This is a genomic window from Arthrobacter sp. 2MCAF14 (assembly GCF_052115645.1).
Classification (GTDB): Bacteria; Actinomycetota; Actinomycetes; order Actinomycetales; family Micrococcaceae; genus Arthrobacter.
In genome coordinates this window covers 1-81,872 of record NZ_JBFRHB010000024.1, presented here as the reverse complement: position 1 = coordinate 81,872, position 81,872 = coordinate 1, and the positions used below count along the sequence as shown (strand labels likewise).

The window sequence follows — 81,872 nt, the reverse complement described above, 5'->3', positions numbered from 1 at the left end:
CCCGGCGTCCTTGAGCGCCGCCGCTTTCTTGTCCAATCCGACGCCGTTGGTGGTCATGGAGATCGGCAGCTCGGGGTGCGCCTCGCGGAGGGCCGAGATGATGTCCACCAGGTCGGCACGGACCAGGGGCTCGCCTCCTGTGAGGCGCAATTCGCGGACCCCGAGCTGTTCGACGCCGATCCGCACCAGCCGGACGATCTCGGCGGCGGTCATGACGGCCTGCTTGGACAACCATTCGAGGCCCTCGGCAGGCATGCAGTACGTGCAGCGGAGGTTGCATTTGTCGGTCAGGGACAAGCGCATGTCGGTGGCCCGGCGTCCGTAGCGGTCGAACAGGCCCGGGGGAGTTCCTGCAGGGCGCGGCGGGGGCGCAGAAACGCTGCTTCCCGTCCCATCGCCCGAAGCGGGCAACGGCATGCCTAGCTGAACACTCATGGGTTCAGGCTACGCCAGGCAGGCCCCGAGCGTGATATCGCCCACCGGTCACGTTCGTCGTCAGCTCCCGTGGAAGGCAAGGAAAGGCGTGACTTCTTACGGAATGCATACGGTTGGCCCGGGGGCGCCCGGAACACATACCGCGGGCACCATGCGAATCTATGCTGAAGGTGTGAACACGCAGTCCGCCCCGCACCCTGCCGACGTCGGCAATCGCCGCATTCTGCTGGTCGAAGACGAACAGACCATTGCCGACGTCGTCCGGGACTACCTGGTCCAGGCTGGCTTCCAGGTCGATCTCGCGGGCGACGGCTTCACCGCACTGAGCCTCGCGGCCGCCAGGCGGCCCGACCTTGTCATCCTGGACCGGATGCTGCCAGGACTCGACGGCGTGGAAGTGTGCCGCAGGCTGCGCCTGGCTATGAGCGTTCCCATCATCATGGTCACCGCCCTTGGCACGGAAGACGACCGGATCCTGGGCCTGGAAACCGGAGCGGACGATTACGTCACCAAACCCTTCTCACCCCGCGAGCTGGTCCTCCGGGTGAAGTCCGTGCTGCGCCGGAGCATTCGCGAATTCAGCCCCGAACCTCCGGTCGAGCTCGCCGGCTTCGAATTGGATCCGGCCTCGCGCACAGTCCTCCAGGACGGCAAGCCCCTGACGCTTACGGTGCGCGAGTTCGATCTGCTGGCTTTCCTGCTCCGCAGGCCCAATCAAGTGTTCAGCCGCGAGGACCTCATCAAGGCAGTATGGGGCTGGGACTTCGGGGATTTGTCCACCGTGACCGTCCACGTCCGTCGCTTACGCGAAAAGATCGAGGACAACCCCACCACCCCGGTGCTGCTCAAGACCGTCTGGGGAGTCGGCTACCGCTTTGACGCGAAGGAAGGTGGACATGCAGGCAGCTGAAATGTTCACGATCCTGGGCTGGATGCTGCTGTGGGCTGTCCTCATCGGCGCCTTGACCCTTGCTTTGCTGCGTTTCCTGCGCGGCGCGTCGATCCTGGTACAGATCTGCCTCGTGGTGGTGGCCACCGTTGCCGTTCTCGTGGCAGGGATGGTGAGCGCCTTCAATGCGATGTTCATTTCCGCAGTGGACCTCGAAGTCATGTGGTACATCCTCGGGGTGGCCTCGGCCGTGGCAATAGCGATTTCCCTCGTCCTCGGGGCCGGGGTGTCCCGCAACGCCATCCGGCTCGTGGCGGCAACGCGACGCCTCGGCAGCGGAGAAGCCCTCGATGGCTCCTTCCTGGCACAATCAGGATCGCGGCGGTCCGGACCGGCAATGAACTCCGAGCTTGCCCAGCTCGCCCAGGAACTCGAAGCGAGCAGCATCAAACTCGAGGAATCCCGGCGACGGGAAGCCGCCGTCGAAACCGCCCGCCGCGAACTGGTCTCCTGGATCTCGCACGACCTCCGGACCCCTTTGGCCAGCATGCGGGCCATGGCCGAAGCGCTGGAAGACGGCATGGCCTCCGACGTCCCAACGTACTACCGCAAGATCATCGCCCAGACGGACCAGATGGCCGTTATGGTCAACGACCTCCTGGAACTCTCCAAAATCCAGGCGGGAACGCTCCGGCTGAGCGCAGAATCCCTGGACCTCTACGACCTCGTGAGCGACGCCATCGCGGACCTCACGCCGCTCGCCGCGCAGCGCGGTATCCGGCTCGACGGCGGCGGCGACCGCGAGTGCATGGCCGTCGCGGACGGCCCGAGCCTGGGAAGGGCCGTCCGGAACGTGCTGCTCAACGCGATTATCTACAGCCTGCCCGACGGCGGGGTCTTGGTCCGCGTTGGACGCGACGGAAGCGACGCCGTCGTCGACGTCGTGGACAGCTGCGGCGGCATCGACGACGAGGACCTCGCCCACGTTTTCGAGACCGGTTGGCAAAAGGATCGTTCCAGGGGAGCGGGAAAGCCCGTCGAAGGGGGCCCGCCGCGGTATAGCGGGGCAGGCGTAGGGCTCAGCATGGTGGCGGGCATCGTGAAGGCGCATGGTGGCGCGGTCACGGTGGCGAACACGGGCGAGGGCTGCTGTTTCACGCTCCGCCTTCCCTCGGGTGCGCAGGCAACCCCATCCCGCGCCGAGGTATCTCCGACGCAGACAGTTCACGCGGACACCATTCCGGCAGAGAGCCCCAAACAGGCAGGCACATCATGAGCAGGACCACTTCGAAGAAAGCCAGTACCAGGACGGCGGCCCGATGGGCGGCGGCGTGCGGCGTGGTGGCCATCGGACTCGGGGTGGCGGCCGGCGAGTTGCTGGCCGGGTTCCTGAGCCCGTCGGTCTCGCCCGTCACCGCGTTGGGCGGCGTGGTCATCGACGCTGTGCCGGGTTGGGCCAAGGAACTGGCCGTCAACCTTTTCGGCACTGCTGACAAACTTGCTCTGATCGTCAGTATCGCCCTGGTGACCCTCGTCCTCGCCGCGGTCGCCGGCCTCCTGGAGTATCGGCGAAAGGGAGCGGGGCTGGCGCTTGCCCTGCTCGCCGGAGCGGCGGGGCTGGCTTCCGTGCTGACCCGTGCCCAAGCCGCGCCCACTGCGGCAATCGCCCCCGTCGTGGCCACCATCGTCACCATGCTTTTCCTCCGGCTCCTGATCCAGCGGCTCGAAACCTGGCGACCCGTGCCCGAAGCAGCCGACATGCCGTTGGCCCGCCGAAGCTTCATGCAATTGCTGGGTGGAACCGCGATCGCAGCGGCAGCGGCAGGGATCATCACCACCCTGGTGCGGAGGGCGGGAACGGTGGCATCCGATTTCCGCCGCGGGGTGGCCCTGCCCGCCCCTGTGGCTCCACCGCAAAAGGTTCCCGACGGCGCGGCACTCACCCTGGCGGGTCTGCAGCCGCTCGTCACACCGAACCCGGACTTCTACCGGATCGACACTGCGTTGATCCCGCCGGCCGTGAATCCGCCGGACTGGACCCTCAAGGTGACCGGTTTGGTGGAACGCGAAGTCCAGTTGGATTTCGCCACGCTACTGAGCAAGCCGATGATCGAGCGCTATGTGACTATCGCTTGCGTGTCCAACGAAGTCGGCGGAGACCTGATCGGCAACGCCCTCTGGCTGGGCTGGCCGGTCCGCGAACTCCTCGCCATGGCTGGACCAAAGCCCGGGGCGGATATGGTGCTCTCCCGCAGCACTGACGGCTGGACCGCCGGAACCCCCCTCGAAGCGCTCACCGACAACCGCGACGCTATCCTCGCCGTCGGAATGAACGGCGAACCGTTGCCGCTGGAGCACGGCTTCCCCGTCCGGATGGTCGTCCCGGGCCTCTATGGATATGTTTCGGCCACCAAATGGCTGACGGAACTGAAGGTGACCCGTTTCGCTGACGACCAGGGCTACTGGGTTCCGCGAGGTTGGAGCGACCACGGTCCCATCAAGACGCAGTCCCGCATCGATGTGCCCCGGGACGGCCGCTCGGTCAAGGCCGGAACGGTCCAGTTCGGCGGTGTCGCCTGGGCTCAACACCGCGGCGTTTCCCGCGTGGAGTTGCGCGTCGACAGCGGCAATTGGCAGGAAGCCAAGCTCGCCCCGGGGATCTCGTCGGACACGTGGTACCAATGGCAGCTGGGCCTTGAGTTGGGCTCAGGGAACCATGAAGTCCAGGTCCGTGCCACCGATGCCACGGGTACCCCGCAGCCCGAAGCCCAAACCCCCGTGGCACCGGACGGCGCCACGGGGTTCCACACCATCCATGTCACTGCAAACTGACACTAGGCTGGGTAGGTCTGAGCGAAACAACCCGGGAGGAACCCTCGTGGCACGATCCGTCGCAGCCCACCGTCAAGCCGTCCAGGAGCTGCTGTCCGGCCTTGCACACATAGACGGCACCGAAGAGCTGCCATTGATAGGGGCGCTCGGCCGGGTACTTGCCGCGGACGTGTTGGCCCCGCTCAGCCTGCCGCCGTTCGCCAACTCCCAGATGGACGGTTTTGCCGTCCGCGCAGCGGACCTCGCCCCCCACGCAGGGAGCGACGCCGGTGCGGAGCTGACGGTCGTGGATCCCGTCCCGGCCGGCGCGGCACCGGCCCGGCTCATGCCTGGCACCGCAGCCCCGATCATGACCGGCGCCATGATGCCCGAGGGTGCCGACGCCGTCGTGCCCATCGAACAGGCAGTGCCTGATGTCTTTCCCGTCCGGGGTGTCCCATCAACCGTCCGCCTTCCCACCACTGAGCCCGGAACGTTCGTCCGCGACGCCGGGAGCGACATCACCGCGGGAACCGTTGCCTTGCGCGGGGGAAAGGCCCTCGGACCCGGGCAATTGGGGCTGCTCGCCGCCCTGGGGATGACCGCCGTCGAGGTCCGCACGCCGGTGCGCGTGCTCCTGGTCACCACCGGCGATGAAGTCGTGGAACCCGGTACGTCCCTGCCGGAAGGCAAGATCTACGATTCCAACGGAACCCTGCTCGAAGCCGCCATGCTGCAGTCCGGCCTCCACGTCACGCGGACGGGAATCAGCGGCGACAATCCCACCGAGCTGCTGGCGCTCCTTCGCAGCCTGGGCGGCACCGTCGATCTCATCGTCAGCACCGGAGGCGTCAGCAAGGGCGCCTACGAAGTGGTCCGGCAGGCCATGATGGACCAGCCGGTTGACTTCGTGTCGGTGGCCATGCAACCGGGCGGCCCCCAAGGGATCGGAACGTTCGACGGACTGCCCTTCCTGGGATTCCCGGGCAATCCCGTGAGCTGCCTCGTGTCCTTCGAAATGTTCCTTCGCCCGGTGCTCGCCGCCGTCGTGGGCAGCCCTGCATTGCGGCCGAGCCTGCAGGCGCGCCTTGCGGAGTCGTTGACCTCGCCGGCCGGTAAGCACCAGGTCCGCCGGGGCACCCTTCTTCCCGGCGGAACGGTCAGGCTTGAAGGGGGTCCAGGCTCCCATCTCATCCATGCGCTCGCCAACTCGAACGCGCTGGTCCAGGTGCCTGCAGCAGTCACGGAACTCGACGCCGGGGCGGAAGTGGAAGTATGGATGTTGTGAATGACACTCCAGACCCCGCAAGCATCGTCGGCGGCCTCACCCACTTGCGCCATGATGGCGGCGCCCTTACGCATTTGCGCCAGGATGGAACTGCCCAAATGGTCGACGTCTCCGAAAAGGCCGTGACCACACGGGAGGCGACCGCCACTGCCACCGTCCACAGCACGTCCGAGGTGCTCACCCTGCTCGGCGCCGGTGAGCTTCCGAAAGGCGATGCCCTTGCGGTGGCGCGCGTTGCCGGCATCATGGCAGCCAAGAAGACGCCCGAACTCATCCCGTTGTGCCACCCGCTGCCGATTTCCAAGGTCACCGTGGACTTCGAGCTCGGTCCGGACACGGTGGTCGTCCTGGCAACGGTGAAGACCAGAGGCGTCACGGGCGTGGAGATGGAAGCTTTGACTGCGGCCTCGGTGGCTGCCTTGAGCGTCTACGACATGATCAAGGCAGTAGATAAGCACGCCGTCATCAGCGGCATCCAGGTGTTGGCCAAGAGCGGCGGAAAGAGCGGCGACTGGGCCATTCCCACCTCGTCCGGCGTGCCCGGCGGAGGAGAAAGCGCATGAACGCCTGCGAACCCGCCCGCGGCCCGCGGAAGGCCGGCGTCGTCATTGCGTCCAACCGTGCCGCGGCCGGAATCTACGAGGACAAGAGCGGCCCCGTGATCCTGGACTGGTTGGTCGAACACGGCTACGAGACCTTCCCCGTCATGGTGGTGCCGGACGGCGAGCCGGTCGGTGCCGCCATCCGTGCGCTGCTGACCCTGGAACCCGCCATCGTCATTACCAGCGGCGGCACCGGGCTGAGCCCCGATGACCGCACTCCGGAAGTCACCCTGCCTTTGCTGGATCGCGAAATACCGGGGCTCATGGAAGGCATCCGGCGCGCCGGAGCCGCCAAGACCCCCATGGCGATGCTGAGCCGAGGCCATGCCGGTACAGCCGGGAAGACGTTCATTGTGAACCTGCCGGGTTCGCCGAAGGGCGTGATGGACGGCCTTGCCGTTCTTGATCCCGTCATCGCCCACCTTTGCGATCAATTGGAGGGAAGTCATGACCACTGAAACCGACTTCGAAGTCATCAGCGCGATCCTTAGCGCGGAGCCGATTTCCGTGGACCAGGCCATAGCAGCCGTGGAATCGGATACGGCGGGAGCGGTGGTGAGCTTCAGCGGTGTGGTCCGGAACCACGACGGCGGCAAGCCTGTCGACAGGCTCAGCTACAGCGCCCATCCCACTGCGCACCAGGTCATGGCCGACGTCGTGGCTAAGCTTGTGGCGGAGCACTCGGGGGAGGCTGCCCAGCCTGTCCGGATCTGGGCAGCACACAGGATCGGCTTGCTGGAGATTGGCGAACCTGCGCTCGTCTGCGCCGTTGCCGCTGCACACCGCGGACAAGCCTTCGCAGTGTGCTCGGAGCTCGTGGACAGGATCAAAGCGCAAGTGCCCATCTGGAAGGAACAGTTCTTCAGCGACGGTACGGTCGAGTGGGTCGGCGCCGGGGAGTAATCCAGCGCAGGGGACCGCGAGTGCTACAACGTCACGAGATTTGTGCGCACCGCATGGATGAGTACTTGGACGCGGTCGCGCACGTCCCATTTGTTCATGATGCGCCCGAGGTTCGACTTGACCGTCGCCTCTGGGAGGTGGAGGGCCTGCGCTATCTCGGCGTTTGACATACCCTGCGCGAGAAACACCACAATCGATAGTTCGCGTTCCGTGAGCGCTTGGGCGCGGGAGAGCGAGACATGACCGTTGGGGTTGGCCGTGTCTCGGACGGCTGCGATGAGTCCACGAGTTATGCGCGGCGAGAGCACTGACATTTCAGCGTGCACGTCCAAGATGGCGCTGACGATCTCGTCCGGATGCGTGTCCTTCACAAGATAACCGGAGGCTCCGGCCCTGAGCGCGGAGATGACGTGGCTTTCGGAAGAGAATGTGGTCACTGCAAGGACCCGGGCGTCCGGGTACTCGGCAGTGATCATCTCTGTCGCCTCAATGCCGTTCATCACCGGCATCTGGATGTCCATCAGCACGACGTCCGGTTGCAACATGCGGTACTGCTCGACGGCTTCCGTTCCATTTACGGCTTCTCCGGCCACAACTGTGGCCGGGGCCGACTCTAGGAAGATGCGCAGTGCGTGTCGCACGAGGGCTTCGTCATCGACGATCAGAACACGCACGCCCTCCATTCCTACAGTGTAGGCGTCGGGAGTCGACTCTCAGATCAGACGAAAGTCGCGCGAGGAATCAACTTTCGTCGGTAGAACCTGTGCCTGCAGGCTGCGACGATCAGGTTGTTGGTACTTTCAGGCAGAAGGGGACTTGACTAGTGTGCCTGAGCGTCGGGGCGCTTCATCTGGATAATTGGGGGATGAAGCGAAGCGGTCCGCCAGAGGCTACCCGCAATGCCCACGGGTCTGTTGGTTTTCGTGGCTTCTGGGCGTTCACAGCGTTGCCGGCCGGTGCTCGTCTCGCATTGGCGGCCGTCGTCGCGGTGGCGCTGCTCGTGGATGGTGTGCTGGCGTTACTTGCCCAGACGCCGATGCCCACCGCGATCGTTTACGTCGGCGCGCTCATCGCAATCGGTGCTTTCGCCTGGCGGCCTCCCGTGGCGGCGACGGTGCTCGTGGCATGCGGCCTCGCCGCAACATTGCTTGGTGCGGGTGGGCCTTACTCTCTGGCCCTTGCCGTCTCGGTCGGCTTGGTCACGAGTACGTGCGGGCGGTGGCTGAGCGTCTCATACTGCGTCGTCACAGTGGCGTTGGCGATGGTTGCCGAAGGGGTTGGCCAGGGGCTTGTACAAGGCGGCGGGGTCGGGAGCGTTGCCGTTGGCCTTGCTTCAGGACTGATCGGTTGGGGGTTCCGCGGAGGTCGAGCGAGGGAGCATCAGCTTGCTGCTCACATTGATCGGCTCAAAAGGGAATCGGCGGCCGCCGTACAAATGGAGCGGGATCGAATCGCCGATGAGCTGCACAACATCATTGCCCACGACATCACGACCGTTGTCATGCAGGCCCGGGCCCTCGAACTGGTGGACGATCCCGTGACTAGAGACAGATCGAGGCGTGCGATCACCGATGCCGCTACACAGGCGCTCACAGACATCCGTCGGATGCTGCGTTTAGTCCAGGGGACGGACGAGACCGTCGGAGGCGCCGGGCCAGGTGCCGTGTCCTTGGCAGCGACGTTGGAATCATTACGACTGGGACTCGGCTCGATGGGAGCCTCGGTGGAGCTCTCCTTCCCCGGCAGTGAGATTTCAATTTCGAGCAGCATCGAGACCACGCTCGTGCACATCGCTCGTGAGGCAGTCACCAACGTGATGAAGCACGCTCGGCAGACCCCGTCGATTCGTTTGGCGGTCACGTTTGATCGTGAATGGGTCACTTTGCAGGTCTGGAATGCTCCGTCCGGCGGCAGAGGGGACGAGACCGCTGATGCGACGGGGTACGGGCTGAAGCGGATGAACGATCGTGTGATGCTGCTGGGTGGAACATTCGAGGCAGGCGGTGATGAAAAAGGGTGGACCGTGACGGCGACGATGCCCAGGTTCTAGCGGACCAGTTATACGAAAGTAGCTATGCCGGTGACGCTTTGGTCGTCGGGAAGTTGGCAGTAGCTCCGAGGCGACGCGCCGTCGGCGGGTCCAGAAGGAAGATGGCCCCAAGGAACGTGCAGTCAGAGGATTAGCGTCGGCTAACGTTGGGTTGCATTGCGGGGAGAAACGGGTGCATTCGAAGGATGTCTGACTCGATACGGATGACGGTGTTTGAGGCGGGAGGTCGGGATGAATCGTAGTCAGTGGCGACAACAAGGTCGCACTGAGAGGAAGGTGAGGTGGGTCGATGCCTGCCATCATTCTGGCTGTCATCCGAGCAGTCATGCACTTGGGTTCCCTCGCGGTCAACTGGGTGACGGCCAACTGGCGCACGGTTCTGGACTGGCTCAACGCCGGCCGGACGATCGAGTGGATCGTTCGGCGGATCCGAGACATCCTCGGGCTGTGAGCAGCGGGAAAGGGCGCGCCCAGCCACACACAGGGCCGCCCTTTCCCGTCTCGTACCACCGTGCGCGAGCAGGTGATGCGGAGACTACAACGAAAATTCACGACCCGCGAGGATATTGAGGGGGATGGTGGGAGTGGGGGAGACAGATGACGCTGGCGGGACGTCTTCGGCAGTGGTGAGCCGCCGCGCGGTGACAGTGTGGAACATCGCTTCCGTCTGCACCGGGCTGATCGCTTGCGTCGTGTTGCTCGTCTTGCGTCTTGTCTTTCAAGACGGCTGGCTCGCGATTGTCCTCGTTGTCTTGGTGGGGGTGACCGTTGTCTCGACGGTCACTGAGTGCCTGATCGTCAACCCTCGACGAGCCCTGACCTTCCGTTATGGAGTGGAGCCGCTGGGCCTGTCGATCGGTCAGGGCCGATGGGTTCGACGTGAGACGTTCGTGCCGAGGGCGCAGATTCTCTATGTCCGGCTTCGACGCGGTCCCGTGCTGCGCAATTTTCGACTTGCAAGTGTGCACGTAGGTGTACTGGGCAGGGAGTTCATGGTTCCCTGCCTCGACGACCGGGATGCTGAGCGGCTGCGGGGGGCGTTGAAAAACGTCGAAAGTGGGGCCGAGTGATGCGCAATTCGCCACTGTTGATGCTGGTCAGATTCCTGAAGACGCTGCCACAATCTGTATTCATCGTCATCGGGCTCGTCGTCGCGCTCTCCGCGTTCCAAGGCGGGATTGCCGTGGCGTTGTGGGTGCTCCTCGCATACTTCGTCTACACGCGCATCTATGTGATCTTCTACGATTACTTTGCGACCACCTGGGATGTCCGGTCAGACGGCTTCCACTATCGACGAGGCCTCTTCTCGCGGGAGACCTTGACCATCGCTCGCAGCGATATCGCTGGTGTCCATCTCTCGCAGGGCGGCCTGGACCGGTTGTGGAAGCTGTTCGAAGTGCGGGTGCAGAGTACTGCGGGAGGACGGGCCAGCCCGCTTCTCCACGCGGTCAGACGTGACCAGGTCGATGAGATCGCGCGCGTCTACGGTGTTCGTCCGACCCTGAAGGCCAAGGATGTCAATACTGCCGCAGGGTCCGCCCGGCAAGAGGCATCTGTGGAAGGCGTTATCGAAACGCCCTCCGGGGTGGCGAACGCGGTTTCGCTTCGGAACGCAGACTGTTGGCTTATCTCCGTCACCTACGGCAAGTACATGCTTCTGGTTCCAGTGCTTTGGTCGTTGATCACCCGGATCACGGGGAACAGTGGTGTTGCTCAGCTCGACTGGGTTCTAGACCAGTGGCGAGCGCATCCGGCCCTTGTGCTGGCTGCGATGCCCTTGCTGCTCGCCGCGAATGTCGCTTACGGGGCCTTAGTGGCTTATCTGAAATATGCGAAGATGCTCGTCCGTGTGGAACCCGACTCAGACGGCACGCTGAAGATGAGGGTATCGCACGGGCTGATATCGACCATGGACCAATCCATCCGTGTCGACCGAATCGACGCACTCGAAATGCGGCAGAACGTGGTGATGCGGGTGTTCGGGCGGTGCTCGCTGCGAGTAATCCTGCGGGCGCAGGGGGCCGGCAGTGCGAGCCGTACAGTTGTGATCCCGATTGCACGCCACTCAGACATCGACGGATTCCTCGCACAGTACCTTCCGCGATTCCGGATCGTCAGCGGCGATGAGGTCGCCGGCGTCAATCCGGTCCTGGGATGGTGCGCAGGCTTGATTGCGGGCAGCGTCGCGGCGGGCACGCTTGCGGCTTTGCTTTCACCGCCGGTTGTCGTCACGATCACAGCGTCCGCGGCGATCGCCATCGCGGTGGCGCAGCTGATGGTTAAGCGCGCTGACTTCTCCCGAGACAGCCGGCTGTGGCGAGTGAGATCGGGAGTGCTCGGCACTAGGACGTGGGTGCTCCCCTCAACAAGCCTCACCTTCACTACCGTCTTCGGCAACGGGTCCGGATGGCGATTTTGCGTACTCGCCTTCCGTGTCGGCGGCACCATGCCGTGGACGATCAGAGCATTCCTCCGGCCCCCGGGTCACGCGACGCTGACGGAGGCGCTCTCACGTGTCCAGGTCCACGCACCATGATCGAAGTGATCGGACTCACGAAGTCATACGGTGGACGGACACGGGTTGATGACGTCACGTTCAGCGTCGAGGACGGCCGCATCGTCGGCTTCATCGGGCCTAACGGCGCTGGCAAGACCACCACCATGCGAACCGCCCTCGGCCTTGAGAAGCCCGATTCGGGACGGGCGTTGTTCGATGGACGCCCGTATGGGGAGCTTCCCAACGCACGCCAGCACGTTGGGGCGGTCCTCGACGCCGGGGCGCTGATCCCTGAGCTACGGGCTATCGAGCTCCTGCGGTACTGCGCCAGGGTTCAGGGAGTGGACAACGCGCGGGCCGAACAGGTGTTGGACGTGGTCGGCCTTGGTGGGGCCCGCAGACGGAGGGTACGCGAGCTTTCCCTTGGCATGAGGCAGCGTCTCGCGCTCGCCGCAGCCATCTTGGGCAACCCGGGCAACTACGTCCTTGATGAGCCGCTCAATGGTCTCGACCCGTCGGGTATCCAGTGGCTGCGTCACCTGCTCATGCAGCTTCGCGATGACGGAGCCGCGATTCTCCTTTCGTCGCACATCATCACCGAGCTCGAGCTTGTGGCCGACGACGTCGTGCTGATCAACAACGGTGTACTCAAACTCCGAAGCAGCCTTGCCGACCTCGCACGAGGAGCCGGGGCGCACGTCCACGTCGTAAGCGAAGACGTCAGCAAGCTCATCGCGCTCGCAGAGGGAAACGGTGCCACCATCGTCGAGGCAGACGCTCGCGCCGTCGTCGTCGCAGACATCACAGCGCGTGAGGTGTTCTCCCTTGCAGCTGCGCATGGGCTTGTCTTGGACGAGCTTCGCACCGAGAGAGTCTCTCTTGACGACGTGTATCGACGGATCGTGCACACGAAGGTAGAAGGAGAGGCTCGTTGAGGATGCCGCGCCCACCCATCCGAATCGCTCACCACCACCACACGCAACGGCCGGCCGAGCTCGTGTCCGCGGAGACGGCACGGATCATCCGGACCCGAACATCCGTGGTCGTGCTGTTGCTGGGAGCAGCCGTACCGCTCGCGCTCGGCGTGGGGCAAGCGATCTATCGAAAGGTGTCTTCTCCGGCACAGGATCTGACGGGTATCGCGACGGCCGGGGTCGACATCTTCGCGTTCGTGGCAGCCCTGGCGGCGGCCATCGGTGTAGGCCGGGACTACCAGACGGGAGCGATCGGCTTCCGAATGTTGCTCGTCCCGCGCCGCGGCCGGCTCCTTGCGGCGAGTGCACTCGGGTACAGCGGGTTCGCCGCAGCACTTGCGTTGCTCGCCATGCTCATGGGCGGCGTGTTCGCTGCCGTGTTGGGCGGGACACCCGCGCCCTTCTCTGTTGACTCCGTCGCCGCGGTAGTGCGTTCGATCGCTGCAGTCGTCCTCGCCTCATGCTTCGGCGCAGGGCTCGGGTACGCGGTGCGCTCAGCCACCGTCGCCGCGATCGTCATCATCACCGTTTTTTGGCTTGCACCGATCACGCTCCTCATCGCCGGACTGAGTGGAGTCCCGGGCGCTACGGCAGTAGCGAACATCACCATCGGGATACTGGTCGGGCAAGCGATCAGCGCCACGCCCGAGCCCGGGGACAACCTTGGGCCCTGGGGAGCGCTCCTTCTTCTTACGATCTGGTCCAGCGGAGTGCTTCTCCTGGCTGCTCTGCGATTGAAAGGAAAATGATCCCATGTCCAAGAAAATCCAATCGTGGCCCTGGTTCCTTGTGCCCATGCAGGTGGTGGCGGCGCTCGTTATCGCAATCAGCATCCCGGGACTCGAGGCGGCTCGGGAAGAAATCGGTGCTGATTCGCTGGTGATTCCGATCGTTGCCATGCTCATCCTTGCAGTCGTCGCCGGCTCGGTCTTGGGACTAATCGTTCTGGGCGTTCGAAAGCTCGTACGACCGCGTTCTGTCGCTCCGACCCGCGACTAAGGGTGAACCCGACGGCGAAAATCCCGGTGCGCGCCGCCCGGTAGGGTTAAGGGCATGACCGAACAACTTGCCGTCGCCGTTCTGGGCGCCCAGGGCCGCATGGGTATCGAAGCCGTCAAAGCGGTGGAGGCAGCCTCCGACATGAAGCTCGTCGCGGCGCTCGGCCGCGGCGATTCCCTTGACACCCTGCTCGACGCCGGCGCCAAGTATGTCGTCGACCTGACCGTTCCGGACAGCACCGAAGCGAACGTCCGCTTCGCCGTCGAACACGGCATGCACGCTGTTGTTGGCACCACCGGTTGGGACGCGGCGCGGCTCGCGGCCTTGCGCGGCTTGCTTGCGGCGAACCCGGGGGCAGGCGTCCTTATCGCCCCCAACTTCGCCCTCGGGTCCGTCCTCGCCTCGGCCTTCGCCGCCAAGGCCTCCAAGTATTTCGAATCGGTGGAAATCATCGAGCTGCACCACCCGAACAAGGTTGATGCTCCCTCGGGCACAGCCGTCCGCACGGCCCAACTCATTGCCGCCGCCCGCGAAGAAGCCGGTGTCCCGGCAAGCCCGGATGCCACGAACACCGCCCTTGATGGCGCCCGCGGTTGCGACGTAGACGGTGTCCGCGTCCACAGCGTCCGCCTGCGCGGACTCGTGGCACATCAGGAAGTGCTCCTCGGCGGGCCGGGAGAGCAACTGACCATCCGCCACGATTCCTTCGACCGGGCGTCCTTCATGCCCGGCGTGTTGCTGGGACTGCGCAATGTGGCGTCCCACCCCGGGCTGACAGTCGGCCTGGACGGCTATCTGGATCTGGGGCTGTAGGCGCATGGGCTCGCTCTGGAACGCATTCAAGGAGAACCGCACCAAGATCTGGGTGGGTGCCGTCACCCTGTTGTTGGTTCTCTACCTCGTGGTCACCTTCGAACGCTCGATCCTGCTGCTCGGTGACGCGAACCTGGTCGCCAAGGGAATCGGCGCTGCCTACCTGGTGCTTCCCCTCATCGGGGCATGGGCATTGATCCGCGAGCTTGTGTTCGGTGCACGCACGGAGAAGATGGCCAAGGTGCTCGAAGCCGAAGGCGGGCTGCCCGTGGACAACTTGCCCCGTACACCGGGAGGCCGCATCGTGCGTGCCGCCGCGGACGCCGAGTTTGAGAAGTACCGCGAGGAGGCCGAGGCCGCCCCCGAGGACTGGCGTTCCTGGTTCCGGCTCAGTTGCGCCTACGATGCCGCGGGCGACCGCAAGCGCGCAAGGGAATCCATGCGCGACGCCGTGCGCCTCTTCCGCACTGAGCCCACCACGGCGGAGCGGTAGCAGCTGCCGCCAAGAAGGAAGCACACCTTGTGTTCGAATATATGTTCGAATACCATGGCTGCATGAACGATCCTTCGAAGCGGCCGAACGGCTATCCCCAAGGCCTGGATGGGCCCATGAAGGCGATGAGCCCGGGCGTCGTCGATTTCCTCTTCCGGCAGCTTGTGGCAGGGGAGCCGCCTGAAGATGTGCAGTGGCGGCGCGAGGGAACCGTTCTGGGCGAACAGCAGCCGGGCGCCGAACTCGCCAGGCGGCTTGAGGAGACTGACCTCGAATCGTTGACCCCCGTTGAATTGTTCGACTATGTGCGGGCCGCCCAGCGGCTGGGAGCGTGGGCAGACCGCTTGCGGGAGTCAGCGGTTGCGCTGTATTGCTCGCCGGAGGCGCCAGCCAAGCCGGAGGCGCCCGCGAAGCCCGGGCGGAAGAATCCGGGCAACCCAGCGAATTTCGGCGGCGATCGGTCCGGCTGTCAAAGCGGCCCCGCGTAAGCGGGCCGGTCTAGGATGGCTGGGTGACTTCTGCCCTCACTGTTGCTGCCGTTCAATACGAAGCGCTCGACGGCGGTGTGCCCGCCAACGTGCCGGAGCATGTGCGCCACATCGAGCATGCCCATTCGCGGGGAGGTCGCCTCGTCGTCTTCCCTGAGTTGTCGCTGACGGGCTATGACCTCGAACTGCACGCCGATGAGGAAGCCTGGGTGACTCCGGGGGATCCGAGGCTTGAACGCATCCGTGAAACCGCCAGTCGAACGGGCATAACGGTGATTGTGGGCGCCGGATTCCGGGAAGGTAATGGCACCCCACGCCTGGCTTCCCTTGTCATCCGGCCCACCGGGGATGCTGCGCCGGCGTTCAAGACCCACCTGCACGGGGCCGAGCGGGAGCTGTTCGTGCCGGGAGCTGGCCCGGCTCTCCTTGAACTCGATGGGTGGCGGATTGCCCTGGCCATTTGTTTCGACGCGGCCGTCCCGTCCCACGCGTCTTCGGAGGCCGAGGCGGGAGCGGACCTTTATGCCGTCTCCGGCGTCTACCTTCAAGGCGAAGAACATCGGCTGGGCCTCCATCTCGGAGCCCGGTCCATGGACAATCGCATGTTCAGTGTGTTGGCCAATATGGGCGGTTCCGGTGCCATTGGCGATTCGTGTGGACTCAGCGGCGCCTGGGGGCCGGACGGCCGCGCCCTCACCCAGCTCGAGGTCCGCGGTTCGGCAATTGCCATAGCGACGCTTCAGCCTGAGGCCTTGCTCCCATTTCGTTGAATTTGACGACAATCACGCGGGCCCCATTCTCCTAACCCGCAGCTGACAGGGTAACGTTTTTCATATGTCTGACTCTCGTGCGAACGTTCCTGCTCTCGGTACCCTTCTGACCGCCATGGTCACCCCGTTCACCAAGGACGGCGAAGTTGACTACAAGCAGGCAGCGGAACTGGCAGTCAAGCTTGTTGACGACGGCTGCGATGGCTTGGTCGTCACCGGAACAACCGGGGAGACATCCACGCTCACCGATGAGGAAAACCTCGGCATGTTCCGCGCCGTGAAGGAAGCCGTAGGTGGTCGCGCGGCCATCATCGCGGGAACCGGAACCAATGACACCGCGCACTCGGTGCACCTCTCCCAGGAAGCCGCGAAGCTCGGCGTCGACGGACTCTTGATCGTCACTCCGTACTACAACAAGCCGAGCCAGGCCGGCGTCCGCGCCCACTTCGAGGCCATCGCGTCCGCCACCGAGCTCCCCGTCATGCTCTATGACATTCCCGGACGCTCCTCCATTCAGATCACGCCGGAGACCATGATCGGCCTTGCCTCCCACCCCAACATCGTTGCGGTCAAGGATGCCAAAGCCGATTTCGCCGCGGCCACCCGGGTCATGGCGGAAACCGATCTTCTTTTCTACTCGGGGGACGACGGCCTGACCCTCCAGTGGATGGCCATGGGTGCGGTGGGCCTGATTGGCGTCACCACCCACGTTGCCACCCGCCGTTTCCGTGAGCTCATCGACGCCATCAACTCGAACGACCTTGGCACGGCACGCAAGATCAACTTCGAACTCGAGCCCGTGATCCGTGCAACCATGACCCGGGTCCAAGGCGCCGTCGCCGCCAAACAAATTCTTAAATGGCAGGGAGTCCTGCCCAACTCGGTTGTCCGTTTGCCCCTCGTGGAGCCGGACGCCGCCGAGATCGCAATCATCCGCGAGGACTTGGCGGAAGCTGGAATGGACTTCACTGTCTAGAATGATTCCGCCGGAAAGTAGCGCATTATGACCCAAACCGCCCTTCCCGGACTTGTCACCCCGCCCAAACTTCCGCAGGGAACGCTCCGGATTGTGCCCCTTGGCGGGCTGGGGGAGATCGGCCGCAACATGGCCGTTTTCGAAATCAACGGCAAGCTGCTGGTAGTTGACTGCGGCGTCCTCTTCCCTGAAGAGACCCAGCCGGGTGTTGACCTGATCCTGCCCGATTTCTCGTACATCGAGGACAGGCTCGACGACGTCGTTGCCATCGTCCTGACGCACGGCCACGAAGACCACATCGGCGCTGTGCCGTACCTTCTGCGCCTGCGTCCGGACCTGCCGTTGGTCGGCTCCCAGCTGACGCTTGCCCTCGTTGAGGCCAAGCTCCAGGAACACCGGATCAAGCCGTACACGCTCACGGTCGCCGAAGGACAGGTGGAGCAATTCGGCCCCTTCGAATGTGAATTCGTTGCCGTCAACCACTCCATTCCGGACGCCTTGGCCGTCTTCATCCGCACCGCCGGCGGCAACGTGCTGCATACGGGCGACTTCAAGATGGACCAGTTGCCCCTCGACGGCCGCATCACGGACCTGCGCCACTTCGCCCGACTGGGCGAAGAAGGGGTGGACCTGTTCATGGCCGACTCCACCAACGCGGACGTCCCCGGCTTCACCACGGCGGAAAAGGAAATCGGTCCCACCCTGGACCGCTTGTTCGGCCAAGCCAAGAAGCGCATCATCGTAGCGTCCTTCTCCTCGCACGTGCACCGGGTCCAGCAAGTGCTCGACGCTGCCGCCAAGCATGGCCGCAATGTCGCCTTCGTGGGCCGTTCCATGGTGCGCAACATGGCTATCGCCGCGAAACTGGGCTACCTTGACGTCCCGCCGGGAATCCTCGTGGACATCAAGAACATCGACAACCTTCCGGACCACCGCGTAGTCCTGATGTCTACGGGCTCCCAAGGCGAGCCCATGGCAGCGCTGTCCCGCATGGCCAACGGAGACCACCGCGTGGTGGTCGGCCAGGGCGATACCGTCATTCTGGCCTCGAGCCTCATCCCGGGCAACGAGAACGCGGTCTACCGGATCATCAACGGGCTGCTCAAGCTCGGTGCGGACGTCGTCCACAAGGGCAACGCCAAAGTGCACGTCTCCGGCCACGCGGCGGCCGGCGAACTGCTCTACTGCTACAACATCCTCAAGCCCCTGAACGCGATGCCTGTGCACGGCGAAACCCGGCACCTCATCGCCAATGGCAACCTGGCGGAAGAGTCCGGCGTGCCCTCGGACCGCGTCATCCTCAGCGACAACGGCACGGTCATTGACGTCAGGGACCACAAAGCCAACGTGGTGGGCCAGGTGGAAGTGGGCTTCGTCTATGTGGACGGCTCCAGCGTGGGTGAAATCACCGACGCCGACCTCAAGGACCGCCGGATCCTCGGCGACGAGGGCTTCATCTCCGTTATCACCGTGATCAACCGGACCACCGGCAAGATCGTCTCGGGCCCGGAAATCCACGCCCGCGGGGTGGCTGAAGACGATTCCGTCTTTGACGAGATCATCCCCAAGATCAACGCGGCCCTTGAAGACGCAGTGCTCCACCACGCGGACCACACCACCCACCAGCTCCAGCAAGTGGTGCGTCGTGTGATCGGCACGTGGGTCAACCGCAAGCTCCGCCGGCGCCCCATGATTATCCCGTTGGTCTTGGAGGCCTAATCCTGGAGGCCTAGCCCTGCAGGCGGTTCCGGCACAGGCGTCGGTGTCAGGCTCCGAACGGCCCGGTTCAAGCGAACCGGGCCATTCGTGTTTCAGGCAGGCTCGATGTGAAACCGGGTCCGCAGATTGTTCAACAGGGGCAACATGGTTCCTCCGCGCCCCTGAAATCCGCGGGTTTCCGGTCGGATTGGGGTAGCGTGGCCGATATGGCGACTCGTACTACCTCCGCGCCTAGAGGCAGCTCCAATAGCAAATCCGGCGGCTCGGGCAGCGGCCGGAACCCGGCCAAGACCGGCCGGAGCGGCACAGGCACCGCCCGCGGCAAGCAGGCCGCCGTCGTCGAACCCCAACAGCCGTGGATCCTGCGCGCGCTTGCCGGTGTCTGGCTGGGAATCGGGCACGTGGTGGGTGCGGGCATCCGCCGGATCGGCCACGACGTCAGTGACCTTGATCCCGCAGACCGCCGGGACGGCGCCGCGCTTTTCAACCTGGCGCTCGGTGTTTTCATAGCTACCTTCGCCTGGTGGGGCTTCAAAGGCTGGTTCCCGGACGTTGTCTACAGCATCGTGAACGGAACCGTCGGCTGGGTATCCCTGCTTCTTCCGCTCATACTTTTCGTCTGCGCTTTCCGGCTCTTCCGGCAGCCGTGGGACAGCCGTGGCAACAACCGCGTGGGCATCGGCTTCCTGATCATGACGTTCGCCGGCACCGGCTTGGCCCACATTATCGGGGGCCAGCCGACCGTCGCCGATGGCTTCGAGGGCCTCCGGCGCGCGGGCGGGATGCTCGGCTTCCTCGCAGCCTCGCCTCTTGCCGCTATCCACCCCGCAGTACCCGTCATCGTCTACGGCGCCTTGGCATTCGTCTCCCTCCTGATTGTCACGGCCACGCCCTTCGGCGCCATTCCCCGGCGTATCCGAGGCGCCTACGAGCACCTCATGGGCGTCGACCTGGTGGATGCCGACGCGCAGCACGGCGATTCCCACGACCGCAGCTACCTGTACGAAAACGAGGCGGCCGTCGAACCGAAGAAGAAGCGCCGCAAGCGCTTCTTCGGCAAGGACCACGACGACGACCCCACGCTTGAGGGCTATGTCGGCGACGAGGCCTTCGAACACGCAATCGTCGACGACGATGCCCCTCCCGCAAAGGGCGGGCCGGCCGTGCCGCCCGGGGTGCGCAGGCCGACCCAGGCCGAACTCGCCGTCGAGAAGATCAAAGCCGCCCAGGGTCTTGGAAGTGCACAGGGACTTGGAAGCCCGAAGGCGGTTGCGGACAACGCCACCGAAGCGATCCCCCTGGTGGCGCCGACCGCTGCACTTTCGCCGGCGGTGCCGCCGGTCATCGTGCCTTCGGCGCCCGTCGGTCCGCCCCCGCCCCCGACGCCGATCCCGCAGCGCACCGAACAACTTTCGCTCGCCGGGGACGTCACCTACACGCTGCCGTCCTCGGACAACCTGACTCCGGGTTCCATCCCGAAGGAGCGAACGGAAGCGAACGACGCCGTCGTGGCCGCCCTCACGGACACCTTGCAACAGTTCAACGTGGACGCCACTGTCACCGGCTTCAGCCGAGGCCCTACCGTGACCCGCTACGAGATCGAACTTGCTTCCGGCACCAAAGTGGAGCGCGTCACAGCGTTGTCCAAGAACATCTCCTACGCCGTGGCATCGAGTGATGTCCGTATCCTCAGCCCGATCCCGGGCAAGTCGGCCATCGGCATCGAAATCCCCAACACCGACCGCGAGACCGTGTCCCTTGGCGATGTCCTGCGCAGCCAGAACGCCAGGCGGACAGACCACCCCATGGTGATGGGCGTCGGCAAGGACGTCGAGGGCGGCTACGTCGTCGCGAACCTCGCCAAGATGCCTCACTTGCTCGTGGCGGGTGCCACGGGTGCCGGTAAGTCGTCGTTCGTGAACTCCATGATCACCTCGATCCTGATGCGCGCGACGCCCGATGAGGTCCGCATGGTCATGGTGGACCCCAAGCGCGTCGAACTGACCGCGTATGAGGGTGTTCCGCACCTCATCACGCCCATCATCACCAATCCCAAGAAGGCTGCCGAGGCACTTCAGTGGGTAGTGCGCGAAATGGACGCCCGCTACGATGACCTCGCCAACTACGGCTTCAAGCACATCGACGACTTCAACAAGGCCGTCCGCGCCGGCAAGGTTGTTCCGCCGGTTGATTCCAAGCGCATCATCAAGCCCTACCCTTATTTGCTGGTGATCGTGGACGAGCTTGCCGACCTCATGATGGTGGCCCCGCGCGATGTCGAAGACTCGATTGTCCGGATCACCCAGCTCGCCCGTGCTGCCGGCATCCACCTGGTCCTGGCCACCCAGCGTCCTTCCGTTGACGTCGTCACCGGCCTGATCAAGGCGAACGTCCCCTCGCGTATGGCGTTCGCGACCTCCTCTGTCACCGACTCCCGTGTGGTCCTGGACCAACCGGGCGCGGAAAAGCTCATTGGCCAGGGTGACGCGCTCTTCCTGCCGATGGGTGCCTCCAAGGCTATGCGCGTGCAGGGCGCCTGGGTCACGGAGTCCGAGATCCACCGCGTGGTGGAGCACGTCAAGGGCCAACTCAAGGCCGTCTATCGGGACGACGTCGCGCCCGAGGCGCAGAGGAAGCAGATCGACGACGACATCGGGGACGATCTCGAGGTCCTGCTCCAGGCCACCGAACTCGTGGTCACCACCCAGTTCGGCTCGACGTCGATGTTGCAGCGCAAGCTCCGCGTCGGCTTCGCCAAGGCCGGCCGCCTCATGGACCTGCTGGAATCGCGGGGTGTCGTGGGGCCGTCCGAGGGTTCCAAGGCCCGCGATGTCCTGGTCAAGCCGGACGACCTCGGTCCCGTGCTGGCGGCCATGAAGGGCCAGGAGGCTCCGGCTACGCCCGATGCGCACACGGCTGCCCTGAGTGAGAACGCGAACGCGAACATCGCCGTCGGCGGCTATGCAGAGGACCTCGTGGCCACCGATCTCGAACGCCGCAAGCAGGTCACGGAATACCACGACGGAGCAGACGGCATCGATGACGAGGACGAGGGCGGCGAAGACGACTGGTCATTGACCGGACGGTAGCCTAGAGGGGTGACTACATCCGACGGCAGCAAAGCCGGTTCCAGCAGCTCCGATATCTGGAACCTGCCCAACATCCTGACGATGCTTCGAATTGTCCTGGTCCCGTTTTTCGTTTGGTTCCTTCTGGAGGACAACAGCCAGCACGGCATCTGGCGCTGGGCCGCCGTAGTGGCCTTCGCCGTGGCGATCTATACAGACAAGCTCGACGGCGACATCGCCCGGAGCCGCAACCTCGTCACCAACTTCGGCAAGATCGCGGACCCCATTGCCGACAAGTTGCTTATCGGATCGGCCCTCGTTCTCCTGTCGGCGCTGGGGGAGCTGCCGTGGTGGATCACCATCCTCATCCTCGTGCGCGAATGGGGCATCACCGCCTTGCGCTTCTTTGTCATCCGCTATGGCGTGATGCCCGCCTCGCGAGGCGGCAAGCTCAAGACCGCCGTCCAGACTGTCGCGATCTTCCTCTACATCCTGCCGCTGAATTCTTTCGCGCCGTGGCTCGTCAGCGTGGCCTTCTGGGTCATGATCGTCGCCCTCGTCATCACGGTGTGGACCGGCGTCGAATACGTGATCGAAGCAGCAAAGCTTCGCTCGGCAGGCAAGCGCGCATGAGCCCTACCGCTGATGAGGTGGCCGCTTCCGCCGTCGCCCTCGCCATCGAGCGGGGCGTCACAGTGGCTACCGCGGAATCCCTGACAGCCGGGATGGTTGCCGCCACCCTCGCTGATACTCCAGGGGCGTCAGGCATGCTCCAGGGCGGGGTGGTCGCCTATCAGAATGCGGTCAAGGCCGGAATCCTGGGGGTGTCCGAGGAGCTGCTTTCCGCCGTCGGATCCGTCGACGCCGAGGTGGCTGCGGCCATGGCCGACGGTGCCAGGCACGCATGCGGGGCCGACGTCGGGGTCTCCACTACGGGGGTTGCGGGGCCTTTGCCGCACGACGGGAAGCCGGTTGGCACGGTCTTCATTGGCGTCGCCACCCAGGGCGGAGCCACAGCGCATGCCTACTCCTTTCCGGGAGATCGGCCAAGTATCCGTGCGCAGGCAACGGCAGCCGCACTGGAGCGCTTGCTGGAGTGCCTTGTCCATACCGACCTACCGCACGTAAAGTAGCCGGGAACAAAAACAGCGGCCCAATAGTTGTTACATTGTGTCGCCCCGGAATGGCCGGGGCGCCTAGGATGTAAAAAACAACCGGTACACCGGCAAGGTGAACCGGACTCACGAGGGAGCAAGGCGATACAGATGGTTAAGCAGCCCGTATCCGTAAACGGCGTTGTCCGCTGGAAGGATGTGGGCTTGGCCGAGAAGGCACCGAGCGAACAGAAGGAGCGCAAAATGGTTGTTCTGCGTCACGAAATTGGTGATGTCCTGCGCGATGTCCGCCAGCGTCAGGGCCGTACGCTCCGTGAAGTCTCACACAGCGCCCGCGTTTCCCTTGGCTACCTGAGCGAAGTTGAGCGCGGCCAGAAGGAAGCATCCTCAGAGCTGCTGTCCTCGATCTGCTCGGCTCTGGACGTTCCGTTGTCCGGCATGCTCCGCGAGGTCAGTGACCGGGTTGCCGTCGCCGAAGGCGTCGCTGTTCCGGACACCGTCCCGCAGGAATTCGCGCAGCGCTACGGCCGCGATCTTGACCGCGAGCTCAGCGCCGAACTGAACGACGATTTCACCCAGGGCATGCTCTCCGGAGCCCACTAGGCGGACCCGGCGCCGGCACGCAGTTGGCGGCGTGAGGTTCAGGCCTCGCTGCGGGATCCATTGCGCCGAAACGTCTGCGCCGAAACATCGGCACATGCTTGAAGCAAGAAGGAGGGCCTCCATATGGAGGCCCTCCTTCTTTGGTCTTTTGTGGGGTTGGCGCGATCAGTCCTTGCCGATTCCTTCGCCGTAGGCAGCGTTGAGCCGTTCTATGTAGTCCGCCAGCGTCTGGATTTCTTCCAGGGGCCACTCACCCAGGCGCTCCCGGAATACCTGCCGGCGTGCGTCCTGGACCTGGTGCATCTTTTCTTCGCCTTTGGGGGTGAGCCGGATCGATTGTGCGCGGCCATCCTGGGGGTCGGCTTCCTTGTAGACCATGCCGATGCTTTCGAGGAACGCGATCTGGCGGCTCACTGAAGGCTTCCCGACGCCGATGCACGAGGCGAGCTCCGTCAGGCGGATCGGACCCTCCTTCCGGATGATCGACAGCAGTCCGTATGCGGCTGGTTCCATGTCGGGATGGACCTGCCGGGATAGCTGGTGGGACAGCGATCGTGCGCGTCGCCAGAACATGCTCAGCTGGTGTTCCACCTGCTGGAGGGCGGCGTCGACGTTGTCGCCTTCCTCCAGCATCTCTGGCGCGTCGTCGGGAGTGTTGCTCATGACAACCATTCTAGAGTCCGCTCCCATGAGAGACTCTATTGGTGCGGATCAGTGACTTCTGGCGGCTGATGGACGATGAATTCGGGGCTGGCTACTCCCGGGTCCTCAGCAGCTCCCTTGTATTGGCCGGCGTCGGTGGCCGTACGGCAAACGACGCCTTGGCAGCGGGCTACAGCCCCCGCGACGTCTGGCTTGCCCTGTGCGACGTCCAGGACGTTCCTCCGGAGCGACGTCTCGGCAGGGACACCAAACCCGCCGACAAGGGTTCCGGAACGTTCTGAGTTCCGGTTCCTGGCGGACACGCCCGCAAATTTGTTCGAATATCTGTTCGGATGAGGCTATGCTCCTTTCAGAGGAAAATTGATCCTGGCGGAGCGGTTTCCGTGTCTTTCGACACCCGTAGTTGTCCACATAGGCGAAGTCGCACACAAAATTGTCAGCGGCTCGTACTAGCGTCGGATGAGACAGGAAAGCGGCCGTTCAGGCCAGTCCACAGCGAGAAAGCATCAGAGGTGTGAACCATGGCGGCAAATCAGGATCGTGAGAAGGCGCTCGAGGCAGCGCTTGCCCAGATCGACAAGCAATTCGGCAAGGGCTCGGTCATGCGCCTTGGGGACGAAGTCCGGGCGCCCATCGAAGTTATTCCCACTGGTTCCATCGCCTTGGATGTCGCTCTTGGTATTGGCGGGCTGCCTCGTGGCCGTGTCGTCGAAATCTATGGTCCGGAATCCTCGGGTAAGACCACCGTCGCACTTCACGCTGTGGCCAACGCCCAGCGCCAGGGCGGCATCGCGGCATTTATCGACGCCGAGCACGCCCTCGATCCCGAGTATGCTGCAAAACTGGGCGTCGATACAGACGCCCTGCTGGTTTCGCAGCCGGATACGGGTGAGCAGGCGCTCGAGATCATGGACATGCTGATCGGCTCAGGCTCCTTGGACGTCATCGTCATCGACTCCGTCGCAGCCTTGGTTCCCCGCGCTGAAATCGAAGGCGAAATGGGCGACTCCCACGTCGGCCTCCAGGCCCGTCTCATGAGCCAGGCCCTGCGTAAGATCACCGGCCGCCTGAGCCAGACGAAGACGACTGCTATCTTCATCAACCAGCTCCGTGAGAAGATCGGCGTTTTCTTCGGTTCCCCGGAAACCACTACCGGTGGTAAGGCGCTGAAGTTCTACGCTTCCATCCGCATCGACGTCCGACGCATCCAGACGCTGAAGGAAGGCGCGGATTCGGTAGGTAACCGCACCAAGGCCAAGATCGTCAAAAACAAGATGGCTCCGCCCTTCAAGATCGCGGAGTTCGACATCATCTACGGCCAGGGCATTTCCCGTGAGGGCGGCATCATCGACATGGGCGTCGAGCACGGCATCATCAAGAAGTCCGGTTCATGGTTCACCTATGACGGTGACCAGCTTGGGCAGGGCATGGAGAACTCCCGCCGCTTCCTGCGCGACAACCCTGAGCTGGCAGCGGACCTCGAGCGGCTGATCAAGGAAAAGCTTGGCGTCGGAGTAGTCAAGCCTGCCGAAGCCGAGAAATCTCCGAAGCTGAAGGCCGTTGACGGCTAAGCGTCAGGGCAACTCCCGGTCTTGGGGTCCGTCTGCGGATTCGTCCGTGGCGGCAGACCCTGAAGCCAATCCGGAAGCAGTTGCCCGGGCCATTGTGCTCCGTCAACTCACCAATTCACCCAAGAGCAGGCTTCAGCTTGCGCGCAAACTGGCTGAACGGAATGTACCGGAAGACGTGGCTGAAGCCGTTCTGGATCGCTTCGAGGAAGTCCGGCTCATTGATGACGCCGACTTCGCGGAGATGTGGGTCCGCAGCCGTGCGCAGTCGAGGAAACTCGCCCGGGGTGCCTTGAGACGCGAATTGGCGGACAAAGGCATCGACGCTGAAACGGCCGAGAAAGCGCTCGCGCAAGTGAGCGATGACGACGAGCGGAACGCTGCCAGGGACCTGGTCGCCCGCCGTTTGAGGGCCGGAACAGACCTTTCCGACAGGACCGAGCGGGACAAGCAAACCCGGCGGCTCGCGTCGATGCTTGCCCGTAAGGGCTACCAACCATCGGCCGCGTTCCGGATTGTTGGCGAGGTCCTGGACGAAGCATTGTCGGGGGAGGCGGAGTCCCACGGTGCAGGGGTGCGCGGTGGTGGTGAAGCAGACGACATCGGCTAGGCGGCGTCGCCGGCGTAACTGAGAGCTGCCTGTGAGTATTGTCCCGGGCGGCGGGGATGTGTGGCTTCTTGGCGGTCTTCGGCTAGGGTTCTGGACTAGTGTTCCGAGTCGGGAAGCAGGTCAGATCCAATGAATCCGTTATCGTTACGGCTTTCGGCAATCATTGTGCCCTTGCTTGTGGCGTCGCTTCTCCAAGCAGGCCCGGCTTCCGCGGACGACGATGCCCCGCCGTCGGGCTATCCCAGCTGGGCGGAGGTACAGCAGGCCCAAGGGAACGAAGCTGCCGCAAGCGCCGAAGTGGACCGCATCAACCAGTTATTGGCCGGTCTTCAACAGAAGTCGGGCGAGCTCGGGGCGGCAGCCATCAAGGCGGGAACTGAGTACGCGAAGGCCCATGACGCCCTGCAGCATCAGCAGGCAGTCACGCAGAAACTGGCGGAGGCGTCCCAGCAGGCCAAGGCAAAAGCGGATTCACTGAAGAAGGCCACTTCCTCCCTGGTGGTCAAGGCATACGAGTCGGGCGGCTTCGATCCCGGGCCCTGGTCCCTTGCGAATGCCGCCATCGCACCGGACAATATTCAAAATTTCGCCCTGCTGAACAAGGTCCTCGATCGTACTGCGAAGCTGCACGATGATGCGCTGAGCGCTTCGCAGGCATCCGCCGCGGCAACGGCGCAGGAACAAGCTGCCCGTGATGTCTTGGCCCAGTTGGACAGTGACGCCGCGGCAAAGGCCCAGGCCGCGGAGTCTGCGAGGCGCGCCGCCGAAGACAGCGTTGCCGCCACGGACGGCCAGCGAAAGACCATGGTCGCCCAGCTTGCGTCCTTGACGTCCACTTCTGCTGCAGTCGCGCAGAAATACCAGGACGGCCAGGTGGCGCTTGCCGCTTATCAGGCTGCCCAGGAGGCCAAGAGGGAGGCGGCACAGCGCAAGGCTGAAGCCGACGCCCTGGCGGCAGCCAACAGAGCACAGCAAGCCCAACAACCCGTCCAGCCGCCGATCAGCAGCGGCGGAGGCGCCAGCAGCAACAACAGCGGTGGCAGCAGCGGCGGCGGCTTCGTAGGGGGAGGCGGTGGCGGGGGAAACGTCGTCAACGACCCCGCAGGCGCACGGCAATACGCGTCCTCCCGGCTCGGCGCCTACGGCTGGGGCCAGGACCAAATGCAATGCCTGTCGCAGCTGTGGACCCAGGAATCAAGCTGGATGACAGATGCCACCAATCCCAGTAGCGGCGCCTACGGTGTTGCGCAGGCGCTGCCGCCGGACAAGTACTATTCGGCAGGCAGCGATTGGCTCAGCAACTACCGGACACAGATTGATTGGGGCCTCGGCTATATCCGCGACCGCTACGGTTCGCCCTGCAACGCTTGGCAGCATGAGATGGGCTTCAACTGGTACTAGTCCGAGGGGCTACCCTAGATTGGTGAGTTCCCCTTCCGCAGCACCAGCACCAGCCCCCATTCAGCAGCCCGCTCCGGGCCCTGTCAGCGAGCCCGCACCCGAGCACGGTGCGAAGCGCACCTACCAGGTCCGCACCTTCGGTTGCCAAATGAATGTCCATGACTCCGAGCGCATGGCAGGACTCCTGGAGGATGCAGGATACGTACCCTTCGACGGCGGCGTCGCCGACGTGGTGGTCTTCAACACCTGCGCAGTCCGTGAGAACGCCGACAACAAGCTTTACGGCAACCTCGGGGAACTCAAGCAGGTCAAGGCTGCCCATCCGGGCATGCAGATCGCCGTGGGCGGATGCCTGGCGCAAAAGGACCGCGAAACCATCGTGCGCAAGGCTCCGTGGGTGGATGCCGTGTTCGGCACCCACAATGTGGGGGCGCTCCCGGCGTTGCTGGACAGGGCCCGCCACAACAACGAGGCACAGCTCGAAATCCTGGAATCGCTGGACGTCTTTCCCTCCACCTTGCCGACCAAGCGTGACTCTGTGTACTCGGGCTGGGTTTCCATCTCGGTCGGGTGCAACAACACCTGCACGTTCTGCATCGTCCCGTCGCTCCGCGGGAAGGAGAAGGACCGCCGTCCCGGCGAGATCCTGGCGGAAATCCAGGCGTTGGTGGACGACGGCGCCGTCGAGGTCACCCTGCTCGGCCAGAACGTGAACTCCTACGGCGTGGAATTCGGGGACCGCCTGGCTTTCTCCAAACTGCTGCGCGCCTGCGGTGACATCGAGGGCCTCGAGCGTGTCCGCTTTACGAGCCCGCACCCGGCCGCCTTCACCGACGACGTCATCGACGCGATGGCCGAGACCCCCAATGTCATGCCGCAGTTGCACATGCCGCTCCAGTCCGGCTCGGACAAGGTCCTCAAGGACATGCGCCGCTCCTACCGGTCCACCAAGTTCCTGGGCATCCTGGACAAGGTCCGTGACAAGATTCCCCACGCCGCGATCACCACCGACATCATCGTGGGCTTCCCCGGGGAGACGGAAGAGGACTTCCAAGCAACGCTCGACGTCGTCGAGAAGTCGCGCTTCGCCTCAGCCTTCACCTTCCAGTACTCCAAGCGCCCGGGAACCCCGGCCGCGGACCTTCCGGAACAGCTCCCCAAGGCCGTTGTCCAGGAACGCTACGAGCGGCTGACCGCCCTTCAGGACCGCATTGCGGCCGAGGAGAACGCGAAACAGCTCGGACGCCGGGTTGAACTTCTGGTCACGGCCCAGTCCGGCCGCAAAGCCGAAGAAACGCATCGCTTGTCCGGCCGCTCCCAGGACCAGCGGCTGGTCCACTTCTCCGTTCCCGAAGGCGCAGAGACCCCACGGCCCGGCGACTTCGTCACCGTGACGATCACCGGTGCTGCTGCCTTCCACCTCGTCTCCGATCCGGCGACGACGGCGGACTACAGCTTGAGGCGCTCCCGTACCGGCGACGCTTGGGACCGCTCGCAGGCGGATTCCTGTGGCGCTCCGGCACCGGGTGCCGCGGGCGCCGGCGTCGGGCCTTCAAGGTCGAAGGGCGTCTCCCTCGGCATGCCGTCGCTCCCCGTACGACGCGGCTAGTCCGACATGACAGCAGTGCCGGCCGGATCAGCGGATCCGAATCCGCCCGTGATCGCCGTCGTCGGACCCACCGGTTCCGGTAAGTCCGATCTCGCCGTCCACCTGGCCCTCGCGATCGACGGCGAAGTCATCAACGCCGATGCCATGCAGTTCTACCGTGGAATGGATATCGGCACAGCCAAGATCAGCGTCCCTGAACGCAGGGGAGTGCCCCACCACCTCCTGGACACGATGGATGTCACCGAGGAAGCGAGCGTCTCCGCTTTCCAGACCGACTGCCGAGCCGCCATCCGCGATATTCATCACCGAGGCAAGCGTGCCATCCTGGTGGGCGGCTCCGGCCTTTATGTCCGGGCAGCGTTGGATGTCCTGGAATTTCCCGGCACCGACCCCGGCGTACGGCAACGGCTGGAGCAGGAGCACGAAACATCCGGTCTTCCAGCTCTCCAGGAACGCTTGCAGCACGTCGACCCCGTTTCTGCCGGAAGGCTCGGTGACGCCCGCCGCGTCATCCGCGCGCTGGAAGTCTTCGAGCTCACGGGGCGTCCGTTCAGCTCCTTCATGCCGAAGCGCGAGTACTTCCAGCCGGCCGTGCAGATAGGGCTCGACGTCGACCGCGGAGTACTGCGCGAACGATTGGCCGAGCGCGTCCTGGGGATGGTCGACGCGGGACTTCTTGAAGAGGTCGCGCGGCTGGACGCCGCCGGACTGCGACAAGGCAAGACGGCATCGCGGGCGCTCGGATATGCCCAGTTCCTCCGGGTCCTCGACGGCGAGTCCGACCCGGCTACCGCGGCCGAAGAAACCATCGTGGCCACCCGGCAATTCGCGCGCCGCCAGCTCACCTGGTTCCGGGCAGACCCCCGGATCCACTGGCTTGACTGGCAGGATCCGGATTTGGTGGCCAAAGCAGTAGAAATCTGCGCGAGCCCGGCGTCGGTGATTTAGGCGCAACCCGTAGTGCAGGTAGCCTTGAGCCATGGATGAAACCCTTGCATTTTCCGCCCCGCAGCCTGCCGCTGCCGGCGGTGCCGTACCCGCCTCCGGTCTTCACGGCCTGGCATTCTCCAAGGGGCACGGTACGGGCAACGACTTCGTCCTCATTGCGGACCCCGAAGACGCACACCAGATCTCTCCGGAGCAGGTTGCAGCGCTTTGTGACCGCCACGTGGGCATCGGCGGGGACGGGCTCATCCGAGCAGTCCCTTCGCGATTCCTGCCCGAAGGCCTCCAGCTGCTCGAAGCTGACTCCGATGCCGAGTGGTTCATGGACTACCGCAATGGCGACGGCTCGTTGTCCGAGATGTGCGGCAACGGCGTCCGCGTCTTCGTCCAATTCCTGATCGAGCAGGGTCTTGTCGCCCTCAACGCCGGTGAATCCCTGACCATCGGGACGCGCGGCGGCATCAAGAAGATTGTCCGGACCACTGACGGCTACGCGGTGGACATGGGCCCTTGGGAGTTCATTTTCCCCAAGGATGCCACCAGCAAGGCCATGGACTCCCTCGTCAGCGCCGACGGCCTGGAAGTCGCCCGGCCTGCCCTCTCTGTCAGCATGGGCAACCCGCACACCGTTGTGGCATTGGCCGAACTGTCTGAGCTCACATCAACGCAGCTCTTCAAGGCGCCCGTCGTCGATCCCAAGCCGGCCAACGGCACCAACGTCGAATTCGTGGTTCCCGCGGAGCCCCTCGTTCACGACGGTGTAGGCAACATCACCATGCGGGTCCACGAACGCGGCGTCGGTGAGACCCAATCGTGCGGCACCGGTGCCTGCGCGGCCGCCGTCGCCATCCGCCACTGGGCCGGGGAAGGCGCTCCCGACACGTGGCGCGTCAAGGTGCCGGGCGGCGTCGTCGGCGTGCGCTTCTTCCCGGGAGAAAGCGGCCGCGAACACGTGGAGCTCAGCGGCCCCGCGGTGATTGTCGCTAGCGGGACGCTTTCCTGATCCGCAGCACGCGGAAGGATTTCGACGTATTTTCCCGGGATACCGAGAAGGAACCGTCGAGGGTATCGGCCAACCAACGCTGAAGCGAGTCCGCTCCAAGGTTTTTCTGCACCACAAGCCAGGCGTTTCCCCCCGTGGCGAGCCGCGGAAGCCACCTGAGCAGCAGGTTGTGGAGTTCATCCTTGCCGATGCGGATGGGCGGGTTTGACCAGATGGTGTCGAACATCACGGCAGGGTCGACGTCGTCGGGCAGGCTCGCAGTGACATTCCCGAGCTCCAGCAGGGCGGCGTTCTCGTTGGTCAGGGTGACACAACGCTCGTTGACATCAACCGCGTGGACGCGCGCGTGCGGCGCCATGAGCCCCATCGTCAACGCAATGGGACCCCAGCCGCAGCCAATGTCCAGCAGATTTCCCTGCGGTGCCGGCGGCGGAACCTCGGAAAGCAGGATCGCTGTTCCCTTGTCGATCCCGTCGGGGCTGAAGATGCCGCCCGATGTCTGGAGCCGGCGGGTCGCGCCGGCCAGTTCCACCGTGAGGGGCTTGCGGCTGAACGGCCCCGCGGGCTGTGCGCTGAAATAGTGAGCAGACTCCATAGCTTGCCAGATTAGTGGCCAGCAGCGGGCAAGGGAAACCGCGCACCGCGACAAACCGGCTCAACCCGGGCTTGCCGGGGTCTGATAGTCTGATGCGCATGTTCTTGATCTTTGAGTAGCCGGCACCGCCCGCGACGCAGGCCTGCTTCATTGCAGCGCCATTCCGCCTTGGCATGTCCGTTCCAGACGTTGTTTTTTGACGACTGGACACTCAGCAGATCGTCCCCTTCCCTCCTGGGATCTGTGCACGCAAGCCGTGCAGACCGTTCCGGATGGAGATCCCAGACCATCGGCCGAGCCCTGCCAGGCATCAGCCCTGCGCGAATTCCGCGCCACAAGAGACGAATCGGCACTATTCTGGAAGTGCCGAACCCCCTAAAGGAGACCATGACCACGCAGAAGAACACCGGACCCGATTCCGACGCCCAGGACATGAGTCCTGAAGAAATCCAGGCTGTCATCGACCGGATTCTCTCCAAGGACGCACCTGCCATAGTCCAGGACCGCGACGAACCCCGGGGCGTGTTTGGCAAGGCCCAGGCGATTTCCCGTCTGGACGAAGAACACAGCATCTACGACGGCGATCAAGAGGATCTGGCCGAGCGCCGGGCCCTGGGCCGTACTGCGGGCCTGTCCACGGAACTTGAAGATGTCACCGAGGTCGAATACCGGCAGCTGCGCCTTGAGCGCGTCGTGCTGGCAGGCCTTTGGACCGAAGGCACCCTGGCCGACGCCGAGAATTCCCTGAGGGAACTTGCCGCCCTGGCCGAAACGGCCGGCTCGGAAGTCCTGGACGGGATCGTCCAGCGCCGCATGAAGCCGGACCCCGGAACGTTCCTCGGCTCAGGCAAAGCCATCGAGCTCAAGGACATTGTGATGTCCACCGGCGCGGACACCGTGGTGGTCGACGCCGAACTGGCTCCATCCCAACGGCGTGGCCTTGAGGACATCGTCAAGGTCAAGGTGGTGGACCGCACCACGTTGATCCTCGACATCTTCGCCCAGCATGCCAAGAGCCGCGAGGGCAAGGCCCAGGTTGAGCTTGCTCAGCTGGAATACCTGTTGCCGCGCCTGCGTGGTTGGGGCGATTCCATGTCCCGCCAAGCCGGTGGCCAGGTGGGTGGTGCCGGCGCCGGTATGGGTTCCCGTGGTCCTGGTGAAACCAAGATCGAACTGGACCGCCGTCGAATCCGCACGCGCATGGCCAAGCTACGGCGTGAAATAGCCGCGATGAAGCCATCGCGCGAGACCAAGCGCGCCAACCGCCGTCGTAATGCCGTTCCTTCGGTCGCCATCGCCGGTTACACGAACGCCGGAAAGTCATCGCTGCTCAACCGCCTGACGGATGCCGGTGTCCTCGTGGAGAACGCGTTGTTCGCCACCCTGGATCCCACGGTCCGCAAGGCCCAGACGCCTGACGGGATCGGCTACACCCTCTCGGACACCGTCGGATTCGTGCGCTCGATGCCCACCCAGCTCGTGGAGGCTTTCCGCTCCACGCTGGAAGAGGTGGCCGACGCCGATCTGATCCTCCACGTAGTGGACGTTTCGCATCCCGATCCGGAAGGCCAGATCGCGGCGGTCCGCACGGTATTCAGCGAAGTGGATGCCCGGAAGATCCCGGAAATCATCGTCCTGAACAAGGCGGACGTCGCGGATCCGTTTGTCGTGGAGCGGCTCAAGCAAAAAGAGCCCCGCCACGTCGTCGTGTCCACCCGCACAGGACAGGGCATTGCCGAACTCCTTGGAGCCATCAGCGAAGCCATCCCGCGACCTGGCGTGCGGCTTGAGGTTCTGATTCCATACAACCGGGGCGAGCTCATCAACAAGCTGCACAACACCGACGCCGAAATCCTCAGCCTTGAGCATGAGGAGGAAGGCACCCGCGTGGTGGCCATGGTCCATGAGAACCTGGCAGCCGAGCTGGAGTCGTTCGTCAGCAATGGTTGATCCAGAGGCGGGGGAGCGCGGCGGGACCGTGGGGGAACGTACCGCCCTCGAACTCCTGGACAAAGCCGTTGCCGGCATGGGCGGCCAGAACCGCACGGGCCAACACCAGATGGCCAGGCAGGTGGCGCGGGCGATCGAGTCCGGCGAACACCTCCTGGTCCAGGCTGGCACGGGCACGGGCAAGTCCCTCGCGTACTTGATTCCGCTGATTGCGCATGCGATGGAAAGCAACAAGCCTACGCTCGTGTCCACGGCCACCCTCGCCCTGCAGACGCAGATCGTAGGCCGGGATTTGCCCCGTCTCCTGGAATCCATCAATCCGGAGCTCGAGCGCCCAGTCAGCATCGCCCTGGTCAAGGGCCGGGCCAACTATGTGTGCCGGCACAAGCTTGAGGGCGGGTTCCCCAGCGAGGAGCCGGCTGAGGGGCAGTTGTTCTCCCTCGGCGAGGACACGAGCGTTCCGCATCTCGCCGCAGCCATCGGCGGCCCGGCCTCGCAGCTCGGCAAGGAAGTCCTGCGGCTTCGCGAGTGGGCCGGCAAGACCACGACGGGGGACCGGGACGAACTGATGCCGGGCGTGACGGACCGGGCCTGGCGCCAAGTATCCGTCACGTCGATGGAGTGCCTCGGGGCGCAGAAGTGTCCCATGGCGGAAGAGTGCTTCAGCGAGCTGGCCCGCCACCGTGCCGCGGAGTCCGACGTCGTGGTCACCAATCACGCGATGCTCGCAGTCAGCGCCTTCGAAGGCCTGGCCGTGCTGCCCGAATACGACGTAGTCGTGGTGGACGAGGCCCACGAGCTCCAGGACCGCGTGACCGGAGCTGTGTCCGGGCAGCTGTCCGTCGCGATGATCCATGCCGCTGCCTCGAGCGCCCGCAAACACACGGCCATCACTGTGGACGCCCTGAACGCCGCCGCGGACCGCTTGGAACTCGCGATCATCGGTGCGCCCTCGGGCCTCCTGCCCAACGGGCTCAATGACGAACAACTTGATTGCGTGGACCAGCTCCGGGAAGCCTGCCGTGCAGCGCTTTCCGACTCGAAGGGAGATTCGTCCAACACCGTCGACGGCGGACGCCAGCTCGTGCGCTCACGGCTGATGTTGATCCTCGAGCTGTGCGAACGGCTGCTCTCAGCCCGGGAAAACCGGGAAGTCGTGTGGCTTTCCCGGAACAGTACCTTTGATCCGCAGCAGGGCTACACGGCGCCCGACGAGGATTCGCCTGCTCTCATCAATATCGCGCCGCTCAGCGTTGCCGGACGCCTCCGGGAAGGGCTCTTCGCGGGCCATACCGTGGTGTTGACCTCCGCCACCTTGGCTATCGGCTCTGCATTCGAGGCCACAGCCGGAGGACTGGGCCTGACTGGCCAAGGCGCCCCCAGCTGGACCGGCGTGGATGTAGGCTCGCCCTTCGACTACCCGAAGCAAGGCATGCTGTACGTCGCCAAGCACCTGCCCAAGCCGGGGCGCGGCACCTCGCCCGAAGCCCTCGACGAACTTGAAGAGCTCATCAAGGCCTCGCACGGCGGGGCCTTGTGCCTCTTCTCTTCCCGACGTGCGGCGGAGGACGCAGCGGAAGCGATGCGGTCACGCCTGGACGTGGACATCCTGTGCCAAGGCGAATCGACCATGGCCGCGTTGGTGAGGCAGTTTGCCGAGGAGGAAGACACGTGCCTGTTCGGCACCATGTCCCTTTGGCAGGGCGTTGACGTTCCGGGCGGTTCATGCCGGCTGGTAGTGATTGACCGGATACCGTTCCCTCGTCCGGACGATCCCCTGATGACGGCACGGTCGCGCGCGGTGGCGCAGGCCGGGGGCAACGGTTTCATGGCAGTTTCGGCGACGCACGCTGCCATCCGGCTAGCCCAAGGGGCCGGCCGTCTCATCCGCTCAACGGGGGACAAAGGGGTTGTGGCGGTCCTGGATTCGCGGCTTTCGACGGAGCGCTACGGCAATTTCCTCAGGGCAGCGTTGCCGCCCTTCTGGCCCACCACGGACCGTTCCGTGGTGCGCGGTGCGCTCGAACGTCTTTACGCCGAGTCAGCCAAGGCCTAAGGCGCGCGCTTGCTCAAGCGGACCCGTCCTGGGGCGAGCGCGTCCTAAAGGGAGCGCAGGACCGAGACGACTTTGCCCATGATGGTGGCATGGTCGCCGAGGATGGGTTCGTACTGCGTGTTCTGGGGGAGCAGCCACGTGTGGCCGTCGCGCTGCCGGAAGGTCTTGACAGTGGCTTCGTCGTCCAGGAGTGCGGCCACGATGTCGCCGTTGAGTGCGTCGTTCTGACGCCGAACCACCACCCAGTCTCCATCGCAGATAGCGGCGTCGATCATGGAATCACCGGCGACTCTCAGCATGAAGAGCTCGCCATGGCCTACCAATTGACGGGGCAGAGGCAGTACGTCTTCAACGGTCTGGTCCGCCAGGATAGGTCCACCGGCAGCAATGCGCCCGACGAGGGGAACCATGGCCGTGTCACTGGCACTCGCAAGTTCCGTCACAGCCAGGCCGCCCGCGCTGCGGAGTTTCGCCGGCGATTCAACGCCGGGTATGACAGAGCCGCCGTCGAGGGTCAACGGCATGAGGACTTCCATTGCACGCGGGCGCTTGGGATCGCGACGAAGATAGCCGAGCTTCTCGAGCTGTGACAACTGGTGCGTGACGCTGGACAGGCTCGCCAAGCCGACGGTGTCCCCGATTTCACGCATCGACGGCGGATAGCCATGATCGTTCACCGAACGTTGGATGGTCTCCAGGATTTTCTTCTGGCGGACGGTCAGGCTCTTGGGGGCCTTCTGCGGCTGCTGGCTCCGCGCTGAGGCCGGCCCGCTGCCAGTGGCTTTCGCTGCCATGTTCGCCAACGCCCTTCCGTTCCGCCCGTTCGGCCCTGAGGCGCCTGCGGGACTGTCGGCCTGAAATGTCAGACCCTCCTGTTGCACTGGTTCAGTGCTCTTTCCTTCACTCAAACGTAGGGCAGGCGCTGGCGTTTTTCAAACATTTGTTCTAGCGAGTCTCGACATCGTTCGTTGATAGGTGCTAAAAATGTCATAGCAAGGTTCGAATATGTGTTCTATAAAAGTGATGCGGGATCCGGGTGTTCGTTCGAATCGTTCGAACAGATCAACGAATAGCCGTCCTGCAAGCACTGACTGAAGGCAAGAATTGGCAGCCGCAACCAGGGATTCCGGAACGCGGCATTGTTCAGAAGGGCTCAGCTCATGTCCGCAATCACCATCACCCACCGGTCCGGCCGCAGTACGGCACCGGGCCGGCTTCGCCTGACCCGCCGGGGCCGCATGGTCTTCTTCGGCGTCCCGGCAATGCTCTTGGTCGCAGTGCTGCTCAGCCTGGCGGGATTCCTGAATTCGCCGGCCAAGGCTGCTGATTCCGCCGCCGAGCTGCAGCCCACCTCGAGTACGAGCGTCACGGTACAAGTGGGCCAGTCCTTGTGGGGGATTGCGGGAATCGCCGCCCCGTCCCGGGATCCACGCGACGTCGTTGCCGAGATTATCCAGCTGAACAACCTTCAGGACGGCCACATCGTGCCGGGCCAGCAACTGTTCATTCCGGCCACTTAACAGCGACGCTGTCCGGGCTGGCAGCTCGTCTGAAAGGGTGCCGGGCCGTCACAGTTTCAGGGCATCGGCCGCGGCACCTTAAACTGTCATGGTGAGTGACCAGCTTGAGCGACTTGACCGACTTCCCCTCCGGACCAACCTCCGCGGCCTGAGCCCGTATGGCGCGCCGCAGCTTGATGTTCCGATTTTGCTCAACGTCAACGAAAACACGCATGGCGTGCCGGCCGATGTCCAGGCGGCCATCACCGAAGCGGTAGCGGCAGCCGCCGTCGGACTGAACCGCTATCCCGACCGCGAGTTCACAGAACTACGCGAGGCCCTTGCGGAGTACCTCGGCCACGACCTTGCGGCCGAGAACATCTGGGCAGCCAACGGTTCCAATGAGGTGCTGCAGCAGATCCTCCAGGTCTTCGGCGGCCCGGGCCGGACCGCGCTTGGTTTCCCGCCCACGTACTCGATGTACCCATTGCTGGCCAGCGGAACCGACACGGGATATATCGCGGGAGTTCGCGCCGAGGACTATGGACTCGATGCGGCCTCGGCCGCCGCGCAGGTTCGCGAGCTCAAGCCGAATGTCGTGTTCCTCTGCTCGCCAAACAACCCCACCGGCACGGGGCTTGGGCTGGACGTCGTCGAAGCCGTGTACGAGGCCGGCGAGGCGAGCCAGACCGTGGTGATCGTGGACGAGGCCTACCACGAGTTCGCCCACGACAACACGCCGAGTGCCTTGACGCTCCTCCCTGGGCGGGAGCGCCTTATTGTCTCCCGCACCATGAGCAAGGCCTTCGCCCTCGCCGGTGCACGCATCGGCTACATGGCGGCTGCCCCCGAGATCGCCGATGCGATCCGTCTGGTACGCCTTCCATACCACCTCTCAGCCATCACGCAGGCAACCGCGCTGGCCGCACTCCGGCACCGCGAGGCCCTCATGGCCGACGTCGAGGACATCAAGGTCCAACGCGATCGCATTGTCAGCGAGTTGACCCGCATGGGCTTCAGGCCGGCCGCCTCGGATTCGAACTACGTGTTTTTCGGCGGAATCGAAAATCCCCACGCCCTGTGGCAGGGCCTGCTGGAGCGTGGAGTCCTGATCCGCGACGTCGGCATACCGGGCCACCTCCGCGTCACCGCCGGTACGGAGCCCGAGACCACCGCATTCCTCAAGGCGCTCGAAGCCTTGCTGGACGGCCAGGTCTCCGCACCGGCCTAGACTTGAACAAGTCCCACCACTCCTTCCTCCTAAGGACATATCGATGAGCGAAAACGGCGCCAGCACGGCGGCCGCCCGGACAGCACGCATGGAACGCACCACGAGTGAGTCCTCCGTCCTGGTTGAAATCAACCTCGACGGCACGGGAGTCTCGGATATCAGTACCTCGGTGCCGTTCTATGACCACATGCTGACGGCGCTCTGCAAGCATTCGCTCATCGACATGACCGTCAAGGCGACCGGGGACACGCACATCGACGCCCACCACACTGTGGAGGATGTCGCCATTACCTTCGGTGAGGTCCTGCGCACCGCCTTGGGCAACAAAGCGGGGATCCGTCGCTTCGGCGAGGCCACGGTCCCGTTGGATGAAGCGCTGGCCCACGCCGTCGTCGACGTCTCCGGACGCCCTTACCTGGTCCACGGGGGTGAGCCCGCCGGCCAGGAATACCACCTGATCGGTGGACACTTCACCGGTTCGCTGACCCGCCACGTCTTCGAGGCCATCACCCTGCACGCCGGCATCTGCCTTCACATGAATGTCCTGGCCGGCCGGGATCCGCACCACATCGTGGAGGCCCAGTTCAAGGCGTTCGCCCGTGCGCTCCGCTCCGCCGTTGAGTCCGACCCTCGCGTCGAAGGCATTCCGTCCACCAAGGGCGCCTTGTGAGTCGGCACATCCTCAAGGATGGCGCTGTCGTGGATCCGAAGGCCGCCAGCCGCATTGTCTCGCCTGAAGGAAAACCGACCGTAACGGTCCTTGACTACGGCTCGGGCAATGTCCGCTCGGCGGTCCGGGCGCTTGAGCGTGCCGGAGCGGCGGTCACGTTGAGCGCCAAGCCCGAAGATGTCCTGAATGCTGACGGGCTCCTGGTCCCCGGCGTCGGCGCCTTCGAAACGGTGATGCGCGAACTCAAGGCGGTAGACGCCATCCGGATGATCGGCCGTCGTGTTGCCGGAGGCCGGCCCGTCCTGGGCATCTGCGTCGGGCTCCAGGTCTTGTTCGAGGCCGGAGTGGAGCACGGAACCGAGGCAGAAGGCATGGGCGAGTGGCCCGGCAAGGTGGAACTCCTGCCAGCGCCCGTTGTCCCGCACATGGGCTGGAACACCGTAGACGTGCCCGAAGGCTCAAAGCTGTTCGCCGGCGTCGAGCACGAACGGTTCTATTTCGTGCACTCGTACGGCGTGCAGAAGTGGGAATTCGACGTCGTCCAACCCCGCATGGCTCCGCCGATGGTGACCTGGTCCGAGCATGGTGCCCGCTTCATCGCGGCCGTGGAGAACGGTCCGTTGTGCGCTACGCAATTCCACCCCGAGAAGTCGGGCGACGCCGGAGCCCGGCTCCTGCGTAACTGGGTCGATGGCTTGCGCCCGCCAGCAAAAACCCAGCCGCAGGCGACCGAGGCCGGAGGCGCTGCCTAAGATGTGGTCCGTTATCTTCATGGGCGCGGCCGGGCTGCTGGTTGGCGGCGGAATCTCCTTCCACCAGCAGAAACGCCCCGCCTGGGTCTCCATTTCGTTCTACGTACTCGCCGGCCTGGCACTGCTGGCGGCCTACCTCTTCACCCTGTCTGCCAAATGACCTGCCTGCCAAATGACTTGCCTGCCAAATAAGCTGCCGGGCAACTGACGCCCGTCCCACGACACCGAGGACATCAATGACTACCCCCTCTGAACTGCCCGTTCTGGAACTCCTGCCCGCCGTCGACATCGTGGACGGCCAGGCGGTCCGTCTCCTTCAGGGAGAAGCCGGCTCCGAGACCAGTTACGGAACTCCGCTGGAAGCTGCACTGAACTGGCAGAACGCCGGAGCAGAATGGGTGCACATGGTGGACCTGGACGCCGCTTTCGGCCGGGGCAACAATGCCGACCTCATCAGCGAGGTGGTCTCGCAGCTGAACGTCAAGGTTGAGCTGTCCGGCGGACTGCGCGACGACGAATCCCTCGAACGCGCGCTCGAACTCGGCGTCGCCCGCGTGAACCTCGGAACCGCCGCGTTGGAGAACCCCGAATGGACCCGTCGGGCCATCAACCGCTTCGGTGACAAGATCGCCGTCGGACTCGATGTCCGCGGCACGACGCTCGCGGGCCGGGGCTGGACCAAGGAGGGCGGGGATCTCTGGGAGGTGCTGGCCCGCCTTGAGGACGCCGGTTGCGCCCGCTACGTAGTCACCGACGTCACGAAGGACGGAACCCTGCAGGGTCCCAACGTCGAGCTGTTGCGCCAGATGGTGGAAAAGACCGGCAAACCTGTCGTTGCGTCGGGCGGCATCTCCAGCCTCGAGGACTTGCGCGTCCTGCGGGAACTCGTGCCGCTCGGGGTCGAAGGAGCGATCGTTGGCAAGGCGCTGTACGCCGGTGCCTTCACGCTTCCGGAAGCCCTGGACGTAGCCGGCCGCCGCTGATGTCGCAGGATCCACAGTCCCCTGCTGCCGACAAGGCTTCGGCTCCGGCACCCCGGCAGTTGCCCGGGCACATCGCTGCTGCCCTGGCGGGCGCCGGGGGAGCAGGCGATTCTGCCGGCCAGCCCTGGGCGGGCCGCGACCTGAGCGGAGACGCCGCCAGGATACATAATTTCGACGACGACGAGGGAACAGCCGACGCCGGGTACCTCGCCGCCGTCGCGGCCCTGCTCGCCGGTACCGGCAGCGAGGCCGGCGTGGTGGCTTCGTTGGCGACGGCCAGGGTCTTTGTCCCGGTGGTGGCCCAGCTCGCTGAGGAAGCCGAGGGCGTGGATGGCCTCCATGCCGACAAACAGGCCGACATGGCGCTCGTGACATTGAAAGCGCCGGACGGCCGCACGGCCATGCCTGTGTTCACCTCGGCCGCCGCCCTTGAAGCGTGGCACCCGCAGGCCCGCCCCGTCGCCGTTTATGCGGCCCGGGCGGCCCTGTCTGCCGTGTCGGAGGGAGCCCAGTTGCTCGTCCTGGATCCGGGTTCGGATGTCACCTTCGTGGTGCGCCGGCCCGCCATGTGGTCACTGGCGCAGCAGCGCGACTGGACGCCGTCGTACCTTGATGATGAACTGGAGGCTGCTCTCAATTCCTTGGCAGGGACGTACCCCGCCGTGCGGCGCCTGGAGATGCGGCCAGGATCGGGGATGGCTTCGCGCACGGCCGCCGGATCGGCCATGGCCGGCGGGGGACCCGGGCCTGAATTGCGCGTGGTGCTGTACCTCGAAGACGGCTTGGACGCCGCCGCGGTGCAGGATCTCGTCTCCGGGCTGAACGGACGTTGGGCGCAGAACGAATTGTTCGCCGAGCGGGTTGACTCGATCGAAGTCAGCTTGCAGCGGGCGGCACAGTAGCCGAAGGCACAGGGGGAACGTCCTTGTCCTGCCCTCGGCAGAACAGGGGATGTATCTCGTGAATTTCTCTCTCTACCGGGAGATGCTGTCCATCACGTCCGTGCGGCGTCTCCTGCTGGTCGGCATGGTGGCCCGCATACCGCACTCTGCAGCGGGGGTTCTGCTCACCCTGCACATCGTGCTGACCCTGGGCAAGGGATACGCCGCCGCGGGTGCTGCCGCAGCGGTATTCACCATCGGCATCGCGATTGGCGCTCCGTGGCGAGGGCGGCGAGTGGACACTGTCGGCCTGCGCAAGGCGCTTATTCCTTCGGTGGTGTCTGAGCTGGCGATTTGGTCCGTGGTGCCGCACGTCAGCTACGAATGGATCCTTCCGCTCGTCTTCGTCGGGGGCCTGTTGACACTGCCGATCTTCAGCGTTATCCGGCAGTCCCTCGGTGTGCTGGTTGATGGCGAGCAACGGCGTTCGGCCTACGCTTTGGACTCCATCGGCACCGAAGTGGTCTTCATGATCGGCCCCGCGGTGGGCGCAGTTGTGGCTACCAGCGGATTCACGGTCCTCGGCCTGACCATCGTGGGCGTGTGCACTTCGGCCGCCGGGCTCTTCCTGCTGTGGTTCAACCCGCCCACGCGCAGCGAGGGCGTCCTGGATGCCGGCCAGACGGCTGACCGGGATGCCGATGAGCTCCATGCGGCCGAAGCCGCGGTGGTGGCCTCGGCGCCGGCCCATCTCCAGGAAGCCGCTTCAGAGATGGCCCCGACGGTCTCGCAAGCTTCCGGGCTGCGGGGAAAAATGGCCCGGAATTTCACATGGTTCACTGCGGCGGTCGCCGCCGTGTTCGCCGTCGCCGCAGGATCCGGCATGGTACTGAGCGGTACCGACGTCGGAATCGTCGCGGTGTTGCAACGCGGCGGGCACGAGGGCGAGATCGGAATTGTTTTCTTCTTCTGGTGTGCCTCTTCGGTAGTCGGCGGGCTCATCTACGGCGCCATGCACCGGCCCGTCTCACCCATCCTGCTCCTGCTGGGCATGGCGGCACTGACCATCCCGATGGGCTTCGCCGGGGACACCTGGACCCTTGCTTTGTTGTCCCTGCTTCCCGGCCTGCTCTGCGCGCCGGTGTTGTCCGCGGCGTCGGAAAAGGTCGCCGACATCGTGGATGAGGACCGGCGCGGCGAGGCAATGGGCTGGTATGGCTCGGCCCTCACAGCAGGCGTGGCCTTCGGTTCGCCGGTCGCCGGGCTCTTCATCGACGGCGTGGGGCCGTGGGCCGGCTTCGTCGCCATCGGGACGGCAGGAGTGGTGCTGTGCCTTGCCGGGCTGTTCCTCCAGCTTCGTCGGCGCCGGAGCATGACCATCACCCAGGCCGGCGCCGGGGATCCCGCCAACTGAGTCGCGCCTAAGCCGCCAGGATACGACGACGGCGGGCCGGCCAAAGGCCAGCCCGCCGTCGCGGTCCTACGGGTTAGTCCGTGTCAGTTGACCGGGCCGGTGAACTTTTCGCCCGGGCCCTTGCCCGGTTCGTCCGGGATCAGGGAAGCTTCGCGGAACGCAAGTTGCAGGGAGCGGAGGCCATCGCGCAAGGGGCCCGCGTGCTGCGAACCGATTTCCGGTGCTGCGGCGGTGACCAGGCCGGCCAAAGCGGTGATCAGTTTGCGCGCTTCGTCCAGGTCCTTGAGCTCCTCGGCTTGGGGGTCGTCGGCCAAGCCCACCTTGACGGCCGCTGCGCTCATGAGGTGAACGGCGCCGGTGGTGATGACCTCAACAGCCGGAACTTCCGAAATGTCGCGGATCTGCTGGCCTACTCCGGCGTCGGTGCCGGCGGGCTCGTGGTCGAGGGAATTGCTGTCTGAAGTGCTCATGCTGGTAAGCTTGTCACAGACCGACTGGAAGTTGCCATTTCCCATGGCACACGCAGCGCTCGGCCACCCATTGTTAATGTGCGGTTGGTTGCCGATTTCTGTAGAATTGATTTTCAGTTTGCAAGCGGAGTTCTCTCCCACCCGCGTCAGCCGTTTCCCTTCGGGGATGTAAGTTGCCGGGTACCTGGTCGGACACCGTTCAAGGTCAGCCTTGAATGGTGCGAACGCCCCATTGAGGGGCCGTCTCCGATCTTCGAGGCCTTCGATTGCGCCAGCAATTGGGGGCCTTCTCTATTTGCCGGTGGAATACTCATCACAACAACAGGAGCTTTGACATTAGCGAGCCAAGAATCAATGAGCGTATCCGCGTCCCCGAGGTGCGTTTGGTCGGCCCTGCCGGCGAACAGGTTGGAATCGTCCGTATTGAGGACGCCCTGCGTCTGGCTGCCGAGGCTGACCTGGATCTCGTTGAAGTTGCACCGCAGGCGAAGCCTCCGGTGTGCAAGCTGATGGACTTCGGCAAGTACAAGTACGAAGCCGCTGTCAAAGCCCGTGAGGCCCGCAAGAACCAGACCAACACGGTTCTCAAGGAAATCCGCTTCCGCCTGAAGATCGACACCCACGACTACGAGACCAAGCGCGGCCACGCGCTTCGCTTCCTCGGTGCCGGTGACAAGGTGAAGGCCATGATCCAGTTCCGTGGACGTGAGCAGCAGCGCCCTGAAATGGGCATCCGCCTGTTGCAGCGCTTCGCTGAGGACGTTGCCGAAGTTGGCGTGATTGAGTCCAGCCCGCGCATCGATGGCCGCAACATGGTCATGGTGATTGGTCCGTTGAAGAACAAGGCTGAGGCCAAGGCCGAGGCCCGCCGCGCGGCGCAGCGTGCAGAAGCCAAAGCCCAGAATGAAGCCAAGGCTGCAGGCCGGATTGACGTCTCAGGCGAGGATGCTCCCTTGACCCAGTCACTCGCCGACTTGCTCCCGGCGGAACTCTTGACTCAGGCTGGGGATACCCAGGCCGAGGAAACCCAGGCTGAGGAAACCGCGCCGGAAGCCGTTGAGGCGGAGGCTGCTGAAGTCGAAGAGACTCCGGCCGCTGAGGAAACGGTTGTCGAGGAAACGCCTGTGGTTGAAGCAACCCCTGTGGTTGAAGCAGCTCCGGTAGTCGAAGAAGCTCCCGTGGTTGAAGCAGCTCCGGTTGCCGCACCGGCGCCGGCGAAGGCAGCAGCAAAGGCTCCGGCACCGGCAAAGGCTCCTGAGCAGGCAGCTCCGAAGCCTGTTGTACCGGCTGCCCCCAGGCCTGCTGCTACACCAGTACCGAAACCGATGGCGAAGCCCGCGGTTCCGAAGCCTGCAGCTCGACCGGCAGCCCCCAAGGCCGCTCCGAAGCCAGCGGCACGCAAGACCAACTAGTCACGCCGCAGGAGGGGCATCCCTCTGCCCGGCACGAAAGCAGTAGCCGCCCTTCATGGGGTGGCTGCACGAAAGAACTGCAGACCCAGTCTGCGGACACGTAAGGAGATCGGTTCCCATGCCGAAGATGAAGACCCACAGTGGTGCTAAGAAGCGCTTCAAGCTGACCGGTACCGGCAAGCTGAAGCGTCAGCAGGCCAACCGCCGCCACTACCTGGAGCACAAGTCCTCCACCCTGACCCGTCGCCTTGCCGGCGACAAGATCGTCTTCAAGGGCGATGCCAAGGTCATCAAGAGGATGCTCGGCATCTAAGTTCCAAGTTTTCTGGTTGCTGCCATCCGGCAGCTGCCGACTACACCAAAGCCTTCTCAGGCCGGCCGGGTTTCCGGCAGTAGCAGCTTGGGATAAGAATTTTGAAGGAGTACGCACGTGGCACGTGTGAAGCGGGCGGTAAACGCCCACAAGAAGCGTCGGGTTGTCCTTGAACGGGCCAAGGGTTACCGCGGTCAGCGGTCTCGCCTGTACCGCAAGGCAAAAGAGCAGCTGCTGCACTCGTTTGTGTACAGCTACGGCGACCGCCGCAAGAAGAAGGGCGACTTCCGTCGCCTCTGGATCCAGCGCATCAACGCTGCATCCCGCGCCAACGGCCTGACCTACAACCGTCTGATCCAGGGCCTGAAGGCCGCTGAGGTCGAGGTTGACCGCCGCATGCTGGCAGAGCTGGCCGTTTCCGATGCCAACGCTTTTGCCGCGCTGGTCAAGGTTGCCAAGGATTCCCTGCCTGCCGACACCTCCGCTCCGGCCGTCAAGGCCGAAGCCGCTCCGAAGGCTGCCGCCAAGACTTCTGCCGCTACCAAGGCTGCTCCGGCCGTCAAGGCCTCCGTTTCCGAGGAAGAGCCCGCTGCCAAGGCCCCCAAGGCCAAGGCTGCGAAGAAGCCTGCCGCTGAAGCTGCTGAGTAGCACGTAGCCTCAGTTCATGGGACGGTGGCAACTGCCACTAAAGTTCTGTATATGAACGAAACCGGGCGCCCGCAAGAACTTCCGATGTCCAACCCCCGAGCCGATCGGGTCAGGGATGTCGCAAGGCTTGCCGGGCGCCCGGCGCGTTTAAAGCGTGGCCGGTTCCTCGCCGAAGGCCCCCAGGCCGTGCGCGAGGCGCTGCTCCTGCACCGGGAGCGGACCGCGGCAGGGGAGCCCGGCGTCGTACACGAAGTCTTCGCGAGCGAAAGCTGCCTGGACCGGCTTCCCGAACTGGCCGAGCTCGCCGACGGCGTTGCCTTGCGGCTTGCGAACGATGATGTCCTGGCCGCCATGGCGGACACGGTCAATCCCCAAGGGATTGTGGCCGTCTGCAGCTTTGTGGACGTCAGCCTTGAATCAGTGCTCGACGCCGGGCCGCGGCTGATCGCTGTCATGTGCCAGGTGCGCGATCCTGGCAATGCCGGGACGGTGCTTCGGGCCGCAGATGCTGCCGGTGCGGATGCCGTGGTCTTGACGGCCTCCAGCGTGGACATTTACAACCCGAAGGCCGTGCGGTCCACGGCCGGTTCGCTCTTCCACCTGCCGGTCGTCCTGGGTGCGGACGTCGAAGAGCTCGCGGCCCTCTGCAAGGAGCGCGGCATCGGGATCCTCGCAGCGGACGGTTACGGCACCCTCAATCTGGACAAACTTCAGGACGAGAACGCGGCACGCCGCCTGGGCGCGTCGGCAGCGCCCTCCGCCTACGCACTCGAAGCCCCGACGGCCTGGCTGTTCGGTAACGAGGCGCAAGGACTTTCAGACTCCGAGCTTGCGCTTGCTGACCATCGTGTCGCAGTGCCCGTCTACGGTTCGGCGGAAAGCCTGAACCTCGGCACAGCCGCCACCGTATGCCTTTACGCCAGCGCGCGCTCCCAGCACTCCTGACAATTTCTCAACCGGTACGGTATTGCTTGCAGGACGCGATCCCGCGGTCGGTTCCTGCCGATTCACTCACATCCCCTGAACCGAAGAAGAGGTAGAGCTTTCGTGGCTGCAAATGGCGGTACCAAGGCAATCGTGGCGGCATTGAGCGCCAACCTGGCGATCGCTGTGCTCAAGTTCGTCGCATTCGTGCTGACGATGTCGTCGTCCATGTTGGCAGAGGCAATCCACTCCGTCGCCGACTCCGGCAACCAGTTGCTCCTGCTGCTTGGCGGGAAGCGGGCGCAGCGGGCCGCAAGTCCCGAACACCCCTTTGGCTATGGCCGTGAGCGCTACATCTACGCCTTCATCGTCTCGATTGTGCTGTTCAGTGTTGGAGGCCTCTTCGCGCTCTACGAATCCTGGGAGAAATTCCAGCACCCGCACGCCATCGAAGGCGATTTCTGGTGGGTGCCGCTGGCCGTGCTGCTCGGCGCCATTGTGGCGGAATCCTTCTCGTTCCGCACCGCCATCCACGAATCCAATCCCCAGCGCGGAAAACAAAGTTGGATCAAGTTCATCCGCAACGCCAAGCAACCGGAACTGCCCGTGATCCTTCTGGAGGATTTCGGAGCCCTCCTGGGCCTCGTTTTCGCGCTGTGCGGCGTGAGCCTGACCCTCATCACGGGCAACGGCCTGTGGGACGCCGCGGGCACAGGGATGATCGGGTTGCTCCTTGTGGGAATCGCCGTGGTGCTCGCGGTGGAAACCAAGTCCTTGCTGCTGGGCGAATCAGCCACCAAAGAGGACAACGCTCGCATCACGGAAGCCATTGAGTCCGACGGCACGCGCATCATCCACCTCAAGACCATGCACCTGGGCCCGGAAGAGCTGCTTGTCGCTGCGAAGATCAGCGTAGGCGCGGCAGATACCGGTCAGGCCATTGCCAAAGCGATCGACGCCGCCGAACTCAGGATCCGCACTGCAGTACCGATCGCCCGGGTCATCTACCTGGAGCCCGACGTCGAGCGGGTCCAGGTCTGAGGAAGCCCGCGGCGGCACTATGCCGCCAGTGGCCGCTTGCGTTCCAACCAGCCGCTGATGCCCGCGACGCCGAGCCCCAGGATTGCCAGGACAGCCCCGACGAGGGCAGGGGCAACGTATCCCCAGCCCCAAGCGATGACCACGCCGCCAAGGAACGCGCCAAGGGCGTTAGCGATGTTGAGGGCCGAGTGGTTGAGTGAAGAGGCCAAGGACGGGGCGTCCGGTGAAGCGTCGAGGAGGCGCGTCTGCAGCGGCGGGATAAGCATGGAGCCGATACCGCCGACGATGAAGACCATGATGAATGCGGACCACGCCCAGTGGGCCGCGACGGCGTAGGCCACCAGCGCCAAGGCGATGAGGGGAAGGACCCGGTAGATGGTTCCCATGACCGACTTGTCGGCGATACGGCCGCCAAGGATATTGCCTGCCACCATGCCGAGTCCGTAGAGGGCAACTACCACGGGTATCAGCGCCTGCGGAATCCCTGCCACCGAAGTCATCGTGTGGGAGATATACGTGTAGGTGGCGAAGAAGCCGCCAAATCCGATGATTCCGATCAGCAACGCCAACCACACTTGAATGCGCTTGAGGGCACCAAGTTCCCGCCGGATGCTTGCCTCGGGGTGGGCAGGCTCAAAGGGGACAAACTTCCACAACAACACGCTGGTGGCCAGGCCGATGACGCCCACCACGACGAAGAGCAGACGCCACCCGAACGTCTGGCCGAGCCAAGTAGCCGCAGGAACACCGATGACGTTCGCGATGGTCAGTCCGCCCATGACCATCGAAATCGCCCAACCACGCTTGGTGGGAGCAACCAGGCTTGCTGCAATGACCGCGGCGATCCCGAAGAAGGCGCCATGCGGCAGTCCCGAGGCAAACCTCGTGATCAACATGGTTCCGTAGTCCGGTGCAATGAAGGACGTCAGGTTCGCTATGGAGAGGAAAAGCATGAGTCCCAAGGCAAGTTGCTTGCGGGGGAGCCGGGCGCCCAGCGCCGCGAAGATCGGCGCACCCACTACGACACCCAAGGCGTAGGCGGAAATCAGGTTCCCGGCCTCGGGAGTGCTGATGTTGAGTCCCTGCTCGATCTCCTTGAGCAAGCCCATCATGGTGAACTCCGTGGTTCCGATGGCGAATCCACCCATGGCAAGGGCGAAGATCGCCAGCGACACGTGACGGCTTCCGGTCTTTTGGGAGGTCTTGCTGACAGCGGTAGTGGTCATCGTCCTGTTTCTTGGGGGCGAGCGGGATGTCACTCGAAGGGAATAAAGCCGACTTTCAAGTTTAGTGCGAGTCTCCGGCGAATGTCCCTGAATGTGACAACTTCCATAGGCAAGGGTGATGACGTGACGGCCAATAGACTGTTGCGGTGACTGGACTGATAAGCGTGGCGGGCGCCGCCGTCGTCGATTCCCTTGAAAATCCGAAAAGGCTGCTCGTTGCGAGGCGCAGCGCCCCGCCGCAATTCGCCGGAATGTGGGAGTTCCCGGGCGGCAAGCTGGAGGCGGGGGAGTCCTTCGAAGACGCGCTGCACCGCGAACTGCTCGAGGAACTCGGGATCACTGTCCGGCTCGGGGCCGAAGTGGAACCGGACGCAGCCGCTGGGTGGCCCTTGAACGAGCAGGCCGTCATGAGGGTATGGTTCGCCGAACTGCTTGACGGCGAACCGCGTCCGCTCCAGGACCACGACGAACTCCGTTGGGTTCCGCTTGGCAATGGAGACGAGGCGTTCACCTTGCCGTGGATTCCTGCTGACCTGCCGATTGTCCGGGCACTGTTGGAGCGGGTGGCCTCCGGGCTGCTTGGCTAGAGAAGACCTGGCTAGAAAAGCGTGGACTGGCCCGCTGGAAAGGAATCCGGTGTTTCCTTGCTCGCCGTGGCGTTCCTGTGGCTGAAACCGCTGCTCCCGGAAAAGCCGTGGCGGGCCTTGAAGTGGTTGATACGGCCGCTTAGCCAGGTCCTGTATTCCTTCGAAGCGTACGAGCCTTGACCGTAGAGATGCCGGTACTTGCCGACGAGGCCGGGGTGATGCGCCGCCAGCCATTGCATGAACCATTCCCGCGTGCCCGGCTTCAGGTACAACGCCCCGGCCGTCACGCCAGTGGCACCGGCGTCGGACAGCGCCGTAAAGAGCGACTCCAGAGCGTCATCGCTGTCCGTCAGCCACGGCAGGATGGGCATGGCCATGACGCCGCACCGCAGCCCGGCCTCGCGCAGCCGGCGGATGAGCTTGAGCCTGGCGCGCGGTGCGGGCGTGCCCGGTTCCACCGCCGAGGCCAAGGCTTCGTCGGTCATGGCCAGCGAGATGCCCAGGTCTACGGGCACTTGGCTGGAGGCGTGCTTGAGGAGGGGGATGTCGCGGCCCAGGAGGGTTCCCTTGGTGAGGATGGAGAACGGAGTACCGGAATCGGCCAGGGCCCGGATGATCCCCGGCATCAGCTGGTAGCGGCCCTCTGCCCGCTGGTAGGGATCCGTATTGGTGCCGAGGGCCACATGATGGTGGCCCCACGACGGTTTGGACAGTTCCCTGCGCAGGACCTCTGCCGCGTTGATCTTCACTATCACCTGGGAATCGAAATCGTGTCCGGCATCGAACTCCAGATAGGTGTGGCTCTTGCGGGCGAAGCAATAGACACAGGCGTGGCTGCATCCGCGGTAGGGGTTGACCGTCCATTCGAAAGGCATCTGGGAACCGGACGCCACCTTGTTGAGCACCGATTTGGCGGTGACCTCATGAAAGGTGACTCCGGAGAATTCGGGAGTTGAGACGGAACGCACAAGCCCGGCCAGTGGCAGCAGTGCGTCCGTTGCTGGGGCGGCTCCGGACAGAAGGCTGTTGCTGTTGTCTCCGGGTGCCGGACCACGTTGTGGCGAAAGTGCTTGTGCGTCCCATCTCATGGACTCCATTCGAATATATGTTCGAACACTTGTCAAGGCCCAGTGAAAGAAGGCCCGGTGAAAGAAGGCTTGACGAAGGAAGGCCCGGAACGAAGGCCCAAGAAAGATCGGGCGGGGAGCCCTGAAGCCGGGCCAGCTCCTTGCTAGGGTGGGTTCATGATTCTGCTGACGGGATTCGAGCCTTTTGGCGGCGATTCCAGCAACCCCTCGTGGGCTGCGGTCCTCGACGCGCAGGAAATTTTGCGCGCCGAAGGGCATGAAGTGGAAACGCTCGAACTGCCGTGCGTTTTCGGGGAATCCGCTGCGGTCCTGGGCGAGGCCATGGCGAGGGTGCGCCCGGAGCTGGTCATCTGCGTCGGGCTCGCCGGCGGCCGGGACCGGCTCTCCTTGGAGCGCGTGGCCATTAACTGCGATGACGCCAGAATCCCGGACAATGCCGGAAACAGGCCCATCGACGAGCCGGTGGTACCGGAAGGGCCCGCGGCGTACTTCAGCACGCTTCCGGTGAAGTCCGCGCTGCGAGCACTTCAGATCGCTGGAATCCGCGCCGAAGTCTCGCAGACCGCCGGAACGTACGTATGCAACCACGTGTTCTATGCCCTGATGCACGAGCTCGCCGGGGCTGTTGCGCCCCGCCCCCGGGGCGGCTTCATCCACGTCCCCTATGACACAGCGCAGCTGCCGCAGGGCAGTGCCGCGCCCGGCATGGCGACGCAGGACATGGGCCGGGGGATCGCCGTCGTCGTTCGCACCGCGCTTGGGAATCCGGTGGACGCGAAACTGTCCGCGGGAGCTGTTCACTAGGCTTGCGCTGTCACTAGCCTGGCGCTGTTCACAAGGCTGGAGCCGTCGAATCCAGTTCCCACTGCACCACTACGCTCGTGGAAACCGCCACTGAGCCCGCTTCGATGGGCACGCCCTCGCTCGCTGAGGCGCGCTGAATACCGGCCATCATCGGCACCGGCGATCCATGCCCCGGCCGCTGGTCGATGGATAGGACCTGCCCCAGCCGGCCGCCGGCAAGTGCGGCAAACCGGGCCGCCTTCGCTTCGGCTTCCCGCCATGCGGCCTCTTGTGCCCGCGCCGCAACGGCCGAGGCATCCGTGAATCCTTGTTCGATCCCGTTGATGCGAAGGCTGTCACCGCCTGCAGCCACCGCGGCGGATATGGCCGCGGGGGCCGCTGACGGCGGCCCGACCCGGGCAACCAGCGTGGTTGATGCAACATAGCCCCTGACCTTTTGCCCCTGGTTTTCGGCCCAGACGAGTTCGGCACGCAGATTGAGGCCGCTGGTCCGCAGGTCAAGACCGGCCGCACCGTGCCCGCGCAGGGCCTCCGTCACGGCCGAGGCGATCTCTCCGGCGTCGCCATAGGCCGCTTCGGCGGCGTCGCGCCTGACCTCGACGGCGAGCGTGAGCGTGAGCAGGTCGGGAACGGCTTCAGCGGTTCCCTCTCCGGTGACAGTGATGGTGCGGACCGGTGTCATGAGGCCATGCTAGCCCCGGGCGCTGGCGAACGCCGTCCGGACGGTGTCACGGGTTAAAGCCCGGCCGAACCCTTCTACTAGACTGGGTGTTAGTGCCCGCCGGACGCGTCCAGCGAGCATCGCTCCTGCTTTTGCCATGGCCCTGCCTGGTGAAGACCATTTCCGACTCGTAGCTAAGAACAGTAGATGACTGACACTTTGCCGGGCGCCGCCATCCCGAACCCTCTGGATGAAGCCGCCATCACCGCTGCCGTTGAGGAAGCCGTCGCCGCGATTGCTGCCGCATCCTCCCTCGAAGAACTCAAAGCCGTCCGCTTGGCGCACACCGGCGAGAAGTCGCCCTTGAGCCTTGCCAACCGTGAAATCGGTGGCCTGCCCAAGGAGCAGAAGGCCGCCGCAGGCAAGCTCATGGGTTCCTCCCGTGGCCGCGTCAACCAGGCGCTCGCGGCACGGACCGCCGTGCTCGAAGCCGAAAACGACGCCCGCATCCTTGTGGAGGAAACCGTCGACGTCACGGCAGCGCCACGGCGGCGCCGTGCCGGCGCCCGCCACCCGCTGTCCACGCTGCAGGACCGTGTGGCGGACATCTTCGTGGGCATGGGCTGGGAAATCGCCGAAGGGCCCGAGGTCGAGTCCGAGTGGTTCAACTTCGACGCCCTCAACTTCAAGCCCGACCACCCCGCCCGCGAAATGCAGGACACCTTCTTCGTGGAGCCTCCGGAGGCTCACCTGCTCATGCGCACGCACACTTCCCCGGTCCAGGTCCGTTCCATGCTGGAGCGCGAAGTGCCCATCTATGTGCTGTGCCCGGGCAAGGTATTCCGCACCGATGAACTCGATGCCACCCACACGCCCGTGTTCCACCAGTTCGAGGGCCTTGCCATCGACAAGAAGCTGAGCATGGCTGACCTGCGCGGAACTCTGGAGCACTTCGCCCGGCAGATGTTCGGTGACGAGGCACAGATCCGGCTGCGTCCCAACTACTTCCCGTTCACCGAGCCGTCCGCGGAGCTGGACATTTGGCACCCCGGTGCCAAGGGCGGCCCGCGCTGGATCGAGTGGGGCGGCTGCGGCATGGTCAATCCCAACGTCCTGCGCGCTGCCGGCATCGACCCGGACGAGTATTCAGGATTTGCCTTCGGCATGGGCATCGAGCGCACGCTCATGTTCCGCAACGAAGTCGGCGACATGCGCGACATGATCGAAGGCGATGTACGTTTCAGCGAGCACTTCGGGATGGAGATCTAACAGTGCGTATCCCACTTTCATGGCTGCGTGAATTCGCGCAGGTTCCGGCCGACGCAACGGCCGAAGACGTCATGGCGGAACTCGTCAAGGTCGGTTTTGAAGAGGAAGCCGTCCACCGCCCCACGGACGAACTCAAAGGTCCCATCGTGGTGGGCCAGGTCCTGAGCCTCGTCAAGGAACCGCAGAGCAACGGCAAGACCATCAACTGGTGCCAGGTCCGCGTGGTCCCCGAAGGCCAGGAGCAGACCCTGACCGGCAAGGGCATCGACCCCTCCGGTGTACAGGGCATCATTTGCGGTGCCCACAATTTCGTCGAGGGAGACAAAGTTGTGGTCACCCTCCCGGGCGCCGTGCTCCCGGGTGACTTCCACATTTCCGCGCGCAAGACCTACGGGCACCTGTCCGCAGGCATGATCGCCTCCGTACGCGAACTCGGCATCGGTGAGGACCACGACGGCATCCTGGTGCTTTCCCGCATTGGCCTGGATCCCGAAATCGGCACCGACGCCATGTCCCTCCTTGGCCTCTACGACGAAGCCGCCGAAATCAACGTCACTCCGGACCGCGGCTACGCGTTCTCGATCCGCGGCGTGGCCCGCGAATATGCCCACGCCACCGGAACCGTCTTCACGGACCCGGCAGCGAAGGTCAATGCCCCTGCGGCACTCTCCGGCGGCTACGGCGTCAAGCTCAATGACGACGCTCCCATCTACGGCAAGCCCGGTTGTGACCGCTTCGTGGCCCGCACGGTCCGCGGCGTGGACGCCACCCGCCCCACCCCGCCGTGGATGGTCTCCCGGCTGCGCCTGGCAGGCATCCGCTCCATTTCGCTGCCTGTGGACATTTCCAACTACGTGATGCTCGAACTCGGCCAGCCGAACCACTGCTACGACCTCGACAAGCTTTCCGGCGATATCGTGGTCCGCCGCGCCGTCGCGGGCGAGAAGATCACCACCCTCGACGACAAAGTGCGTGCGCTCGACGTCGAAGACCTCCTGATCACCGACGACTCCGGCGCGATCGGCATCGCCGGCGTCATGGGTGGAGCCAACACCGAGGTTTCCGATTCGACCACCAACATCCTGGTCGAGGCTGCGCACTTCGACGAGGTCTCGATCGGGCGGTCCCGCCGCAGGCACAAGCTGCCGTCAGAGGCGTCCAAGCGCTTCGAACGCGGAGTGGATTGGCAGGTTGCCAACGTTGCTGCCCAACGCGTCGTTGACCTCCTGGTTGAACTGGCCGGTGGAACGGCAGACGAAGCCGGCACCGACGTCGGGACAGCACCGGACGCCGTGACCATCGAGCTGCCGGCCGGTTACGCGGCCTCCAGGATCGGCATCGACTTCACGGAAGAGCAGATCACGGGTTCCCTTAAGGACCTCGGCGCCATCGTCCTGAGGGACGAGGTGGGCGGCTCCTTTGTGGTCACGGCACCGAGCTGGCGCAATGACCTGGAAACCAAGGAAGACCTCTCCGAGGAAATCGCAAGGCTGGTTGGCTACGACAACATCCCGGCCACCCTTCCCGTCGCCCCTCCAGGCCGCGGCCTGACCCGGACCCAGCAGCAGAAACGCCGCGTGGTCCAGGCGCTGGCCGACGCAGGGCTCACCGAGGTCCTCTCCTATCCGTTCGTCTCAAAGTCGGCCAATGACACCTTCGGAGTTGCGGAGGAAGGCGCGGCGCGCACCGCCCTCAAACTGGCCAACCCGATCAGCGAGGAACACGGTTACCTGCGTACCTCCGTGCTTCCCGGCCTGATCGAGGTTGCCCGCCGCAACCACTCCCGCGGGTTCCGGGACCTCGCGCTCTTCGAGGCAGGCTCGGTGTTCCTTCCCGACGGCCAGCTGGGCACGGCGTCCATCCCGCCGCTGGGCGTCAAGCCTTCCGACGAGGTCCTTGACGGACTGTACGACGGCGTCCCGGACCAGCCGCTGCACATCGCCGCTGTTTTGACGGGCCATGATTCCCCGGCAGCCGCGGCCCACACTCCGCGTGCCTGGGACTGGGCCGACGCCCTGGATGTTGCCCGGCTCGTCGGCGACGTCCTCGGAGTGGAGCTCGTGGTCAGCCAAGGCAGCCACCAGGCGTTCCACCCGGGCCGTGCCGCCCGGTTGGCGCTTCGCTCCGGCGACGTCGTGGGCTACGCCGGCGAGTTGCACCCCAAGCTGCTCGCCGCACATGACATGCCGGCGCGCTCCGTGGCCCTCGAGCTCAATGCGGACGCACTGTTCGACGCCGCTCCGGACGTCATTGTCGCCAAGCACATCTCCGGTTTCCCGGTGGCCACCCAGGACGTAGCCCTTGTGGTGCCGCAGGACGTTCCGGCGGACGCCGTCCTGTCCGCCCTGCGGGAAGGCGCTGGCGAACTCCTCGAAGACGTCGCCTTGTTCGATGTCTACGCGGGCCAGGGGATCGAAGACGGCAAGAAGTCGCTCGCGTTCGGGCTGCGGTTTCGTGCCTCGGACCGCACTTTGACCGCCGACGAGGCATCGGAGGCACGTGAGGCCGCCGTCGCCGTCGCCGCAGAGCGATTCGGAGCAGTCCAGCGCTGACGAGTATCAACCCGGGGGTCCAGGGGTTGGCTGTTCACATCCAGTCCTTGGACCCTGCTGATTCCGCCGCCATCGAGAAGATGGCGGCGGAATTGCTGTCTCCGGCCGAGACCCTTCGGGCAGACGCCATGGCCCCGGTCCTGCGACTGGAATTCCTGGCGTCCAGGTTGGCCCAGCAGAACTTTGCCGCGACCCTCCTGAGTGTTCCAGCATCGAAGCTCCAGGCGGCCTACGAGTGCCCGGAATGCGGTGCCGGTCCGGACATCGCGCATGGCCGGCCTGGATACCTGCTCGACGGCGGCCCCGCACCCTTGGCGCTCAGCGCCTCACGGTCGTCGGGCTGGGTGTTGTTTGCCGCCGTCGTGCATCCGGAACCGGGGCTCCGGGTGGGCGTCGATCTGGAGAATGCCGCGGGTACGGAGTTCGCCGGCTTTGACGACGTTGCCTTGACCGCACGGGAGCAGCGCCATCTCAAGGCGCTGGAACCCGGGCGCCGGGCGCAAGCGCGCGCACGCTTGTGGGCGCGCAAGGAAGCCTGGTTGAAGATGACGGGGGAAGGGCTCAGGGTGGCCCCGGATTCCCTCGAGGTGCTTGATAGGCCGGGGCTGTGGGACCTGGAGCTTCCGGCCAGGGCCGACGGCCGTGATCTTCCTGCCGGACTGGTTGCTGCCCTCGCGGTAACGTCCCGCTGAATCCTTGGATTAGCTGAATTTCAGGATCAGCCGAAAGCGGGCAGCCTTGCTTGGTACAGCCACGGTTCCAGGACACCGGCCGCGTCGAGCCCCGGGACGTAAGCGTTGGCCGCGGCGATGAATTCCGCCGTGGACACCGAGCTGTGGCGCTTGGCCCCGGTCCAGTGCCGCAACAATCCGAAGAACGCCGCGTCACCGCATGCAAGGCGGACGGCGTGGAGGGCGAGGGCCCCGCGCTTGTAGACGCGGTCATCGAACATGTGCTCGGGTCCGGGGTCGCCGATCACCAGATCCTGCGCACCGGCGTCGAGCTTGCGCCACGCGGCCCTTGCACGGTTGGCGAGGGACATTACGCCGGCTTCCTCGGACCAGATCCACTCGGCGTAGCAGGCGAAGCCCTCATGCAGCCAGATGTCGCGCCAACTGCTCACAGTGAGCGAATTGCCGAACCACTGGTGGGACAGCTCGTGGGCGATGAGGCGCTGCGCATCCCACGATTGCTCCATGTGGTTCCGGCCGAAGATCGAGAGGGTCTGGGCCTCAAGGGGGATTTCCAGCTCGTCCTCGGTCACCACGGCCGTGTATTCGGCAAAGGGATACGGACCGAAACACTCCACAAAGGTGCGCATCATGTCGGCCTGCCGAGCCAGGCCTTCGCGGGCCTCGGTCAACAAACCGGGGGAGACCGCAACGAACTGGGGCACCGGAGCCTGCCGCAGGGCTTCTGCATGATGGGCCGTCCCGCTGCGGACCCCACTGAGGGCGGGGCTGAGCTGGTGGAGCCGATAGCGTCCGATTTGCACAGTGGCGAGATAGCTTGCCATCGGCTCGCCTTGTTCGTAGACCCAGGTTTCGCGGCTTGATTTCCTGCTGTGGGAGACGAGGCGGCCGTTGCAGATTGCACGGTAGTTGTCGTCGGTGGTGATACTGATCAAGTAGCTGGACTTGTGCCGCGGATGGTCGTTGCACGGGAACCAGGACGCGGCGCCGTTCGGCTGCCCGGCAACCAGCACGCCGTCGTCGAGTTCTTCCCAACCGACCTCGCCCCACAGGCCCCGGCGCGGCTTCGGGTTGCCGTCGTAGCGGAGCTCAACCGTGAAGTGCTGGCCTGCCCGCAGGCGGTCCTTGGTGGTGATCACGAGGTGCTCGCCGCTGGTACTGAACTTCGGCACTTTCTTGCCGTCGACGAGGATTTTGGAAGCCTTCAGGCCCACCAGATCGAGCATCACCGAGTCCGCGTCTTCGAAGGCTATGCAGCGAAGCACGGCTCGGCCGTTGAGCCGGTTGCTGCCTAGGCTGTAGTCCAGGTCCAGCTCGTACCTCAGCACTTGGAACGCCAGGCTCCCGTGATGCAGCGTGTAGGGATCGGCGGCAGTTGTGGTGATTCCTGGTTCGCTAGGGCTCATGTGCGCTGGCTGCCTCCGTGTAGCTCGTTGTGTTGCTGTTGTCATGGGCTCGTATTTCATAAGCCCTCTTGCCAATCTACGCTACGGTCCGGACCACGGGCTGACCGGGTTGCCCATCCAGTAAGTGCCCGCGGGAACAGTCTCACCGCGCATGACCAGCGACGCCGGTCCCACCGTTCCGCCCGCTCCGATGCTGGCGCGCGGCAGGATGACGCCGTGCGGGCCCATCGTGGCGCCGTCCCCAAGGACCACGGTGTCTATGCTCATGATGCGGTCATGGAAGAGGTGTGTCTGGACCACGCAGCCACGGTTGACCGTGGAGCTTTCGCCGAGCGTGACGAGGTCGGCTTCGGGCAGCCAGTAGCTCTCGCACCAGGTACCCCGGCCGATTTTGGCGCCGAGCGCCCGGAGCCACCACACCAACGCCGGAGTGCCGGACGCCGAACGCGCGAACCAGGGGGCGCTGACCATCTCGATGAAAGTGTCCACCACTTCGTTGCGCCAGATGAACGAGCTCCACAGCGGATGCTCGCCCTCTTTGATGCGCCCCACCAATATCCATTTCGCCGCGACCGAACTCACCGCGGCAACGGCACCCGCTGCGAGGACCACGACGCCCCCAAGGACGGCTGCGAGCAAGTAGGAGGACTCGGTGGCGATCCAGTCCAGGACCAACATGATGCCGACGGCGATCCCCACTGTCAGGATGACCGGCACCAGCCGGCACAGTTCCCACAGGGCCCGTTTGGTCTTGAGGGCCAGCGGCGGGTTGAAGGTGAGGCTCTGATCCGCATTGACTGCGGTCCGGCGCAGCCTGACGGGTGGACTGCCCAGCCAGGAGGTGCCCGATTTGGCCTTGGCCGGCGTGGCGGACAGCACCGCGACGAGTGAGTTCTTGGGCACGCTTCGGCCTGCGGCGGTCATGCCGGAATTGCCGAGGAACGAGCGTTTGCCGATCTTGGCCGGCCCGATCTTCATCCAGCCGCCGCCAAGCTCGTAGGAAGCCACCATGGTGTCGTCGGCGAGGAACGCGCCTTCGCCGATGGTCGTCATGCGTGGCAGCAGCAGCACCGTGGAAGCCTCTACGTTGCGGCCTACTTTGGCACCCAGCAGGCGCAGCCACACAGGGGTGAAGAGGCTGGCGTAGATGGGGAAGAGCAGGTCCCGCGCCATGTCGAGCACACGCTCGGTGGCCCAAACCTGCCAGCCGACGCGGCTGCGGACCCGGTAGTACCCCTCCGTGAGACCAACGCCGAGCATCCGGGTGGTCGCCAGGATCAGCAGGAGATTACACAGAAACCAGGCCAATGCCGCCAAGGGAATGGCAAGGAGGAGTTCCGGGAAGGCATCCTGCAGGGAATTCCTGCCTTGGATGAAGGCCAGGATGACGATCGCGGCGACGAATGCCGAAATGTAGGGGATCAAGGCAAGCAGCGCCGAAGCCGCAGCGAACGCCGTGAACCAGAGCCGGCCGATCAGGTGGTGTGACGAGGGGGTCTCGGGCCAGCCATTCTTGGCTTTGCCACGGCGTTCGGCGGGGGAGCCGGCAACAAGGTGCCCGGCCTTGACCTTGCCTAACACCGCGGAACCGGGCTCCACGCGCGCACCTGCGCCGATGCTGGCTCCTGGCATGAGCGTGCTGCGGGAGCCCACTGTGGCGCCGGCACCTACATGGATGGCGCCGATGTGGACGTAGTCACCGTCGATCCACCACGCCGAGAGATCCACTTCGGGTTCAATATTGCAGCCGCTGCCCAATGACAGCAGTCCTGTGACCGGGGGCAAGGAGTGCAAATGGACGTTGTACCCGATCTTCGCACCCAGTGCCCTGGCGTAGTAGGGAACCCAGGGTGCGCTGGCGAGGCTGATGGCGCCCGAAAGATCCTGGATCTGTTCGGCCAGCCACAGCTTCAAGTGGACTTTGCCCGAGCGCGGGTAGGTTCCGGGCTGGACTCCGCGCAAGAGTGTTCGCGCGGCCAGGATCGAGATTGCCATGCGTCCCGGCGGGCTGACGAACACCAGCCAAGACGCCAGGATCCACCACCAGGACACAACGGGAGCGGCTGTGAAACCGGCGAAGTCGGCCAGCAAATGGTTTGCGGCCATGAGATACGTGAGCCAACGCATGCCCACCAGGATGTTGAGGAAAATACCCATCAGGGTCTGGAAGATCTGCGATTTCCGGGAGGTGGGGCGAACCGTGCGTTCGGCCGCCGGCCCTTGGATGCCGCCTTCCGGCAGTGACTGCCGCGCGACGTCGATCAAGGCGCCGACTCGGGGTGTTGCGTAGATTTCGGCCACCGTGATGATGGGGTAGCGCACGCGCAGCGCCGAGACGAGCTGGGCCGCGGCGAGGGAGCCACCGCCATAGGCGAAGAAGTCCGCGTCGAGCGAGGTGACGCTGGAGCCGAGAACGCTCTCCCACTGCTCAACGACCCACTGGGCGTCCTCGGGCAGGTTGAGTGGCGCCTTGTCGGCATCCGCGGCGCCAGCGCCCGCCAACGGCCAGGGAAGGGAATGCCTGTCCACTTTGCCGCTTGTCTTCGTCGGAAGCGAATCCACGACCGTCAGCAGGGGGATCAGCGCGGCAGGAAGGCTTTCCGTGAGCAGCTCGCGGGAAGCTGCGAGATCGATGTCCTCGGGTCCAGCCGGAGCCAGGTAACCGACCAGTATCTGGTTCCCTGCCGCCGTCGTGCGGACTGCAGCGGCGGCACCTGCGACTCCCGGGAGGGCCTGCAGGGCGGCGTCGATTTCACCGAGTTCGATGCGCCGGCCACCAAGTTTGACCTGTTCATCCGCGCGGCCTTGGAAGATGAGGCCAGCTTCCTCGTAGCGGACGAGGTCGCCGGAGCGGTACGCACGCTCCCACCCCAGAGACGGCATGGGGGCGTACTTTTCGGCGTCTTTGGCCGGATCGAGGTAGCGGGCCAGCCCGACGCCGCCGATGATGAGTTCGCCCGTCTCGCCTTCCGCGACCGGGACACCGGAGGCATCGACGACGGCGAGGTCCCAGCCGTCCAGCGGCAATCCGATCCGGACGGGGCCATCCCCGCCCAGGGGAGCCGCGCAGGCCACGACGGTTGCTTCGGTGGGGCCATAGGTGTTCCACACTTCGCGGCCGTCCACCGCGAGGCGCTCAGCGAGTTCGGGAGGGCAGGCTTCGCCGCCGAAAATGAGCAGGCGTACGTTCTCGAGGGCTTCCGCCGGCCACAGGGCCGCGAGCGTGGGAACTGTAGACACAACTGTGATGCCGTGGTTGATGAGCCATGGGCCAAGGTCCATGCCGGAACGAACGAGGGCGCGCGGGGCCGGGACCAGGCAGGCACCGTGCCGCCACGCCAGCCACATCTCCTCGCAGGAAGCGTCGAAGGCGACTGAAAGGCCGGCGAGGACCCGGTCCTGTGGACCGATGGGATCTTGCTGGAGGAAGAGCCGGGCTTCGGCGTCAACAAAAGCGGCGGATGAACGGTGCTGCACCGCAACACCCTTTGGCGTGCCCGTGGAACCTGAGGTGAAGATGACCCAGGAATCGTCATCCAGCCCTGGGGAACGCGGAGCCGGGTGCGGTGTCGGCCGCTCCGCGGACACGTCGATCCTGAGGCCCTTGGTGACGACGGCGGACACTTTGGCTTCTCCGAAAACGAGCCGTGCCCGTTCCTCGGGATCGTCAGCGTCTACGGGCACATAGGCGGCCGCAATCGAGAGGATCGCCAGGATGGCGATGTATAGATCGTTGGATCCCGACGGAACCCGTACCCCGATCTTGTCTCCTGGGCCCAGTCCGGCTGCGTTGAGCGAGGCAGCAAAACCGCGCACCTGCGCCAAGAGCTCGGAATAACTCAGCGACTTGTGCCCGTCATCGAGGGCCGAGGCCTCCGGGAATGTCCGGGCCGTGTCCTGGAGGATCTCCATGAGCGTGCGTGCCGGCGGTGCGGCTGCCGAGCCTTGCAGCTGAGGCAGATGCACTACTTGCAGTTCCAGGCCGTCCGCCGGGAGTTCATGTTCCTGGGTCACGTTCGAAGCTTCTCGGATTGAGGTGAACAAAAAGTGTCAGCGGTCGCGTTGCCGTTGCTTCGATTATGGGACCAACAGTACCTTGCCCGTGGTCTTGCGGGCTTCCAGATCGCGATGCGCCTGGGCGGCTTCGGCCAGCGGGTACGTTCCGCCAATCCGGACCTTAAGCGCGCCGCTGGCTGCAGCGCCGAAGACTTCGGCCGAACGCCAGCGGCGCTCCTGCGGGTTCTGCAGGAAGTGGCCTAGCGTGGGGCGTGTCAGGGACAACGATCCGCCCGCGTTCAGTCGCTGGGGGTCAAAGGGAGGAACCGGTCCGGATGCTGCCCCGAACAGGACGAGCGAGCCGCGGATGCGCAGGCTCGCAAGGGATCCGTCAAAAGTATCCTTGCCGACGCCGTCGTACACTACGTTGACGCCATCGCCCTCGGTGAGCTCGCGGACCTTGTCCGCAAATCCGGTGTAACGCAGGACCTCGTCCGCGCCGGCTTCCCGGGCAAGGGCTTCCTTCTCGTCCGAGGAGACCGTGGTGATGACCCGTGCACCCCGGGCCTTGAGCAACTGCGTCAGGATGAGTCCCACGCCACCGGCACCGGCATGGGTCAGGACCGTCTGGCCGGGTTCCACGCGGAAAGATGAGTTGATCAGGTAGTGCGCGGTCATTCCCTGCAGCGGCAGGGCAGCCGCTGTGTGGTCGTCGACACCGTCCGGCACCGGAAGTGCTTTGTCGGCGTCTACCAGGGTATACCCCGCATAGCTGCGGGATCCTTCAGCGGTAGCGACCCTGTCCCCGACGGCGAAGTCCTCGACGTCTGCGCCGATGGCCTCCACGGTGCCTGCCGACTCGGAGCCAGGGGTGAACGGATACTCAACCTTGTAGATGCCACTGCGCTGATAAGTGTCAATGAAGTTCACTCCGGCGGCTGCAACTTTGACGAGGAGCTGGCGCGGGCCCGGGGCCGGAACCTCTGCCTCGGTGAGTTCGAGGACTTCGGGTCCTCCGGCTTGCCGGGCGACGATCGCTTGCGTCATGGGTCTCCTTCTCCGTCTTCTCCGTCGAGGCACTTTCATGCCCGCATTCACAACCATCCTAGGGAGCGGAGTCTGTCGAGTGTCCAGTCAGGAGCTTAGGGCCGTGGTTCGCCGTAATGTGCCCCAGCGGTCTTCCGGGCGTGTCAGCCCCTGCCGTGCGCGGATGCAACGGGGCAGTCAAAGCCGCGGCCCGCGGCGAGTCCTACCTCATTGAGGTACCGCACGACGATTCCGTATGACTGCATCAGCGTGGTTTCGGTATAGGGAATGGAGTGCTCTTCGCAGTAGCTTCGAACGATCTCCGAGGCACGGCGCAAGTGGGGGCGGGCCATGTCCGGGAACAGGTGGTGTTCGGCTTGGTGGTTGAGACCGCCCAGCAGGATGTTCATGAAGGGTCCGCCGGAGATGTTCCTGGCAGTCAGGATCTGGCGGCGCAGGAAATCGACGCGGGAGTCGGTAGGCAGGACCGGCATGCCCTTGTGGTTGGGGGCGAAGGAAGCGCCCATGTAGAAGCCGTACACCATGATCTGGACGCCCAGGAAGGCGAATGCCATGCCAAGCGGGAGGAAGGTGAAGGCGAGGGCCGGCAGGGCGAGAAGCCGTGCCAGAAGGATGGGGGTCTCCACCCAGCGGTGCTTGATGGCTCCCGGCCGAAGGATGTACATCAGGGACTCCCACTGCAGGCTGATGCCCAGCAGCATCAGGAGCGGGAAGAAGAACCAGCCCTGCCTGCGCGTGAGGAACGCGAAGCGTCCCTGCCTGCCTGCGGCGGCTTCAACGTGGAAAGCCAAGGCTCCGGTCTTGATGTCCGGGTCCTTTGAAATCACGTTCGGGTTGTTGTGGTGTGCGCCGTGCTTCTGTTCCCACCAGGAGTAGCTGATGCCGGCAACCGAAGTGGCCAGGATGCGCGCGGACCAGTCATTGGCCCTGCGGGAGGCAAAAATCTGGCGGTGGCCGGCCTCATGGGCCAGAAAGCTCAACTGGGTACAAAGGATGCCCAAGGCCGCGGCGATGAGGAGCTGATACCAGCTGGGGCCAATCAGCGCGAAGCCAAACCAGGTGCCGGTCAGCAAGAGGACCAGCGCCGCAAAAACGCTGACATAGAAACCAACGCGGCGCTTCAAAAGCCCTTCCGCGCGGACCGTCTTGAGGAGTTCGGAATAGCTGAGCACGACGGCGTTAGGCTGCCGGACGCTCTTAGTGGGACGTTCCGTGGTGGAGGTCGGTGACATATGCAGTTGCCCCGTAACAATAACGGGCAACGCTGCAACCGACGATCGGCTGCACGGTCTAGATCACCCTCTACTCAGCATACGCCCCCAAAGAGGCTGGGCCGTGAGCTGCCCTCGATGGGGGTTTCGAAATAGGCGTGCATAAATATCGGCAACCATGAATAGTTTTGCTGTATAGTCTTGCCATGACTATTTCTGTTGCCGTCTCCGGTGCCAGCGGCTACGCCGGGGGAGAGGTGCTGCGCCTCCTGGCAGGCCATCCGGACGTCACCATCGGTGCCATCACTGCGCACAGCAATGCCGGTTCCAGACTAGGGGAGTTGCAGCCGCATCTCCATGGTTTGGCCAGCCGGATTCTCGAGGACACCAGCGTGGAAAACCTCGCTGGCCACGATGTGGTGTTCCTGGCACTCCCGCATGGAGCTTCCGCCGGGATCGCGGCACAGTTGCCGGAAGGCACGCTCGTGATCGACGCCGGCGCGGACCACCGTCTCGAAGACCCCGCGGCGTGGGAAAAGTTCTATGGCTCGGCCCATGCCGGGACCTGGCCCTACGGGCTGCCGGAACTCCCCGGCCAGCGCGACGCCCTGAAGGGGGCAAAGCGGATTGCCGTACCCGGCTGCTACCCGACGTCGGCCCTCCTCGCCCTCACGCCCGGCTTCGCCAACAAGCTTCTCCAGGGGGACGACGTCGTGATTGTTTCCGCCTCCGGCACCTCGGGTGCCGGCAAGGCGGCCAAGGTCAACCTCATCGGTTCCGAGGTCATGGGCTCCATGAGTCCCTATGGCGTGGGCGGCGGCCACCGCCACACCCCGGAGATTGAACAAGGACTCTCCAATGCGGCCGGTGAACCGGTCACAGTGTCCTTCACTCCCACCCTCGCGCCCATGAGCCGCGGCATCTTGAGCACGGCAACAGCCAAGGTCAAGGCCGGCGTCACCGCTGCCGAACTCCGCAGTGCCTGGGCTGAAGCGTACGACGACGAACCGTTCGTCCACCTGCTGCCCGAAGGCCAATGGCCCACCACTAAATCGGTGCAGGGTTCCAACCACGCCGTCATGCAACTGGCTTTCGACGAGCATTCCGGCCGCGTGGTTGTCACGTGCGTCATCGATAACCTAACCAAAGGGACCGCCGGCGGCGCTGTGCAGTCCATGAATATTGCCCTCGGCCTGGACGAATCCGCCGGCCTCAACGTCCAAGGAGTTGCCCCGTGACCATCACCGCCCCCCAGGGATTCCGGGCCGCCGGCGTCAAAGCCGGCCTCAAGGCATCGGGCAATCCTGACCTCGCCCTGGTTGTCAACGACGGCCCCTTGAAAGCCGCAGCAGCCGTTTTCACTTCCAATCGCGTCGCCGCGGCTCCGGTCCACTGGTCCCGCCAGGTTCTCTCCGACGGGCGCGTTGACGCAGTGGTGCTGAATTCCGGCGGCGCCAACGCCTGCACCGGCCCGCAGGGATTCCAGAATACGCACGCGACCGCCGAGAAAGTGGCGGCAGTCCTCGGGATCTCTGCCTCCGACGTCGTGGTCTGCTCCACCGGACTGATCGGTGAGCAACTGCCCATGGACAAGATCATCCCTGGCATCGACGCAGCGTTCGCAGAGCTCTCCGAAAACGGCGGCGGTGCCGCCGCTACGGCGATCATGACCACGGACAGTATTGCAAAGGAGGCAGTCTTCACAGGCACGGATGCCGAAGGCAACACCTTCACGGTCGGGGGCATCGCTAAAGGTGCCGGCATGTTGGCACCGGGCCTCGCGACCATGCTCGTGGTGCTCACCACGGATGCCCAGGTCCCGGCGGAAGAGCTCGACGTCGTGCTCCGCGACGCCACGCGCGTCACCTTCGACCGCACGGACTCGGACGGCTGCATGTCCACCAACGACACCGTCGTCCTGCTGGCCTCCGGGGCCTCGGAGGCTATCCCGTCCGCCGAGCAGCTCGGTGCCGGAATCACCCAGGTGTGCGCCGAGCTTGCCCGCAAGCTGATCGGCGACGCCGAAGGTGCCAGCCACGACATCGCCATCCGCACGTTCAACGCGGCGAGCGAGCGCGACGCCGAAATCGTCAGCCGTTCAGTGGCCCGCTCCAACCTCTTCAAGACCGCCATCTTCGGCAAGGACCCCAACTGGGGCCGCGTCCTGTCCTCGGTGGGCACCACGGACGCCGTCTTCGAACCGGACCAGCTCAACGTCTCAATGAACGGCATCCAGATCTGCCGCAACGGCAGCATCGGCGACGACCGCAACCTGGTCGATCTCGAGCCCCGCGAGGTGCTCGTGGAAATCGACCTGCAGGCCGGCGACGCCGAGGCCACCATTTGGACCAACGACCTCACGCACGAGTACGTGCATGAGAACAGCGCCTACTCGAGCTAGACGGGGATGACCATGACTGCGCACACCCGCGAAAATACGTCGATCGGCGCCGATTCGGCAAAAACAGCCCAGGACAAGGCCGCGACCCTGATCGAGGCGCTGCCGTGGATCCAGCGCTTCGCCGGCACCACCATGGTGATCAAATACGGCGGCAATGCCATGGTCAACGAGGAACTTCGACGTGCCTTCGCTGAGGACATCGTCTTCCTGCACCACGTGGGCATCCACCCCGTCGTCGTGCACGGGGGTGGTCCGCAGATCAACTCGATGCTCGGCCGGCTGGGCATCGAATCCGAATTCAAGGGCGGCCTCCGCGTCACCACTCCCGAGGCCATGGACGTCGTCCGTATGGTACTCACCGGACAAGTGGGCCGCGAACTCGTGGGCCTCATCAACTCCCACGGACCCTACGCCGTAGGCATGTCCGGTGAAGACGGCGGACTCCTGCGTGCCGTGCGTACCGGCACCGTGGTGGACGGGGAAGAAGTGGACCTGGGCCTGGTGGGCGAAGTGGTGGGTGTTGATCCCACAGGTATAGAGGACATCCTCGACGCCGGCCGCATCCCGGTGATTTCCACGGTCGCCCCCGAGATCCTCGACGAGGGGGACGGCACGGGCTCCACCACGGGGCAGGTCCTCAACGTCAACGCGGACACCGCAGCAGCGGCCGTCGCCTCGGCACTGGGCGCATCCAAGCTCGTTATCCTGACCGACGTCGAGGGCCTCTACGCCAACTGGCCGGACAAGTCCTCGCTCATCTCCTCGCTGACGGCGACGGAGTTGCGGGAGATGTTGCCGCGCCTGGAGTCCGGAATGATCCCGAAAATGGCTGCCTGCCTGAAGGCCATCGATGAAGGAGTGGAGCGGGCGCACATCGTCGACGGCCGCCTGCCGCACTCCATGCTCCTGGAAACCTTTACGACCGCGGGCATCGGAACCCAAGTCGTCCCTGATGAGGAAGTGAACTCATGAACGAAACTGTTGGTTCTCGCTCGACCGCCATCGCTGCGGAGGCCGCCGCAACCACGCTCGTTTCCCAGAGCACGGGAAGCGATTGGCTGGCCCGTTACTCTTCGTCGCTCATGGGCGTCTTCGGCACGCCGCAGCGGGTCCTAGTCCGCGGGGCAGGGGCCCTTGTGTGGGACGCCGACGGCAAGGAATACCTGGACCTCCTGGGCGGTATCGCTGTCAATGCCCTTGGCCATGCCCACCCGTTCGTCACCTCGGTCATCGCCAGCCAGCTGGCCACGCTGGGCCATGTCTCCAATTTCTTCACAAGCCCCACGCAGATCGCGCTCGCCGAGAAGCTGCTGGCCCTCACCAACGCTCCTGCCGGCTCCAAGGTGTTCTTCGCCAACTCGGGCACCGAAGCCAATGAGGCCGCGTTCAAGCTGGCGCGGCGCAACAGTGCAGCGCCCGCCGGTGCAAAGTCCGCCAAGCGCACCAAGATCATCGCGCTCGAAGGTGCCTTCCACGGCCGCACGATGGGCGCGCTCGCCTTGACCGCCAAGGAAGCGTACCGGGCGCCGTTCGAGCCGCTGCCCGGAGGGGTCGTGCACATCCCGTTCGGCGACATCGAGGCCCTCCGTGCCGCCGTCGACGAAAACACGGCCGCAGTCTTCCTCGAGCCCATCCAAGGCGAAGCCGGCGTCCGCCCGCTCAGTGTCGAATACTTGCGGGCGGCCCGCGAAGCCACCACCGCTGCCGGCGCGCTGCTGGTCCTGGACGAGGTCCAGACCGGCATCGGCCGGACCGGCAAATGGCTGGCCAGCGAAGACGCCGGAATCGTCCCCGACGCCGTGACCCTGGCGAAGGGCCTGGGCGGTGGCTTCCCGGTGGGCGCGCTCATCACTTTCGGCGAGCCGACGTCGTCGCTCCTGACCGCGGGCCAGCACGGAACCACTTTCGGCGGGAACCCGGTGGCCACGGCCGCCGCGCTCGCTACCCTGCATGCCATCGAAAACCAAGGCGTGCTGGAAAATGTGCTCAGCGTCGGCGCTCACCTTCGGGCTGGACTGTCCGACGTCGACGCCGTCACTGAAGTGCGCGGCGAAGGTCTCCTGATCGGCTTCGACCTTGACGCCGATATCGCGCCCGCCATGGTGACGGCCGCGCTCGATGCAGGCTTCATCATCAACAGCCCCGGCCCGCGCACCATCCGGCTGGCTCCGCCGCTCATCCTGACCATCGAGCAAGCGGACCGTTTCCTCGACGCGCTGCCGGGCATCATCAAAGCCGCGGCAGCCCAGAACGCTGCACCCCTGACCGCTGCACCCCTGACCGCTAAGGACGCACAGTGAACACCACCCGTCACTTCCTCAAGGACACGGACCTCACCCCGGCCGAGCAAGCCGAAGTGCTCGAGCTCGCCGTACGGATGAAGGCTGCCCCGTACAGCGTCCAACCGTTCGCAGCTGCCGGCAATGGACGCAAGACCGTCGCCGTCATCTTCGACAAGACCTCCACCCGTACCCGGGTTTCCTTCGCCACCGGCATCGCCGACATGGGCGGGAACGCGCTCATCATCAATCCGGGTGAGGCGCAGATCGGCCACAAGGAATCCGTGGAGGACACCGCCAAGGTCCTCGAACGCATGGTCTCCACGATCGTGTGGCGGACCTCGGCGCACTCCGGCCTCGTAGCCATGGCCGAAAACTCCAAGGTTCCCGTCATCAATGCCCTGTGCGATGACTACCACCCCTGCCAGTTGCTGGCAGACCTCCTGGCGGTCAAGGAACACAAGGGCGAACTCAAGGGCCTCACCATGGCCTACCTGGGCGACGCTGCTAACAACATGTCCAACTCCTATCTGCTCGCAGGGGTCACGGCGGGCATGCACGTCAGGATCTCGGGTCCGGAAGGCTACCTGCCGGCCGCCGACATCGTTGCGGAAGCGGAGGAGCGCGCCGCCGAGACCGGCGGTTCCGTGCTCATCACCACTGACGCCAAGGAAGCCCTCGACGACGCCGACGTCGTCGCTACGGACACTTGGGTGTCCATGGGCCAGGAAGCCGAAAAAGAAGCACGCATGGAGCTCTTCCGCGACTACTCCGTGGACGAGGCGGCCATGGCGCACGCCGCACCGGACGCCGTCGTGCTCCATTGCCTGCCCGCCTACCGGGGCTACGAAATCTCCGCAGGTGTCATCGACGGACCCCAGTCCATCGTCTGGGACGAAGCGGAGAACCGCTTGCACGCGCAGAAGGCGCTCATGGCCTGGCTGATGCACCGCTCGGGACTCGCATTCGTCGACGGGCTTTCCCCCGTTGAGGGCACCGGAGAGAGCACGTTCTAGTGTCCACCCATCCTGCATCGCAAGGTGCCAGCCCGGCCACCAAGACCGCCCGACAGGCGCGGATCACCGCGATCCTGACGGGTCAATCGGTGCGCTCGCAGGCAGAGCTCGCGGCCTTGCTGGCGGACGACGGCGTGCAGGTCACCCAAGCGACCCTCTCCCGGGACCTGGTGGAACTGGGGGCGGTCCGCGTGCGCGGCAAGGACGGTGCACTGGTCTACGCGGTGCCCGGCGAGGGTGGAGACCGCAATGCAAAGAGCGGTGTCACCCAGGAAATCCTGGACGCGCGCCTGTCGCGCCTTTGCGGCGAGCTACTGGTCACCGCGGAGGCTTCGGGCAATATCGTGGTGTTGCGGACGCCGCCGGGTGCCGCCAACTTCCTCGCCCTGGCCATCGATCACTCGGTGATGCCGTCTGTATTGGGTACGATCGCAGGCGACGACACCTTGCTTTTGGTTGCCAGGGATCCCGACGGCGGCGCCGAACTGGCGGCCCGATTCCTCCAGCTGGCCCAAGAAGCCGGACCGGGGAACTAGTGCAGGGCGGCAACTGAAACTTTCCGGCATCGTTCCACCCGGGCCTTCGGCCCGACCCAAGCATTTGACTCAAAAGAACCAAGCAACAACAAAGGAGCACTCTCGTGACTGAGCGCATTGTTCTGGCCTACTCCGGTGGCCTTGATACTTCCGTAGCCATCGGCTGGATCGGTGAAGCCACCGGGGCCGAGGTCATCGCCGTGGCCGTCGACGTCGGACAGGGCGGCGAGTCGCTGGAGACCATCCGCCAACGCGCCCTCGGCTGCGGTGCCGTCGAGGCCTACGTGGCCGACGCCCGCGACGAATTCGCCAACGAATACGCCATGCCCACGCTGAAGGCCAACGCCCTCTACCAGGGCCACTACCCGCTGGTTTCAGCGATTTCACGCCCTGTGATCGTCAAGCATCTCGTCAAGGCCGCCCGCGAATTCGGTGCCACCACCGTTGCGCACGGTTGCACGGGCAAGGGCAACGACCAGGTCCGCTTCGAGGTCGGCATCCAGACGCTGGGCCCGGACCTGAAGTGCATCGCACCCGTCCGCGACCTCGCCCTGACCCGCGACAAGGCCATCGCCTTCGCCGAGGAAAAGGGACTGCCGATCGAGACCACCAAGAAGAACCCGTACTCGATCGACCAGAACGTCTGGGGACGCGCCGTCGAAACCGGCTACCTCGAGGACATCTGGAATGCTCCCACCAAGGACATCTACGACTACACGGCCACCCCGGAATTCCCGCCGGCACCGGACGAAGTCACCATCACCTTTGAAGCCGGCGTCCCGGTGGCGATTGACGGCGTCAAGCACACTCCGCTCCAGGTCATCCAGGAACTGAACCGCCGCGCCGGTGCCCAGGGCGTCGGCCGCATCGACGTCGTCGAAGACCGCCTGGTCGGCATCAAGTCCCGCGAAATCTACGAGGCTCCGGGCGCCATGGCCCTCATCACCGCCCACAAGCACCTCGAGGACATAACCATCGAGCGCGAGCAGGCCCGCTTCAAGGCCACCGTAGGCCAGCGCTGGTCCGAACTGGTCTACGACGGCCAGTGGTTCTCCCCGCTCAAACGCTCCCTCGACGCTTTCATCGAGGACACCCAGAAGTACGTCTCCGGCGACATCCGCATGGTCCTTCACGGCGGCCAGGCCATTGTCAACGGCCGCCGCTCCGACACCTCGCTCTACGACTTCGACCTCGCCACCTACGACACCGGTGACACCTTCGACCAGTCGCAGGCCAAGGGCTTCATCGAGCTGTGGGGAATGTCCTCCAAGGTCGCCGCGGGCCGTGACCTGCGGGCTTCGGGCCAATGATGGAGCGTTCGGTGGGCCCGCGGACGCCGGGGTCCCCGGCCGAGCGAAGCGAGGTTGGGGAGCGGTCGGGGACCAATGAAGGTGCGCTGTGGGGCGGCCGGTTCGCCGGCGGTCCCGCGGATGCGCTTGCCGCACTGAGCAAGTCCACGCACTTTGACTGGCGGCTGGCCCGCTACGACATCGCCGGCTCCAAGGCGCATGCCCGCGTGCTGCACAAAGCGGGGCTCCTGGACGACGGCGAACTCGAAGGCATGCTCGCGGCGCTCACTCTGCTGGATGACGACGTCGCGAGTGGCGCCTACCAGCCCGCCGAGAGCGATGAGGACGTCCACGGTTCCCTCGAACGCGGGCTCATTGAGCGTGCGGGAACCCACCTGGGCGGCAAGCTCCGGGCAGGGCGTTCGCGCAACGACCAGGTGGCCACGTTGGGCCGCATGTTCCTGCGCGATCACGCACGCATCATCGCCCGCGGTGTGCTCGCCACGATCGATGCCCTCGTTGAGCAGGCCAAGGCCCACCGTGGCGTTGCCATGCCCGGCCGCACGCACTTGCAGCATGCCCAGCCTGTCCTGCTGAGCCACCACCTTCTGGCCCACGCCTGGGCACTGTTGCGCGACGTGCAGCGGTTCCAGGACTGGGACAAGCGCGCCGGCGTCTCGCCTTACGGTTCCGGCGCCTTGGCCGGTTCCTCCCTCGGCCTGGATCCCGAGGCAGTCGCAGCGGATCTCGGGTTCTTCTCGGCAGTACACAACTCGATCGACGGCACCGCTTCGCGCGATGTCTTCGCCGAGTTCGCATGGATCTGCTCGATGATCGGCATCGACCTTTCGCGGGTCTCCGAGGAAGTCATTCTGTGGGCCACCAAGGAGTTCTCCTTCGTCACGCTCCATGATTCGTACTCCACGGGGTCTTCGATCATGCCGCAGAAGAAGAACCCGGACGTCGCCGAGCTCGCCCGCGGCAAGGCAGGGCGCCTCATCGGCAACCTGGCCGGCCTGTTGGCAACGCTCAAGGGCCTGCCGCTCGCGTACAACCGCGATCTGCAGGAAGACAAGGAACCGGTTTTCGACGCCGCGGACACTTTGGAAGTGCTGCTCCCGGCCGTGTCCGGCATGATTGCCACGCTCACCTTCAACACCGAGCGCATGGCTTCCCTGGCACCACAGGGCTTCGCGCTTGCCACGGACATCGCCGAGTGGCTTGTCCGCCAGGGCGTTCCGTTCCGGGAAGCCCACGAGCTCTCCGGTGCCGCGGTAAAGCTGGCTGAAGGGCGCAGCGTTGAGCTGTGGGACCTGACGGACGAAGAGTACGCAGGCATTTCGGAGCATCTTACCCCCGAGGTCCGCACCGTGCTCAGTACGGAAGGTTCGCTCAACAGCCGCAACTCCCAGGGCGGAACGGCCCCGGCCGCCGTCGAGCGCCAACTGCTTGCCCTCGAAGCTGAACTCGCAGCCGCACGGGGCTACGCCGGGTAACAACAAGGGGCCCACGCCCGCAGGGTTCCCTGTCCGTGGGCCCACGCCGGCGAGGGCCCCGGCCTGAGCTTGCGAAGGCTGGGAGCCGGTGGGGATTCGCGGCAGTGTTTTTCGCAGAGTGTTTTTCGAAAAGCACTGCCACGAAATGCCCGCCGGTGTCAGTTAATCCTCGTTAACGGTCGTTAACTCTGTCGGATACTATGGCGCTATGACCGAGATCACTGCCTCAGCGCTTCTTGCCGAGCTCCACAAAGCAGCCGGCACTGTCACCGACGTCGTCGCCAAACTCGACGACGCCGATGTTGCAGCTCCCTCCGAGCTGCCCGGGTGGACCCGCGGCCACGTGCTGGCTCACATAGAAGGCATCTCCAACGCCATGGCCCGCCAGCTGGAATATGCTGCCCGCGGCGAGACCATCGACATCTACGACGGCGGCTACGAGGGCCGTACGAAGGCCATTGAGCTGGCGGCGAGCCACAGCCTCGCTGAACACCGTGCGGCCACGGACGCGGCCCTCGCCCGGGCCCTGAGGGCCTTCGACGGACTCGTGGAGTCCGGCTGGAACACCCGGATCAGCTACCGGAATGGAACAGTGCTCGACGGCGGCCTGGCGCTCTGGCGCGAACTGGTCATCCACGTCACGGATCTGGGAATCGGCCGCGGCCCTGAATCCTGGAGCCGGCAATTCTGCGAGCATCTCTTCGATTTCCTCTCGGCCCGCGTGCCGGCAGACCAGAAATTCGTGCTTCAGCCCCTGGGCCTGCCGCAGCTGGTCATTGGCTCGGGCCGGCAGTCCGTCGCGATCAACGGCATGATCACGGATATCGCCGCCTGGCTCGCCGGGCGCACGCCTACCCTGGGGAGCCTGCGGGCCTCTGCAGACGCGGACGGTGTTGACTTGCCGGAGCTTCTCCCGTGGCCAGCGAGCGTTCCCGCGGCGCACTAGCGCTGGCGCGTTTGCTTGCCGCCGCCCGCCACAGGTGCATTGTGGCGTAGGAACGCCACGGGCTCACGTTGCGGAAATCGGCAGGCAGGTCTTCCGCGGCCGCGAGATTCTTGAGGCCGTTCCGAACCGCTGCATCGTTGGCGAGGAAAACGTCCGGATCGCCGATGACCCTCATCGCTACGTAGCCCACGGTCCATGGTCCGACGCCGGGCAGCGGCAACAGTTTGTCGGCCAGCGTATGGGGGTCGTCGCCGTAGTCGAAGTCGAGCTCCCCGCAGGCCATGGCTGCTGCTGCGGCCAGCACGGAATCTATGCGGCGCTGCGGACCCTTTAGTAGTTCCCGGCCCGAGCGGTCGATTTCCGCGGCCGTGGGAAACAGGCGATCCAGGCCCAGTGCGTGTCCTGCGTGGCCTTCCGGCAGGCGGGTTCCGGCGTCGGAAAGTTGGGTCAACGCCGTGCGGGCGGCGGCTACGGTGATTTGCTGGCCGATCATTGCGCGGATCAGCAGCTCTTGGGGATCCACCGCGCCCGGAACCCTGATCCCGGGCGTATCGCGAACTGACGGGCCGAGCCTGGCATCGGAGGCCAACGCCTCGTCCACGGCGACGGGATCGGCATCGAGATCGAACAATCGCCGCACCCTGCCGAGGAGCACGGGAAGATCGTGGAGATCCAGGGTGCTGACGGCGAGGGTCAGGGCGCCGCCGCGCGCCCCGGCGTCGTACTCCACGGTGAACGCCGCATTGCCGCGGGGCAAGCGGAGGGTCCGGGTATAGCTGCTGGAGTTCGCCAGCTCGACGCCGGGGACCGCGCGGGCCGCGAGGAAATCGAAAATCCCTGTGTCGAACGGCTCCCGGTAGGGGAGGTTGAGGGTCAGGGAGGTAGCCTCGCTCGGTCTGCCGTGATGGCCAATGGGCTTCGCGGTGGCCCGGAGCGCCGTCGGTGTCAGGGCGAAGACTTCGTTGATGGTGTCGTTGAACTGGCGGACACTGTTGAATCCGGCAGCGAACGCCACGTCCGAGAGTTTCATCGAGGTGGAGACCAGGAGCGTCCTGGCCGTCTGCGCACGGCTGGCCCGCGCCAAGGACAGCGGCCCGGCGCCGAGTTCATGGCTGAGGATCCTGTTGAGCTGGCGGGAGGAGTACCCCAGCCTGGTGGCGAGTCCTTCGACGCCCACGCGGGAGATCGCGCCGTCGTTGATGAGCCGCATCGCCCGCCCGGCGACGTCCGAGCGCAGGTTCCACGCAGGCGTGCCAGGAACCGCCTCCGGGAGGCAGCGTTTGCACGCCCTGTACCCGGCCTCGTGCGCCGCCGCCGAGGTTTCGTAGAAGGTCACGTTTTCTGCCTTGGGTGTCCGTGCCGGGCACGACGGCCGGCAGTAGATGCCCGTCGAACGGACGGCGGTGAAGAACTGGCCGTCGAACCGGGGATCCCGCGCATCGATGGCACGGTAGCGCTGCCAAAAGTCCATGGCTTCATCCTTTCAGCATCGGCAGGCTCCTCCTAGCGGAAATCGGACATTACCGGCGGCGGATCGAGCTGATGGATTTTGCTAGGGTCTGGGCATGACAACGCAGAGCCAATCCGCGGAGGCCATCCGGGGCATTCTTTCCGGAGATCCGAGGGACGTTGCCCCTTTGCTCCTTGGCGCCGTGCTGAGCCACCGGACTCCCGAGGGCACGGTATCCGTCCGGCTCAGTGAGGTGGAAGCGTATCTGGGTCCGCGGGGCTCGGCCCAACCCGATCCTGGATCCCATACCTTTGGCGGCCCCACCCTCCGGAACGCACCCATGTTTGGCCCGGCCGGCCACCTCTACGTCTACTTCACCTATGGCATGCACTATTGCGCCAACATTGTCTGCGGTCCCGACGGCGTTGCGTCCGCGCTGCTGTTGCGGGCAGGGGAGGTGGTGGGCGGGCAAGCCCTGGCACAGTCCCGCCGTCCGGCGTCGAAGTCGCTGACCGACCTCGCCAGCGGGCCCGCCCGGCTTGCCTCCGCTATGGGGCTGACCACGGCGGACAGCGGCCGCGATGCCCTGGCCGAGCCGTTCGGCCTCGAACTTCCGGTCACGCCCGCGGCGCCATCGTCAGTCGCGAGCGGTCTCCGCGTCGGAGTATCCGGCGACGGCGGTTCCGCCGACTATCCGTGGCGGTTCTGGATTGCCGGGGACCCCACGGTGTCCCGCTACAAGCCGGGCCGCAGCCGGGCCGTCTAGCGGCTTTCTTAGGCGCTCAGGGAAATCCTCAGGCGGCGTGTTCGCTCCGGCTCGGTTCGGCGACATACGCGCAGTGGTTGTCGGGCACTTCGAAGGGCGCCAGGCGGCCGAGCAACGACTCGCGCACGTGGGGCCATTCATCGCGCAGGATCGAGAAAACGGCGGTATCGCAACGGCTGCCGTCGGGAGCGAAACGGTGCCCGCGCAGCGTGCCCTCGTAGCTGGCCCCGAGCCGCTGAATGGCCGAGGCGCTGCGCGTATTCCGGGCGTCACAGCGGAAGGCAACCCGGTGGACGTCCAGCACATCGAAGGAGTACGCCAGCAGCAGTTGCTTCGCGGCGGGATTGACATGGCTACCCCAGAACGGGCGCCCGTAAAAAGTGCCGCCGATTTCCAGGCGCTGCTGGCGGGGACTGTACTCGCACAGCGAGGTGGTTCCGAGCAGGGCGCCGGTCCGCTGCTCGACGACCGCGAACGGAATGGTTGCCGGATCTTCGAGTCGGGCTGCGAAGAGTTCGGCCAGTTCCGCGGCGCTCAAGGGCTGCTCGGCGGCCATGCCGGACCACATCCCGGAGTCCACGAAATCGAAGAGCGGACCGGCATGTGCAGGGGAGAGTGGGACCAGGCTGATGCCGTGTCGCGTAAGGGCAACGTCGTGCTGCATTGCAGCATTTAAGCACCACTAGGTGCGGATGGAAAAGCTCAGGGGGTTAGCGGCGGGTGAACATTGTATGACGCACCGGCGTGCGGGCAGTTTCACGCACGTCAAGCAAAACCGCTGTAGAATGGACGGTCCGTCTTTTTCGATAGGGGAACGTTTCGATGCACGACGCTGATTTGATCCACGAGCGGGAGTACGTGGCCGGTCTCTACTCGCGCCTGGATGAGCTGCGGGAGGAAAAGCGCCAACAGCTGGCGCAGGTCCGGCGCGCCGGAGCGGTGGGAACCATGCAGAACGTTTCCGAAAGGGACGCCTTCGCGGCACTGTACGAGGACCGCCTCGCCCAGCTCGACGCCGTCGACGACCGTCTCGTGTTCGGGCGCCTCGACCTGGACACCGGGGAGGCGCAGTACATCGGCCGCATCGGATTGTCCACCGCGGACCTCCAGCGGCTTATGGTCGACTGGCGGGCCCCGGAAGCCGGCCACTTCTACCAGGCGACCGCCTTCGACCGGCAGGGCGTCCGCCGTCGTCGTCACCTGATCCTGCAAGGCCGCGAGGTCAAGGCGATCGAAGACGATGTCCTGGATGCCAGCATGCTGGCGGACAACGCCTCGCTCCAGGGCGAGGGCGCACTCCTTGCCGCCCTGAATTCCAAGCGCACCGGCCGCATGTCGGACATCGTCGGCACCATCCAGTCCGAGCAGGACCGGATCATCCGTTCGTCCATGTCGGGGGCCTTGGTTGTCCAAGGCGGTCCGGGTACCGGCAAGACGGCCGTCGCGCTCCACCGCGCCGCCTACCTGCTGTATACCCACCGTGACCGCCTGAAGTCCGCGGGCGTGCTGTTGGTTGGGCCTTCATCGTCGTTCATGCACTACATCGAGCGGGTCCTGCCTTCCCTCGGCGAGACCGGCGTCGTCATGGCGAGCCTGGGCCGCCTCATGCCCGGGATCCATGCCGTCCCGGAACAGGATCCCGACGTCGCAGCGCTCAAGGGCAAGCTGAACATGGCCGACGTCATTGCCAACGCCGTGGCCAACCGACAGCGGACTCCCGCCGAGGACCGCATCCTCGAGGTCGATTCCCGGAAGCTCACACTGTCCGTGCGGCAAGTCCGCCGCGCACGGGACAGGGCACGCGCCACCGGCAAGCCGCACAACGAAGCCCGCGTGACGTTCGTGAAGATCCTGCTGCGCGAACTGACGGAACAACTGACGGAGATCGTCGAGGAATCGAACATCGGCAACAATGCCGACCGTTCCTACCTCGCCGAAGACGTCCGTTCGGCACGCGACGTCAGGATCGTCCTGAACCTGTGCTGGATGCCCATGACGCCCGAGAAGCTCGTGTCCGAGCTCTTCAGCAAGCCAGCCATCCTGGAAGCCTGCACCCCGCACCTCACGCCGGCGCAGCGTGCGCTACTTCTTCGCCCCGCGGATGCGCCGTGGACCGGAGCCGATGTTCCGCTGCTCGACGAGGCCGCTGAGCTCCTCGGCGAGCTGGATCCCGCCGCAGGCAGGGGACTGGCACAGCAAGAGCACGATCGTGCCCGCGACATCGCCAACGCCAAGCAGACCCTGGTCAACATGGAGGCCATGGGGGTCGACGTGTTGATGACGGCCGAGGAATTGGCGGACCAGAACCAGGAACGCGAAACGCGCCTGACCGCCGCCGAACGTGCGACAAGCGACCGTTCGTGGGCGTTCGGGCACATCGTGGTTGACGAAGCCCAGGAACTCTCGCCCATGCAGTGGCGGCTCTTGGTCCGCCGCTGCCCCCTGAAGTCCTTCACGATCGTCGGCGACATCGCCCAGACGAGTTCCTCTGCCGGTGCGAATTCCTGGCAAAGTGCCCTCGCGCCGTCGTTCGGGGACCGCTGGCAGCTCGAAGAACTCACCGTCAACTACCGCACCCCTTCGCAGATCGCAGAAGCGGCAGTCCGCATGGCGAACCGCGCTGGGCTGGTGGTCTCGGCTCCCAAGGCCGTGCGTGAAGGTAAATGGTCGCCCATCGTGGACCGCGTGGACGAAGCGGGGATGGTGGACCGTCTCGTTGAAATCCTTCCGGAAGAACTGGAAGCGATCGACGGCGGCCTCCTCGCGGTGATCGCTGACGGCGCCCTCCTGCCGCGCGCCGCAGCCGCCCTCCGCGGGGTGTATGGCCACCGCGTGGGCACCGGAGCGGGCAGCTACTCCCAGGACATCGTGGTCATCAGCCCCAAGGAAGCCAAGGGCCTTGAGTTCGATGGTGTCGTGGTTCTTGAGCCTGCTGCCATGCTGAACCAGGAACACGGGAAGGTTGGCGATCTCTACGTCGCGATGACCCGTCCGACGCAGCGGCTGCGCCTCATCACCGCCGCGCCGTTGCCCGCGGGTATCGAGCGCTGAGCCATGCAAGCAAGCCGAACGGCAATCCTGCTAACTTAGAACTCGTGTCACACGTAAACAACCTCGAGTCCCAACACAACGACCCGGGCTTTGCCAATATCTGGCAAGAGCTCAAATGGCGCGGCCTTATCCACGTTTCCACTGATGAAACGGAATTGGAAAAGCTCCTCGCCGGGGACCCGATCACGTATTACTGTGGCTTCGACCCCACGGCTCCGTCCCTGCACCTTGGCAACCTTGTCCAGCTCCTGCTCATGCGTCGCCTGCAGTTGGCCGGGCACAAGCCGCTCGGCCTGGTGGGAGGCTCCACGGGCCTCATCGGCGATCCGCGCCCGACGGCGGAACGCACCTTGAACACCAAGGACACCGTTTCGGAGTGGGTCGGCTACCTTCAGGCACAGGTCCGCCGCTTCCTCAGCTTCGAGGGAGACAACGCGGCACGCATGGTGAACAACCTTGACTGGACCGCGCCGCTGAGTGCCATCGATTTCCTGCGCGAAATCGGCAAGCACTTCCGGGTGGGCACCATGCTCCGCAAGGATGCCGTTGCGTCCCGCCTCAACTCGGACGAGGGCATCAGCTACACCGAGTTCAGCTACCAGATCCTGCAGGGCATGGATTACCTCCAGCTCAACCGCGACTACGGTTGCGTGCTGCAGACCGGAGGTTCGGACCAGTGGGGCAACCTCACGAGCGGGACGGAGCTGATCCGCAAGGTCGGTGGGAAGGTTGTCCACGCCCTCGGCACGCCCCTCATCACCAACTCGGACGGCACCAAGTTCGGTAAGAGCGAAGGCAACGCCATTTGGCTCGATGCCCACATGTGCAGCCCCTACGCCTTCTACCAGTTCTGGCTCAACACCGCGGATGCCGACGTCGTTGACCGCCTCAAGGTCTTCACTTTCCTTAGCCGCGCCGAGATTGAGGAGCTTGGAGCCGCTGTCGCCGAGCGTCCGTTCGCACGCGAGGGCCAGCGCAGACTTGCCTACGAAGTCACCTCGCTGGTTCACGGAGTCGACGCGACGGAGAAAGTGATCGCTGCTTCGGCTGCGCTGTTCGGCAACGGTGATCTCTCGGTTCTGGACGAAGTGACCTTGGCATCCGCAACTGCCGAGCTGCCGTCTGCCTCGATCGGCGCGGATGGCCTGGGCATCGTCGACCTCCTGGTTGCTTCCGGACTGTCCGAGAGCAAGTCCGCTGCCCGACGCACGGTGGGGGAGGGTGGCGCCTACGTGAACAACAGCAAGGTGACCGACCCCGACGCCGTGATCGACCAGGCGGAACTGCTTCACGGCCGGTACCTTTTGTTACGCCGCGGGAAGAAGAATCTGGCCACTGTCGAAGTGACGGCCTGACGGCTATTTAGTTCCATGGCGTGTTCCTGTGGGGGCGCGCCAGACGGACGGTTGCACGCTCTATTGCACGCTCTTCCGGGCCGACTTGCGCGGCTCCGGAGGAGCGTGTATCGTTTTCTGAGTCGCTGCCGCTGAAGCGGATAAACTGCGACAAAATCCCATTGAATGTGAATAATCCGGTTTAGACGAAAGTCTGGGACTCGGATGATTTATCGACTCTGTGGGGAAATTCGATCCATTTGGGTGAATTTCCGGAGAAATCCTGGATTTGCAAAGTGGAAATGAATGAAATAAAGTAGAAACATCGCAGCGAGGAAATGCGGAACATCGAATTTAATTGAATTTGTTCCGAGAAGTAATCGAATTGTGTCTGTTGTTTGAGAACTCAATAGTGTGCCAAGTTTGTTGATACCGATTTGTTTTTATGAATTGGTTGTTTTGGCTGGTCCTGTGTCACCTCCGTGGCGTGGGGCTGGTTTTTTACAGCTGGTTTCAAATTTTGTGCAGCTCTTCTGCCGTTATTTCCGGTGGTTGTGGTTGTGTCTGTTTTTGTTTTACTTCAACGGAGAGTTTGATCCTGGCTCAGGATGAACGCTGGCGGCGTGCTTAACACATGC

78 protein-coding genes are annotated in these 81,872 nt (G+C 64.7%); 63 read left to right on the top strand and 15 right to left on the bottom strand.

All coding sequences use genetic code 11. The annotated features are described in order from the left end of the window. On the bottom strand, nt 1–435 hold a 435-nt coding region (locus AB4074_RS16305; RefSeq protein ID WP_441414318.1), incomplete at its 3' end, for a radical SAM protein. A 151-nt stretch (nt 436–586) separates the two neighbouring features. Here AB4074_RS16305 and AB4074_RS16300 point away from each other — a divergent pair. From AB4074_RS16300 to AB4074_RS16270, 7 genes are read left to right on the top strand one after another with little or no spacing between them, the layout of a single operon-like run. After that, entirely contained in the window at nt 587–1,345 is a 759-nt protein-coding gene (locus AB4074_RS16300) for a response regulator transcription factor (protein WP_441414320.1), read from the top strand. Continuing rightward, nucleotides 1,332–2,600, top strand: coding sequence for a sensor histidine kinase (locus AB4074_RS16295; protein WP_441414317.1), 1,269 nt, complete (start codon nt 1,332–1,334; stop codon nt 2,598–2,600). Before AB4074_RS16300 ends, AB4074_RS16295 begins: the two co-directional genes overlap by 14 nt. Further along, nucleotides 2,597–4,156 carry a molybdopterin-dependent oxidoreductase gene (locus tag AB4074_RS16290; RefSeq protein WP_441414316.1) on the top strand — a complete coding sequence of 520 codons (1,560 nt, stop codon included), beginning with the start codon at nt 2,597–2,599 and terminating at the stop codon, nt 4,154–4,156. The genes AB4074_RS16295 and AB4074_RS16290 overlap by 4 nt, the downstream gene beginning before the upstream one ends. Next, on the top strand, nt 4,140–5,423 hold the full coding sequence (locus AB4074_RS16285; protein WP_441414315.1) for a molybdopterin molybdotransferase MoeA: 1,284 nt from the start codon (nt 4,140–4,142) through the stop codon (nt 5,421–5,423). The genes AB4074_RS16290 and AB4074_RS16285 overlap by 17 nt, the downstream gene beginning before the upstream one ends. Beyond that, nucleotides 5,411–5,986, top strand: a complete 576-nt coding sequence (moaC, locus tag AB4074_RS16280; RefSeq protein WP_441414314.1) for a cyclic pyranopterin monophosphate synthase MoaC — start codon at nt 5,411–5,413, stop codon at nt 5,984–5,986. Before AB4074_RS16285 ends, moaC begins: the two co-directional genes overlap by 13 nt. Then, nucleotides 5,983–6,483 carry a MogA/MoaB family molybdenum cofactor biosynthesis protein gene (locus AB4074_RS16275; protein ID WP_441414313.1) on the top strand — a complete coding sequence of 167 codons (501 nt, stop codon included), beginning with the start codon at nt 5,983–5,985 and terminating at the stop codon, nt 6,481–6,483. Before moaC ends, AB4074_RS16275 begins: the two co-directional genes overlap by 4 nt. Then, nucleotides 6,473–6,928 (top strand): molybdenum cofactor biosynthesis protein MoaE, encoded by a 456-nt coding sequence (locus tag AB4074_RS16270; RefSeq protein WP_236816685.1) that lies wholly within the window; start codon nt 6,473–6,475, stop codon nt 6,926–6,928. The genes AB4074_RS16275 and AB4074_RS16270 overlap by 11 nt, the downstream gene beginning before the upstream one ends. 23 nt (nt 6,929–6,951) lie before the next feature. Here the strand turns inward: AB4074_RS16270 and AB4074_RS16265 are convergent, their stop codons facing one another. After that, nucleotides 6,952–7,611, bottom strand: a complete 660-nt coding sequence (locus tag AB4074_RS16265; RefSeq protein ID WP_441414312.1) for a response regulator — start codon at nt 7,609–7,611, stop codon at nt 6,952–6,954. 182 nt (nt 7,612–7,793) lie between these two features. Between AB4074_RS16265 and AB4074_RS16260 the strand changes: the two genes are divergently transcribed. The 17 genes from AB4074_RS16260 to AB4074_RS16180 all read left to right on the top strand — a co-directional run bounded on the left by AB4074_RS16260 (nt 7,794) and on the right by AB4074_RS16180 (nt 23,493). Further along, complete coding sequence (locus AB4074_RS16260; protein ID WP_441414311.1) at nt 7,794–8,978, top strand: sensor histidine kinase; 1,185 nt, start codon at nt 7,794–7,796, stop codon at nt 8,976–8,978. Between the two features lie 289 nt (nt 8,979–9,267). Further along, nucleotides 9,268–9,429 (top strand): aureocin A53 family class IId bacteriocin, encoded by a 162-nt coding sequence (locus AB4074_RS16255; RefSeq protein ID WP_441414310.1) that lies wholly within the window; start codon nt 9,268–9,270, stop codon nt 9,427–9,429. Nucleotides 9,430–9,562: 133 nt separating this feature from the next. Next, on the top strand, nt 9,563–10,048 hold the full coding sequence (locus AB4074_RS16250) for a PH domain-containing protein (RefSeq protein WP_441414309.1): 486 nt from the start codon (nt 9,563–9,565) through the stop codon (nt 10,046–10,048). Then, nucleotides 10,048–11,514, top strand: a complete 1,467-nt coding sequence (locus tag AB4074_RS16245; RefSeq protein ID WP_441414308.1) for a PH domain-containing protein — start codon at nt 10,048–10,050, stop codon at nt 11,512–11,514. Before AB4074_RS16250 ends, AB4074_RS16245 begins: the two co-directional genes overlap by 1 nt. Continuing rightward, nucleotides 11,511–12,410 carry an ABC transporter ATP-binding protein gene (locus AB4074_RS16240; RefSeq protein ID WP_441414307.1) on the top strand — a complete coding sequence of 300 codons (900 nt, stop codon included), beginning with the start codon at nt 11,511–11,513 and terminating at the stop codon, nt 12,408–12,410. The genes AB4074_RS16245 and AB4074_RS16240 overlap by 4 nt, the downstream gene beginning before the upstream one ends. 2 nt (nt 12,411–12,412) lie before the next feature. Then, the gene (locus AB4074_RS16235) at nt 12,413–13,198 is read left to right on the top strand and encodes a hypothetical protein (protein ID WP_441414306.1); all 786 of its coding nucleotides are present in this window, start codon (nt 12,413–12,415) and stop codon (nt 13,196–13,198) included. 4 nt (nt 13,199–13,202) lie between these two features. Further along, on the top strand, nt 13,203–13,448 hold the full coding sequence (locus AB4074_RS16230; protein ID WP_441414305.1) for a hypothetical protein: 246 nt from the start codon (nt 13,203–13,205) through the stop codon (nt 13,446–13,448). A 54-nt stretch (nt 13,449–13,502) separates the two neighbouring features. After that, nucleotides 13,503–14,261 (top strand): 4-hydroxy-tetrahydrodipicolinate reductase, encoded by a 759-nt coding sequence (gene dapB / locus AB4074_RS16225; protein ID WP_441414304.1) that lies wholly within the window; start codon nt 13,503–13,505, stop codon nt 14,259–14,261. Between the two features lie 4 nt (nt 14,262–14,265). Further along, on the top strand, nt 14,266–14,754 hold the full coding sequence (locus AB4074_RS16220) for a hypothetical protein (RefSeq protein ID WP_441414303.1): 489 nt from the start codon (nt 14,266–14,268) through the stop codon (nt 14,752–14,754). 62 nt (nt 14,755–14,816) lie between these two features. Beyond that, nucleotides 14,817–15,242, top strand: coding sequence for a hypothetical protein (locus tag AB4074_RS16215; RefSeq protein ID WP_441414302.1), 426 nt, complete (start codon nt 14,817–14,819; stop codon nt 15,240–15,242). Nucleotides 15,243–15,265: 23 nt separating this feature from the next. Continuing rightward, complete coding sequence (locus AB4074_RS16210; RefSeq protein WP_441414301.1) at nt 15,266–16,012, top strand: carbon-nitrogen hydrolase family protein; 747 nt, start codon at nt 15,266–15,268, stop codon at nt 16,010–16,012. 64 nt (nt 16,013–16,076) lie between these two features. Next, nucleotides 16,077–16,988: a 4-hydroxy-tetrahydrodipicolinate synthase gene (dapA, locus tag AB4074_RS16205; protein WP_441414300.1), complete on the top strand. Its 912-nt coding sequence runs from the start codon at nt 16,077–16,079 to the stop codon at nt 16,986–16,988. A gap of 27 nt (nt 16,989–17,015) precedes the next feature. After that, nucleotides 17,016–18,707: a ribonuclease J gene (locus AB4074_RS16200; protein WP_441414299.1), complete on the top strand. Its 1,692-nt coding sequence runs from the start codon at nt 17,016–17,018 to the stop codon at nt 18,705–18,707. 206 nt (nt 18,708–18,913) lie between these two features. Continuing rightward, on the top strand, nt 18,914–21,796 hold the full coding sequence (locus tag AB4074_RS16195; protein ID WP_441414298.1) for a DNA translocase FtsK: 2,883 nt from the start codon (nt 18,914–18,916) through the stop codon (nt 21,794–21,796). A gap of 9 nt (nt 21,797–21,805) precedes the next feature. Further along, a complete protein-coding gene (pgsA, locus tag AB4074_RS16190; protein ID WP_234753121.1) occupies nt 21,806–22,408 on the top strand; it encodes a CDP-diacylglycerol--glycerol-3-phosphate 3-phosphatidyltransferase in 603 nt (200 codons plus the stop codon). Then, nucleotides 22,405–22,908, top strand: a complete 504-nt coding sequence (locus tag AB4074_RS16185) for a CinA family protein (RefSeq protein ID WP_441414297.1) — start codon at nt 22,405–22,407, stop codon at nt 22,906–22,908. Before pgsA ends, AB4074_RS16185 begins: the two co-directional genes overlap by 4 nt. A 132-nt stretch (nt 22,909–23,040) precedes the next feature. Next, nucleotides 23,041–23,493: a helix-turn-helix domain-containing protein gene (locus AB4074_RS16180; protein WP_441414296.1), complete on the top strand. Its 453-nt coding sequence runs from the start codon at nt 23,041–23,043 to the stop codon at nt 23,491–23,493. A 165-nt stretch (nt 23,494–23,658) separates the two neighbouring features. On the opposite strand, the gene AB4074_RS16175 is transcribed toward AB4074_RS16180, so the two are convergent. Then, the gene (locus AB4074_RS16175) at nt 23,659–24,156 is read right to left on the bottom strand and encodes a MarR family winged helix-turn-helix transcriptional regulator (RefSeq protein ID WP_441414295.1); all 498 of its coding nucleotides are present in this window, start codon (nt 24,154–24,156) and stop codon (nt 23,659–23,661) included. A 41-nt stretch (nt 24,157–24,197) separates the two neighbouring features. Between AB4074_RS16175 and AB4074_RS16170 the strand changes: the two genes are divergently transcribed. The 7 genes from AB4074_RS16170 (at nt 24,198) to dapF (ending at nt 31,292) form a co-directional block, all read left to right on the top strand. After that, the gene (locus AB4074_RS16170; protein WP_441414294.1) at nt 24,198–24,437 is read left to right on the top strand and encodes a DUF3046 domain-containing protein; all 240 of its coding nucleotides are present in this window, start codon (nt 24,198–24,200) and stop codon (nt 24,435–24,437) included. A 240-nt stretch (nt 24,438–24,677) separates the two neighbouring features. After that, on the top strand, nt 24,678–25,727 hold the full coding sequence (recA, locus tag AB4074_RS16165) for a recombinase RecA (protein WP_234753124.1): 1,050 nt from the start codon (nt 24,678–24,680) through the stop codon (nt 25,725–25,727). A 46-nt stretch (nt 25,728–25,773) separates the two neighbouring features. Then, a complete protein-coding gene (locus AB4074_RS16160) occupies nt 25,774–26,334 on the top strand; it encodes a regulatory protein RecX (protein WP_441414293.1) in 561 nt (186 codons plus the stop codon). Between the two features lie 129 nt (nt 26,335–26,463). Continuing rightward, a complete protein-coding gene (locus AB4074_RS16155; RefSeq protein WP_441414292.1) occupies nt 26,464–27,735 on the top strand; it encodes a lytic transglycosylase domain-containing protein in 1,272 nt (423 codons plus the stop codon). Beyond that, complete coding sequence (miaB, locus tag AB4074_RS16150; protein WP_441414291.1) at nt 27,710–29,344, top strand: tRNA (N6-isopentenyl adenosine(37)-C2)-methylthiotransferase MiaB; 1,635 nt, start codon at nt 27,710–27,712, stop codon at nt 29,342–29,344. The genes AB4074_RS16155 and miaB overlap by 26 nt, the downstream gene beginning before the upstream one ends. A gap of 6 nt (nt 29,345–29,350) precedes the next feature. Next, complete coding sequence (gene miaA, locus AB4074_RS16145) at nt 29,351–30,292, top strand: tRNA (adenosine(37)-N6)-dimethylallyltransferase MiaA (protein WP_441414290.1); 942 nt, start codon at nt 29,351–29,353, stop codon at nt 30,290–30,292. Nucleotides 30,293–30,323: 31 nt separating this feature from the next. Next, the gene (gene dapF, locus AB4074_RS16140) at nt 30,324–31,292 is read left to right on the top strand and encodes a diaminopimelate epimerase (protein WP_441414289.1); all 969 of its coding nucleotides are present in this window, start codon (nt 30,324–30,326) and stop codon (nt 31,290–31,292) included. Here dapF and AB4074_RS16135 read toward each other — a convergent pair. Next, a complete protein-coding gene (locus tag AB4074_RS16135) occupies nt 31,273–31,887 on the bottom strand; it encodes a class I SAM-dependent methyltransferase (protein ID WP_441414288.1) in 615 nt (204 codons plus the stop codon). The genes dapF and AB4074_RS16135 overlap by 20 nt on opposite strands. Before the next feature lie 387 nt (nt 31,888–32,274). Here AB4074_RS16135 and hflX point away from each other — a divergent pair, with 387 nt between their 5' ends. Beyond that, a complete protein-coding gene (gene hflX / locus AB4074_RS16130) occupies nt 32,275–33,837 on the top strand; it encodes a GTPase HflX (RefSeq protein WP_441414287.1) in 1,563 nt (520 codons plus the stop codon). Next, entirely contained in the window at nt 33,830–35,893 is a 2,064-nt protein-coding gene (locus tag AB4074_RS16125; RefSeq protein ID WP_441414286.1) for an ATP-dependent DNA helicase, read from the top strand. The genes hflX and AB4074_RS16125 overlap by 8 nt, the downstream gene beginning before the upstream one ends. Nucleotides 35,894–35,937: 44 nt before the next feature. Here AB4074_RS16125 and lexA read toward each other — a convergent pair whose 3' ends face one another. After that, nucleotides 35,938–36,687 (bottom strand): transcriptional repressor LexA, encoded by a 750-nt coding sequence (lexA, locus tag AB4074_RS16120; protein ID WP_236816708.1) that lies wholly within the window; start codon nt 36,685–36,687, stop codon nt 35,938–35,940. 366 nt (nt 36,688–37,053) lie between these two features. Between lexA and AB4074_RS16115 the strand changes: the two genes are divergently transcribed. The 8 genes from AB4074_RS16115 to AB4074_RS16080 all read left to right on the top strand — a co-directional run bounded on the left by AB4074_RS16115 (nt 37,054) and on the right by AB4074_RS16080 (nt 43,323). Beyond that, nucleotides 37,054–37,413, top strand: coding sequence for a LysM peptidoglycan-binding domain-containing protein (locus AB4074_RS16115; RefSeq protein WP_441414285.1), 360 nt, complete (start codon nt 37,054–37,056; stop codon nt 37,411–37,413). 91 nt (nt 37,414–37,504) lie between these two features. After that, nucleotides 37,505–38,623 carry a histidinol-phosphate transaminase gene (locus AB4074_RS16110; protein WP_441414284.1) on the top strand — a complete coding sequence of 373 codons (1,119 nt, stop codon included), beginning with the start codon at nt 37,505–37,507 and terminating at the stop codon, nt 38,621–38,623. A gap of 43 nt (nt 38,624–38,666) precedes the next feature. Beyond that, entirely contained in the window at nt 38,667–39,293 is a 627-nt protein-coding gene (gene hisB / locus AB4074_RS16105) for an imidazoleglycerol-phosphate dehydratase HisB (RefSeq protein ID WP_234753135.1), read from the top strand. Beyond that, on the top strand, nt 39,290–40,045 hold the full coding sequence (gene hisH, locus AB4074_RS16100) for an imidazole glycerol phosphate synthase subunit HisH (protein ID WP_441414283.1): 756 nt from the start codon (nt 39,290–39,292) through the stop codon (nt 40,043–40,045). The genes hisB and hisH overlap by 4 nt, the downstream gene beginning before the upstream one ends. A gap of 1 nt (nt 40,046) precedes the next feature. Further along, on the top strand, nt 40,047–40,205 hold the full coding sequence (locus AB4074_RS16095) for a hypothetical protein (RefSeq protein ID WP_441414282.1): 159 nt from the start codon (nt 40,047–40,049) through the stop codon (nt 40,203–40,205). Between the two features lie 76 nt (nt 40,206–40,281). After that, nucleotides 40,282–41,028 carry a bifunctional 1-(5-phosphoribosyl)-5-((5-phosphoribosylamino)methylideneamino)imidazole-4-carboxamide isomerase/phosphoribosylanthranilate isomerase PriA gene (gene priA, locus AB4074_RS16090; RefSeq protein WP_441414281.1) on the top strand — a complete coding sequence of 249 codons (747 nt, stop codon included), beginning with the start codon at nt 40,282–40,284 and terminating at the stop codon, nt 41,026–41,028. Next, complete coding sequence (locus AB4074_RS16085; RefSeq protein ID WP_441414280.1) at nt 41,028–41,930, top strand: SseB family protein; 903 nt, start codon at nt 41,028–41,030, stop codon at nt 41,928–41,930. Before priA ends, AB4074_RS16085 begins: the two co-directional genes overlap by 1 nt. A 58-nt stretch (nt 41,931–41,988) precedes the next feature. Beyond that, nucleotides 41,989–43,323 carry an MFS transporter gene (locus tag AB4074_RS16080; RefSeq protein WP_441414279.1) on the top strand — a complete coding sequence of 445 codons (1,335 nt, stop codon included), beginning with the start codon at nt 41,989–41,991 and terminating at the stop codon, nt 43,321–43,323. A gap of 83 nt (nt 43,324–43,406) precedes the next feature. Here the strand turns inward: AB4074_RS16080 and AB4074_RS16075 are convergent, their stop codons facing one another. Continuing rightward, entirely contained in the window at nt 43,407–43,793 is a 387-nt protein-coding gene (locus tag AB4074_RS16075) for a DUF1844 domain-containing protein (protein ID WP_236816723.1), read from the bottom strand. Nucleotides 43,794–44,170: 377 nt separating this feature from the next. On the opposite strand from AB4074_RS16075, the gene infC reads away from it, so the two are divergent. The 5 genes from infC to AB4074_RS16050 all read left to right on the top strand — a co-directional run bounded on the left by infC (nt 44,171) and on the right by AB4074_RS16050 (nt 48,131). Then, nucleotides 44,171–45,205, top strand: a complete 1,035-nt coding sequence (gene infC, locus AB4074_RS16070; protein ID WP_441414278.1) for a translation initiation factor IF-3 — start codon at nt 44,171–44,173, stop codon at nt 45,203–45,205. 118 nt (nt 45,206–45,323) lie between these two features. Next, complete coding sequence (rpmI, locus tag AB4074_RS16065; RefSeq protein WP_236816733.1) at nt 45,324–45,518, top strand: 50S ribosomal protein L35; 195 nt, start codon at nt 45,324–45,326, stop codon at nt 45,516–45,518. Between the two features lie 117 nt (nt 45,519–45,635). Continuing rightward, nucleotides 45,636–46,166 (top strand): 50S ribosomal protein L20, encoded by a 531-nt coding sequence (gene rplT, locus AB4074_RS16060; RefSeq protein WP_234753143.1) that lies wholly within the window; start codon nt 45,636–45,638, stop codon nt 46,164–46,166. Between the two features lie 51 nt (nt 46,167–46,217). Beyond that, the gene (locus tag AB4074_RS16055) at nt 46,218–47,111 is read left to right on the top strand and encodes a TrmH family RNA methyltransferase (protein ID WP_441414277.1); all 894 of its coding nucleotides are present in this window, start codon (nt 46,218–46,220) and stop codon (nt 47,109–47,111) included. Between the two features lie 102 nt (nt 47,112–47,213). After that, nucleotides 47,214–48,131, top strand: a complete 918-nt coding sequence (locus tag AB4074_RS16050; RefSeq protein WP_441414276.1) for a cation diffusion facilitator family transporter — start codon at nt 47,214–47,216, stop codon at nt 48,129–48,131. 17 nt (nt 48,132–48,148) lie between these two features. Here AB4074_RS16050 and AB4074_RS16045 read toward each other — a convergent pair whose 3' ends face one another. Continuing rightward, nucleotides 48,149–49,357 carry an MFS transporter gene (locus tag AB4074_RS16045; RefSeq protein WP_441414275.1) on the bottom strand — a complete coding sequence of 403 codons (1,209 nt, stop codon included), beginning with the start codon at nt 49,355–49,357 and terminating at the stop codon, nt 48,149–48,151. 146 nt (nt 49,358–49,503) lie between these two features. On the opposite strand from AB4074_RS16045, the gene AB4074_RS16040 reads away from it, so the two are divergent. Next, nucleotides 49,504–49,944: a (deoxy)nucleoside triphosphate pyrophosphohydrolase gene (locus AB4074_RS16040; protein WP_441414274.1), complete on the top strand. Its 441-nt coding sequence runs from the start codon at nt 49,504–49,506 to the stop codon at nt 49,942–49,944. 11 nt (nt 49,945–49,955) lie between these two features. On the opposite strand, the gene AB4074_RS16035 is transcribed toward AB4074_RS16040, so the two are convergent. After that, complete coding sequence (locus AB4074_RS16035) at nt 49,956–51,032, bottom strand: Rv2578c family radical SAM protein (RefSeq protein WP_441414273.1); 1,077 nt, start codon at nt 51,030–51,032, stop codon at nt 49,956–49,958. A 156-nt stretch (nt 51,033–51,188) separates the two neighbouring features. On the opposite strand from AB4074_RS16035, the gene pcp reads away from it, so the two are divergent. After that, a complete protein-coding gene (gene pcp / locus AB4074_RS16030) occupies nt 51,189–51,836 on the top strand; it encodes a pyroglutamyl-peptidase I (RefSeq protein ID WP_441414272.1) in 648 nt (215 codons plus the stop codon). Nucleotides 51,837–51,864: 28 nt separating this feature from the next. Here the strand turns inward: pcp and AB4074_RS16025 are convergent, their stop codons facing one another. Continuing rightward, complete coding sequence (locus AB4074_RS16025; RefSeq protein WP_441414271.1) at nt 51,865–52,518, bottom strand: SIMPL domain-containing protein; 654 nt, start codon at nt 52,516–52,518, stop codon at nt 51,865–51,867. Nucleotides 52,519–52,704: 186 nt separating this feature from the next. On the opposite strand from AB4074_RS16025, the gene pheS reads away from it, so the two are divergent. From pheS to AB4074_RS16010, 3 genes are read left to right on the top strand one after another with little or no spacing between them, the layout of a single operon-like run. Next, complete coding sequence (gene pheS, locus AB4074_RS16020) at nt 52,705–53,766, top strand: phenylalanine--tRNA ligase subunit alpha (RefSeq protein ID WP_078105647.1); 1,062 nt, start codon at nt 52,705–52,707, stop codon at nt 53,764–53,766. Between the two features lie 2 nt (nt 53,767–53,768). Continuing rightward, nucleotides 53,769–56,318, top strand: coding sequence for a phenylalanine--tRNA ligase subunit beta (gene pheT / locus AB4074_RS16015; RefSeq protein ID WP_441414270.1), 2,550 nt, complete (start codon nt 53,769–53,771; stop codon nt 56,316–56,318). A 26-nt stretch (nt 56,319–56,344) separates the two neighbouring features. After that, nucleotides 56,345–57,010, top strand: a complete 666-nt coding sequence (locus AB4074_RS16010; protein WP_441414269.1) for a 4'-phosphopantetheinyl transferase family protein — start codon at nt 56,345–56,347, stop codon at nt 57,008–57,010. Between the two features lie 26 nt (nt 57,011–57,036). On the opposite strand, the gene AB4074_RS16005 is transcribed toward AB4074_RS16010, so the two are convergent. The 4 genes from AB4074_RS16005 to AB4074_RS15990 form a co-directional block, all read right to left on the bottom strand. Then, nucleotides 57,037–58,416, bottom strand: a complete 1,380-nt coding sequence (locus AB4074_RS16005; protein ID WP_441414268.1) for a M1 family metallopeptidase — start codon at nt 58,414–58,416, stop codon at nt 57,037–57,039. Between the two features lie 81 nt (nt 58,417–58,497). Then, on the bottom strand, nt 58,498–62,328 hold the full coding sequence (locus AB4074_RS16000) for a Pls/PosA family non-ribosomal peptide synthetase (protein ID WP_441414319.1): 3,831 nt from the start codon (nt 62,326–62,328) through the stop codon (nt 58,498–58,500). 165 nt (nt 62,329–62,493) lie between these two features. Continuing rightward, nucleotides 62,494–63,459: a quinone oxidoreductase family protein gene (locus AB4074_RS15995; protein WP_441414267.1), complete on the bottom strand. Its 966-nt coding sequence runs from the start codon at nt 63,457–63,459 to the stop codon at nt 62,494–62,496. 143 nt (nt 63,460–63,602) lie between these two features. After that, nucleotides 63,603–64,691: a fatty acid desaturase family protein gene (locus AB4074_RS15990; protein WP_441414266.1), complete on the bottom strand. Its 1,089-nt coding sequence runs from the start codon at nt 64,689–64,691 to the stop codon at nt 63,603–63,605. A gap of 185 nt (nt 64,692–64,876) precedes the next feature. Here AB4074_RS15990 and argC point away from each other — a divergent pair, with 185 nt between their 5' ends. The 9 genes from argC to AB4074_RS15945 all read left to right on the top strand — a co-directional run bounded on the left by argC (nt 64,877) and on the right by AB4074_RS15945 (nt 74,633). Then, entirely contained in the window at nt 64,877–65,908 is a 1,032-nt protein-coding gene (gene argC, locus AB4074_RS15985) for an N-acetyl-gamma-glutamyl-phosphate reductase (RefSeq protein ID WP_441414265.1), read from the top strand. After that, nucleotides 65,905–67,071 (top strand): bifunctional glutamate N-acetyltransferase/amino-acid acetyltransferase ArgJ, encoded by a 1,167-nt coding sequence (gene argJ / locus AB4074_RS15980; RefSeq protein WP_441414264.1) that lies wholly within the window; start codon nt 65,905–65,907, stop codon nt 67,069–67,071. The genes argC and argJ overlap by 4 nt, the downstream gene beginning before the upstream one ends. Before the next feature lie 12 nt (nt 67,072–67,083). Beyond that, entirely contained in the window at nt 67,084–68,043 is a 960-nt protein-coding gene (gene argB / locus AB4074_RS15975) for an acetylglutamate kinase (protein ID WP_441414263.1), read from the top strand. Beyond that, nucleotides 68,040–69,371 carry an acetylornithine transaminase gene (locus tag AB4074_RS15970; protein WP_441414262.1) on the top strand — a complete coding sequence of 444 codons (1,332 nt, stop codon included), beginning with the start codon at nt 68,040–68,042 and terminating at the stop codon, nt 69,369–69,371. Before argB ends, AB4074_RS15970 begins: the two co-directional genes overlap by 4 nt. After that, complete coding sequence (argF, locus tag AB4074_RS15965) at nt 69,368–70,366, top strand: ornithine carbamoyltransferase (RefSeq protein WP_441414261.1); 999 nt, start codon at nt 69,368–69,370, stop codon at nt 70,364–70,366. Before AB4074_RS15970 ends, argF begins: the two co-directional genes overlap by 4 nt. Further along, a complete protein-coding gene (locus tag AB4074_RS15960) occupies nt 70,366–70,902 on the top strand; it encodes an arginine repressor (protein WP_078105637.1) in 537 nt (178 codons plus the stop codon). Before argF ends, AB4074_RS15960 begins: the two co-directional genes overlap by 1 nt. 104 nt (nt 70,903–71,006) lie before the next feature. Beyond that, nucleotides 71,007–72,212, top strand: a complete 1,206-nt coding sequence (locus AB4074_RS15955; protein WP_441414260.1) for an argininosuccinate synthase — start codon at nt 71,007–71,009, stop codon at nt 72,210–72,212. Beyond that, on the top strand, nt 72,209–73,687 hold the full coding sequence (gene argH / locus AB4074_RS15950) for an argininosuccinate lyase (protein ID WP_441414259.1): 1,479 nt from the start codon (nt 72,209–72,211) through the stop codon (nt 73,685–73,687). The genes AB4074_RS15955 and argH overlap by 4 nt, the downstream gene beginning before the upstream one ends. Before the next feature lie 208 nt (nt 73,688–73,895). After that, nucleotides 73,896–74,633, top strand: coding sequence for a maleylpyruvate isomerase family mycothiol-dependent enzyme (locus AB4074_RS15945; RefSeq protein WP_441414258.1), 738 nt, complete (start codon nt 73,896–73,898; stop codon nt 74,631–74,633). Here AB4074_RS15945 and AB4074_RS15940 read toward each other — a convergent pair. Beyond that, entirely contained in the window at nt 74,539–76,104 is a 1,566-nt protein-coding gene (locus AB4074_RS15940; RefSeq protein ID WP_441414257.1) for an AlkA N-terminal domain-containing protein, read from the bottom strand. The genes AB4074_RS15945 and AB4074_RS15940 overlap by 95 nt on opposite strands. A gap of 94 nt (nt 76,105–76,198) precedes the next feature. Here AB4074_RS15940 and AB4074_RS15935 point away from each other — a divergent pair, with 94 nt between their 5' ends. Continuing rightward, a complete protein-coding gene (locus tag AB4074_RS15935; RefSeq protein WP_441414256.1) occupies nt 76,199–76,849 on the top strand; it encodes a DNA-3-methyladenine glycosylase in 651 nt (216 codons plus the stop codon). A 28-nt stretch (nt 76,850–76,877) separates the two neighbouring features. Here AB4074_RS15935 and AB4074_RS15930 read toward each other — a convergent pair whose 3' ends face one another. Next, nucleotides 76,878–77,513, bottom strand: a complete 636-nt coding sequence (locus tag AB4074_RS15930; RefSeq protein WP_441414255.1) for a GNAT family N-acetyltransferase — start codon at nt 77,511–77,513, stop codon at nt 76,878–76,880. Between the two features lie 158 nt (nt 77,514–77,671). On the opposite strand from AB4074_RS15930, the gene AB4074_RS15925 reads away from it, so the two are divergent. Together AB4074_RS15925 and tyrS are read left to right on the top strand one after the other, a co-directional pair. Continuing rightward, the gene (locus AB4074_RS15925) at nt 77,672–79,900 is read left to right on the top strand and encodes an AAA family ATPase (protein WP_441414254.1); all 2,229 of its coding nucleotides are present in this window, start codon (nt 77,672–77,674) and stop codon (nt 79,898–79,900) included. A gap of 44 nt (nt 79,901–79,944) precedes the next feature. Further along, nucleotides 79,945–81,255: a tyrosine--tRNA ligase gene (gene tyrS, locus AB4074_RS15920; protein ID WP_441414253.1), complete on the top strand. Its 1,311-nt coding sequence runs from the start codon at nt 79,945–79,947 to the stop codon at nt 81,253–81,255. Nucleotides 81,256–81,872 lie beyond the last annotated feature (617 nt).

Bases quoted from the DNA above. Each gene is read 5' to 3' on its own strand.
- AB4074_RS16300 (WP_441414320.1), top strand. From the start codon at position 587: ATGCGAATCTATGCTGAAGGTGTGAACACGCAGTCCGCCCCGCACCCT.
- AB4074_RS16295 (WP_441414317.1), top strand. From the start codon at position 1,332: ATGCAGGCAGCTGAAATGTTCACGATCCTGGGCTGGATGCTGCTGTGG.
- AB4074_RS16290 (WP_441414316.1), top strand. From the start codon at position 2,597: ATGAGCAGGACCACTTCGAAGAAAGCCAGTACCAGGACGGCGGCCCGA.
- AB4074_RS16285 (WP_441414315.1), top strand. From the start codon at position 4,140: ATGTCACTGCAAACTGACACTAGGCTGGGTAGGTCTGAGCGAAACAAC.
- moaC (WP_441414314.1), top strand. From the start codon at position 5,411: ATGGATGTTGTGAATGACACTCCAGACCCCGCAAGCATCGTCGGCGGC.
- AB4074_RS16275 (WP_441414313.1), top strand. From the start codon at position 5,983: ATGAACGCCTGCGAACCCGCCCGCGGCCCGCGGAAGGCCGGCGTCGTC.
- AB4074_RS16270 (WP_236816685.1), top strand. From the start codon at position 6,473: ATGACCACTGAAACCGACTTCGAAGTCATCAGCGCGATCCTTAGCGCG.
- AB4074_RS16265 (WP_441414312.1), bottom strand. From the start codon at position 7,611: ATGGAGGGCGTGCGTGTTCTGATCGTCGATGACGAAGCCCTCGTGCGA.
- AB4074_RS16260 (WP_441414311.1), top strand. From the start codon at position 7,794: ATGAAGCGAAGCGGTCCGCCAGAGGCTACCCGCAATGCCCACGGGTCT.
- AB4074_RS16255 (WP_441414310.1), top strand. From the start codon at position 9,268: ATGCCTGCCATCATTCTGGCTGTCATCCGAGCAGTCATGCACTTGGGT.
- AB4074_RS16245 (WP_441414308.1), top strand. From the start codon at position 10,048: ATGCGCAATTCGCCACTGTTGATGCTGGTCAGATTCCTGAAGACGCTG.
- AB4074_RS16240 (WP_441414307.1), top strand. From the start codon at position 11,511: ATGATCGAAGTGATCGGACTCACGAAGTCATACGGTGGACGGACACGG.
- AB4074_RS16235 (WP_441414306.1), top strand. From the start codon at position 12,413: ATGCCGCGCCCACCCATCCGAATCGCTCACCACCACCACACGCAACGG.
- AB4074_RS16230 (WP_441414305.1), top strand. From the start codon at position 13,203: ATGTCCAAGAAAATCCAATCGTGGCCCTGGTTCCTTGTGCCCATGCAG.
- dapB (WP_441414304.1), top strand. From the start codon at position 13,503: ATGACCGAACAACTTGCCGTCGCCGTTCTGGGCGCCCAGGGCCGCATG.
- AB4074_RS16220 (WP_441414303.1), top strand. From the start codon at position 14,266: ATGGGCTCGCTCTGGAACGCATTCAAGGAGAACCGCACCAAGATCTGG.
- AB4074_RS16215 (WP_441414302.1), top strand. From the start codon at position 14,817: ATGAACGATCCTTCGAAGCGGCCGAACGGCTATCCCCAAGGCCTGGAT.
- dapA (WP_441414300.1), top strand. From the start codon at position 16,077: ATGTCTGACTCTCGTGCGAACGTTCCTGCTCTCGGTACCCTTCTGACC.
- AB4074_RS16200 (WP_441414299.1), top strand. From the start codon at position 17,016: ATGACCCAAACCGCCCTTCCCGGACTTGTCACCCCGCCCAAACTTCCG.
- AB4074_RS16195 (WP_441414298.1), top strand. From the start codon at position 18,914: ATGGCGACTCGTACTACCTCCGCGCCTAGAGGCAGCTCCAATAGCAAA.
- AB4074_RS16185 (WP_441414297.1), top strand. From the start codon at position 22,405: ATGAGCCCTACCGCTGATGAGGTGGCCGCTTCCGCCGTCGCCCTCGCC.
- AB4074_RS16180 (WP_441414296.1), top strand. From the start codon at position 23,041: ATGGTTAAGCAGCCCGTATCCGTAAACGGCGTTGTCCGCTGGAAGGAT.
- AB4074_RS16175 (WP_441414295.1), bottom strand. From the start codon at position 24,156: ATGAGCAACACTCCCGACGACGCGCCAGAGATGCTGGAGGAAGGCGAC.
- recA (WP_234753124.1), top strand. From the start codon at position 24,678: ATGGCGGCAAATCAGGATCGTGAGAAGGCGCTCGAGGCAGCGCTTGCC.
- AB4074_RS16155 (WP_441414292.1), top strand. From the start codon at position 26,464: ATGAATCCGTTATCGTTACGGCTTTCGGCAATCATTGTGCCCTTGCTT.
- miaB (WP_441414291.1), top strand. From the start codon at position 27,710: ATGAGATGGGCTTCAACTGGTACTAGTCCGAGGGGCTACCCTAGATTG.
- miaA (WP_441414290.1), top strand. From the start codon at position 29,351: ATGACAGCAGTGCCGGCCGGATCAGCGGATCCGAATCCGCCCGTGATC.
- dapF (WP_441414289.1), top strand. From the start codon at position 30,324: ATGGATGAAACCCTTGCATTTTCCGCCCCGCAGCCTGCCGCTGCCGGC.
- AB4074_RS16135 (WP_441414288.1), bottom strand. From the start codon at position 31,887: ATGGAGTCTGCTCACTATTTCAGCGCACAGCCCGCGGGGCCGTTCAGC.
- hflX (WP_441414287.1), top strand. From the start codon at position 32,275: ATGACCACGCAGAAGAACACCGGACCCGATTCCGACGCCCAGGACATG.
- AB4074_RS16125 (WP_441414286.1), top strand. From the start codon at position 33,830: ATGGTTGATCCAGAGGCGGGGGAGCGCGGCGGGACCGTGGGGGAACGT.
- lexA (WP_236816708.1), bottom strand. From the start codon at position 36,687: ATGGCAGCGAAAGCCACTGGCAGCGGGCCGGCCTCAGCGCGGAGCCAG.
- AB4074_RS16115 (WP_441414285.1), top strand. From the start codon at position 37,054: ATGTCCGCAATCACCATCACCCACCGGTCCGGCCGCAGTACGGCACCG.
- hisB (WP_234753135.1), top strand. From the start codon at position 38,667: ATGAGCGAAAACGGCGCCAGCACGGCGGCCGCCCGGACAGCACGCATG.
- AB4074_RS16095 (WP_441414282.1), top strand. From the start codon at position 40,047: ATGTGGTCCGTTATCTTCATGGGCGCGGCCGGGCTGCTGGTTGGCGGC.
- priA (WP_441414281.1), top strand. From the start codon at position 40,282: ATGACTACCCCCTCTGAACTGCCCGTTCTGGAACTCCTGCCCGCCGTC.
- AB4074_RS16085 (WP_441414280.1), top strand. From the start codon at position 41,028: ATGTCGCAGGATCCACAGTCCCCTGCTGCCGACAAGGCTTCGGCTCCG.
- AB4074_RS16075 (WP_236816723.1), bottom strand. From the start codon at position 43,793: ATGAGCACTTCAGACAGCAATTCCCTCGACCACGAGCCCGCCGGCACC.
- rpmI (WP_236816733.1), top strand. From the start codon at position 45,324: ATGCCGAAGATGAAGACCCACAGTGGTGCTAAGAAGCGCTTCAAGCTG.
- AB4074_RS16055 (WP_441414277.1), top strand. From the start codon at position 46,218: ATGAACGAAACCGGGCGCCCGCAAGAACTTCCGATGTCCAACCCCCGA.
- AB4074_RS16045 (WP_441414275.1), bottom strand. From the start codon at position 49,357: ATGACCACTACCGCTGTCAGCAAGACCTCCCAAAAGACCGGAAGCCGT.
- AB4074_RS16035 (WP_441414273.1), bottom strand. From the start codon at position 51,032: ATGAGATGGGACGCACAAGCACTTTCGCCACAACGTGGTCCGGCACCC.
- pcp (WP_441414272.1), top strand. From the start codon at position 51,189: ATGATTCTGCTGACGGGATTCGAGCCTTTTGGCGGCGATTCCAGCAAC.
- AB4074_RS16025 (WP_441414271.1), bottom strand. From the start codon at position 52,518: ATGACACCGGTCCGCACCATCACTGTCACCGGAGAGGGAACCGCTGAA.
- pheS (WP_078105647.1), top strand. From the start codon at position 52,705: ATGACTGACACTTTGCCGGGCGCCGCCATCCCGAACCCTCTGGATGAA.
- AB4074_RS16005 (WP_441414268.1), bottom strand. From the start codon at position 58,416: ATGAGCCCTAGCGAACCAGGAATCACCACAACTGCCGCCGATCCCTAC.
- AB4074_RS16000 (WP_441414319.1), bottom strand. From the start codon at position 62,328: ATGGAGATCCTCCAGGACACGGCCCGGACATTCCCGGAGGCCTCGGCC.
- AB4074_RS15995 (WP_441414267.1), bottom strand. From the start codon at position 63,459: ATGACGCAAGCGATCGTCGCCCGGCAAGCCGGAGGACCCGAAGTCCTC.
- AB4074_RS15990 (WP_441414266.1), bottom strand. From the start codon at position 64,691: ATGTCACCGACCTCCACCACGGAACGTCCCACTAAGAGCGTCCGGCAG.
- argC (WP_441414265.1), top strand. From the start codon at position 64,877: ATGACTATTTCTGTTGCCGTCTCCGGTGCCAGCGGCTACGCCGGGGGA.
- argB (WP_441414263.1), top strand. From the start codon at position 67,084: ATGACTGCGCACACCCGCGAAAATACGTCGATCGGCGCCGATTCGGCA.
- AB4074_RS15970 (WP_441414262.1), top strand. From the start codon at position 68,040: ATGAACGAAACTGTTGGTTCTCGCTCGACCGCCATCGCTGCGGAGGCC.
- argH (WP_441414259.1), top strand. From the start codon at position 72,209: ATGATGGAGCGTTCGGTGGGCCCGCGGACGCCGGGGTCCCCGGCCGAG.
- AB4074_RS15945 (WP_441414258.1), top strand. From the start codon at position 73,896: ATGACCGAGATCACTGCCTCAGCGCTTCTTGCCGAGCTCCACAAAGCA.
- AB4074_RS15940 (WP_441414257.1), bottom strand. From the start codon at position 76,104: ATGGACTTTTGGCAGCGCTACCGTGCCATCGATGCGCGGGATCCCCGG.
- AB4074_RS15935 (WP_441414256.1), top strand. From the start codon at position 76,199: ATGACAACGCAGAGCCAATCCGCGGAGGCCATCCGGGGCATTCTTTCC.
- AB4074_RS15930 (WP_441414255.1), bottom strand. From the start codon at position 77,513: ATGCAGCACGACGTTGCCCTTACGCGACACGGCATCAGCCTGGTCCCA.
- AB4074_RS15925 (WP_441414254.1), top strand. From the start codon at position 77,672: ATGCACGACGCTGATTTGATCCACGAGCGGGAGTACGTGGCCGGTCTC.